The organism is Pseudomonas chlororaphis subsp. aurantiaca (genome assembly GCF_013466605.1).
GTDB lineage: Bacteria > Pseudomonadota > Gammaproteobacteria > Pseudomonadales > Pseudomonadaceae > Aquipseudomonas > Aquipseudomonas chlororaphis_I.
Window position 1 is genome coordinate 2,781,504 of record NZ_CP059162.1, and the last position, 115,343, is coordinate 2,896,846.

89 protein-coding genes and 7 pseudogenes (2 of these 96 cut by a window edge) are annotated in these 115,343 nt (G+C 59.6%); 60 read left to right on the forward strand and 36 right to left on the reverse strand.

Annotated features, from left to right (window positions below; translation table 11 throughout):
- From H0I86_RS12920 to H0I86_RS12970, 11 genes are all read left to right on the forward strand, one after another.
- A protein-coding gene (locus tag H0I86_RS12920) for an HTD2 family dehydratase (RefSeq protein ID WP_180925308.1) crosses the window boundary here: on the forward strand, nucleotides 1-321 show its final stretch. The gene continues 522 nt to the left of window position 1, outside the view; only the last 321 of its 843 coding nucleotides appear in the window; its start codon lies off the left edge, out of view; it ends in the stop codon at nucleotides 319-321.
- A 21-nt stretch (nucleotides 322-342) separates the two neighbouring features.
- Nucleotides 343-1,506, forward strand: coding sequence for an acyl-CoA dehydrogenase family protein (locus H0I86_RS12925; protein WP_180925309.1), 1,164 nt, complete (start codon nucleotides 343-345; stop codon nucleotides 1,504-1,506).
- A gap of 10 nt (nucleotides 1,507-1,516) precedes the next feature.
- Nucleotides 1,517-2,866, forward strand: coding sequence for an MmgE/PrpD family protein (locus tag H0I86_RS12930; protein WP_180925310.1), 1,350 nt, complete (start codon nucleotides 1,517-1,519; stop codon nucleotides 2,864-2,866).
- A gap of 19 nt (nucleotides 2,867-2,885) precedes the next feature.
- Entirely contained in the window at nucleotides 2,886-4,091 is a 1,206-nt protein-coding gene (locus H0I86_RS12935) for a CaiB/BaiF CoA transferase family protein (protein ID WP_180925311.1), read from the forward strand.
- Nucleotides 4,092-4,262: 171 nt separating this feature from the next.
- Nucleotides 4,263-5,078, forward strand: a complete 816-nt coding sequence (locus H0I86_RS12940) for an HpcH/HpaI aldolase/citrate lyase family protein (protein WP_180925312.1) — start codon at nucleotides 4,263-4,265, stop codon at nucleotides 5,076-5,078.
- Nucleotides 5,079-5,311: 233 nt separating this feature from the next.
- Entirely contained in the window at nucleotides 5,312-6,301 is a 990-nt protein-coding gene (dctP, locus tag H0I86_RS12945) for a C4-dicarboxylate TRAP substrate-binding protein DctP (protein ID WP_180925313.1), read from the forward strand.
- Nucleotides 6,302-6,390: 89 nt separating this feature from the next.
- A complete protein-coding gene (locus H0I86_RS12950; protein ID WP_180925314.1) occupies nucleotides 6,391-7,023 on the forward strand; it encodes a TRAP transporter small permease in 633 nt (210 codons plus the stop codon).
- Nucleotides 7,023-8,306, forward strand: coding sequence for a C4-dicarboxylate TRAP transporter large permease protein DctM (gene dctM, locus H0I86_RS12955; RefSeq protein ID WP_180925315.1), 1,284 nt, complete (start codon nucleotides 7,023-7,025; stop codon nucleotides 8,304-8,306). Before H0I86_RS12950 ends, dctM begins: the two co-directional genes overlap by 1 nt.
- Before the next feature lie 242 nt (nucleotides 8,307-8,548).
- Nucleotides 8,549-9,436 carry a LysR substrate-binding domain-containing protein gene (locus tag H0I86_RS12960; RefSeq protein ID WP_124310990.1) on the forward strand — a complete coding sequence of 296 codons (888 nt, stop codon included), beginning with the start codon at nucleotides 8,549-8,551 and terminating at the stop codon, nucleotides 9,434-9,436.
- 101 nt (nucleotides 9,437-9,537) lie between these two features.
- Nucleotides 9,538-10,662, forward strand: coding sequence for an agmatine deiminase (gene aguA, locus H0I86_RS12965; protein WP_180925316.1), 1,125 nt, complete (start codon nucleotides 9,538-9,540; stop codon nucleotides 10,660-10,662).
- Between the two features lie 2 nt (nucleotides 10,663-10,664).
- Nucleotides 10,665-11,762, forward strand: a complete 1,098-nt coding sequence (locus tag H0I86_RS12970; protein WP_180925317.1) for an extracellular solute-binding protein — start codon at nucleotides 10,665-10,667, stop codon at nucleotides 11,760-11,762.
- Between the two features lie 39 nt (nucleotides 11,763-11,801).
- On the opposite strand, the gene H0I86_RS12975 is transcribed toward H0I86_RS12970, so the two are convergent.
- The gene (locus H0I86_RS12975; protein WP_180925318.1) at nucleotides 11,802-12,419 is read right to left on the reverse strand and encodes a DNA-3-methyladenine glycosylase family protein; all 618 of its coding nucleotides are present in this window, start codon (nucleotides 12,417-12,419) and stop codon (nucleotides 11,802-11,804) included.
- A gap of 287 nt (nucleotides 12,420-12,706) precedes the next feature.
- Between H0I86_RS12975 and H0I86_RS12980 the strand changes: the two genes are divergently transcribed.
- From H0I86_RS12980 to H0I86_RS12990, 3 genes are read left to right on the forward strand one after another with little or no spacing between them, the layout of a single operon-like run.
- On the forward strand, nucleotides 12,707-13,291 hold the full coding sequence (locus H0I86_RS12980) for a PAAR domain-containing protein (RefSeq protein ID WP_180925319.1): 585 nt from the start codon (nucleotides 12,707-12,709) through the stop codon (nucleotides 13,289-13,291).
- Nucleotides 13,291-13,863, forward strand: coding sequence for a T6SS effector amidase Tae4 family protein (locus H0I86_RS12985; RefSeq protein ID WP_180925320.1), 573 nt, complete (start codon nucleotides 13,291-13,293; stop codon nucleotides 13,861-13,863). Before H0I86_RS12980 ends, H0I86_RS12985 begins: the two co-directional genes overlap by 1 nt.
- Nucleotides 13,860-14,270, forward strand: a complete 411-nt coding sequence (locus tag H0I86_RS12990) for a T6SS amidase immunity protein Tai4 family protein (RefSeq protein ID WP_180925321.1) — start codon at nucleotides 13,860-13,862, stop codon at nucleotides 14,268-14,270. Before H0I86_RS12985 ends, H0I86_RS12990 begins: the two co-directional genes overlap by 4 nt.
- A 27-nt stretch (nucleotides 14,271-14,297) precedes the next feature.
- Here the strand turns inward: H0I86_RS12990 and arsH are convergent, their stop codons facing one another.
- Together arsH and H0I86_RS13000 are read right to left on the reverse strand one after the other, a co-directional pair.
- On the reverse strand, nucleotides 14,298-15,032 hold the full coding sequence (arsH, locus tag H0I86_RS12995) for an arsenical resistance protein ArsH (protein WP_180925322.1): 735 nt from the start codon (nucleotides 15,030-15,032) through the stop codon (nucleotides 14,298-14,300).
- Entirely contained in the window at nucleotides 15,032-15,502 is a 471-nt protein-coding gene (locus H0I86_RS13000) for an arsenate reductase ArsC (protein WP_180925323.1), read from the reverse strand. Before H0I86_RS13000 ends, arsH begins: the two co-directional genes overlap by 1 nt.
- 271 nt (nucleotides 15,503-15,773) lie before the next feature.
- On the opposite strand from H0I86_RS13000, the gene H0I86_RS13005 reads away from it, so the two are divergent.
- A complete protein-coding gene (locus tag H0I86_RS13005) occupies nucleotides 15,774-16,484 on the forward strand; it encodes a methyltransferase family protein (protein ID WP_258019429.1) in 711 nt (236 codons plus the stop codon).
- Nucleotides 16,485-16,541: 57 nt separating this feature from the next.
- Here the strand turns inward: H0I86_RS13005 and H0I86_RS13010 are convergent, their stop codons facing one another.
- From H0I86_RS13010 to H0I86_RS13035, 7 genes are all read right to left on the reverse strand, one after another.
- Nucleotides 16,542-16,877 (reverse strand): hypothetical protein, encoded by a 336-nt coding sequence (locus H0I86_RS13010; RefSeq protein ID WP_085531274.1) that lies wholly within the window; start codon nucleotides 16,875-16,877, stop codon nucleotides 16,542-16,544.
- A 57-nt stretch (nucleotides 16,878-16,934) separates the two neighbouring features.
- On the reverse strand, nucleotides 16,935-19,016 hold the full coding sequence (locus H0I86_RS13015; protein ID WP_180925324.1) for a hypothetical protein: 2,082 nt from the start codon (nucleotides 19,014-19,016) through the stop codon (nucleotides 16,935-16,937).
- Nucleotides 19,009-19,782: a copper chaperone gene (locus tag H0I86_RS13020; protein ID WP_180925325.1), complete on the reverse strand. Its 774-nt coding sequence runs from the start codon at nucleotides 19,780-19,782 to the stop codon at nucleotides 19,009-19,011. Before H0I86_RS13020 ends, H0I86_RS13015 begins: the two co-directional genes overlap by 8 nt.
- Before the next feature lie 10 nt (nucleotides 19,783-19,792).
- The gene (locus tag H0I86_RS13025) at nucleotides 19,793-21,277 is read right to left on the reverse strand and encodes a tyrosinase family protein (protein WP_180925326.1); all 1,485 of its coding nucleotides are present in this window, start codon (nucleotides 21,275-21,277) and stop codon (nucleotides 19,793-19,795) included.
- 265 nt (nucleotides 21,278-21,542) lie between these two features.
- Nucleotides 21,543-21,860: a DUF7693 family protein gene (locus tag H0I86_RS13030; protein ID WP_180925327.1), complete on the reverse strand. Its 318-nt coding sequence runs from the start codon at nucleotides 21,858-21,860 to the stop codon at nucleotides 21,543-21,545.
- A gap of 179 nt (nucleotides 21,861-22,039) precedes the next feature.
- Entirely contained in the window at nucleotides 22,040-22,174 is a 135-nt protein-coding gene (locus H0I86_RS32130; protein WP_016702627.1) for a hypothetical protein, read from the reverse strand.
- Nucleotides 22,175-22,315: 141 nt separating this feature from the next.
- Nucleotides 22,316-23,254 carry an alpha/beta hydrolase gene (locus tag H0I86_RS13035; protein WP_180925328.1) on the reverse strand — a complete coding sequence of 313 codons (939 nt, stop codon included), beginning with the start codon at nucleotides 23,252-23,254 and terminating at the stop codon, nucleotides 22,316-22,318.
- A 628-nt stretch (nucleotides 23,255-23,882) separates the two neighbouring features.
- Here H0I86_RS13035 and H0I86_RS13040 point away from each other — a divergent pair.
- Entirely contained in the window at nucleotides 23,883-25,214 is a 1,332-nt protein-coding gene (locus tag H0I86_RS13040; RefSeq protein WP_180925329.1) for an MFS transporter, read from the forward strand.
- Here the strand turns inward: H0I86_RS13040 and H0I86_RS13045 are convergent.
- Nucleotides 25,211-26,119 (reverse strand): LysR family transcriptional regulator, encoded by a 909-nt coding sequence (locus H0I86_RS13045; RefSeq protein ID WP_180925330.1) that lies wholly within the window; start codon nucleotides 26,117-26,119, stop codon nucleotides 25,211-25,213. The genes H0I86_RS13040 and H0I86_RS13045 overlap by 4 nt on opposite strands.
- A 107-nt stretch (nucleotides 26,120-26,226) precedes the next feature.
- Between H0I86_RS13045 and mdlC the strand changes: the two genes are divergently transcribed.
- From mdlC to H0I86_RS13075, 6 genes are all read left to right on the forward strand, one after another.
- A complete protein-coding gene (gene mdlC, locus H0I86_RS13050; protein ID WP_180925331.1) occupies nucleotides 26,227-27,813 on the forward strand; it encodes a benzoylformate decarboxylase in 1,587 nt (528 codons plus the stop codon).
- 91 nt (nucleotides 27,814-27,904) lie between these two features.
- Nucleotides 27,905-29,338 carry an MFS transporter gene (locus tag H0I86_RS13055; RefSeq protein ID WP_180925332.1) on the forward strand — a complete coding sequence of 478 codons (1,434 nt, stop codon included), beginning with the start codon at nucleotides 27,905-27,907 and terminating at the stop codon, nucleotides 29,336-29,338.
- A gap of 9 nt (nucleotides 29,339-29,347) precedes the next feature.
- A complete protein-coding gene (locus H0I86_RS13060) occupies nucleotides 29,348-30,286 on the forward strand; it encodes a ketopantoate reductase family protein (RefSeq protein WP_180925333.1) in 939 nt (312 codons plus the stop codon).
- A 75-nt stretch (nucleotides 30,287-30,361) separates the two neighbouring features.
- Nucleotides 30,362-31,837 carry an aldehyde dehydrogenase family protein gene (locus H0I86_RS13065; protein WP_180925334.1) on the forward strand — a complete coding sequence of 492 codons (1,476 nt, stop codon included), beginning with the start codon at nucleotides 30,362-30,364 and terminating at the stop codon, nucleotides 31,835-31,837.
- Nucleotides 31,838-31,963: 126 nt separating this feature from the next.
- Entirely contained in the window at nucleotides 31,964-33,217 is a 1,254-nt protein-coding gene (locus H0I86_RS13070; protein ID WP_180925335.1) for an OprD family porin, read from the forward strand.
- A gap of 684 nt (nucleotides 33,218-33,901) precedes the next feature.
- Nucleotides 33,902-34,615 carry a GntR family transcriptional regulator gene (locus H0I86_RS13075; RefSeq protein ID WP_180925336.1) on the forward strand — a complete coding sequence of 238 codons (714 nt, stop codon included), beginning with the start codon at nucleotides 33,902-33,904 and terminating at the stop codon, nucleotides 34,613-34,615.
- A gap of 6 nt (nucleotides 34,616-34,621) precedes the next feature.
- On the opposite strand, the gene H0I86_RS13080 is transcribed toward H0I86_RS13075, so the two are convergent.
- The 3 genes from H0I86_RS13080 to H0I86_RS13090 all read right to left on the reverse strand — a co-directional run bounded on the left by H0I86_RS13080 (nucleotide 34,622) and on the right by H0I86_RS13090 (nucleotide 37,910).
- Nucleotides 34,622-35,572: a PDR/VanB family oxidoreductase gene (locus H0I86_RS13080; protein ID WP_180925337.1), complete on the reverse strand. Its 951-nt coding sequence runs from the start codon at nucleotides 35,570-35,572 to the stop codon at nucleotides 34,622-34,624.
- A 97-nt stretch (nucleotides 35,573-35,669) separates the two neighbouring features.
- Nucleotides 35,670-36,731 carry a Rieske 2Fe-2S domain-containing protein gene (locus H0I86_RS13085; protein WP_180925338.1) on the reverse strand — a complete coding sequence of 354 codons (1,062 nt, stop codon included), beginning with the start codon at nucleotides 36,729-36,731 and terminating at the stop codon, nucleotides 35,670-35,672.
- Between the two features lie 297 nt (nucleotides 36,732-37,028).
- Nucleotides 37,029-37,910: a LysR substrate-binding domain-containing protein gene (locus H0I86_RS13090; protein ID WP_180925339.1), complete on the reverse strand. Its 882-nt coding sequence runs from the start codon at nucleotides 37,908-37,910 to the stop codon at nucleotides 37,029-37,031.
- Nucleotides 37,911-38,019: 109 nt separating this feature from the next.
- Here H0I86_RS13090 and H0I86_RS13095 point away from each other — a divergent pair, with 109 nt between their 5' ends.
- Nucleotides 38,020-38,349 carry a carboxymuconolactone decarboxylase family protein gene (locus H0I86_RS13095; RefSeq protein WP_258019430.1) on the forward strand — a complete coding sequence of 110 codons (330 nt, stop codon included), beginning with the start codon at nucleotides 38,020-38,022 and terminating at the stop codon, nucleotides 38,347-38,349.
- A 6-nt stretch (nucleotides 38,350-38,355) separates the two neighbouring features.
- A complete protein-coding gene (locus tag H0I86_RS13100; RefSeq protein ID WP_180925340.1) occupies nucleotides 38,356-38,730 on the forward strand; it encodes a tautomerase family protein in 375 nt (124 codons plus the stop codon).
- A gap of 5 nt (nucleotides 38,731-38,735) precedes the next feature.
- Here H0I86_RS13100 and H0I86_RS13105 read toward each other — a convergent pair whose 3' ends face one another.
- On the reverse strand, nucleotides 38,736-39,419 hold the full coding sequence (locus H0I86_RS13105) for a phytanoyl-CoA dioxygenase family protein (RefSeq protein ID WP_180925341.1): 684 nt from the start codon (nucleotides 39,417-39,419) through the stop codon (nucleotides 38,736-38,738).
- A 103-nt stretch (nucleotides 39,420-39,522) separates the two neighbouring features.
- Here H0I86_RS13105 and H0I86_RS32135 point away from each other — a divergent pair.
- A pseudogene (locus tag H0I86_RS32135) lies at nucleotides 39,523-39,723 on the forward strand (FAD-binding oxidoreductase); the annotation flags it as partial.
- Between the two features lie 90 nt (nucleotides 39,724-39,813).
- Here H0I86_RS32135 and H0I86_RS13110 read toward each other — a convergent pair.
- The 4 genes from H0I86_RS13110 to H0I86_RS13125 all read right to left on the reverse strand — a co-directional run bounded on the left by H0I86_RS13110 (nucleotide 39,814) and on the right by H0I86_RS13125 (nucleotide 42,316).
- A complete protein-coding gene (locus tag H0I86_RS13110; protein WP_180925342.1) occupies nucleotides 39,814-40,113 on the reverse strand; it encodes a hypothetical protein in 300 nt (99 codons plus the stop codon).
- Nucleotides 40,114-40,267: 154 nt separating this feature from the next.
- Nucleotides 40,268-40,669 (reverse strand): GFA family protein, encoded by a 402-nt coding sequence (locus H0I86_RS13115; RefSeq protein ID WP_180925343.1) that lies wholly within the window; start codon nucleotides 40,667-40,669, stop codon nucleotides 40,268-40,270.
- Between the two features lie 75 nt (nucleotides 40,670-40,744).
- Nucleotides 40,745-41,353, reverse strand: coding sequence for a hypothetical protein (locus H0I86_RS13120; RefSeq protein ID WP_180925344.1), 609 nt, complete (start codon nucleotides 41,351-41,353; stop codon nucleotides 40,745-40,747).
- A 426-nt stretch (nucleotides 41,354-41,779) separates the two neighbouring features.
- Nucleotides 41,780-42,316: a P-loop NTPase family protein gene (locus H0I86_RS13125; protein WP_180925345.1), complete on the reverse strand. Its 537-nt coding sequence runs from the start codon at nucleotides 42,314-42,316 to the stop codon at nucleotides 41,780-41,782.
- Between the two features lie 279 nt (nucleotides 42,317-42,595).
- Here H0I86_RS13125 and H0I86_RS13130 point away from each other — a divergent pair, with 279 nt between their 5' ends.
- The 8 genes and pseudogenes from H0I86_RS13130 (at nucleotide 42,596) to H0I86_RS13170 (ending at nucleotide 50,602) form a co-directional block, all read left to right on the forward strand.
- Nucleotides 42,596-42,940, forward strand: a complete 345-nt coding sequence (locus H0I86_RS13130; protein WP_180925346.1) for a cupin domain-containing protein — start codon at nucleotides 42,596-42,598, stop codon at nucleotides 42,938-42,940.
- Nucleotides 42,941-43,096: 156 nt separating this feature from the next.
- A pseudogene (locus H0I86_RS13140) lies at nucleotides 43,097-43,207 on the forward strand (AsnC family transcriptional regulator); the annotation flags it as partial.
- A 166-nt stretch (nucleotides 43,208-43,373) separates the two neighbouring features.
- A complete protein-coding gene (locus tag H0I86_RS13145) occupies nucleotides 43,374-43,715 on the forward strand; it encodes a hypothetical protein (RefSeq protein ID WP_180925347.1) in 342 nt (113 codons plus the stop codon).
- Nucleotides 43,716-43,814: 99 nt separating this feature from the next.
- The gene (locus H0I86_RS13150; RefSeq protein ID WP_180925348.1) at nucleotides 43,815-45,071 is read left to right on the forward strand and encodes a TolC family protein; all 1,257 of its coding nucleotides are present in this window, start codon (nucleotides 43,815-43,817) and stop codon (nucleotides 45,069-45,071) included.
- Nucleotides 45,068-46,540 carry an efflux RND transporter periplasmic adaptor subunit gene (locus H0I86_RS13155; protein ID WP_180925349.1) on the forward strand — a complete coding sequence of 491 codons (1,473 nt, stop codon included), beginning with the start codon at nucleotides 45,068-45,070 and terminating at the stop codon, nucleotides 46,538-46,540. Before H0I86_RS13150 ends, H0I86_RS13155 begins: the two co-directional genes overlap by 4 nt.
- The gene (locus H0I86_RS13160) at nucleotides 46,537-49,692 is read left to right on the forward strand and encodes an efflux RND transporter permease subunit (RefSeq protein WP_180925350.1); all 3,156 of its coding nucleotides are present in this window, start codon (nucleotides 46,537-46,539) and stop codon (nucleotides 49,690-49,692) included. The genes H0I86_RS13155 and H0I86_RS13160 overlap by 4 nt, the downstream gene beginning before the upstream one ends.
- Nucleotides 49,689-50,045, forward strand: coding sequence for a copper-binding protein (locus tag H0I86_RS13165; protein WP_180925351.1), 357 nt, complete (start codon nucleotides 49,689-49,691; stop codon nucleotides 50,043-50,045). The genes H0I86_RS13160 and H0I86_RS13165 overlap by 4 nt, the downstream gene beginning before the upstream one ends.
- Nucleotides 50,046-50,149: 104 nt before the next feature.
- The gene (locus tag H0I86_RS13170; RefSeq protein WP_023969055.1) at nucleotides 50,150-50,602 is read left to right on the forward strand and encodes a hypothetical protein; all 453 of its coding nucleotides are present in this window, start codon (nucleotides 50,150-50,152) and stop codon (nucleotides 50,600-50,602) included.
- Between the two features lie 93 nt (nucleotides 50,603-50,695).
- On the opposite strand, the gene H0I86_RS13175 is transcribed toward H0I86_RS13170, so the two are convergent.
- Nucleotides 50,696-51,736: an alpha/beta fold hydrolase gene (locus tag H0I86_RS13175; RefSeq protein WP_180925352.1), complete on the reverse strand. Its 1,041-nt coding sequence runs from the start codon at nucleotides 51,734-51,736 to the stop codon at nucleotides 50,696-50,698.
- Between the two features lie 389 nt (nucleotides 51,737-52,125).
- Here H0I86_RS13175 and H0I86_RS13180 point away from each other — a divergent pair, with 389 nt between their 5' ends.
- The gene (locus H0I86_RS13180) at nucleotides 52,126-52,821 is read left to right on the forward strand and encodes a tRNA (adenine(22)-N(1))-methyltransferase (RefSeq protein ID WP_308416472.1); all 696 of its coding nucleotides are present in this window, start codon (nucleotides 52,126-52,128) and stop codon (nucleotides 52,819-52,821) included.
- Nucleotides 52,822-52,904: 83 nt separating this feature from the next.
- Here H0I86_RS13180 and H0I86_RS13185 read toward each other — a convergent pair whose 3' ends face one another.
- The gene (locus tag H0I86_RS13185) at nucleotides 52,905-53,294 is read right to left on the reverse strand and encodes a MerR family transcriptional regulator (RefSeq protein WP_180925354.1); all 390 of its coding nucleotides are present in this window, start codon (nucleotides 53,292-53,294) and stop codon (nucleotides 52,905-52,907) included.
- A gap of 74 nt (nucleotides 53,295-53,368) precedes the next feature.
- Here H0I86_RS13185 and H0I86_RS13190 point away from each other — a divergent pair, with 74 nt between their 5' ends.
- Nucleotides 53,369-54,448: an SDR family oxidoreductase gene (locus H0I86_RS13190; protein WP_180925355.1), complete on the forward strand. Its 1,080-nt coding sequence runs from the start codon at nucleotides 53,369-53,371 to the stop codon at nucleotides 54,446-54,448.
- Between the two features lie 199 nt (nucleotides 54,449-54,647).
- A complete protein-coding gene (locus H0I86_RS13195) occupies nucleotides 54,648-55,547 on the forward strand; it encodes a DMT family transporter (protein WP_180925356.1) in 900 nt (299 codons plus the stop codon).
- 55 nt (nucleotides 55,548-55,602) lie between these two features.
- On the opposite strand, the pseudogene H0I86_RS13200 reads toward H0I86_RS13195, so the two are convergent.
- Nucleotides 55,603-55,710: pseudogene (locus tag H0I86_RS13200) on the reverse strand (MBL fold metallo-hydrolase); the annotation flags it as partial.
- A gap of 255 nt (nucleotides 55,711-55,965) precedes the next feature.
- Here H0I86_RS13200 and H0I86_RS13205 point away from each other — a divergent pair.
- Nucleotides 55,966-56,124, forward strand: a complete 159-nt coding sequence (locus H0I86_RS13205) for a DUF2986 domain-containing protein (RefSeq protein WP_009048596.1) — start codon at nucleotides 55,966-55,968, stop codon at nucleotides 56,122-56,124.
- A gap of 75 nt (nucleotides 56,125-56,199) precedes the next feature.
- On the opposite strand, the gene H0I86_RS13210 is transcribed toward H0I86_RS13205, so the two are convergent.
- Nucleotides 56,200-58,326, reverse strand: a complete 2,127-nt coding sequence (locus tag H0I86_RS13210; protein WP_180925357.1) for a TonB-dependent receptor family protein — start codon at nucleotides 58,324-58,326, stop codon at nucleotides 56,200-56,202.
- 300 nt (nucleotides 58,327-58,626) lie between these two features.
- On the opposite strand from H0I86_RS13210, the gene H0I86_RS13215 reads away from it, so the two are divergent.
- A complete protein-coding gene (locus H0I86_RS13215; protein WP_180925358.1) occupies nucleotides 58,627-59,109 on the forward strand; it encodes a cupin domain-containing protein in 483 nt (160 codons plus the stop codon).
- Between the two features lie 73 nt (nucleotides 59,110-59,182).
- On the opposite strand, the gene H0I86_RS13220 is transcribed toward H0I86_RS13215, so the two are convergent.
- The gene (locus H0I86_RS13220) at nucleotides 59,183-59,521 is read right to left on the reverse strand and encodes a hypothetical protein (RefSeq protein ID WP_124350728.1); all 339 of its coding nucleotides are present in this window, start codon (nucleotides 59,519-59,521) and stop codon (nucleotides 59,183-59,185) included.
- A 484-nt stretch (nucleotides 59,522-60,005) separates the two neighbouring features.
- Here H0I86_RS13220 and H0I86_RS13225 point away from each other — a divergent pair, with 484 nt between their 5' ends.
- On the forward strand, nucleotides 60,006-61,727 hold the full coding sequence (locus tag H0I86_RS13225; RefSeq protein WP_180925359.1) for a SulP family inorganic anion transporter: 1,722 nt from the start codon (nucleotides 60,006-60,008) through the stop codon (nucleotides 61,725-61,727).
- A gap of 78 nt (nucleotides 61,728-61,805) precedes the next feature.
- Complete coding sequence (locus H0I86_RS13230; protein ID WP_180925360.1) at nucleotides 61,806-62,198, forward strand: GFA family protein; 393 nt, start codon at nucleotides 61,806-61,808, stop codon at nucleotides 62,196-62,198.
- A 12-nt stretch (nucleotides 62,199-62,210) separates the two neighbouring features.
- On the opposite strand, the gene H0I86_RS13235 is transcribed toward H0I86_RS13230, so the two are convergent.
- Nucleotides 62,211-63,239 carry a sterol desaturase family protein gene (locus H0I86_RS13235; protein WP_180925361.1) on the reverse strand — a complete coding sequence of 343 codons (1,029 nt, stop codon included), beginning with the start codon at nucleotides 63,237-63,239 and terminating at the stop codon, nucleotides 62,211-62,213.
- 150 nt (nucleotides 63,240-63,389) lie between these two features.
- On the opposite strand from H0I86_RS13235, the gene H0I86_RS13240 reads away from it, so the two are divergent.
- From H0I86_RS13240 to H0I86_RS13260, 5 genes are all read left to right on the forward strand, one after another.
- Nucleotides 63,390-64,304: a helix-turn-helix domain-containing protein gene (locus H0I86_RS13240; RefSeq protein ID WP_180925362.1), complete on the forward strand. Its 915-nt coding sequence runs from the start codon at nucleotides 63,390-63,392 to the stop codon at nucleotides 64,302-64,304.
- A 67-nt stretch (nucleotides 64,305-64,371) separates the two neighbouring features.
- Complete coding sequence (locus H0I86_RS13245; protein ID WP_180925363.1) at nucleotides 64,372-65,034, forward strand: 2Fe-2S iron-sulfur cluster-binding protein; 663 nt, start codon at nucleotides 64,372-64,374, stop codon at nucleotides 65,032-65,034.
- 4 nt (nucleotides 65,035-65,038) lie between these two features.
- Nucleotides 65,039-66,034 (forward strand): FAD binding domain-containing protein, encoded by a 996-nt coding sequence (locus H0I86_RS13250; RefSeq protein ID WP_180925364.1) that lies wholly within the window; start codon nucleotides 65,039-65,041, stop codon nucleotides 66,032-66,034.
- Nucleotides 66,031-68,283, forward strand: coding sequence for a xanthine dehydrogenase family protein molybdopterin-binding subunit (locus H0I86_RS13255; RefSeq protein ID WP_180925365.1), 2,253 nt, complete (start codon nucleotides 66,031-66,033; stop codon nucleotides 68,281-68,283). The genes H0I86_RS13250 and H0I86_RS13255 overlap by 4 nt, the downstream gene beginning before the upstream one ends.
- A 120-nt stretch (nucleotides 68,284-68,403) precedes the next feature.
- Nucleotides 68,404-69,024: a LysE family translocator gene (locus H0I86_RS13260; protein ID WP_180925366.1), complete on the forward strand. Its 621-nt coding sequence runs from the start codon at nucleotides 68,404-68,406 to the stop codon at nucleotides 69,022-69,024.
- A gap of 63 nt (nucleotides 69,025-69,087) precedes the next feature.
- Here the strand turns inward: H0I86_RS13260 and H0I86_RS13265 are convergent, their stop codons facing one another.
- On the reverse strand, nucleotides 69,088-70,260 hold the full coding sequence (locus H0I86_RS13265) for a PAS domain-containing sensor histidine kinase (RefSeq protein ID WP_180925367.1): 1,173 nt from the start codon (nucleotides 70,258-70,260) through the stop codon (nucleotides 69,088-69,090).
- Between the two features lie 175 nt (nucleotides 70,261-70,435).
- Between H0I86_RS13265 and H0I86_RS13270 the strand changes: the two are divergent.
- The 3 genes and pseudogenes from H0I86_RS13270 to H0I86_RS13280 all read left to right on the forward strand — a co-directional run.
- Nucleotides 70,436-70,609, forward strand: a pseudogene (locus tag H0I86_RS13270) (LysE family translocator); the annotation flags it as partial.
- A 325-nt stretch (nucleotides 70,610-70,934) separates the two neighbouring features.
- Complete coding sequence (locus H0I86_RS13275; RefSeq protein ID WP_258019431.1) at nucleotides 70,935-71,447, forward strand: GIY-YIG nuclease family protein; 513 nt, start codon at nucleotides 70,935-70,937, stop codon at nucleotides 71,445-71,447.
- Nucleotides 71,448-71,774: 327 nt separating this feature from the next.
- Nucleotides 71,775-72,173 carry a hypothetical protein gene (locus H0I86_RS13280; RefSeq protein ID WP_180925368.1) on the forward strand — a complete coding sequence of 133 codons (399 nt, stop codon included), beginning with the start codon at nucleotides 71,775-71,777 and terminating at the stop codon, nucleotides 72,171-72,173.
- A 114-nt stretch (nucleotides 72,174-72,287) separates the two neighbouring features.
- Here H0I86_RS13280 and H0I86_RS13285 read toward each other — a convergent pair whose 3' ends face one another.
- Nucleotides 72,288-72,668, reverse strand: a complete 381-nt coding sequence (locus H0I86_RS13285) for a hypothetical protein (protein ID WP_081361801.1) — start codon at nucleotides 72,666-72,668, stop codon at nucleotides 72,288-72,290.
- Between the two features lie 480 nt (nucleotides 72,669-73,148).
- On the opposite strand from H0I86_RS13285, the gene H0I86_RS13290 reads away from it, so the two are divergent.
- Together H0I86_RS13290 and H0I86_RS13295 are read left to right on the forward strand one after the other, a co-directional pair.
- Nucleotides 73,149-74,309: an IS30 family transposase gene (locus tag H0I86_RS13290; RefSeq protein WP_180923861.1), complete on the forward strand. Its 1,161-nt coding sequence runs from the start codon at nucleotides 73,149-73,151 to the stop codon at nucleotides 74,307-74,309.
- 160 nt (nucleotides 74,310-74,469) lie between these two features.
- Nucleotides 74,470-75,689, forward strand: a protein-coding gene (locus H0I86_RS13295; RefSeq protein ID WP_373369362.1) for an IS3 family transposase whose coding sequence is annotated in 2 segments (ribosomal slippage) — nucleotides 74,470-74,815 and nucleotides 74,815-75,689 — 1,221 coding nt in all. Because the reading frame shifts where the segments join, the coding sequence is not laid out codon by codon here.
- On the opposite strand, the gene H0I86_RS13300 is transcribed toward H0I86_RS13295, so the two are convergent.
- Nucleotides 75,681-75,956, reverse strand: coding sequence for a DUF6680 family protein (locus tag H0I86_RS13300; RefSeq protein ID WP_180925369.1), 276 nt, complete (start codon nucleotides 75,954-75,956; stop codon nucleotides 75,681-75,683). The two genes, H0I86_RS13295 and H0I86_RS13300, sit on opposite strands and share 9 nt — an antisense overlap.
- Before the next feature lie 155 nt (nucleotides 75,957-76,111).
- On the opposite strand from H0I86_RS13300, the gene H0I86_RS13305 reads away from it, so the two are divergent.
- Genes H0I86_RS13305 through H0I86_RS13315 form a run of 3 tightly spaced genes read left to right on the forward strand, consistent with a single transcriptional unit; the run spans nucleotide 76,112 to nucleotide 78,516 of the window.
- A complete protein-coding gene (locus H0I86_RS13305; protein WP_373369428.1) occupies nucleotides 76,112-77,257 on the forward strand; it encodes an NAD(P)/FAD-dependent oxidoreductase in 1,146 nt (381 codons plus the stop codon).
- A 26-nt stretch (nucleotides 77,258-77,283) separates the two neighbouring features.
- Nucleotides 77,284-77,676 (forward strand): helical membrane plugin domain-containing protein, encoded by a 393-nt coding sequence (locus H0I86_RS13310; RefSeq protein WP_180925371.1) that lies wholly within the window; start codon nucleotides 77,284-77,286, stop codon nucleotides 77,674-77,676.
- Nucleotides 77,677-77,691: 15 nt separating this feature from the next.
- Nucleotides 77,692-78,516 carry a methyltransferase domain-containing protein gene (locus H0I86_RS13315; protein WP_180925372.1) on the forward strand — a complete coding sequence of 275 codons (825 nt, stop codon included), beginning with the start codon at nucleotides 77,692-77,694 and terminating at the stop codon, nucleotides 78,514-78,516.
- A gap of 73 nt (nucleotides 78,517-78,589) precedes the next feature.
- On the opposite strand, the pseudogene H0I86_RS13320 reads toward H0I86_RS13315, so the two are convergent.
- A pseudogene (locus H0I86_RS13320) lies at nucleotides 78,590-79,449 on the reverse strand (integrase core domain-containing protein).
- Between the two features lie 295 nt (nucleotides 79,450-79,744).
- On the opposite strand from H0I86_RS13320, the gene H0I86_RS13325 reads away from it, so the two are divergent.
- Both H0I86_RS13325 and H0I86_RS13330 read left to right on the forward strand, forming a co-directional pair.
- The gene (locus H0I86_RS13325; protein WP_180925373.1) at nucleotides 79,745-80,386 is read left to right on the forward strand and encodes a hypothetical protein; all 642 of its coding nucleotides are present in this window, start codon (nucleotides 79,745-79,747) and stop codon (nucleotides 80,384-80,386) included.
- The gene (locus H0I86_RS13330; RefSeq protein ID WP_180925374.1) at nucleotides 80,383-83,331 is read left to right on the forward strand and encodes an ADP-ribosyltransferase; all 2,949 of its coding nucleotides are present in this window, start codon (nucleotides 80,383-80,385) and stop codon (nucleotides 83,329-83,331) included. Before H0I86_RS13325 ends, H0I86_RS13330 begins: the two co-directional genes overlap by 4 nt.
- Nucleotides 83,332-83,696: 365 nt before the next feature.
- On the opposite strand, the gene H0I86_RS13335 is transcribed toward H0I86_RS13330, so the two are convergent.
- Nucleotides 83,697-83,948: a hypothetical protein gene (locus H0I86_RS13335; protein ID WP_180925375.1), complete on the reverse strand. Its 252-nt coding sequence runs from the start codon at nucleotides 83,946-83,948 to the stop codon at nucleotides 83,697-83,699.
- Between the two features lie 36 nt (nucleotides 83,949-83,984).
- Here H0I86_RS13335 and H0I86_RS13340 point away from each other — a divergent pair.
- A pseudogene (locus H0I86_RS13340) lies at nucleotides 83,985-85,135 on the forward strand (IS3 family transposase).
- Between the two features lie 135 nt (nucleotides 85,136-85,270).
- On the opposite strand, the pseudogene H0I86_RS13345 reads toward H0I86_RS13340, so the two are convergent.
- Nucleotides 85,271-85,507 (reverse strand): annotated as a pseudogene (locus H0I86_RS13345) (transposase); the annotation flags it as partial.
- 320 nt (nucleotides 85,508-85,827) lie between these two features.
- Here H0I86_RS13345 and H0I86_RS13350 point away from each other — a divergent pair.
- The 4 genes from H0I86_RS13350 (at nucleotide 85,828) to H0I86_RS13365 (ending at nucleotide 94,920) form a co-directional block, all read left to right on the forward strand.
- Nucleotides 85,828-88,173: an Ig-like domain-containing protein gene (locus H0I86_RS13350; RefSeq protein ID WP_180925376.1), complete on the forward strand. Its 2,346-nt coding sequence runs from the start codon at nucleotides 85,828-85,830 to the stop codon at nucleotides 88,171-88,173.
- Complete coding sequence (locus tag H0I86_RS13355; RefSeq protein WP_180925377.1) at nucleotides 88,170-89,240, forward strand: RHS repeat-associated core domain-containing protein; 1,071 nt, start codon at nucleotides 88,170-88,172, stop codon at nucleotides 89,238-89,240. The genes H0I86_RS13350 and H0I86_RS13355 overlap by 4 nt, the downstream gene beginning before the upstream one ends.
- 283 nt (nucleotides 89,241-89,523) lie before the next feature.
- Nucleotides 89,524-93,678 (forward strand): RHS repeat domain-containing protein, encoded by a 4,155-nt coding sequence (locus H0I86_RS13360; RefSeq protein WP_180925378.1) that lies wholly within the window; start codon nucleotides 89,524-89,526, stop codon nucleotides 93,676-93,678.
- Nucleotides 93,679-93,789: 111 nt separating this feature from the next.
- Nucleotides 93,790-94,920, forward strand: coding sequence for an RHS repeat-associated core domain-containing protein (locus tag H0I86_RS13365; RefSeq protein ID WP_180925379.1), 1,131 nt, complete (start codon nucleotides 93,790-93,792; stop codon nucleotides 94,918-94,920).
- 1,180 nt (nucleotides 94,921-96,100) lie between these two features.
- On the opposite strand, the gene H0I86_RS13370 is transcribed toward H0I86_RS13365, so the two are convergent.
- The 5 genes from H0I86_RS13370 to H0I86_RS13390 form a co-directional block, all read right to left on the reverse strand.
- Nucleotides 96,101-99,022, reverse strand: a complete 2,922-nt coding sequence (locus H0I86_RS13370) for an RHS repeat-associated core domain-containing protein (protein WP_180925380.1) — start codon at nucleotides 99,020-99,022, stop codon at nucleotides 96,101-96,103.
- A 192-nt stretch (nucleotides 99,023-99,214) separates the two neighbouring features.
- Nucleotides 99,215-102,070 carry an RHS repeat domain-containing protein gene (locus H0I86_RS13375; RefSeq protein ID WP_219637315.1) on the reverse strand — a complete coding sequence of 952 codons (2,856 nt, stop codon included), beginning with the start codon at nucleotides 102,068-102,070 and terminating at the stop codon, nucleotides 99,215-99,217.
- 134 nt (nucleotides 102,071-102,204) lie between these two features.
- Nucleotides 102,205-105,021: an RHS repeat-associated core domain-containing protein gene (locus H0I86_RS13380; RefSeq protein ID WP_180925382.1), complete on the reverse strand. Its 2,817-nt coding sequence runs from the start codon at nucleotides 105,019-105,021 to the stop codon at nucleotides 102,205-102,207.
- Entirely contained in the window at nucleotides 105,018-109,568 is a 4,551-nt protein-coding gene (locus H0I86_RS13385) for a SpvB/TcaC N-terminal domain-containing protein (RefSeq protein ID WP_219637316.1), read from the reverse strand. The genes H0I86_RS13380 and H0I86_RS13385 overlap by 4 nt, the downstream gene beginning before the upstream one ends.
- 37 nt (nucleotides 109,569-109,605) lie before the next feature.
- A protein-coding gene (locus H0I86_RS13390) for a Tc toxin subunit A-related protein (RefSeq protein WP_180925383.1) crosses the window boundary here: on the reverse strand, nucleotides 109,606-115,343 show its 3' portion. 865 nt of this gene lie beyond the right edge of the window; 5,738 of the gene's 6,603 nt are visible here — the last part of the coding sequence; its start codon lies off the right edge, out of view — the gene reads right to left on this strand; the stop codon is at nucleotides 109,606-109,608.

A 115,343-nucleotide genomic window follows, 5' to 3' on the forward strand; every position in this document is an offset into this window, starting at 1 on the left:
TTCCGCTACAGCGCCGTGACCTTCAACGGCCATCGCATCCACTACGACTTTCCCTACGTCACCGAGACCGAAGGTTATCCGGGGCTGGTGGTGCACGGCCCGTTGATCGCCACCCTCAGCCTGCGGGCGTTCTGCCGTGCCCATCCCGGAGCCAGGTTGCGGCGCTTCGCCTATCGCGGCCTGCGGCCGTTGATTGCGCCGCAGCCGTTCGAGGTCGGCGGGCGCATCGTCCGCCCCGGCGTTGCCGAACTCTGGGCCGGCAACGACGCCGGCCTGGCCCAGCGCGGCGAAGTGCTGTTCGACCCGATCCCACAACAATAGCCACAGGCGGAGAGCCGTTCGATGAACCCCAACAGCAATGAAGAATTGAATGCCATCCGTGAAGGCGTGCGGGCCCTGTGCGCGGACTTTCCCGCCGAATACTGGCGCCGGATCGACGAGAAAAAGGGCTTCCCGCAAGCCTTTGTCAAAGCCATGACAGAAGCCGGCTGGCTCTCGGCGATGATCCCCGAGCAGTACGGCGGTTCGGGCCTGGGCCTGGCCGAAGCCTCGGTGATCCTCGAAGAAGTGAACCGCTGCGGCGGCAACTCCGGCACCGTGCACGGGCAGATGTACAACATGTTCACCCTGCTGCGGCACGGCAGCGAGGCGCAAAAAAGCTACTACCTGCCCAAGCTCGCCAGCGGCGAACTGCGCCTGCAATCGATGGGCGTCACCGAGCCCACCACCGGCACCGACACCACCAAGATCAAGACCACCGCCGTACGCAAGGGTGACAAGTACGTGATCAACGGGCAGAAGGTGTGGATCTCGCGCATCCAGCATTCCGACCTGATGATCCTGCTGGCGCGCACCACGCCGCTGGCCGAGGTCAAGAAAAAATCCGAAGGCATGTCGATCTTCCTGGTCGACCTGCGCGAGGCCATCGGCCACGGCCTGACCGTGCAGCCGATCGCCAACATGGTCAACCACGAGACCAACGAGCTGTTCTTCGACAACCTGGAGATCCCCGCCGACAGCCTGATCGGTGAGGAAGGCAAGGGGTTCCGCTACATCCTCGACGGCCTCAACGCCGAACGCACCCTGATCGCCGCCGAGTGCATCGGCGATGGCCGCTGGTTTATCGAGAAGGCCAGCCAGTACGCCCGCGACCGCGTGGTGTTCGGCCGGCCGATCGGGCAGAACCAGGGCGTGCAGTTCCCCATCGCCGAAGCCCATATCGAGATCGAGGCCGCCGATCTGATGCGCTGGCGCGCCTGCGAGGAATATGACAGCGGCCTGAACGCCGGAGCCAGCGCCAACATGGCCAAGTACCTGGCGGCCAAGGCTTCGTGGGAGGCGGCCAACGCCTGCCTGCAGACCCACGGCGGTTTCGGCTTCGCCAATGAGTACGACGTCGAGCGCAAATTCCGCGAGACCCGCCTGTACCAGGTGGCGCCGATCTCCACCAACCTGATCCTGTCCTATGTGGCCGAGCACCTGCTCGAACTGCCGCGCAGTTTCTGAGGAACCGAGCATGAGCCATACCCAAGCCTTGGCCGGGTTCCTTGCCGGCCTGAGTTACCAGCAGCTACCCGACAGCGTGCTGGCGCGCACCGAGGAGCTGTTCCTCGACTGGCTCGGCTCCGCCCTGGCCAGCCAGGGCGCGCATCCGATTCCGTTGTTCGAGCGTTACGCCCGGCATATGGGGCCGGCCGATGGCCCGGCGCGGATCCTGGTCAACGGTCGCGGCAGCTCGGCCTATTTCGCCGCCCTGGTGAACGCCGCGTCCTCCCATCTGGTGGAGCAGGACGACCTGCACAACAGCTCGGTGTTGCACCCGGCCACCGTGGTGTTCCCGGCGGCCCTGGCGGCGGCCCAGGACCTGGGCAAGTCCGGTCGCGAGCTGCTGTTGGCGGCGGTGGCCGGTTACGAGGCGGGGATTCGCATCGGCGAGTTCATGGGCCGTTCCCATTACCGGATCTTCCACACCACGGCCACCGTCGGCACCCTCGCCGCGGCGGTGGCGGTGGGCAAGCTGATGGACTTCGACCAGGCACAGTTCATCGACCTGCTGGGCAGCGCCGGAACCCAGGCCGCCGGGTTCTGGGAGTTTTTGCGCGACGCCGCGGACTCCAAGCAACTGCACACGGCCAAGGCCGCGGCCGACGGGCTGCTCGCCGCCTACCTGACCCGCGACGGGCTGACCGGCGCGCGCAATATTCTCGAAGGCGAGCAGGGCATGGCCGCGGGCATGTCCTGGGATGCCGAGCCGAGCAGGCTGTCCGATCGGCTCGGTTCGCGTTGGGCCTTGCTGGAAACCTCGTTCAAGCTCCACGCCGCCTGCCGCCATACCCACCCGGCCGCCGATGCCTTGCTGGCGCTGATGCAGCGCGAAGGCCTGAGCCACGGGCAGATCGCCCGGGTGGAAACCCGCGTGCACCAGGGTGCCATCGATGTGCTGGGGCGGGTGAGCGTGCCGCAGACCGTGCACCAGGCTAAGTTTTCCATGGGCACCGTGCTCGGCCTGATCGCCGTGCATGGCAAGGCCGGGCTGCCGGAGTTCCATGAGCTGGCGCTGAACGATCCGGCGGTGGCGGCGTTTCGCGACAAGGTGTCGATGGTCCTCGACCCCGAGGTCGACCGCGCCTACCCGCAACGCTGGCTTGGCCGGGTGCTGGTCACCACTGTCGACGGCCGCACCCTGCATGGCGTCATCGACGAGCCCAAGGGCGATCCGGGCAATGGCCTGTCGCGGGCGGAGCTTGCGGACAAGTTCCAGCGCCTGTTGCGCTTCTCCGGCGCCCGCACGGCGGAGCAGGGCGCGGCCCTGATCCGCCAGGCGTGGAACCTGCGCGACACCGCGCAACTGAACGAATTGCTCTGAACCAGCCCGAGGACGCCTTATGACAAGCACTACCGCACAACCCCGGCCGCTGGACGGCATCACCGTGGTCAGCCTGGAACACGCCATCGCCGCGCCGTTCTGTACCCGCCAACTGGCCGACCTGGGCGCCCGGGTGATCAAGGTCGAACGCCCTGGCAGCGGCGATTTTGCCCGTGGCTACGACGAGCGCGTGCGCGGCCTGGCCTCGCATTTCGTCTGGACCAACCGCTCCAAGGAAAGCCTGACCCTGGACCTCAAGCAGGACGCCGCCGGCGACATTCTTCAACGCCTGCTGGCCCAGGCCGACGTGCTGGTGCAGAACCTCGCGCCGGGCGCGGCGGCGCGCATGGGCCTGTCGTTCGAGGCGCTGCACGAACGTTTTCCGCGGCTGATCGTCTGCGACATTTCCGGTTATGGCGAGGGCGGCCCCTATGAGAAGAAAAAGGCCTACGACCTGCTGATCCAGAGCGAGGGCGGGTTCCTGTCGGTGACCGGCGGCCCGGGCGAGGAGCAACTGGCCAAGGCCGGCTGCTCGATCGCCGACATCGCCGCCGGCATGTACGCCTACAGCGGCATCCTCTCGGCGCTGTTGCTACGCGGCAGGACCGGGCAGGGCAGCCGCATCGACGTGAGCATGCTGGAAAGCCTGGTGGAGTGGATGGGCTACCCGATGTACTACGCCTTCGACGGCGCACCGCCACCGCCACGGGCTGGCGCGGCGCACTCGACCATCTACCCCTACGGGCCGTTTCCGGCGGGGGACGGCGGCACTGTGATGCTCGGCTTGCAGAACGAGCGCGAATGGGCGGCGTTCTGCGACAAGGTGCTGTTGCTACCGGAGCTGGCCGGCGACGAGCGCTTCTCGGCCAACTTCAAGCGTTCGGCCAATCGCGAGGCGCTGCGCCAGATCATTGTCGACAGCTTCGCCCGGCTGACGGTGGAGGAGGTGATCGAGCGGCTGGAGCAGGCGCAGATCGCCAGCGCCCGGGTCAACGACATGCAGGGCGTGTGGCAGCACCCGCAACTCAAGGCCCGCGACGGCTGGCGCGAGGTGGACAGCCCGGCCGGCAAGCTGCCGTCGTTGCTGCCGCCGGCGCGCAATGCCGCGTTCGAACCACGCATGGATGGCGTCCCGGCGCTGGGCCAGCACAGCGGCGCGATCCTCGCCGAACTGGGCCTGTCCACCGAGGCCATCGAACAGCTGCAGGCCAACGGCGTGATCTGAGATCCGCAGGCTTGCACGGCTTCTGTAGGAGCAGCCGGTCGACGCTCGATTGCTGGCGAAGAGGCCCTTGAGGTTTGCGTCGAATTCGCGGGCCTGCCGCGGGCAAGCATGCGCGGCCAATACATAGATAACCCGGTCCACGGACCCCACATCACTTACAAGGAATTCAACATGTCCAACCCTATTGTCCGCTCTGCCTTGTTCGTGCCGGGCAGCCGTCCCGAGCGTTTCGGCAAGGCCCTGGCCAGCGGCGCCGATGCGGTGATCGTCGATTTCGAGGACGCCGTGGAGGAGCCGCTCAAGCGCCAGGCCCGGGACAACCTCGAGCAGTTCCTGAACACCCAGCCCCAGGTCAGGCTGTGGGTGCGGGTCAATGCCCCGGAACATGCCGAGCATGCCGCCGACCTGGCGTTCTGCAAGCGTCACGCCGGGGTCGTCGGCATCCTGCTGCCCAAGGTCGAAAGCGCCGCCCAGGTGGCGACCGTGGCGGCCACCGGCAAGCAGATCTGGCCGATCATCGAAAGCGCGCGCGGGCTGTTGGCCCTGGCGGAGATCGCCCGGGCCGCGGCGGTGCAGCGCCTGTCTTTCGGCGGCCTGGACCTGGCGCTGGACCTCAACCTGTGCAGCGGTTCGGTGGCGGCGCAGTTCGCCCTGGACCAGGCGCGGCTGGCGCTGATCCTGCATTCGCGCGCCGCCGGGTTGGTCGCGCCGCTGGATGGCGTGCACCCGGCCATCGACGATCCGCAAGGTTTGCGCGGCTCCATCCGCCACGCCTACGAAATGGGCTTCGGCGGCGCCTTGTGCATCCACCCGAAACAGGTGCCGGTGATCCACCAGGCCCTGGCCCCCAGCGCCGAGGACCTGGCCTGGGCGCAACGGGTGGTGGACGCCGGCAGCCACGGCGCCGGCGCCTACCAGATCGACGGCCAGATGGTCGACGCGCCGGTGCTGCTGCGGGCCCAGCGCCTGCTGGCGCTGGCCTCCTAGGCGGCCCTGGGCTGTAGGGGCGGCCGGTCGACGCTCGATTGCTGGCGATTAGGGCCTTGAGGTTTGCGTCGGCCTTGAGGGCCTATCGCGGGCAAGTCGGATCGCCGCCCGCTCCTACAGAAGACGCGGTGGCGTTCGGTTGAGGCGAACGCAGGTGTCAAAAATTCAAAATTCTCAATACGCATGCCCTTAGGCACTCTGCGATCAACCACAACAATAAGAAGGTGAAGTCCATGTTCAAGCTCTCCCGGGCGTTGTTCTGTGCCGCCGCATTGCTGGGCGCCGGTCTTGCGCAGGCCGCCGACCCTATCGTGATCAAGTTCGCCCACGTGGTGGCGGAAAACACCCCCAAGGGCCAGGGCGCCCTGCTGTTCAAGACACTGGCCGAGGAGCGCCTGCCGGGCCGGGTCAAGGTCGAGGTGTACCCGAACTCCTCGCTGTTCGGCGACGGCAAGGAAATGGAGGCGCTGCTGCTGGGCGACGTGCAGTTGCTCGCGCCGTCCCTGGCCAAGTTCGAGCAGTACACCAAGAAGGTGCAGATCTACGACCTGCCATTCCTCTTCGACAACCTCGCCGCCGTCGACCGCTTCCAGCACGCCGAGGGCAAGCAACTGCTGACCGCCATGCAGGACAAGGGCATCCTCGGCCTGGCCTATTGGCACAACGGCCTCAAGCAGCTGTCGGCCAACAAGAAACTGGTGGAACCCAAGGACGCCCGCGGCCTGAAGTTCCGCGTGCAGGCCTCCAGCGTGCTGGAGGAGCAGTTCAAGGCGGTGCGCGCCAACCCGCGCAAGATGAGCTTCGCCGAGGTCTACCAGGGCCTGCAGACCGGCGTGGTCAATGGCACCGAGAACACCTGGTCGAACTATGAAAGCCAGAAGGTCCACGAGGTGCAGAAGTACTTCACCGAGACCGACCACGGCCTGATCGACTACATGGTGATCACCAACGCCAAGTTCTGGACCGGCCTGCCGCCGGATGTGCGCGGCGAGCTGGAAAAGATCATCGCCGAGGTCTCGGTGGAGGTGAACAAGCAGGCCGAAGCCCTGAACCAGACGTCCCGGCAGAAGATCATCGACGCCAAGACCAGCGAAATCGTCGCCCTGACCCCCGAGCAGCGTAACGAGTGGCGCGAAGCCATGCGCCCGGTGTGGAAGAAGTTCGAGGGCGATATCGGCGCCGACCTGATCCAGGCCGCCGAAGCTGCCAACCAGGCGCAATAACGACCTGCATCCCGGCCGCTGCGCTCGCAGCGGCCCATCGGCAGCCGTTATCGGGCTGCACTCCACTGGCACTTTCACGGAGAACCTCAATGCACAGGCTGAGGCGGTTCTGGGAACATTTTGAAGAGGCGTTCATCGCCTTCCTGCTGGCGGCCATGACGCTGGTGACTTTCGTCTACGTGGTGCTCAACAACCTGTACCCGCTGTTCTATGCCATCGGCGATGCCTGGGAAGGGGGCGGCGCGCTGTTCCTGGGGATCGGCGACGTCCTCATGGAGCTGGCCCAGGAGATGGTCTGGAGCGTGGCGCTGACCAAGGTGCTGTTTGGCTGGCTGATTTTCTTCGGCATTTCCTACGGCGTGCGGACCGCCGGCCACCTGGGGGTGGACGCGCTGGTCAAGCTGGCCTCGCGTCCGGCCCAGCGCCTGCTGGCGGTCATCGCCTGCCTGTGCTGCATGGTCTACGCCGGGCTGTTCATGGTCGCCAGCTTCAAGTGGCTGATGGCGCTGATCCAGGCCGGCATCGAAGCCGAGGACCTGGACCAGTTCGGCATTCACCTGTCGCATATCGCGATGATCGTGCCCTTCGGTTTTGCCCTGGTGCTGATCCGCTACCTGGAAATCATGTGGCGCATCCTCATGCGCGGGCAGATCAACCTGGGCCTGGCCGATGAGGCGGCCGAGGCCAGCAAGCTTGCCAGTCACCACGAGGATCAGCACTGATGGCCATTCTCTGTCTGTTTCTGATGCTGTTCGTCTTCATGTTCCTCGGCGTGCCGATCGCCATTTCCCTGGGGCTGGCCGGCGCCACGTCGATCCTGCTGTTCAGCCCGGACTCCCTGAGTTCCCTGGCGATCAAGCTGTTCGAAACCTCCGAAGCCTATACCTTGCTGGCGATCCCATTCTTCCTGCTGTCCGGGGCCTTCATGACCACCGGCGGCGTGGCGCAACGCCTGATCGATTTCGCCAACGCCTGCGTCGGGCACATTCGCGGCGGCCTGGCGATTGCCGCGGTGCTGGCGTGCATGCTGTTCGCCGCGCTGTCGGGTTCGTCGCCGGCAACGGTGGCGGCGGTGGGTTCGATTGCGGTGGCGGGCATGGTGCGTTCCGGCTACCCACGGGAGTTCGGCGCCGGGATCATCTGCAACGCCGGGACCCTGGGCATCCTGATTCCGCCGTCGATCGTGATGGTGGTGTACTCGGCGGCCACCGAAACCTCGGTGGGCAAGCTGTTCATGGCCGGGGTCGTTCCGGGGCTGCTGCTGGGCGTGATCCTGATGGTGGTGATCTACATCGTCGCGCGGATCAAGAAGCTCCCGGCGCAACCGCGGGTGTCGTTCCGCGAATGGCTGAGCACCGCGCGCCGGGCTTTCTGGGGCCTGCTGTTGCTGGTGATCATCCTCGGCGGCATCTACAGCGGCCTGTTCACCCCGACCGAGGCGGCGGCGGTGGCGGCGGTGTATTCGGCCTTCGTCGCGCTGTTCGTCTACAAGGACATGCGCCTGTGCGACTGTCCGAAAGTGCTGGTGGAGTCGGGCCGGCTGTCGATCATGCTGATGTTCATCATCGCCAACGCCATGCTCTTCGCCCATGTGCTGACCACCGAGCAGATCCCGCAGCAGATCACCACCTTCGTCATGGATGCCGGGCTGTCGCCCATTGGTTTCCTGCTGATGGTCAATGTGGTGCTGCTGGTGGCGGGCAGCTTCATGGAGCCCTCGGCCATCGTGCTGATCCTGGCGCCGATCTTCTTCCCGATTGCCATGGAGCTGGGCATCGACCCGATCCACCTGGGGATCGTCATGGTGGTCAACATGGAAATCGGCCTGGTGCATCCGCCGGTGGGCCTGAACCTGTTCGTCACCTCGGCGGTGACCGGCCTGAGCCTCGGGCAGACCATCCGCGCGGCGCTGCCGTGGCTGATGATCCTGCTGGCGTTCCTGATCCTGGTGACCTACGTGCCGTTCATTTCCCTGGCGCTGCCGAACTGGCTGGGGATGAACTGAAACGCTGATGCGCTGAGTGGGCGTACATGGTCTCTGTAGGAGCCAAGCTTGCTGGCGATGAGGCCCTTCAAGGCAATGCTGTTCTTGAGGTCGTCATCGCGGGCCAGCCGGGTCGCCGCCCGCTCGCTCCTACAGAGGCGCGTATGGCATGGCCCAATGGTTTGCAGGAAGCCGCCTGACAAAGGCTTGTCGCCCGTCGCCCGGCGGCGCAGCATGGACGCCTTCATTTCGGGGGCTTGGATATGCGACGTCTGCCTTCCCTGGCGGCATTACGGACTTTCGAGTGCGCGGCGCGGCATGCGCATTTCGGCCGGGCGGCGGCCGAGCTGTGCGTCACCGACAGCGCGGTGAGCCATCAGATCCGCCAGCTCGAGGAGCAACTCGGTGTGTCGTTGTTCGTCCGCGAGGGCCGGCAGATCCGCCCGACCCTGGCGGCCGGGCGGTTGATGCAGAGCCTGCAGCAGGCCTTCGAGCTGATTGGCGAGGCCTGCGACGAGTTGCGCGACCCGTCCTCCCTGGCGGTACTGCGCCTGGCGGTGACCGCCGAGCTGGCGCAGAAATGGCTGATGAGCCGGCTGGCGGACTTTTCCGCGCGTTACCCGCATATCACCCTGCATCTCTATGAACAGCCGATCGACGCCAGCGTGCCGGGCGAAGACATCGACCTGGCGATTACCTACGGCAGCGGCCCGCAGGACAGCAGCGCCTACTTCGTGCGGCCGTTGCCGACCCTGCAATTCTTCCCCGTGTGCAGCCCCGGGCTGTTCAACCAGGGCAACCTGAAAAGCCCGCGGGACCTGGCTCGCCATTGCCTGCTGCACGACGATCAGGACGGCAAGACCTGGACCGCCTGGCTGACCAGCCATGCCGGCGACCTGCGGCCGGCGCGCCAGCTGTATTTTGCTCACGCCGGGCTGGCGCTGGAAGCGGCGGCGCAAGGGCAGGGCGTGGCCATGGGCGACAATCTCACGGCCCAGGAAGACCTGCTCAATGGCCGGCTGGTTCGGCCCTTCAACGCCGCCAGCATGACCGCCCTGGGCCAATACGCCCTGGTCTGCGAGCGGGTGCGCCTGGAGCGGCCGGCGCTGCTGCAGTTGCTGGACTGGTTCAGCGATCAGTTGAGCGATTGATGAGTTGAATTCAACAGTCGCGCAATATTCATCGTTGGTGCCTTGACCCGGCGCGGCGCTAGTTTGGTGGCCATTCCCTAGCGCTGACGAGGTTTGCCCCCATGGCCCGATTGCTCGACACCACTCCCAAGCACGATGGTTTTCGCCTGCCCGGCGAATTCGAAGCCAAGGCCGGTTGTTGGCTCGGCTGGCCGGAGCGCACCGATGTCTGGCGCAACGGCGCCAAGCCGGCGCAGAAGGTCTGGGTGCAGGTCGTCACGGCGATTGCCCAGAGCGAACCGGTTACCGTCTGCGCTTCCGCCGCGCAGTTCGCCAATGCCCGCCGCCTGTTGCCGCCGCAGGTGCGGGTGGTGGAAATGACCTGCAACGACACCTGGTTTCGCGACAGCGGCCCGTGTTTCGTGGTCAACGACCAGAGTGGCGAGGTGCGTGGCGTCGACTTCGAGTTCAACGCCTACGGCGGCCTCGACGGCGGCCTGTATTACCCCTGGGACAAGGACGATCAGATCGCCAGCAAGATCCTCGAGATCGAAAATGTCGACCGCTATCGTGCGCCGCTGATCGCCGAGCTGGGCGGCATCCAGAGCGATGGCCAGGGCAGCATTCTCACCACCGAGCAGTGCCTGCTCAACCGCAATCGCAACCAGCACCTGGGCAAGGCCGAGGTCACCCGGCGCCTCACCGACTACCTGGGGGCGGAGCAGGTGATCTGGCTGCCACGGGGCTGCAAGTTCGACGAAACCGACGGCCATGTCGACGACCTGGCGTGCTTCGTGCGCCCTGGTGAAGTGGTGTTGCAATGGACCGACAACCGCGACGACCCGCAGTGGGAAATCTACCAGGAGGCCTACGACATCCTGCGCAGCACCCGCGACAGCCGTGGCCGCGAATTGATCGTGCACAAGCTGCCGCAGCCGGACGTGCTGGAATGGACCGCCGCCGAAGCCGAAGGCCTGGATCAGCTCGACAGCACCCACGAGCGCAAGGCCGGTACGCGGATCTGTGCCTCGTACATCAACTACTACGCCGGCAACAGCTCGATCGTGGTGCCGCTGTTCGGCGACCGTAACGATCCAACTGCGTTGGCCACCCTGGCCGAACTCTTCCCCCGGCACCGCATCGTCGGCATCGACAATTCGCGGGAAATCCTCCTCGGCGGCGGCAACGTCGCCTGCATCACCATGCCGCAATACGCGGCTGCCCGGCGCACCGGCGAAGAGGGCTGAACATGAATCTGCACAGGCTGGGCCGCGCGTTGCTGCTGGTGCTGGCGCCGTTGTGCGCCGAGGCGGCCGACGAGGCCACACCCACGGTCAATCTGTATATCTGGGGCGAGTACCTGGCCCCGGACACCCTGAGCGATTTCGAGCGCCAGACCGGCATCCGCGTGGTGGTCGATCACTTCGACTCCCTGGAGACCGTGGAGACCAAGCTGCTCACCGGGCGCAGCGGCTACGACCTGGTGCTGACCGCCGGCCAGCACCTGTCCCGGGCCATCGCCAGCGGGGCGGTCCAGCCGCTGGACAAGCAGCGCCTGCCGCACCTGGCCGGGGTCGGCGAGGAGTTTCGCCAGCACATGGCGGTGTTCGACCCGGGTAACCGCTATGCCGGGATCTATGCCTGGGGCACCACGGGAGTGGGGTACCAGGAGCAGGCGGTCAGCCAGCGCCTGGCCGCTGCGCCGCGCGACAGCTGGGCGATGCTGTTCGACCCGGCGGTGGTGGCGAAATTCGCCGACTGCGGGGTCAGCCTGCTCAACGATCCCAACGAGGTGTTCGCCGCGGTGATGAAGTACCTGGGGCTGGACATCAACCGGCAGAACCTCGACGATCTGAAACTCGCCGAGCAGCAACTGGCGAAGATCCGGCCTTACATCCGCTACTTCGACAACGACCTGAACATCAGCGACCTGGCCAACGGCAACACTTGCGTGGCCATGTCGTGGAACGGCAACGTGGCGATCGCCGCCGGCCAGGCCGAGGCGGCGCACAAGCCCTTTACCTTGAGCTATCGCATCCCCAGGGAGGGCACGCTGATCTGGTTCGATGCCATGGTCGTCCCCAGGGACGCACCGCACCCGGAGGCCGGGCTGGCGTTGATGGATTACCTGATGACCCCGCAGGTGATCGCGTCGATCACCGACACCATCCATTACGCCAACGCCATCAGCGCGGCGGATGCCCTGGTCGATCCGGCGATTCGCAACGACCCCGGCACTTATCCGGCGCCCGAGGTGCGGGCTTCGCTGTACAGCAAGAACGACAACGGCAAGGCCTTCAACCGCGCGTTGATCCGCGCCTTCAGCCGCCTCAAGTCGGGGCTGTGAGCGCGCGCCAGGTGGCCCCGACGGCATAGCCCTGCTCGTTCAACGCGCCGGCACCCGCCACAGATACCAGGCCGCCACGGTGCGATGCGGGCGCAAGGACAGGCCGATATCGATCATCTGCTTGCGCGTCGGCTGCCGCTCCAGGCCCTTCAGGCGCCGGTAGCCTTCGCGCACGCCGAAGTCGTCGGCGGGCAGGATGTCCAGGCGTTCCAGGCTGTAGATCAGCAGCATCTCCACGGTCCAGCGGCCGATCCCACGCAGGCTGGTCAGGCGCTCGATCAGTGCCTCATCGTCCATGCTCCGGGCCGTCTCGTAGTCCGGCACCACACCGCTCAGGGTCGCTTCGGCAATACCACGAATGGTGGCGATCTTGCCGGCGGAAAAACCGCAGGCGCGCAACTGCTCGACATCAGTGGCGAGGATCTGTTCGGGGGAGGGGAAGGCCGCCGAGCCATACAAGCCAAGAAAACGCCCGAGAATCGCATCGCCGGCGCGGGCATGCAGCTGCTGATAGGCAATCGCCCGCACCAGCGCCTCGCAGGGTTCGCGGGTCGGCTTGGCCTGGTGCAGGCACGGGCCGACTGCCTCGACGTGACGAGCCCAGTCGGGGTCGAGCCCGGCCAGAAAGGCGCGGGCCTCAAGAAACGGATCGGGCACGGAAAGTCCTGGGCAATGGGTGTCGCCAGAGATTAACCAGCAATGCCTGGCGCCGCACTCGGTCTCTTGCGCTGGAATTCGTGGTGCGGGATTTGGATTTGAAGAGCTCGATAACTATTCTGGTGTGGTGTGGGGAGGGGTAAATGGAGCTGATTTTTTGACGGTAGTGGCTTTTTGCGACTGCAGTCGGGTAACAGAAACACACAATTTTCCACGGGATTATTGGTTTCATGGGGAGGCATCTGCTTTAGATTGAGCCGATTTACAGCCCTGAGATGGAGACTCATATGGGACGAAAGATGATCGGGATAGGATCACTTACTTCTACTGGTGGACAGGTACTTGAGGGCAATACAGGTATCAGTATCGACAGTGCGATTGACACCTCCTCTATAGGACACATTGCAAGTTGTCCGGTATGTAGCAAAGGTCAAGGGCCTATAGTTGCTGTTGGGCCCAGAACTGTGACTTTACCAGCAGGGCCGATTGCTCTTGAGGGAGACTATGTAGCCTGTGGCTGCCCGCCTGGGGCTAATACCGTGATTGCTACCCAGTCTTCAGTCTACGGCGGCGCCGAGCATGCTGGTGCAAGTATTTCTTCTGTTGCTCCTCTGTTGGCGGCACCTAAGATCATACAAAGTATTTTCCTGTCGCATGGCCCAGAAAAAACTCCGGTTGATTCTCTTTCTCGATTTTATGTGGATCTGAATATTCATGTGAAAACCACGGGATATCTTCCTGGCGAAAGAGTCTCGGTCACTGTAAGCGAGCCTGTTGAACAGACGTTATCTGGTGTTGTTGCAGCAGATGGCGTAGCAAATATCATGAGCGCATTTGATGGTGTAGCGTTTGACATGGAAGGAGAGTGGTGATGACCAGGATAGCTATCGCTGCAGGGGGAGTTTCGTCGAGCGTGGATGTAAGACGTCCTCGTTTCAGTACGTTATGGAAGGCCTATACGGAAGTCGGCCACAAAGACTCTGTGAGCGTATATCAATTAGTCGGTGGTGAAGTGGAAGCGCATAGGGCCGCAAAGCCTGCCGCCTATGCGAATGCCTGTGCATTGAGATTGAGCAGGGCATTCAATTATGGGGGTTATAAGATACCCAAAGGTACCATTATCAAAGAAACCCCAATTTACAGGCTGCGCGGAGGAGATGACCTTCCCTATATCATGAAGGTCGAGGGTTTTCTTGCATTCTTGAAAAATAACTGGAAGGCACCCGATCATGAGGTTAAACCCAATAACCTGAGCTTTATCAACGGTAAACAAGGTGTGCTGGTTATGGTGATATCTGGGTGGAATGATGCTACGGGGCACGCAACGTTATGGGATGGAAAAAACACGGGTGATGGTAGCGACTATCATCGATTAGATAGCCACACATATGACGATCCCCGTGTAAAGCTTGAGGTTATAAACTTTTGGGAGTTGAAAGGATGACGCGTTGGTTCGCGGCGTTTTGCCTATGTCTGCTGTGCTCTTTTGCTGTTAATGCTGCTGATCTACCCAAGGCTCGTGAAATGCTCAAGAACTACGGGCTGGCTAATTGCATCGACAGTCAGTTCAAGGAACCGTCCGCAATCAAAGAGGATATCTCGCTGGCCATTGGTGCCTACTCTTTCATGGGAAAGGGCATGCATATGATCGTGCAGAATGAAGACACACAAGAGGTGCTGCATGATCCTTATGGAGCAACAGAAAAATTCTTTCTGGATGCCTACCAGAAGACCTCGGCCTTGAGTAAGCATTCTGATCAGAAGATGGTGTTTTATGGATGCCTGGACGTTTACAACTCCCAGGCATTCGACGCGTTTGTCAGAACACAGGACCAGTATGTTCCTCAGTGAGTGAAAGTCTGTGCCGGGGTTTCAACATCAAATCGAATGCTGATTGACCCGGCTGGACAGCGCCGCGGCGCTTTCCTTGCGTTCCGAGTAGCGGTCCACCAGCAGGTCGGCGCGGCCGCGCAGGAGCAGGGTGAACTTCATCAGTTCCTCCATCACATCCACCACCCGGTCGTAGAAGGGCGAGGCCTTCATGCGGTCGTCGTCATCGAACTCGAGAAAGGCCTTGGGCACCGAGGACTGGTTGGGGATGGTGAACATGCGCATCCAGCGGCCCAGCACGCGCAGCTGGTTGACCGTGTTGAACGACTGTGAGCCGCCGCAGACCTGCATCACCGCCAGGGTCTTGCCCTGGGTCGGGCGCACTGCGCCGAGGGCCAGGGGGATCCAGTCGATCTGCGCCTTGAACACCGCCGACATCGCGCCATGGCGTTCCGGCGAGCACCAGACCTGGCCCTCGGACCACAGCACCCGTTCGCGCAGTTCCTGGACCTTGGGGTGATCCACCGGCGCATCGTCCGGCAGGGGCAGGCCGCTGGGGTCGAAGATGTAGGTTTCGGCGCCGAGGAACTCGAGAATGCGCGCCGCTTCCCGGGTCAGCAGGCGGCTGAACGAGCGCTCGCGGGTGGAGCCGTAGAGCAGCAGGATGCGCGGTTTGTGCGCGGCGGTTGCCGGGGTCTCCAGATGCTCCGGGGCCAAGGCTTGCAGCAGCTCAAGATCAAGGGCGGACAGCTGTTCTTCGCTGTGCTTCAGGTCGTCACTCATCACAGCGCTCCGATGCGGTCGAGGGCATTTTTCAGCTCCGTGGGCGAGAGGTGGTCGAGGTCCAGGGCGAAGAAGGCGGCGAAGCGCTGGCGGATTTTCTGCACGGTCTGCTCGAAGGCAGCCTGGATCGCCTGTTCATCGCCCTGGACCTCCGAAGGGTCCTCCAGCCCCCAGTGGCTTTTCAGCGCCGGGCCGAAATACACCGGGCAGGGCTCGCCACCGGCCTTGTCGCAGACGGTGATGACGATATCGGGCGGGCTGTCGGCGAAGACCTCCGAACCTTTGCTGTACAGGCCGGCGGTGCTGACGCCAGCCTGTTCCAGGGTGGCCAGGGCGCGGGCGTTGAGCGTGCCGCTGGGGAAGCTGCCCGAGCTCACCGCCTGATGAGCGGCCGGCGCCAGGTGATTGAACAGGGCTTCGGAAAGAACGCTGCGGCAGCTGTTGGCGGTGCACATGAAGAGGATTTTCATCGGGGCTTCCGGGTAGAAGGGTTGGGCCATGAGGTTAAACGGGCGTCACTGACTTGAATATATGGTTATCCGAATATACGGATGCGAAGGAGCGTTGCCAAGCTGCCGATACGGCTGAGCGGCCGAACGCAAGCTGCGCGTCTCGGCCCGGGAGCGGGCAGGGGATTTACCCTGTGTTCTATGCTTCAGGTTCGGCGCGGGCCGAAGATGCCAGGCCTATTCATGATGTTCACCGGGCCAGGCTTCATCTCTCTGCCTATGGGTGAATGCTATGCAAACCCCTTCCACATCTCGGGATCCGGACCCGATGTCGCGCGGCACGGCCATCGCCTATGCGATCGGCCTGCCGCTGGCGCTGCTGGGATTGATCTTCCTGCCGGCCGGCACGCTCGCCTGGTGGCCCGGCTGGATATTCCTCGCCGTCATGACCCTGGGCTTTGGCGTTTCGGCCCTGCTGCTCGCCCGGGTCAACCCGGTGATCTACCGCGCGCGCAGCCGCTTCCAGGCGGGCACCAAAAGCTGGGACAAAAAACTGCTGGCAATCATCCTGCCGGCGATGGCGGCCGTGCTGCCGGTCGCCGCGCTCGATGCCGGGCGGCTGCACGGCTCGGTTGTTCCGGCATGGCTGGTGCTGGCGGGTTATCTGGCGGTGCTGGCGGGTATCGCGGTGACCGGCTGGGCGCAGGCGGTGAACCCGTTCTTCGAGCCGGGCGTGCGGATCCAGTCCGAGCGACAGCAGCGGGTCATCGATAGCGGGCCTTACCGTTTCGTGCGGCATCCCGGGTATCTCGCCGCGCTGTGCCTGTTCTTCGGCATGGCGCTGGCATTGGGGTCGTTCTGGGCGCTGGTTCCCGCCGCGCTGGCAGCGGCGCTGCTGGTCGTGCGCACGTCATGGGAGGACCAGCTGTTGCAGGCCGAGCTGCCCGGTTATGCCGACTATTGCCAACGGGTGCGCTGGCGCTTGTTCCCCAGCCTCTGGTAATGGCAAGGAGGCGCCAGGGCACGGCACCTGCGCGGTAAAGCCAGGGCAACGTCGGATCTACAGCAACTGGTCGATCAACACCGCATTGCTATAGATCAGGCTGCCATCGCTGGCTCGATGCCCCACCAGGTGGAACTGGCCGCGGCCGTGCTGCAGGTAGACGCGCATCCGGCAGTCGGACAAGGGGGCGTACCCCTCCGGCATGATCAGCTCCATGGTGTCCATGTCGACGTCGACCATGGCGTCCTGTTCATGGGTTTTCTGCAGGCGTTCCTCGGCTTCTTCCAGGCGCAGGTGCAGGGGGCCATCGACGTAGAAATGGATCTCTCCCAGCGGCGTGGATTTTTGCCCATCGCCGGCCTTGCACCAGCCTTCGATCGTCAGGGCGCTCATGACGAGACCTCCATCGTGAATGACAGGGCGTTGTGGGCTGCCCCGTTCTCAATGCCATCACTGTTCAGACCGCCGCGCGGGCCGGTTCGTTTCCTTGGCGGGGGCCTGGCGGGCTACCGCGGGTCGCGTCAGGTCGTCGCGGGCCGATGGCTGCAGGCGCCAGGCTTTTGCCAGCTTGTGCGCCACCTTGCCCGGCAGCACCGTGGATCCGCTGTGCCGCGCCGCCTTGGCGTGTTCGGCAAGCCCTTCGACCAGTGCGGCCCATTCCGGCCGTGGGTCGTTGACATAGTCCCAGCCCAGCCCCAGCCACGGGCAGCGTCCACCGATCCAGGCCTGTACGGCGGGTGTCGCACGCCGGATATAGTCAGGGGCCTTGGCCGCCTTGGGGCGGAGCGCGCGCGCCTTGACGGCCGGTATTTGTAGCTGTGGGGTGCCGTCTGGCTCCCGGGTCACCCGCATGGCCCCGAGCAAGGCGATGTCGAAAGGCACCGGCTGATCCTGGGCGGCATAAAAATACGCCAGGCGCCGGATGCTGTCGTAGTCGGCAACGGCGCGGTACAGGTAGGCGCAGATCACCCCCAGCATGGGGTCGGCATGCTTTTTGTGGCACACACCGGCGGCGAACTGGTCGATGTCTTCGGCCTGTAGCCGGCCAGCGGCGAAATCGTCGATCGCGCCGAGCATCGCCAGGTATCTGTCGGGGGCCTTGGGCATTCCATAGGCCTGGAAAATATCGCCGAGGGGGCTGGGCATCACCACGGCGTACTGACCCGCGTAAGGCACCACCGGCGTGGCGGTGCCATCGGCCAGCTCCACCAGGACCGGCATCCCCTGGGGATCGCTGGGGGCGTGGAACGTCTCGAACAGCGAGGAGCTGTCCAGTCGCTCGATCGGGTTGCGGGACAAGAGCTTCGCGCCCTCGCCGTAGACGATCAGGTTGGCCTCGCCGGGGTCGCCGATCTGTTTCATCCTGCGCCGAACCTCGGTGGCCGCGGACTGGCGCATCTCAGCGGCGGCATCCGCTTCCAGGCGCTGGACCAGCGCCTTGACCTTCTGTTTCTTCTCGGGAAAACGCGGGCTCTGCTGGCGGAGCACCACCAGATCCTGCAGTAACTCCTTGCTGGAATCGGGAATGCTGATCATCTGGTCGGCGGGAACTGTCAGGTCGTGCTGCTTGAGCCCGAAATCGGCGCCGAGCATGCGCTCGCGAAAGGCCGCGTCGCTGTGGATCCGCTCAAGGTTATGCTCGGCGGAATCCACCGGGCCTGCCGCCGGGGACGGGCCCATGGTGGCGGCGTTGCCCGCGGCTGGCCAGGGCTGCAGTCCGGTGGGGCCCGGCAACGGCTTGGCGGTGTTGTAGAGCACCGCCGGTTCCGGATCGACCAGGCACTGCGGGTTGAGTTTGAGGCGATACTCCTTCGCCCGCTCGGTGGTGCGCGAGCGCACGCACATGCCGAGGGTCGCGGTGGTGACCAGGCCATTGCTGATGGCGGTCGGCTCGATGCCCCACAGCGCATCGGCGATCACCCCGGAGAACACGCACTTGCCCGGAGCACCGGACATCGGCTCGGACACCATGTAACCCAACTGCCCGTCCTGGCAGGCGGCCAGGCGATCGAACCTGGGGTTTTCCACTTGCGTGCCTTGCACGACGATCCCGCGCACCGGATCCAGTCGCGTCAGGTCGAGGTTCTTCGGCGCTTCGCGGCAGGCATCGGTGATCAGGGTGATGCGCTGCACGCCGTGCAGCAGCAACTCGGTGTAGAACGAGTCGGCCAGGACGCGGTATTTCTGGCGCAGCGAGTCGCTGAACAGCCAGGAGATCGAGCCGATATTCGCGTCGGTCAGGCCATGGCCGCAAAACGCCAGGATCAATTGCTCGACCACTTCGGCGCCGGTGGGGAACAGCTCGTCCACCGCTTGTTGCACCCGTTCGCGGGTGACCGGATTGCCCTGGCCGTCTATGGGGCCGTCGTCGACGATCCTGACGTTGTCGGCGCCGAAGCCCGAGCGCAACGCCCAGTCGCCGATCGAACGGGCGGCGAGCACGGCGCCGTCCAGGTAGGCGAAACGCAGTGTTTGGTTGGGTAGCGGCGTCAGCGTGCTCACGCCGATCGTCAGGCAGGTCCGTCTAGTCATGGGCGTGCGCCACCTTGCGCGTAATAAGGAGCCAGAGATCGAGTCGAGGGAGAATGATGGGCCAGTGCCAGCGCGGCCGATCGCCCGGTGCCAGGCGCTCGACCAGCATGATGGCCCCGGCCACCAGCATCAGCGCAATGTGCCAGGCCCCGCCCAGCAGCGGCACCAGCATCCAGGCCCAGCACGAAGCGATGCACAAGGCCCCATGGATTGCGCCGAACACCAGGCAATCGCGGTCGGCGGCCCAGCCGAAGAGACCGATCCGGCGCATGCGGTGGCCACGGTTGAGCGCCGCGCGTTGCCACGGGCTGGCACTCCACAGCAGGGCAGCCAGCAGGGCCGTGGCCAGCGCTGCGTCGGCGACGCTCAGTTGCAGCAGCAAGGCGAGCCCCATCAACAGCGGCCCGGCGGCCAGCCATAAGGCGGTGTAGCCGAGCAGGAAGACGAGCGCGGCGCGAATGCGCCGACGCGGCAGGCTGGAGCGCCAGACATGCATGAGCGGCATCGCCAGCAGCGGCGGCATCATCGCCAGCAGCATAAGGGCCCAGTCCGCCAGCATCTGCTGCGCCGGGTTCAGGGCCAGCTCCGCTTTCAGCGCGGTGGGCCAACTGGTGACGATGGACAGCCCACCCACAGCGCTGCAGAAGGCGGGAAGGCTGCTGTGCCCGGCGGTGTAGAGGCACAGGGCCAGGCCCAGCCCGGCCGTCGCGAACAGCAACGGCCAGGGTGCCCGGGTGAAGCTGAGCAAGACCGCTCCGGGTTGCATGGGGCGTGACTCAGCTGACGATACCACTGCGCTTGAGCACGCTGATCCGCTCCACGGTCACCGGTTTATCCGCCGAGACCTGCTCGCCGGGGACCAGGGTCACCCGCAGATAGTCCGGGTTGAAGTCGCCGGCATCGGCCAGCCGCTGGGCCAGGTCGGTGATGTCGATGGTATAGCCAAGGCCGTGGCCGCCGTGGCCACCGTCCGGGCGCGAGGCGACGTTCAGCCCGAACAGCGTCAGGCTGCCGGCATGGCACTCGGGGTGCTGCTGCGGATCGCTGTCTTTCGGCAGGTTGATGTAGACCGCAAGCTGCGGCGAGGGCGCGAAGCCGCGCACCGATTCCAGCGCCAGGTACAGCCGGGTCACCGGCTGGCCCAGGTCCGTCGCGCCCATCGCGGCGATGCCGGTACTGGTGGCCTGGCGGTCGAGGTCGACCTGGGTGCGTACTGGCGAGCCGCCGACCGTGACCACCGATCGGTTGGCGCCGATCGGTTCGATGTTCTGTTGTTCCGGCGCACCCATCTTGACCCGTGTCACAGCCTCTACTCCTGGTTTCACGCCCGTGCCGATGCTCAAGTCGGCATAACGCGGATGCAATTTGCCATCCTTCAACGTGTCGCGGCCGGTGAATTTCATGCCAGGGTCACCGCCACCGACCGCCGGCATGATGAAACGGCGGTCGGCCGGACCGTCGAGCCAGCGCGGATCGCGGACCATGGTCTTGCCCGGGGTGTTCATCCAGGCTTCCCAGAGCCGGTCGACGTTGCAATGGTGCAACCAGAAGATCGGGTCCAGGGCGGCGAGGTACGGATCGGCCATGAAGCCTTCGCCACCGCCGATCAGGCGATGCACGGTGTTGTGCGGGTTGTTCTCCAGGTCGCCGGTCCAGCGGGCGAACTGGGCGAAATTGCCGGTGACCCCGCCACCGAAGCCGATGCTGCCGTCATTGCCGACCTGGAAATCGTTCTCCTGCATCGCCGCCAGGCTGAAGGCATCGAGGGAGTTCGGCCGCAGCGTGGTAAAGCCCTGCCGGCGAGGGTATTTCTTCAGCGGGTTGGGGCTGCCATCCGGCAGGGTGTCCGCCAGGAACGCCTCCGGGGCCCGCCGTGCATCCGGGTTTTTGCTATTGAGGTAGTTCCAGTACGGAAGCGCCCAGTCGTCGCCCGTCAGTTCCTTGACCTTGGCCGCGACGATCGCCTCGAAGGCCGCCAGGTAACCGCGGTGCCAGGACAGGAAGTACCAGCTGCCGTGCTGGCATTGGCTGCCGTAGGTAAAGTTGGTCAGGTCCTTGGGAACCGGATCGGAATCGCCCAGGACATTGACCTCGACCCACAACTGCCGATCGAAGCCGTGGATGGCGCCGAGGAACTTCCAGCTGTTGCGGTTGGTGATCGGTAGTTTGTCCAGTTCGCGCATGGCCAGCGCGTAATTGAGCAGGACCTTGTTGTCCCATCCGGAGCCGAGTGTTGCCACATCCTGTCGAATCGTGTTCATGAATGCACCTTCCTTGCAGCATCAGGCCAGGTGGCGCGTGTGGCGCCACACCCCTCGCAATCCTTTGCCGCTGGCGACTTCATGTTCACGGCGGAACTGCGCTCATGAGGCCCGCTGTGCTGGTGCGCGCCCCTGCGAAAATGAGTATAGAAGCCCGGGAAAAACACCATGGCCGATTCCGATTATCCCGATGAACGACACGGGTTCCGGCTCCTTAAGCAGACGGGCGGGAGATTGGCCTGGGTGTAATGGAAGGAACCTTTGTTCACAACGCCTGCAGCAGGCGCTGCAACTGCTGGTGTTCCCAGATGCTCAGCAGCTTGACCGGGTCGGTGCCGTAGCGCTGCCAGGCGTCGAGCGTCTCGGCCCGGCCATCCGGCGAATGGCATTGCTCGCAATGGCTCAGGGTCTGGCCATGGTTGACCAGGGTCAGGGTCCAGCCTTCGATGTCGAGCCGCACCTGCCAGCTATCGTCCGCCAGCAAAACGCGGTGGCTCGAGGGACCCAGGGTGCGGGTGCCGAGCGCCAGCTCCCTGAGTACCTGGCAGATTTCCCGGGCGGTGAGGGTGGGGGTGCTTTGCATAGGGACGATCTCGGGCATGGACGGCGGCTATTTTGCCATTGTTGCCGGCCAGCATCAGGCGGGATGACGGGTTCCCTGAGCCGAAAAAAATGCCCGTATCGCGCGATACGGGCATTTTCTATGGGTCTCCACCTGGTCCAGGCGAGGCCATCAGCGGTATTCGGAGAAGGGGGCAAGGCTTACTTGGCGGACTTTCGCACGCTGGACGAGCGCCAGGCCTTTTCTTCCCCTGGATGCTGCACGGTCAGGTAGGCCCTCACGCCCAGTCCCGCCAGACAAAAGACCATGCCTGCGATGAATTGAAATGTAGTCATGACATGCCTCCAAAACAATCAACAGGGGACCATCTCATTTTAAGCGGTGCCGGGGCCAGCCGGAGTTGTTACAGGTTGTCTAAGGACGAAGTCATTCAGCTGATGCAGGAGGGCGTAACGGCAACGGTGCCGGTTCGGGGCTCAGCTGGTCGGCACCCGGGCTGGTACTGCAGCGGCGACCTTCGCCGGCCGGGCGTGCAGCAGGGTATCCAGGGCCTGGCGATAGCGCTCGCCGGCCAGGCGCATGCTGTTGTTGTGGGTGGCCCCGGGAACCAGCAGCAGTTGCTTGGGCTGTTGCGCGGCGTCGAACAATTGCTGGCTGAAGCGCGCGGGCACGTAACGGTCGTCCAGGCCGTGGACGATCAGCAGCGGCATGCCGATATGGGCGATCTTGTCGAGGGAGTCGAACTTCTGCGACAGCAGCCAGCGCACCGGCAGCGAGGTGTTGCCCAGCTCGGCGGCGATATCGGCCAGGGAGGTGAACGAGGATTCGACGATCAACCCACGGGCCGGAATCGGCGTGCCGTCGCTGGCCGCCCGTTGTCCCAGTTGCGCGGCCAGTTCCACCGCCACCGCGCCGCCCAGGGAATGGCCGTAGATCAGGCGTTTGCCGGCGTCGGGTTGCAGTTTCTGCAACTGCTCCCAGGCAATCCGCGCGTCCTCGTAGACACTGGTTTCCGACGGCGGCTCGCCAAGGCTCTGGCCGAAGCCGCGATAGTCGATGGCCAGCACCGAGAACCCCAGGGCGTGCAATTGCTCGATGCGGAACAGCTGCCCGGTGAGGTTCCAGCGCACACCATGCAGATAGAGGATGGCCGGCGCATCGGCCCGTTGGGCCGGCCACCACCAGGCATGAATGTTCTGCTCGGGCTTGAGGCTGTCGCCCTTGAACTCCAGCTCGCGCACCCCGGCCGGCAGGCCGCGATACCAGCTGGCGTTGCCCGGTTCGACGCGAAACACCAGTTCGCGCTCCTTGTGCTCCAGCACCTGGCAACTCACCGGCAGTCCTGTCAACAGGGCGGCCATGCCGAGCAGCGACCACCAGCGAGGTCGCCAGTGCGAGAGGAATGAGGAGGACATGGGCTGTGGCACCGCGCACGGATAAAAACCGCGTTTTAGCAGATGCACTCACCAGCCCAATAATCATTTCGCCAATCTGTGTCCGGGGAAGCTTTACAAAATGTGGCGACTGAGCCGGGGCCGGGCTCTGAAAGATAAGGTCACAACCCTTGGGGTGGACTGTCGGTCCATTGAAGAAAAGCTGTGTGTTTGCCTTGAGGGTTTTGATTTATTGGATCCATTGAGGCCGGGCTCTGTAGTCACTCACAGCCAGAGGATCCTCGGTGACCCGTGCCTTCCAAGTCCGGTCGATAATCGCCCGAAAATATCAGGCGATGATTGTTTAATTAAGTTATTGATTTTTATCTTTTAAATATAAACGGATCAGCGTTCCTCCAGAGATTTCAGCCATTTTTTCAGGGATCCCCTCGATCTCGCCTCTTGTTAATGGATCCACTGGGTGGTTGATTAGCCACCTGGCGATGGCGGGTCCCTCCCGACCGTCCCCCGATAAAAACTACAAGAAGGGTCTCGTCATGAATGGCTTATCAAGGGCGCGGAATTGCCTGGGTTCCGTCCGCCGTCTGTCTGTGTGCACGCTGCTGTTTTCCCTTTCGCTGTCGCCGGTATGCGCTGGGGAGGTGCGGTCATGACGCTCGACCTGAAGAACCGCGTGGACAGCGGCCCGATGAGCGCCTTCCAATGCCTGGCCATCGGCATCTGCATTGTCTTGAACATGATCGACGGTTTCGACGTGCTGGTGATGGCCTTCACCGCGGCCTCGGTGTCGGCCGAGTGGGGGCTGAACGGCGCGCAGGTTGGCCTGTTGCTCAGCGCCGGATTGTTCGGCATGGCGGCGGGCTCGCTGTTTATCGCGCCCTGGGCCGACCGGTTCGGCCGGCGCCCGCTGATCCTGTTCTGCCTGGCGCTGTCCGGGCTCGGCATGCTGCTCTCGGCCCTGAGCCAGACTCCCTTGCAACTGGCGCTGCTGCGCGGCCTGACCGGGCTGGGCATCGGCGGCATCCTGGCCAGCAGCAACGTGATCGCCAGCGAGTATTCCAGCAAGCGCTGGCGCGGCCTCGCGGTCAGCCTGCAATCTACCGGTTATGCCCTGGGCGCCACTCTGGGCGGGCTGTTGGCGGTGTGGTTGCTGGGCCATTGGGGCTGGCGCTCGGTGTTCCTGTTTGGCGGGGCGGTGACCTGGCTGGTGATTCCCCTGGTGCTGCTGTGGCTGCCCGAATCCCTGGACTTCCTGCTTGCCCGCCGCCCCGGCAATGCCCTGGCGCGGGTCAATCGCCTGGCCCGGCGCCTGGAGCAGCCCGAGCTTGAACAGTTGCCGCCAGAGGTGCCCAGGCAACCCGGGGCGCCCGGCGGTTTTGGCCAATTGCTGGCGCCGGCCATGCGCCGCACCACCTTGCTGATCTGGCTGCTGTTTTTCCTGGTGATGTTCGGCTTCTACTTCGTCATGAGCTGGACCCCGAAACTGCTGGTGGCCGCCGGGCTGTCGGCGCAGCAGGGGATCACCGGCGGGGTGCTGCTCAGCGTCGGCGGGATCTTCGGCGCGGCGCTGATCGGCGGCCTGGCCTCGCGCTGGCCGCTGGGCCGGGTGCTGGCGCTGTTCATGCTGATCACCGCCGGCCTGCTGGTGCTGTTCGTCGGCACGGCCTCGTCGATTGCCGCGGCGCTCGGCCTGGGGTTGTTGATCGGGCTGTTCTCCAACGGCTGCGTGGCCGGCCTCTATGCGCTGTCGCCGGTGGTCTATGACGCCTCGGTGCGCGCCACGGGTGTTGGCTGGGGCATCGGTATCGGCCGCATCGGCGCGATTCTTTCGCCGACCGTGGCCGGCTTCCTGCTGGATGGCGGCTGGCAGCCGCTGCACTTGTACGGGGTGTTTGCCAGCGTGTTCGTGATCGCCGCCGGCTGCCTGTTGCTGCTCAAGCCGGCCCGGGCCCGGGCGCAGCCGGCGATGGCCGGCGTCTAGCCCTGGCTCTGGCCCTGGCCGCTGATGATGGCGTCGGCGATGGTGTCGCAGAACCAGCGCAGGGCAGCGGAGCTGTCGCTATTGGGGTGCCAGTTCAGGGACACAGCGAACTCGGCCACCGGGAACGGCAGTTCGAGCATCTTCAACTCGCCCTCGTGGATGAACAACCGGGCGATCTGCGCCGGCAGCACCGTCAGCAGGTCGGTGCCGGGAATGATTTTCGGCAGCACCGAGAAGTGCGGCACATGCAGGCTGATGCGCCGTTCCACGTTCATGTTTTTCAGCACGTCTTCGACATTGCCGTGGCCGGTGGTGCGGGTCACGGTGACGTGCCGTTCGGCGAGGAATTGTTCGAGGCTCAACTGCTGGTCGATGCGCGGGTGGCCGGTGCTGAGCAGGCACACATAACGCTCGTGCATCAGCACCCGGCTGCGGACGCCGGGGACCGGCTGGCGGCAGATCGCGGCATCGACCTTGCCGCTGGCCAGCCACTCGCCGACCTGGTCCACCTGCAGCGGCAGGACCTCGACTTCGGCCAGCGGCGCGTCCTGGTTCAGGCGCGCCAGGATCAGCGGCAGAAAGCCGATTTCGCCGAGGTCGGAGAGGGCAATGCGAAAGCGCCGCTCGGTGCTCGCCGGGTCGAAGTGGCGACAGCCCTGCACGGTGCTTTCGATGCGGGTCAGGGATTCGCGCAAGGGGCCGTACAGCTGCTCGGCGACAAAGGTCGGCTGGATGCCGTCGCGGGTGCGGCTGAACAGGGCGTCGTCGAACAGCTCGCGCAGGCGCGCCAGGCCATAGCTGACCGAGGGCTGGGTGACGAACAGGCGCTCGGCGGCCAGGGTCACGCTGCGGGCTTCGTAGAGGGTGACGAAGGTGCGGATCAGGTTCAGATCGATGTGGCTCATGCTGTCTCTTGATATAGATCTGTTTTATTTTTGATAGAGATAGTATCGATTTGATCAATTTAGTAGCGGCTGCAAGAGTAACCCGAAATCCAATAACAAGGGTCCTTATGAAAACCGTTCACTCTGCGTCCTACGAGATTCTTCGCGAGCAAGGCCTGACCACTATCTTCGGCAATCCTGGCTCCAACGAGCTGCCGTTTCTCAAGGGTTTTCCCGAGGACTTCCGCTACATCCTCGGCCTGCATGAAGGCGCGGTGGTCGGCATGGCCGACGGTTACGCCCTGGCCAGCGGCAAGCCGACCTTCGTCAACCTGCATGCCGCCGCCGGTACCGGCAACGGCATGGGCGCGCTGACCAATGCCTGGTACTCCCATAGCCCGCTGGTGATCACCGCCGGCCAGCAGGTGCGCTCGATGGTCGGGGTGGAGGCGATGCTGGCCAATGTCGATGCGGCGCATCTGCCCAAGCCCCTGGTCAAGTGGAGTCACGAGCCGGCCTCGGCCCAGGACGTGCCGCGCACCCTGAGCCAGGCGATCCATATGGCCAACCTGGCGCCACGCGGGCCGGTGTATGTGTCGATCCCCTATGACGACTGGGCCTGCGCGGCGCCGGTCGGGGTCGAGCATCTGGCGCGGCGCCAGGTGGCCAGCGCTGGCCTGCCTTCGGCGGCGCAACTGCGGGCGCTGGCCGAGCGCCTGGCGGCGGCGCGCAGCCCGGTGCTGGTGCTCGGCCCGGATGTCGATGGCAGCGGCAGCAACGGCCTGGCGGTGCAGCTGGCGGAAAAACTGCGCATGCCGGCCTGGGTCGCGCCTTCCGCTTCGCGTTGCCCGTTCCCCACCCGTCATCCGTGTTTCCGTGGCGTGCTGCCCGCGGCCATCGCCGGGATCAGCCGTTGCCTGGTCGAGCACGATTTGATCCTGGTGGTGGGCGCCCCGGTGTTCCGCTACCACCAATACGCCCCGGGCGATTACCTGCCGGCGGACTGTGAGCTGGTGCACCTGACTTGCGACCCGGGCGAGGCGGCGCGGGCGCCCATGGGCGATGCGCTGGTGGGCGATATCGCCCTGACCCTCGAAGCTTTGGTCGAGGTGCTGCCACAGAGCGAGCGGCCGTTGCCGAGCGCCTTGCCGCTGCCGACGCCGGTGCGCGAGGAGGGCGGCCTGCTGCGTCCGGAAACGGTGTTCGACCTGATCGACCAGCTGGCGCCGCGGGACGCGATCTACGTCAAGGAATCCACCTCCACCGTGAGTGCGTTCTGGCAGCGGGTGGAGATGAGCGAGCCCGGCAGCTACTTCTTTCCCGCCGCTGGCGGTCTGGGCTTTGGCTTGCCGGCCGCGGTTGGTGTGCAACTGGCGACGCCCGGGCGGCGGGTGGTGGCGATCATCGGCGACGGCTCGGCCAACTACGGCATCACCGCGCTGTGGACCGCCGCGCAGTACGGCATCCCGGTGGTGTTCATCATCCTCAAGAACGGCACCTACGGCGCGCTGCGCTGGTTCGCCGATGTGCTGCAGGTCAACGATGCGCCGGGGCTGGACGTGCCGGGCCTGGATTTCTGCGCCATCGCCCAGGGCTACGGCGTGCAGGCGCAGCATGCAGCGACCCGCACCGAGTTCGCCGCCGCCTTCAGCGCGGCCCTGGCCGGCAATCGCCCGGTATTGATCGAGGTGCCGACCCTGACCATCGAGCCCTGATTCTCAAGGATTGAGCTTGCGCCGGGCTGCAGGCCCGGCAATGCCAAGCGCGCTTTGCGCACACTCACCACAACAATAAAAAGAGGTGGCTATGAACACGACTTCGGTCAGTGAAGTGATGGAGGGGACGCCCCGGCAATCGCGGCCTGTTGCCGGCAGTGCCGATATCGGCACCTTGCTCGATGACGGACCCTACACCGGGATGCAGAAGATCGTGGTGTTGCTGGCCGCGCTGTCGATCGTGATGGACGGTTTCGACGGTCAGCTCATCGGTTTCGCCATACCGCTGATGATCAAGGAATGGGGGATCACCCGCGAGGCCTTTGCCCCCGCGGTGGCCGCCGGGCTGATCGGCATGGGCATCGGCAGCGCCTGCGCCGGCCTGTTCGCCGACCGTTTCGGCCGACGCATGGCGGTCATCGCCAGCGTGATCCTGTTCGGTACCGCGACCTGCGCCATCGGCCTGGCGCCGGATGCGCTGACCGTGGCGGCGCTGCGCTTTATCGCCGGGCTGGGTATCGGCGGTGCCTTGCCCAGCGCCACCACCATGACCGCCGAATTCACCCCGGCTCGCCGTCGCACCCTGGCGGTCACGGCGACCATTGTCTGTGTGCCCCTGGGCGGGATGCTGGCGGGGTTGTTCGCCTCCCATGTGCTGCCGCTGTATGGCTGGCGCACCTTGTTCTTTATCGGCGGCAGCCTGCCCATCGTCCTGGGCCTGTTGCTGCTGGCGACCTTGCCGGAGTCGCCGCGTTTCCTGGCGCGCCGGCCGCAGCGTTGGGGCGAGTTGACCGCGCTGCTGGGACGCATGGGCCGGCCCATGCCCGAGGGCGTGCGCTACACCGATGCGCTGGAGCAGAAGAGCGAGCAGCAGGGCGGCTTCCGTGCCTTGTTCGCCCCCGGCTACGGGCGCGATACCCTGGCGGTCTGGGTGGCGTTCTTCATGTGCCTGACCGCTGTCTACAGCGCCTTCAGCTGGCTGCCGACCATGCTCCTGGCTGAAGGCTTGCCGCTGGCGCTGGCCAGTTCGGGCCTTACTGCCTACAACCTGGGCGGGGTGATCGGCGCGCTGGTCTGTGCGGTCGCCATGACGCGCTGGGGTTCGTTCTGGCCACTGCTGATCTGTTGCGCCGGCGGCGCGGCCAGCGCCTTCGCCATGCAGGCGGTGGACGTCGACCAGAACACCAGCCTGTTGATCTTCGGCTTTGGTGTGCACGGCCTGTTCGTCAACGCGGTGCAGTCCACCCTCTATGCGCTGTGCGCCTTCATTTATCCCACCGCCGTGCGCGCCACCGGCACCGCATCGGCCCTGGCCTTCGGGCGTATGGGCGCGATCCTCAGCGCCTTCGTCGGCGCCACGGTGATCACCCAGGGCGGCGCCCACGGTTACCTGACGCTGCTCGGAACGGTGATGGTCTTGGCGCTGATCGCCCTGGTGCTGGTACGCCGCCATATTCCCCGGCGGGTGCCTGGATCAGCCCGGGCCGACAAGCAGCACCTTGCCGATCAACCCTCACAGCCATAAGGAGGTTCGATGAACATCACCATTCTCGGGGCGGGCGCCATGGGCTCGCTGTTTGGCGGCCTGCTCGCGGAAAGCGGGCAGCAGGTCACGCTGCTGGACATCAACGACACGCACCTGGAGGCGATCCGCCGCCAGGGTTTGCGCCTGGAGACCGACAGCGGCGACCGGCGCATTGGCGGCCTGAGCGCCTGCCGGCCAGAGCAGGTGGCGGGCCAGCCTGACCTGTTGCTGGTCTTCACCAAGGCCCAGCACACCGACCACGCGCTGCGCGGTATTGCCGGCCATATCGGCGAGCACACTCTAGTGCTGACCCTGCAGAACGGCCTGGGCAACGCCGAAGCGCTGTGCCGCCACGTCGCCCCGCAGCGGGTGATGATCGGCATGACCACCTGGCCCGCCGACATGGCCGGGCCGGCCCATGTCCGCTCCCAAGGCCAGGGCGTGGTCCGGCTGATGTCGCTGGAGGGCGTCGATTGCCAGGCCAGCAACCAGGTGGCCGCCGTGCTGGAGGCGGCGGGGCTGCAATGCGCGGTGGACCCGCACGTCTGGACCTCGATCTGGGAGAAGGTGGCGTTCAACGCGGCCTTGAACAGCCTGTGCGCTGTCACCGGTTGCACGGTGGGGCAACTGTATGCCGCGCCGGAAGGCGTGGCGCTGGCTCGGGCCATCGTGCTGGAGGTGCTCAGCGTCGCGCAGTCGGTGGGGGTGGCAACGGATGCGCAGCGCTGCCTGGAGACGGTGGCCTATGCCATTGCCCACCACCGGGCGCACAAGCCGTCGATGCTGCAAGACGTGCTGGCCGGCCGGCCCACGGAAATCGGCGCGATCAACGGCGAGGTCCTGGCCAGGGCGCGCCAGGCCGGCATCGCCGTGCCGCACACCGAAACCCTGCTGGGGCTGCTGCGCCTGATCGAGGCGCGGGTGGCCACCGGAGGCGGTCATGAATAGCCACGCAAACCCGGTTCGGTGGCCTGAGTCGCGAGCCCCTCTTTCCTGTGAGTCCTGCCTTCGAGGAGTTTTGTCATGAGTGAGTCCCCAGCTGTCTACAGCGATCTGCACCTGCAACCCATCGCCGGGGCATGGCGCGCCGGCGCCGCCGGCAAAACCCTGGCGGTGTGCAACCCGTTCGATGGCGCGCTGTTGCTGGAAGTGGCCCAGGCCGACCGCGCGGACCTGGATGCCGCCTATGCCAAGGCCGCCGAAGTGCAGCCGCAGTGGGCGGCGCTCGGGCCGTCGGCACGGGCGGCGGTGCTGCATCAAGTGGTGGCGGTGTTCGACCGGCGCCGCGAGGAAATCGTTGACTGGATCATTCGCGAGTCCGGCAGCACCCGGCTCAAGGCGCAATTGGAGTGGGGCGCGGCGCGGGCCATCGCCCTGGAGTCGGCGTCGTTCCCGGCGCGGGTCCATGGCCGTATTGTCGAGTCCGATGTGCCGGGCAAGGAAAGCCGGGTCTATCGCAGCGCCCTGGGGGTGGTCGGGGTCATCAGTCCGTGGAACTTCCCCTTGCATCTGACCCAGCGATCCATCGCCCCGGCGCTGGCCCTGGGCAACGCAGTGGTGGTCAAACCGGCCAGCGACACGCCGGTGTGCGGCGGTCTGCTGCTGGCGAAGATTTTCGAGGAGGCCGGCCTGCCGGCGGGCGTGCTCAGCGTGGTGGTGGGGGCGGGTAGCGAGATCGGCGATGCCTTTGTCGAGCATCCGATTCCCTCGCTGATCACCTTCACCGGCTCCACTCCGGTGGGTCGTGGTATCGGCCGTATCGCCAGCGGCGGCGCGCACCTCAAGCACGTGGCCCTGGAACTGGGCGGCAACAGCCCGTTCGTGGTCCTGGCCGACGCCGACCTCGAACAGGCGGTGAACGCGGCGGTGTTCGGCAAGTTCCTGCACCAGGGGCAGATCTGCATGGCGGTCAACCGGATCATCGTCGACGACAGCCTCTACGACGCCTTCGCCGAGCGCTTCGTCGAGCGGGTCAAGGGCCTCAAGGTCGGCGATCCGCAATCGATCGAGACGGTTATCGGCCCGGTGATCAACGAGCGGCAGTCGCAGGGCCTGCGGGAGAAGATCGAACTGGCTCGCCGCGAAGGCGCCGAGCCGCTCTACGAGGGCGGGGCCCAGGGCAATCTGCTGGCGCCCCATGTCTACGGCGAGGTCGGGGTCGACATGGACCTGGCGCGCAACGAAATCTTCGGCCCGCTGGTGGGGCTGCTGCGCGCCCGGGACGAGGCCCATGCCCTGGAGCTGGCCAATGCCAGCGAATTCGGCCTGTCCAGCGCGGTGTTCAGCCGCAACCTGGAGCGTGGGGTGAACTTCGCCCGACAGATTCGCGCGGGCATGACCCATATCAACGATATCCCGGTGAACGATGAGGCCAACGCGCCCTTCGGTGGGGAAAAGAACTCGGGGCTCGGGCGCTTCAACGGCGACTGGGCGATCGACGAGTTCACCCGCGATCACTGGATCAGCGTGCAGCACTCGGCGCGTCGTTATCCCTTCTGATGCGTTGAGCTGACGATATCGCCCGGCCCCTGAACAAGGCCGGGCATTCTTGCAGCCGATAGGAGGCGGGCCTGGAGCGGCCTGTCGGGGAACGGCTGCGCCTATGCAAAGCGGAGAACAATAATAATGAACACCCCTCACTGCATCCTCGCGCGCTCGCTGGCCGCGGCTTCATTGGCGCTGGGCACGGGCCTGCCGGCCTGGGCCGAAGACGGCGATTTTTTCAAAGACGCAAAGACTGACCTGGTGCTGCGCAACTACTACTTCAATCGGGATTTTCGCGATCCGGGGGCGGCCAAGAGCAAGGTCGAGGAGTGGGCCCAGGGTTTTATCCTCAAGTTCAATTCCGGCTACACCCCGGGTGTCGTCGGGTTCGGCCTGGACGGCATCGCCATGTTCGGCGTCAAGCTCGACAGCGGGCGTGGCACCAGTGGTTCCGAGCTGCTGCCGGTGCACGACGACGGGCGCGCGGTGGACAACTACGGCCGCGCCGGTGTGGCTGCGAAAATGCGTATTTCCGCCACTGAATTGAAGGTTGGCGAGTTGCTGCCGGACATTCCGCTGCTGCGCTACGACGATGGCCGGCTGCTGCCGCAGACCTTCCGTGGGGCGATGCTCGACTCGCGGGAAATCGCCGGGCTGGGGTTGCAGGCCGGGCAGTACCGTTCGGTGAGCCTGCGCAACTCCTCGGACATGCAGGACCTCTCGGCCTGGGCCGCGCCCGGGGTGACCTCCGATGGCTTCACCTATGCCGGCGCCGAGTACCGCTTCAACCAGCAGCGCACGCTGGTCGGTGCCTGGCATGCGCAGCTGGAAGATATCTACCAGCAGAGCTACTTCAACCTGCTGCACAAACAGCCGGTGGGCGACTGGGTGCTGGGGGCGAACCTCGGTTATTTCATCGACAAGGATGACGGCCAGGCGCGCATCGGCGAGATCCAGAGCCGCACCGCCTATGCCTTGCTCTCGGCCTCCACCGCCGGGCATGCCCTGTACCTGGGCTTGCAGAAGGTCAGTGGCGACAGCCCGTGGATGTCGGTGTATGGCAGCAGCGGCCGGACCCTGGGCAACGATATGTTCAACGGTAATTTCAGCAACGCCGACGAGCGTTCCTGGCAGGTGCGTTATGACTACAATTTTGCCGCCATGGGCGTGCCGGGGTTGTTGGCCATGGTGCGCTATGGGCATGGCGAGAATGCCACGACCAAGGCCGGGAGCAATGGCAAGGAGTGGGAGCGGGATACGGAGGTGGGGTATACCTTTCAGAGTGGGAATCTGAAGAACCTCAGTGTACGGGTGAACAACGCCACTAACCGGCGTAGTTTCAACAGTGACTTTGATCAGACTCGGGTGATTGTGAGTTATCCGTTGTCGTTCTAAGTCTTCCCGCTCCATCGCGGGCAAACCCGCTTCTACTGTAGGAGCGAGGCTTGCCCGCGATGGCGTCCGTGCTGGCGCTGCATTTTTTGGACGGTGTACATATCCATTTCTGCGGTAATGGCGGTTTATGGTTTCGCCCTTACGGCGAGTCCCTTTTTACAAACGCCTAAAAAGGAACCAAAAACGCTTCGCCCCACCACTCGGTGCCTCGCCAAGGCTCGGCATACCCTCACTCCGGCATTGATCCGTGGGCCGCCGCCACAGGCCATCCATGGCCTGGGGCGGCTAACCCGGCATCCCTGCCGGGTTAGCCACGGCTCAATGCCTGCGTTCGGCCATCGTGGTTAACGGGGCTTTCAGATCAAAAGCAAGACGGCGGCCTACCGGCCGGCCTGGGGCTGAGTCGCTCCCTGTAGCCGCTGCCGAGCCTGCGAGGCTGCAATCGACCCCGAAGGGGGCGCAAGGTTTTGAGATCGCTGAAGGCCTGCGGCCTTATCGCAGTCTGCGGCAGCGGCTACGGGGAGGGGGGCGCTGTGAGGCAGTCGGTTACGCATTTTCTGTAGGTGCGAGGCCTGCCCACGATGGCGTTCGTGAGGTCGCTATTGTCGCCACGCCGCTATCTGCATGCCGTCGGCGCAAGGCTTGCGGTACTATGGCCGCCCACGTTTTCTGGAAGTTGCCTGGATGAGTAAGCCCGGTCAATTGGTGTTGGTCGCGCTGCGCAAGATGATCGCCTCGGGCGAGCTGGCGGCGGGGGAGCGGTTGATGGAGATTCCCACGGCACAGCTGTTCGGGGTGTCGCGGATGCCGGTGCGCATGGCGTTTCGTACCTTGGAGCAGGAAGGCCTGCTGGTGCGGTTTGGCGGGCGTGGGTTCCAGGTGCGTTCGGTGAGTACCGAGGATATCGCCGGCGCGGTCGAGGTGCGGGGTGTGCTCGAGGGGCTGGCGGCGCGTCAGACTGCCGAGCGTGGGTTGTCGCAGGAGGCGCGGGCGGCCCTTGAGTTGTGCCTGGCCCAGGGCGACCAGTTGTTCGCCAAGGGTTATGTGACCGAGGACGACCTGGAGGTCTATCACGACCTCAACATGCGTTTTCACCAGGTGATTGTCGAAGGCAGCCACAACCCGGCGATCGCCGATGCCCTGGCGCGCAACGATCACCTGCCGTTCGCCTCGGTGACCGCGCTGGCGGTGGATCGCCAGGACATGGCCCGCGAATACCGGCGCTTCAACTACGCCCACATGCAGCACCATTCGGTGTTCGATGCCCTGGTCAATCGCCAGGGTGCGCGGGCCGAGGCGATCATGCGCGAGCACGCCAACGCGACCCTGCGGTATGCCGAGATTTTCAGCAGCGCGGCGGCGGACGAGCGGATGAAGGTCATTCTCCGCCCCGCCTGAATCCCTTCAGATATCCAGCACCAGCAGCGGCGTTTTCGAGCGCGAGCAGCAGGGGGTGAACTGGTCGTTGCGCGCCTGTTCGTCCTCGGTGAGGAACAGGTCGCGGTGCTCCGGCACCCCCTCCAGCACCCGGGTCAGGCAGGTGCCGCAAATCCCTTGTTCGCAGGACATGGCGATGTCGATGCCATGGCTCTCCAGGACCTGCACCACGCTCTTGTCCGCCGGCACCGCAAAGACCTGGCCGCTGCTGGCGACCTTGACCGAGAAACTGCCATCGGCGCGGGTGTCGACAGGGGCGGCGGCGAAGTACTCGCGATGCAGGCAGGGTTCCTGCCAGCCCGCGGCCTTGGCCGTGTCCAGCACGTGCTGCATAAAGCCGCCGGGGCCACACACATATAGATGAACGTCGTTGCGAGGCGTGGCCAGGACCTTGGCTGCGTCCAGTGCCGTCTCGGGGTTCTGGTCGAAATGCAGGAACACCCGGTCGGCAAAAGACGAGCTACATAGACGCTGGACAAAGGCCGCGCGCTCGCGCGAGCGGGCGCAGTAGTGCAGCTCGAAATCCGCGCCGCTGTGGGCCAGGCGTTCGGCCATGCACAGGATCGGGGTGATGCCGATGCCGCCGGCGAACAGCAGGCTGCGTCGAGCTTCGTGGGCCAACGGAAACAGATTGCGCGGCTCGCTGATAGACAGCCGCGTGCCGGGGTGGATCTGTTCGTGCATGGCCAGTGAGCCGCCGCGGGAGGTCGGGTCCTTGAGCACACCGATCAGGTAGCGATGGCGCTCTTCGGGGTGGTTACACAGGGAGTATTGGCGGATCAAGCCGCCGGGCAGGTGCACATCGATATGCGCGCCGGCACTGAAGGCCGGCAGCGGGCTGTCATCGGCGCTGGCCAGCTCGTAGCTGCAGATGTCCTGGGCTTCGTCGTTACGGGATACCACCACCACATCGATCATCGTCGGTCCTCCGAGTGCTGCCGCCCATGGCGGTCACTTCTGTTTCTTTTGTTGGGTAAAGGGCAGGGCGCAGCACGGGGGAAATGCCGCGCAGGGTTCAGGTCGTGGTGGTGGCGATCAGCTGCGCTTCGCCGGCGCGTTCCTGGGCGATCAGGCGCTCCAGCACCCGCCGCGACTGCACGCCGCCGGCGTCGATATTCAGCTTGAGCAGGTTGCGCGTGGGGTGGGCGAGCAGGTTCTGTTGCTGGCGTTCGAGCATTTCCAGGTCTTCGCTGAAAATCTTGCCCTGGCCTTCGCGAATGCTCGCGGTCAGCGCCTCGTCCCGCGGGTTGAAGTTGCGCGCCATGCCCCAGAAGTACCAGATCGAGGTGTCGCTCTCCGGGGTGATGAAATCCACCACTATGCTCGACGCCTTGGAGTGCGCCGGCGCGGCATAACCGCCCTGGCCGGCATGGGCCACGCCAACTTCGATCAGCACATGGCTGGGCGGGGTGAAGCGGCAGATCTGCCAGCGGTCCACCGGCACGTCGTCGGCCAGGCCGTTGCCGCGCAAGGCCATGCGCCAGAACGGCGGAGCCATGATGTTTTCCATATGCCGCGCGGTCACCACTTCGTCGCCTTCGACCATGGTGGTCGGCGGCGCCTCGTCGATTTCCTTCTGGCCGATGCTGGAGGCGTGGACGTAGGTTTCGTGAGTCAGGTCCATCAGGTTGTCGATCATCAGGCGGTAGTCGCACTGGATGTGGAACAGGCCGCCACCGTAGGCCCACTCATCGCTGACCGCCCATTCCAGATGATGGATCAGCGCCGGGTCGGCCCGCGCCTGGTCGCCGGGCCAGACCCAGATAAAGCCGTAGCGCTCGACCACCGCGAAGGTCTTGTTGCACGGGAAGCCGCGCACCCGTTGCCCGGGCATTTCCACGGTCTTGCCATCGCAACCCATCACCAGGCCGTGATAACCGCACACCAGGTTGCCGTTTTCCACATAACCCAACGACAGCGGCGCGCCGCGATGGGGGCAGAAGTCCTCGACCGCCGCGATCCGGCCCTCCAGGCCACGATAAAACACCATCTTCTCCCCGCAGATCTGCCGCCCCAGGGGCTTGTCGGCGATTTCATCGGGGGTGCAGGCAACGTACCAAGTGTTCTTGGGGTACATGGAAGGCTCTCCAGGCGAGTGATTGTTTTTATTTAATGGATCCATTAAATGGGCGGCGGTGTTTAAGTGTCAACGATGAAGGCGCGGGTTAAGGTTGATTTGTGGGCGATTATCGGACTGTTAGTTGTTGGTTTTGTTTTTAATGGATCCATTTGTGGGTGTTGTTAAACGCCCCAATGACAGAAAAAATGTCAGCGATGAAGGAGAGGGCGACGTTCGTCGACCCGAACTGGCGAGCGGGAGAGCCGCTCATGCGACGGCATTTCTTGGGGGAGATTGCTGGGGGACAGACCGTTGTTACTTCATAGGGGTGAAGCCGAACGCCTGTTCTTCCAGATTGGCCTGGATCAACTCATCCAATTGCCGGGTGGCCGGCGTAAGGTCCTTGCTGCCGCGATGAAGCACATAACCCAGGGTCGGTACCGCGGGTAAACCGGGCATGGGGACGAGATGGCTCGGCAGCCCGATGCGGGTGCGCAAGGTCACCCCCAGCCCGGCCGCCACGGCCGCCCAGATGCCGGCGACGCTGGGGCTGGTCAGGGCGATCCGCCAGGGAATACGCGCCTCGTCCAGGGCCTGGGTAGCAGCACTGCGCAGCACGCAGGGGGCATCGAACAGGATCAGCGGCAGCGGCGACTCCGTCGGCAGCGACGGCATGTCGCGCGCGCCGATCCAGTGCATCTGGGTTTCGCCCAGCCGCGTGGCATGGGGCGATGGCTGCCCCGTGTCCCAGGCCAGCGCCAGGTCCAGGCCGTCGCTGTCGATCAGGGCAAGCAGTTCGGCATTGCGCGCGATCCTGACTTCGAGATTCACCCGTGGGTAGGCCTTGACGAAGCGCCGGAGGATATCGCTGAGAAAGTGTTCGCCAAAGTCCTCCTGCAACCCCAGGCGTACCGTCCCGGCGGTCTGCTGTTCATGCAGGGTCTGGAAAATGCTGTCGTTCAGTTCCAGGAGCCGGCGGGCATGGCTGAGCAGCGACTCGCCGGTGGGCGTCAAGGCCAGCCCTCGACCGGACCTGGCCAGTACCGGCGTGCCGATCTGCTCCTCGAGCTTCTTGAGTTGGGCGCTCACCGCGGAGGTCGAGCGGCCGAGTCGATCCGCCGCCTTGGTGAAGCTGTTGAACTCCACGCCGGTGACAAAGGTACGCAGTACATCGAGATCGAAGGTCGGACGGCGCATTCGAATAGTCCACTGATTCGGGATTGTGGCTTCCATTAAATCCAATATTCGGGATGGTTTCGAGTTGATATTTTTCTCCCGTCATTGGGTTATTCAACGAGGAAGCATCATGGATACAGCGATGGGGCAGGGGCGAGAGCCTGAGTACGCGCAAAAATTCGCCGACCTGACCAGGGATGTACTGTTCGGCGATATCTGGCAGCGCACCCAACTGCCGGCTCGGGAACGCAGCCTGGTGACGGTGGCGGCGCTGGTGGCGTTGTACCGCCTGGAGCAACTGCCGTTTCATCTGCAGCGGGCGTTGGACAATGGCCTGGGGCGCGACGAGTTGGCTGAGGTGATCACCCATCTGGCGTTCTATTCCGGCTGGCCGACGGCCGCCTCGGCGCTGAAGGTGCTCAGCGATCTACAGGGTTCCAGCCTCGGTTTACAGGAGTAAGCGCTTATGCCCTTTGCCCGTATTTCCTTGCACCGAGGAAAGTCCGCCGAGTACCTGCAGGCCTTGTCGCAGGGGCTGCACGAGGCGCTGGTCGAGCGTTTCGAAGTGCCGGTGGCGGACCGCTTCCAGATCATTCACCAGCATGAAGTGGGCGAGCTGATATTCGACCGCGATTATCTGGGCGGCCCGCGCAGCCATGACTTTGTGCTGATCGCGATCACCGCCGGCCGGCCTCGATCGGTCGAGACCAAACGGCGTTTCTATCGCGACCTGGTCGAGCGGCTGGGCCGGGCGCCGGGCATCGATGCCGAGGATGTGATGGTGGTGATTACCACCACCGAGGCAGAGGCATGGTCCTTTGGCGGTGGGCGGGGCAATTAGCCTGCCTATGCGTTTCTGGTATCAGTCCTATCCAACGGATCGAAGCGCTCGCTCGTGTCCATCCGGATATTTCGCAGGCCCAGGGTTTCCAGATGAGATGGGTACAGAGACTCGGAAAAATAGCTGATCAGGAGCGAGCGACGGCGTGCGCCGCTTGGGTTCAGGCTGCCGGCATGCAGCAGATCGACATCGAACACCAGGATGTCGCCGGCGGAGCCTGAAAGCTGCACGGACCGCGACTCGTCGGTGAGGTCGAATGGCGGCTCTCCCGGATCGGGGCGATGGCTGCCGGAGACGATACGGGTGGCGCCGTTCTCGGGGCCGTAGTTGTCGAGAAAAGCCAGGGCATTGGCTATGTCGCCTGGCCGTTGGGCCGACAGGTCGCGGTGCAACTGCTGATGGCCGCCACCGGCCAGGGGCTCGCGACCTTCCACCTGGGAGAGGAAGAAACGTTCCCCGATCAACTCGCCCACCACCGCCAGCAGCTGCGGCAGGCGGCACACCGCCTGGACCTTCGAAGCGGCGTCCAGCAGCGAATGGCGCCAGTCCATGCCGCGGGGCACGGGCCATTGGTTCGACGGCGTCACGCCCGCATCGAACGTGGCACGCAAGTCATCCAGCCATTCGGCCGGGATGACCCGACGCAGCAGCACATAACCCTGTCGATGGAGTTGCTCGCGGTCAGTCACGGTTTTCTCGATTTCCTTATCAGCAATGCGTCCTGCAGAACGGCCCGGGGCTAAGTAGTCGGACAGTAATCAAGCGTAGCTTTAGCGATTCCAGCTCGATGCGGCCTCCCCAGCCATATTCATTCGCTACACCTCACCCCCCGATCTCGTGCGCACGATCATCTCCAGCCCGGAAATGGAAGTGCGGCAAGGCACAAACGGTAGCTTGCTGGCGGCGGAAGATTACCTGGACGACACGTTGCAAAACCAGCCAGCCGCGATAGCGCTACGAACCGCCCAGGCCATCTGGAACGAACTCCACGGCGACCTGATGAGGGCAGGGCATCCGGATGAACTGATACCCTGGGAACCGAACGGCCCGCGTCGCTAGCTTCCTGCTATTTCTTTCGCGCTGCTATTTCTTGCACTCCGCCAACACCACTTTGCAGGTGCCGGGCGTGCCGCCGGAGCGGCCGGCATAACGGATGCAGTTATTCAGGGATTTCTGGCGCGCCATGCCCAAGGTGGAACCCCAGGCCAGGCCGCCTTCGCCGGAAGTGGGGAGCGCTTTGGCGTAACAGTTCGAGCCGATGCTGGCAGTCGAATATCGATACTGGGCGGTTTTGCTTGAACATCCCGCTATCAGCGCCAGGTTGATGGCGAGCAGGGAAAACAGGATCCATGACGAGTAGTGGCGTACTGCTGTTCTGGTCATTCCAGTTCCCCTGTATCAAGACGGTAGAAACGTGTTTGCAATGCTGCTCTATTCAGCTTAGAGGGTATCGCGCCTGGCCCTGGAGCCGTCTGGCGGAGTGGGTGCGTTTGGCCGTGCCTTACGTCGGTTGCCATCCGTTTTTGCCTGATTGCCGTCATGGGTGTTGCGGCCAATGATCCTGGATTTCGTACCACGAAGCCTTGAACGCCACCTGAATGTGTTTCTGTTTATCCGCGGTGAAGGGCGTATCCAGGGTGCCCAGGGCGATCGAGATCCAGTCGGCATGATCGCCCTGGTCCCTGGACCAGAACAGCGACGAACCGCACTGACCGCAAAACTGGCGCAGCACCGACTCGGAGGATCGATAGGACTGGAGGCTCTCGGCCCCCTGAACGATGTGCAGGTCGCTGCGCAACACACTGCCATAACTGGCGAACGCCGCCCCATGGCTTTTCCGGCACTGGCTGCAATGGCAGTGGGAAAGCGCCTTGGGGCGGGACGAGAGCTGGTATTCAACGGCGCCGCACAGGCAGCTGCCCTGGAAGGTGTCAGTCATTTAAGGGCGCCCCTTGAAACGAAAGGGCGCCCATTTAAGCAGTCGGTGTTGAGGATGTCGAACGGCTGATAAAGCTCAAGGCGCTCGGGCAAGTAGGGTTAACCACAGGGCAATACCGAAATCGCCCCTGATCGTATTGCGACTGCCCGCGGCACTGGCATAACCGTAATCCTTGGCGAGAGCATAAAGCGCTTCTGGACTTACGTTGCCGCCAAAAACAGAGACTGCATTTGAAAAAGCTTGCGCAGGGAAGAATATTCTTCCAAACCAGGATGCTCTCACTCCTGCAACTTCTAGAATTACATCCTCGTTTACTGCGACAAGTTCGTTGATACTTCGATCAGAGACCGACTCTAGGCCCGTATCAAGACTTTTCCCTCTTAGGGCGAGTATGGATGCACCGTATATATGGTTTGTGAGCTGACCAAACTTTCTGCCCGGAACCTTGAAGGTGGAAAAGTCCTTGCTTTTCTTATAGATCAGATGCGCAACTTTGTAATCCAGTTCGAATGCTTCTGAAACCGCTGAAAGATCGGAGCGATTTATCGGGAAGATGAACCCGAAGTAAGCATCTCTGGTCGCATCAATTTTCTCATGAAGATGCCTCTCCTTTTCCTTGTATAGCAATTCAACGTCTTCGCACGTCACGCTACTCAAGTGAATAACATCCGATGATCTGTTCATGGCAATTCCCTTCGACTATCCCGAGAGATGATAAACGTTGAGTCGCGGGGGATCTCAACGCCCTACCTGACGATTAAGCTCAGGGGCGGGCTTTAGCTCGTCCCTGCAAACGAAGCGGGCGATTTAAGCGCATTGTTATGTCTTGTATTAAAGATCAAGTTCCTCCGTGAAAGTGACTGCGAATGTATTACATATAGTTCGAAAATCGCGCTTCATAATATCAATGTGCGTTTATTTATATAGCCAATCTCTCCAAGGATTCAGCCAGGGATATTCCCTCCTTTGGCAAGTATGGGAGGCTAAATCAAACTTTGAATCGTCCCTGATTTCCCAGGCACCCTCGAACGACCGCAAAGGGTCTAGGCAGTCAGGCGTGACTGGTCGCTATCGGCCCAAAGCGGTTGTACCGGGATGGCGATCTTGCATTCATTCAAGGCAGGCTTCAGGCGTCGCCGGCAAGCTATCGAGAAACGCGGCAATCTGCCGGGTGCCGCGCAAGTGCAGCGTAGGAATCTGCGGGCCTATGGCCAGGCGCACCGCCTCGATACCCGGGCGGTAGCCACGGTCGAAATTCCACACGAAGTTCAGGAAGGTCAGGAACGCCCGGTCGAGCTTTTCCGTGCAGCCTGCGGCAAGGTCAGGCCGGGGGCGGTTCATTAGGCTGCGTATGATCACCCGGGTGAAACAGGTGAGCCGTGGGGTATCGAGCCAGATGATCAGGTCGGCACGGGGCAGGCGAAGGTCGAAGGTCCGCCGGGCATAGTTGCCTTCACACACCCAGGCAGCCGGTGCGACCGCTGCGCGGACCCGTTCGCGGAACTGCTCGGCGTCGGGTTCGACCCAGCCGGGCTCCCAGAACAGTGTGTCCAGGTGGGCCACAGGCAGGTTCCGGCGCTTGCCGAGGGCGCGGGCGAGGGTGGACTTCCCGCTCCCGGCATTACCCAGAATTACAATCCGTTGCATGGGAACTTCCTGTCGCGAAAAAAAGCCGGCGATTGTGCAGGTTTTGCATCGCCAGTTAAAGGCGGATAGCGGGGGCGACCACACCGGGAATGAAATTTGTGGTTCCTGAAGCCGAGCGCAGGATGTCGATCCATCCTTGTCCGCATTGGCTGTTCGTTCCGACCGATTCCTGCCTGTCATGAAAAGCCGAGTCCGACCCTTTGTCGCCTGTCGGCAGCTCTCACCTTTCAGGGGTGTCTACTGCTAGTGAGGCTCTGTAGGTACAGAGAGGAGAGCGCCATGAGCAATGAACAGGAGGCACCTGAAACCAAAGGGGTTGCAGTGCAGTTACTGGCAACCGTTGACCTGGGTCCCGAGATCGAGGGGATGGCCGGGCGCCAACTCAGAATGCGTCTGGTGACCATCGAGCCTGGAGGTGTATTCGGGCCGATTCACAACCATAAAGACCGGCCAGGCGTCGTCTACATACTGGAAGGAACCATCACTGACCATCGCAATGGCATCGACACGGACTATGGCCCGGGACTGGGCTGGCCCGAGGACAGGGACACCACGCACTGGCTCGAGAACAGAGGAACGGTTCCGGCGCGGGAGATCTCGGTCGATATTATCTGGCAAGAGTAAGCCCAGGCCGAACATCGATAGGGGCGAGTCCGAGGCGCGGTTCACTCAAGGCCGGTCATTCCCCGTGCCCGCCGCCCCATTGGTAGGATTGCCCTCGGCCAGCATGCGGACCAGGATTTCCCGTTCCTTCACTCCAGGCACCAGGCCGCTGGTCTGGCCTTCCAGCAGCTTTATGATAATCGCCTGTCCAAGCTGCCCAGCGTCCAGCGCCTGACCTCGACGCTGGTGATGAAACGGGTGATTCAGGATTGTTCGCTGCCGCTGTGATTTGGGCTCTGCGGGGATCATGCATGGGCCTGTCAGGTTGTTTTTCCTGTTCGATAATCCTGGCTTAATCCGGCTACGCTGATATCGCGCCGAGCCTGGAGCCGCTGCCTGTTTATGCCCCGGCCCGAATTGTAAGAGTCGTTCTCCAGCACTAGACTCCATTCCCATGAAACGCTACCTGCGGTTTTGTCTTGTCTTCCTGATCAGCCTGGCGCTTCCCCTCAGCGGGATGGCTGGCGTCCAGGCGCCGACCGAACCTTGCCCGATGAAGACGATGGGCATGGCGATGATGGACGACATGGGCATGGACTGCTGCAACGACATGAAAAGCCCGGCCGAGCACGGCAAACCCTGCAAGCCGGGCCAGGAATGCAAGACCGGCGGCATGCTGCAAGTCTCGATCGTCAAGCCTGCCGTGACCCTGACCCACCCCGTTGTCCTGTCGTTCTCCAGCTATTTCCTGCCCGCGCAAAGCCCTTCCGGGGTGTGGCGACCGCCCCGGGCCTGATTCCTGTACCACACTGAGTCCCATCGCCTATTGAAGCGATGGCATATCTGCGCGCATGTCTGAAGAGCCGCGCAGGGATTCATCACAGGAATCGTCAACATGAACCCCAAGTGCTATTGCACCGGCTGGTCCCTCGTGGCCGGCCTGGCGGCAGGCGTGCTGGTCTGGCCGAGCCTCGCTGGCGCCTTGACTCTCGACGAGGCGTTGCGCCTGGCCGAGAACAACGCGCCGTCGCTGAGCGCCCAGGACGCGAAAATCCAGGCCGCCAGCAGCGCGGCCATCCCCGCCGGCGAACTGCCCGACCCCAAGCTGTTGCTGGGGGTACAGAACTACCCCATTGGCGGCCCGGATCGCTGGCGCCTCGACCAGGACTTCATGACCATGCAGATGGTCGGGATCCGCCAGGAAATGCCCAACAGCGACAAGCGCAAGGCCCGCGTCGAAGTCGCCGCCGGAGCGGTCGAGCGGGCCGCCGCCGAGCGTCGGGTGGAGTTGCTGAACGTGCGCCAGGCCACGGCCCTGGCCTGGATCGGCAGCTATTCGGTGGAGCGCAAGGCGGCGCTGCTCCAGGACCTCTACGAGGAAAACCGCCTGCTGGGTGCCACCGTGCGCGCGCAGATCGCCAGTGGCCGCGGGTTACCGGCGGATGCGGTGACGCCCCGCCAGGAGGCCGCGCAACTGGCCGAGCGCGAGGATGAACTGATCAGCCAGCGGGCCCAGGCCCGGGCCGCGCTCAAGCGCTGGATCGGCGCCGCCGCCAACGACCGGCCCGAGGGACGCTTGCCCGAGTGGCCGGTGGACAGCACAGGCTACGTGCACAAGCTGCAACACCACCCCGAACTGGCGGCCTTCGCGCCCATGACCCGCGAGGCAGAGGCCCGGGTTCATGAGGCCGAGGCCGACAAGCAGTCGGACTGGAGCTGGGAGCTGGACTACCAGCGCCGTGGCCGGGAGTTCGGCGATATGGTCAGCGTGCAGTTTTCCTGGGACTTGCCGTTGTTTCCCGGCTCGCGCCAGAACCCCAGGATCGCCGCCAGGCAGGCCGAGCTGAGCCAACTGGAGGCCGAGCGCGAAGCCCTGTCCCGGGAGCATGCCCAGCAACTGGAAGCGCAGTTGGCCGACTACGAGCGCCTGGATCGCGCGGTGCGCCGCAACCAGCAAAGCCTGGTGCCGCTGGCCCGGGAAAAGGTCGACCTGAGCCTGGCCAGCTATCGCGCCGGCAAGGGCGACCTGGCGGCGGTGGTCGCCGCCCGCCGCGAACTGATCGAAGCCCGCCTCAAGCAGATCGACGTCGAGGAACAGCGTGCCCTGACCAACGCGCGCCTGTATTTCGCCTATGGGGAGAGTGCGCAATGAATTCGCCGATCTGGAAAGTCGCTTCGGTGGTCGGCGTCTCGCTGGCCCTGGGAGTCGCGGGTGGTTACTGGCTGGCCCAGCCGCACAGCGGCGAAACGCCGGCGGTGGCGATCGGGCAGGAGGCCTCGGCCGAACCCAAGGCGCTGTACTGGTACGACCCGATGTACCCGCAGCAGAAGTTCGACAAGCCGGGCAAGTCGCCCTTTATGGACATGCAACTGGTTCCGCGCTACGCCGAGAGCCAGGGAGCCCAAGGGGATGGCGCGGCGGTGCGTATCGATCCGGGCCTGGCCCAGAACCTCGGCCTGCGCCTGGCCAGCGTCACGCGCGGGGTGTTGGCCAGCAGCGTCGATGCGGTCGGGGTGCTGGCGTTCAACGAACGCGAGGTGGCGGTCGTTCAGCCGCGCACCGCGGGTTTTGTCGAACGGGTGTATGCCCGGGCTCCCGGGGATCTGCTCAAGGCCAACGCGGCCCTGGCGGACATCCTGGTGCCGGAATGGGCGGCGGCCCAGGAGGAGTTTCTCGCCCTCAGGGCCAGTGGCGATGCTGGCCTGCTGGCGGCCGCCCGCCAGCGATTGCGCCTCAGCGGGATGCCGACGGCCTTGATCGCCCAGGTCGAGCGCAGTGGTAAGGTCCAGCCGAACCTGACCCTGAGCAGCCCCATCGGCGGCGTGCTTCAAGAGCTGAACGTCCGCCAGGGCATGACCCTGGCCGCCGGCGAGACCCTGGCCCGGGTCAACGGCTTGAACAGCGTCTGGCTGGCCGTGGCGGTTCCAGAGTCGCAGGCCGGCTCGCTGGTCAGCGGGCAGGTGGCCGAGGCTCGTTTGCCGGCTTTTCCGGGGGAGGTGTTCGCGGGCAAGGTCGACGCGATCCTTCCGGAAGCCAATGCCGATAGCCGCACGCTGCGTGTGCGGGTCGAGTTGCCTAACCCGCAAGGTCGGCTGCGGCCGGGCATGAGCGCCCAGGTCAGTCTCCAGCGTTCGACCCGGCAAGCTCTGTTGTGGGTGCCCAGCGAGGCGGTGATTCGCACCGGCCGCCGGACCCTGGTGATGCTCGCCGAAGACGCAGGGCGCTACCGCCCGGTGGAGGTGCAGCCAGGGCCGGACAACGCTGGCCAGACGGCGATCTTGAAAGGCCTGGAGGAGGGGCAACAGGTGGTGGCGTCCGGGCAGTTCCTGCTGGACTCGGAAGCCAGCCTCAAGGGCATTGTCGCCGCTTCGTTGGCAGAACCCGCAGCGGTCCTGCATGAGGCCGAAGGGCAGATCCTGGCCATCGACCGCCAGGAAGTCACACTGGCCCATGGTCCCTTCAAGACCCTGGGCATGCCGGCCATGACCATGACCTTTCCTCTCGCCAATCCCGGCCTGATGCAGGACCTCAAGGTGGGCGACACCGTACGGTTCGCGGTGAGCCAGACCGATACCGGTCTGCGGGTCGAGCGTCTGGAGAACGCGGGGAGCCAGCCATGATCGCGGCCGTGATTCGTTGGTCGGTGGCCAACCGTTTTCTGGTGTTGCTGGCGACGCTGTTCGTCAGCGCCTGGGGTGTCTGGTCGGTGCAGAGCACGCCAGTCGACGCGCTGCCGGACCTGTCGGATGTGCAGGTGATCATCCGCACGCCCTATGCGGGGCAGGCGCCGCAGATCGTCGAGAACCAGGTGACCTATCCGCTGGCCACTACCATGCTCTCGGTGCCCGGGGCCAAGACCGTGCGTGGCTATTCGTTCTTCGGCGACAGCTTTGTCTACGTGCTGTTCGAAGACGGCACCGACCTGTATTGGGCCCGCTCGCGGGTGCTGGAGTACCTGAGCCAGGTCCAGAGCCGCCTGCCGGCCAGCGCCAAGCCGGCGCTGGGGCCGGATGCCACCGGGGTCGGCTGGATTTTCCAGTACGCCCTGGTGGACCGCGGCGGCGGGCATGACCTGGCGCAATTGCGCGCCCTGCAGGACTGGTTCCTCAAGTTCGAACTCAAGACCCTGCCGAACGTGGCGGAAGTCGCCACCGTGGGCGGCATGGTCAAGCAGTACCAGGTGCTGCTCGATCCGCTGAAGCTGGCCAGCCTCGGCATCACCCAGGCCGAGGTCGGCGCGGCGATCGGCAAGGCCAACCAGGAAACCGGTGGCGCGGTGCTGGAGATGGCGGAGACGGAGTTCATGGTGCGGGCTTCCGGCTACCTGAAGAGCCTCGATGACTTCCGCGCGATCCCGCTCAAGCTCGGGGCGGGCGGGGTGCCAGTGACCTTGGGCGAGGTTGCGACTGTCCAGCTCGGCCCGGAAATGCGCCGCGGCATCGGCGAACTCGACGGCGAGGGCGAAGCGGTGGGCGGCGTGGTGATTCTGCGCAGTGGCAAGAACGCTCGGGAAACCATCGCCGCGGTGAAGACCCGCCTCGAAGAGCTCAAGCGCAGCCTGCCGGCGGGGGTGGAAATCGTCACCACCTACGACCGCAGCCAACTGATCGATCGCGCGGTGAGCAACCTCGGCCACAAGTTGCTGGAGGAGTTCATCGTCGTCGCCCTGGTGTGCGGGATCTTCCTCTGGCACCTGCGTTCTTCCCTGGTGGCGATCATCTCCTTGCCGATCGGCGTGTTGATCGCCTTTGTGGTGATGCGCCAGCAGGGGCTCAACGCCAACATCATGTCCCTGGGCGGCATCGCCATCGCGGTGGGGGCCATGGTCGACGCGGCGGTGGTGATGATCGAGAACGCCCACAAGAAACTCGAGGCCTGGTACCAGGCCCACCCCGGGCACACCCTGCAGGGCGAACAGCGCTGGCAGGTGATCACCGCGGCAGCGACCGAGGTCGGGCCGGCGCTGTTCTTCTGCCTGTTGATCATCACCCTGTCGTTCATCCCGGTGTTTACCCTGGAGGCCCAGGAAGGACGGCTGTTCGGTCCGCTGGCGTTCACCAAGACCTATGCCATGGCCGCGGCGGCGGGGCTGTCGGTGACCCTGGTGCCGGTGTTGATGGGTTACTGGATTCGCGGGCGGATTCCCAACGAGCAGCAGAACCCGCTGAACCGTGGGTTGATCCGCCTCTATGAGCCGGCCCTGGACGCGGTACTGCGCAGGCCCCGGGCGACCTTGCTGGTGGCCTTGCTGGTGTTTCTCAGCGCGCTATGGCCGCTCTCGCGCCTGGGGGGCGAGTTCCTGCCGCCGCTGGACGAAGGCGACCTGCTGTACATGCCTTCGGCGCTGCCGGGGCTGTCGGCGCAGAAGGCGGCGCAACTGCTGCAACAGACCGACCGGCTGATCAAGAGCGTGCCTGAGGTCGAGCATGTGTTCGGCAAGGCCGGCCGCGCGGAAACCGCCACCGACCCGGCGCCCCTGGAAATGTTCGAAACCATCATCCAGTTCAAGCCCCAGGAACAGTGGCGCCCGGGCATGACCGCGGAAAAACTGGTGGCCGAGCTGGACCGGGTGGTGCGGGTGCCGGGGCTGACCAATATCTGGATTCCACCGATTCGCAACCGCGTCGACATGCTCGCCACTGGCATCAAGAGCCCGATCGGGGTCAAGGTGGCCGGCAGCGACCTGCGGCAGATCGATGCCGTGACCCAGGCTGTCGAGCGGGTGGCCAGGGGTGTGCCCGGGGTCAGCTCGGCGCTGGCCGAGCGCCTGACGGGTGGCCGTTACATCGACGTGGATATCGACCGCCAGGCGGCCGCGCGCTACGGCCTGAACATCGCCGACGTGCAGCTGATCGTCAGCGGCGCCATCGGCGGTGAAAACATCGGCGAGACCGTCGAAGGACTGGCCCGCTTCCCGATCAGCCTGCGTTACCCCCGTGACTGGCGGGACTCGCTGGGGGGGCTGGAGCAGTTGCCGATCTACACCCCGCTGGGCAGCCAGATCACCCTCGGCACGGTGGCCAGGGTCAGGGTCAGCGATGGCCCGCCGATGCTCAAGAGCGAAAACGCCCGGCCTTCGGGTTGGGTGTATGTCGATGTGCGCGGGCGGGATCTCGCCTCGGTGGTCGCCGACCTGCGCCGGGCGGTGAGCGAGCAGGTGCGCTTGCAGCCGGGCATGAGCCTGGGCTACTCCGGGCAGTTCGAGTTCCTCGAACGGGCCAATGCCCGGCTCACGTGGCTGGTGCCGGCCACCTTGCTGATCATCTTCGTGCTGCTGTACCTGACCTTCGCCCGCTTCGACGAGGCCTTGCTGATCATGGCCACGCTGCCGTTCGCCCTGACGGGCGGGGCGTGGTTTCTCTACTGGCTGGGGTTCAACCTGTCGGTGGCCACCGGCGTCGGTTTTATCGCCCTGGCCGGGGTGTCCGCCGAGTTCGGCGTGATCATGCTGCTGTACCTGAAGAACGCCTGGGCCGAACGCCAGGAGTCCGGCGAGGGCAGCGAGCGCGGGTTGCTCGCGGCGATTCGCGAAGGCGCGGTGCAGCGCGTGCGCCCCAAGGCCATGACCGTGGCGGTGATCATCGCCGGCCTGTTGCCGATCCTGCTGGACAGCGGCACCGGCAGCGAAGTGATGAGCCGCATCGCCGCGCCCATGGTCGGCGGCATGCTCACCGCGCCCTTGCTGTCGCTGTTCGTCATACCGGCGGCCTATCGCCTGATGCGCCGCCGGCACCTTCCCGCTACCTCCATCACTCAAGGAAAAAAACCATGAAACCGATCCGGATCGTTGTTGCTGGCACCCTGGCCGCGCTGTCCCTCGCCGCCCACGCGCAGGACATGCCCGGCATGAAAATGGACGACATGAACATGAACGGCATGCCGATGAAGCAGGAGGCCCGGCAGGCTCGACAGGCCACCGCCGAGGGCACGATCAAGGCCATCGATACCGCGAAGCAGCGGGTGACCATCGCCCACGGCGCCGTCCCCGCCGTGCAATGGCCACCGATGACCATGGCCTTTGCCGCGACCGCGGAGCAGCTGCAAGGGCTGGCGATCGGCGACCGGGTGACCTTCTCATTCCGCCTGGAAAGCGGCGCGGCCACTATCCTTTCCATCGGCAAATAAAACCGCGAGGCCGGCATGCGCAGGCATGCCGGCCTTGCGTTCATTATTCACAGCAGCGCCGTCGATTCGTTCCTCTCTCTACCATCCAACAGAGGGAACGCACGATGAACAACACCGAACTCAGCCACCTCATCCTCAGTGATCACTCGCGCATCGAAGCCGCCATCAGTACCGGCGCGGCCTGGGAAGTCTGGTTCCAGGTCGAGTTTCTGATGCTGCTGCGCGCAGCCCACCTGGGGGTCGCTCGTGAAGTGCCTTACCCACCGCCGAACCAGGCCTTGCACCTCGACGTGCTGGCCCGGCACAACGTCGAGAGTTATGCCATCGAAGTGAAAGTCGAAAGCGCTACCAATGCCGGCAACAAGCTGTTGGCGGAAACCCGCAAGGACATCGAGAAGATTGCCAAGTACACCGGGCCGGTCGATGCCCGCTGGGTGGTTTCCCTGGCCTACAGCGACGTGGCCAAACACTCGTTGCGCGGCTTCACCGCGCAGAACAATGGCCATGCCATCTACCATGAGTCCGGTGCGATCGGTTGCATGATCGTCACGGTTTGACCCCTTGCCGGCGACAGGAGGACTCACGGCCCTCCCGTCGCCGGGTTGGTTTTTCCAGGGCATGCCCTGACGCCGAGGACGATCAGGCCCGCCTCAAAGACGATCCGCATCGATCACCGCCTGGGCGAACGCCTGCGGGTCTTCCTGCGGCAGGTTGTGGCCGATGCCGCCGCTGATCAGGCGGAACTGGTATTTGCCGGTGAAGCGCTTGGCGTAGTCCGCGGGGTTCGGGTGCGGCGCGCCGTTGGCATCGCCTTCCAGGGTGATGGTCGGCACGCCGATGGCCGGGGCCGTGGCCAGTTTCTGCTCCAGGGCGGCGTAGCGGCTTTCGCCTTGAACCAGCCCCAGGCGCCAGCGGTAGTTGAACACCGTGATGTCGACATGGTCGGGGTTGTCCAGGGCCTTGGCGCTGCGCTCGAAGGTGGCGTCATCGAACTTCCATTGCGGCGAGGCCAGTTGCCAGATCAGCTTGGCGAAGTCGTGAGTGTTTTTCTCGTAGCCGGCGCGACCGCGGTCGGTGGCGAAATAGAACTGGTACCACCACTGCAATTCCGCCTTGGGCGGCAGCGGGTTCTGCCCGGCCGCCTGGTTGCCGATCAGGTAGCCACTGACCGACACCAGCGCCTTGACCCGCTCCGGCCACAGCGCCGAGACGATGTCCGCCGAACGCGCGCCCCAGTCATAACCGCCGAGCACCGCTTGCTTGATCTTCAGCGCGTCCATGAAGTCGATGACGTCGCTGGCCAGCGCGGCCGGCTGGCCATTGCGCAGGGTGTTCGCCGACAGGAAACGGGTATCGCCGTAGCCGCGGGCATAGGGCATCAGCACCCGATAACCCTTGGCGGCCAGCAGGGGCGCGACCTCATCAAAGCTGTGAATGTCGTACGGCCAGCCGTGCAGCAGAATCACCACCGGGCCATCGGCGGGGCCTGTTTCGGCGTACGCCACGTCCAGCAGCCCGGCGTTGACATGCTTCAGCGGGCCGAACGGCGAAGGGGCGGCATAAGTGGTGCCGCTGCCCGCATCGGCTTGCGCCGCCGTGCTCGTCTGCGCCTGGGCCGTGCCGAGGATGCCGAACAGGGTGAGGGCCAGGATCGACGCGCCGATGGTGTGGTTGCGCAGTGTCATCTTCATGCTGATCTCTCCATTGATTGTTAGCCGGGCGGGGGACCTGGCTGATCCCCTTCAACCTGGGTTGCATTTGACGACCGTGACGTATCTGGCCTGTGTCCGAATCCCGGGGCGGATGCAAGCTTATGTGGCGGGAGGTCATGCAGATACATTGCGATACACAGTGGCTTGGCAGCAGGGCTGCGGCGTCCCATTCCCGCCTCCCGGGCTCTGCAAAGATCGAAGCAAAAGCGGCTCATGCCCCAGCTTGCCTTGGCGCCGATACGCGAGCGGCAGGGCGAGGCGGGCCAGGGGCCTGGTCGCATAAATTTGAAATGCACGGCATTGCCCGACAGAATCGCGCCCCGATCCGGCCAAAGGCGCCGGACGTTCATGGTGAAAAGGGGCGGCAGTTGAACCAACAGACATTGTCCATGCGCCTGGAGCGCGTGGCGGCGCATGTGCCAGCGGGCGCGCGCCTGGCCGATATCGGCTCGGATCACGGTTACCTGCCGGTGGCGTTGCTGCGCCGTGGCCTTATCGCCGCGGCGGTGGCCGGCGAGGTGGCGTTGACGCCGCTCCACGCGGCCCAACGCAGCGTGCGCGAAAACGCCCTGGACTCGGCCATCAGCGTGCGCCTGGCCAACGGCCTGGCGGCGATCGAGCCGGAAGACGGGATCACGGCGATCAGCATTTGCGGCATGGGCGGCGAGACGATCCGCGACATCCTCGACAGCGGCAAGGCGCGCCTGAATGGCGAGGAACGCCTGATCCTGCAACCCAACGGCGGCGAGCAGCCCCTGCGCCAATGGCTGATGGAGCATGGCTACCGCATCCTCTGCGAGGAAGTGCTGCGGGAAAACCGCTTTTTCTACGAAATCATCGTCGCCGAGCGCGCCGGGCCGGTGAGCTACACCGCCGAGGAACTGTACTTCGGCCCGCTGCAACTGCAGGCCCGCAGCCCGGCGTTCTTGGCCAAGTGGCAGCGCATGCTGCGCCTGAAACAGAAGACCCTGGCCCACTTCGCCCGGGCACGACAGGCCGTGCCCGAGGAGAAGGTCCGGGACATCGCCCGGCAGGCTCGCTGGATCAGCGAGTTGCTGGCTTGAGCGCGGTCCAGGGTTGTAGGAGTCGGGGGGGCTCTGAGTCAACCTGAAACTTGTAGAGACAGCGGATGCTTGAAACTGGAAGTTCAGTTGGAAGAGTTGTTCAGTTGCTGAAGCTCAAGTTGCTTGGCAGCACTGGCTTCGAGGTTGGCACGCTCTTCATCCAGATACCGATAAATGCCTTGGAGGTTGGCGATTTTCTGTTTGATTTCTGCCATCTTCTTTTCAATCAGCTTGGCGCCGTCAGCACAATCGATCAGCTTGTTGCGCTGCGCATCCAGAATCTCGCCTATTTCCCCCAGGGAAAACCCCATGCTTTGCGCGCGCTGGATAAAGTCCAGATCCTGCAGAGTTTGCGTTGTGTAAACGCGATAGTTGTTAGTTTGCCGCAGCGGTGAGATCAGGCCGATTTGCTCGTAGTAACGCAGCGTATGGCGGCTGGCGCCGCTGCGGGCCTCAAGTTCGCCGATTTTCATGAAAACACCGCTTGACTATAGAGTTGGGTCGATAGTTTACGCTTGATTTCTCACCTTAAACAAGGAACAGGGAAATGAGCGTGGAGTGTTTTGTCACGGGGGGTACCGGCTTCATCGGTCAACATCTGGTGGCGTACCTGAGTGCAAAAGGTCACACCATTCGGGTGTTGATGCGTCGCCCAGAGCGACTAGCTGCACTGCGGGAGCAAGTCGATAATTTGGGAGGGTGCGCAACCCGGGTATTTGCCGTAGCTGGCGATCTGGAACGGGACAACCTCGGGCTGAGTCTTGCTGACCGAGAAGTGCTAAGGCACGCCAGAGTCATATTCCACCTGGGCGCCCACTTCGCATGGGGGCTTTCAGTGGAGCATTCTCGTGCGGTGAATGTGGAAGGGGCAAAGCGCGTGGCGCTGTTGGCGGCTGAGCAAAAAAGCCGGTTAGTGATGATCGGCGGCTACATGCTGAAAAATCATGAACATCTGCAACGCATCGGAATTGATCCTCGTTATCCGGAGCTGACGAATTGGCCTGCCGTCTACCGACAGGTCGGCGGTTACGAGGGGAGCAAGCTGGAGGCGCATTTTGCGAGCCTGGAGGTCATGTCCGCCAAGGGCGGGGAGATTACCGTTGTCCACCCCGCGACGGTCTGTGGCCACAGCCGCACGGGGCATATCCTTGACGGTCAGCCGCTGGTGGAGCTGATACGCAACCTTGTGCAGGGAAAGCTGACCGCAGTGCCCGGTACCGCCGAGCACTGGCTGCCACTGGTCACCGTGGATTACCTGGTTGAGCTGGTGGCGGTTTGTGCTTTTGATCCTGCCATGGCGGGCCAGGAACTGCTGGCGCTTGATGACCAGACTCCCAACTTGCGAGAACTCCTGGTACAGGTGGCACAACCTTTGGGCTTAAAGTCTCCCAAGCGTTACATTTCACTCCGATTGCTGAAGTGGCTACTGAGTATTCCCCCTGTCGCGCGGTTTTTGAATACAAAACCCGAAGCCTTGGACTTTATCCAGACCACTCGTTTTGATACAGCGGCGGTCGAGCAATTTGCCAACAGGCATGGAATAGCCAAACCGGATATACGTCAGTCTTTGCGGCACACCGCAACGTTCGTCAACTCATATTGCCTAGCCAAGGGCCAGGCCCTCTGACTTCTTCATTGGGGGCGACAAACTCGTTAGTCCATTTCGTACGGGAACTTCAAGAAGGCCGACAGCATCCTGCTGGGCGATCCAGCTTATGCCCCAATAAATACTGGGGTTGGTGGGATCTTCGTATCCTCAAACTTTGCGCCGTCGATGTAGGGCGGCATTCTATCGACCGACCATTCAGCGACAGGGATCGTCATCAATGCAATCTACTTTCAGCAAAGGCGTCATATTTGCACTCTCCGCTGCGGCACTGAACGCAACGATCGGTGTACTCAGCAAAGTACTCATGAGTAATGGTTTCACCGCCAGCAGTGTCGCTGTCATCAAGACCCTACTGGGTTGCGTGCTTCTCTCGATCTTACTGTTTTTCCTCAAGCGCCCGGCGGCGTCGACCAAATGGACTCAGGCGGCTATCTGCGCATTCCTTGGCATCTTTGTGCTGTTCTATTTCGAAACGTCCGCTTATCAACACTACGCTGCGGCAGGTGTGGTGGTGGTGCTGATGGCCAGTGCCTCAATTTCCTCGATCATTCTGGGGCGCATTTTCCTCAAGGATGCCATCACCGCGAACGCTACCGTTGGCGCCGCACTGGCTATCGCTGGGATCTCGGTGATCTTCGGCGGCGACCTGCAGCAGGGCTTTACCCTGCAAGGTGCTGCGCTCGCCTCCATGGCCGGCTGCGGCTATGGGGCCTTTTCGGTTGCCATGAAGCGTATGGGGGTGTCGGGAGGGCTGCACTTTACCCGACAATTGTTGTTCTTTGGCAGCCTGTACCTGCTGATGCCGGCGGCGGCCGATGGTTTCGCGATGGGCGAGCTGTCGCCGCTGGCGATCGCCGCGCTGCTGGCGCTGGCCACGTTGCCGACAATCCTGGGCTTCTTCTGCACCACCAAGGCCATCGAGTATCTCAAGCCATCCCAAGTGCAAGCGCTGGAGCTGACCGAGCCACTGTTCGCCGCGTTGCTGGCGTTTGTGGCGCTCAATGAAGTGCCGCGCGAAAGCCTGTACGCGGGAGCGGCACTGATCATCGTCGGCCTGTGTTTCTCCAATGAACTCATCCGCTTGGGCAGCAAAGCATCCGTCCCTTCGACCGAATGAGCTATTTTCGGCGCCTGATTACTTTGGCAATCAGTGGTTTGATACCCACGAGCGATCAATAGTCCCAGAAGGCCGCAATCCAACGGAGCGTCTCACCGTCGACCGCCACCCGGCCGACTGAGGGGAAGGGCGGGTGGGTGGCGACGAACAGCTCGCCGCTGGCCTCTTTGCCTGGCTCATCGGCGTGCACAGCACTACGTCCGGTTTTCAAGATTAGCTCCCGGAAGGGCGTCACTCACTCTGGACCGAAAGCGGATGTTGTGCCGGGATGTCGACCGCTATCGGCGCAGGAGCGCCCATTCGCAGGCCTTTGGGAAACCGGTGGCTCCAAGGTTATGCATTCAGTGCGCGGCACAGGAATCCGGCCCGATATCGTTAGCTGATATCATTCGAACACTTACCGGCCGAGCAGAAAAATATGAACCGTCGTAAAAAAATAAACCAGTTATTAAAGGCTCACGCGAAAAAGGCCAGTGCCAAGCTGGCACCGCGAAAGCCCAAATACATCAGCAAGGCCGACCGCTTGAAGCTGGATGCCGAATCCACTCCCGAGTCCGTGGTTTCCTCCGAGAGCTGATATCGCTGCTTTCCCGGGTGGCTTCATGCTGCCCGCCAAACGGGATCGCCTGCTCACGTCTGGCCGTTCCTGGCCTTAACGCAGGCTCCACGACACCCCGACATACATCGCCATGCCTTCGCCCGGCGTCGATCGCGCCGCGTCCAGCCCTTTGTCGTCGTAGCCCGGGGTGACGGTGGCGGCGTAGTGCTGGTCGGTCAGGTTGCGCAGGTCGAGCCAGGTCTGCCAGTCGCCCTTGGGCGCGTTGTAGCCCAGGGTGGCGCCGAACAGGGCGTAGGGATCGGCGTAGTAGCTGTTGGCGTAGTCCACCGCCACCTTGGACACCAGTTGCGTGTTGAGGGCGGCGAAAAAGCCCTGGGGCCAGTCGTAGCGCAACTCGCCCTGGTAGTAGTGCATCGGCAGGCCTGGCAGGCGGTTGTCGCCGAAGCGCTCATCGTCGCGGTAGTGGAAGTCGCTGAAGGTGTAGCTCTGGCGCAGGCTCAGCTGGCCGCCATCGTCCCGCGACCACAGGGTGCTCTGCAGGCTGGCTTCCACGCCCTGGTGCACGGTGGGGCTGGCGTTGAGCTCGTAGGGCGTGGTGGCGTTGGCGTCCGGCAATACCGAGAGCAGTTCGTGGCGCACCTGGGCGTAGTACCAGGCCAGGCTCCATTGGCCGATGGCGCTGTCGCCACGGCCGCCGAGTTCCAGGGTGGTGGCGGTCTGGTTTTGCAACTTGATCGGGTCGCGCTGGGTGCCGGTGGCCGCGCCGCTGCCGGTCGGGAAGCGCAGGTTGGAGCTATAGATCAGCGACCAGGGATGCGGCGCCTCGACCGAGCGGCTGAGATTGCCGAACAGTTGCAGGTCGGGGGTCAGCTGGTAGCGCAGGCCCAGGCGCGGTGCGTAGTCCCAGTCGCCGAGGCTGGTCTTGCCGCCGCCCTCGGGGTAGGTCACGGCGCTTTCGCGGCGGGTATAGAGGGCGGCCAGGCCGGTGGTCAGCCACAGGTCGTCGGCGATCTCCAGGTCATTACCGACATGCAGGACGCTGTCCGAACCCTGGTAGGTGAAGTTGCGCATGTGGGTGTCCGGCGCATAACTCGCAGTGTTGCCGCTGGGAATACGCACCCGCTCGCTGGCCCCTGAGTTGGGCAGGTGCTTGGTCACCCGCAGGCCCAGGGTGCTGTGGCTTTCCAGGCCCCAGAGGGTGTCGCGGCGCTTGTAGTCGAAGGTGCTGCTGACATCGGTGTAGGCCACCTTGAGGCGGTTGGGGCCTTCGCGCAGGTCCATGGGGTAGTCGTGGTAGACCAGGCCGGTCTGGAGGCTCGAATCGTCATCGATGTACCAGGTGGTCTTGTTGCCGATAAAGGTGCTGCCCGGCTGGTCGCGACTGTCGTTGCGCGTCACGTAGGCCGGGTTGGCCGCTCGTGGGTCGTGCTCGATGGAGCGCTTGGTGACCCGGCCGGCGAGGTCGTTGTCGGTCTGGCGATGGCGAATGTAGAAGCGCGTTTCCAGGTTCGGGTTGAAGCGATAACCGAAGTTGGCGATGACCCCCTGGCTCTCACTGGCGGTGTGGTCCTGGTAGCCGTCGGAGCGCGCGTCGGTCAGTGCAAGGTAGTAGTCGAAGTCGCCCAGCACTTGCCCGGAACTGACCTGGCGCTGCTGATAGCCGTGGCTGCCCGTGGCGTAGCGCACCTGCAACTTCGGGGCGTCGTAGCCGGTGTGGCTGATGTAGTCGATGGCGCCGCCCAGGGCCAGGGCACCACGGTCGAAGCCGTTGGCGCCGCGCAGCACTTCCACACGCTCGAGCCACAGCGGTTCCAGCAACTCATAGGGCGTACCGCCGGGGCCGGTCAGCGGCAGGCCGTCGAGCATCGCGTACAGCCCCGAGGCATGGGCGCCCGGCGCGCGGTTGATGCCCGAGCCGCGGATCGAGATCTTCACCCCTTCGTTGCCCGCGGACTGGGCATAGACCCCCGGCTGATACGCCAGCACATCCTGATTGCTGGCCACGCGGCCCTGCAGCGGGCGGCGCAGGTCCACCACATTGCTGCCGCCGGGCACCTGGGCCAGCCGCGCCTTGGCTTCCTCGATCGATGCGTCTTCGCCGCTGTGCTCCTCGGCGCCGATCAGCACTTGTCCCAGCTCAAAATCCTGAGCCTCTGCCATGGCCGGACAGACAAGGGCCAGGCCCAGCAAGGCAGAGGGCAGGGGATGGGACGAGGGCATCGGGGGGAACTCCAGGCATGGGGAACGGGCAGTGAGAACTGCGACGTATGAAAGAACGAAGGAAACACATGGCGATTTGGGTTCTTTTGCCAGGTCGACGGGCCTCGGCCGATTGGCCGGCGGTTGCCTGTGCGGCAATACCCATGCGCTATCGAGGCTGTTCGCAATGGATATATCCGCGCATCGGCGTTCGGCTATCGTCACCTTAAACGACCTGATCGCGCAGCCGCTGTGCTTTTGCGTTGACGCTCTGTTGGCCGCTGCGATTCACCCATCGCTCTCAAACGCGAGGACATCACGATGAGCGCCCACAAAGCTGTCGCTGTTTCACTGGCCCTGCTCGGCGCGGCCTTCCTGGCCTCTGCCGCTCTGGCCGAGGGCACAGGGTTGGTTTCCGCCACCCCCGCCGAACTGAAATGGACACCCGCGCCCTCGGTAGGGCCCGGGGTGATGATTTCGGTGATCGAAGGCGACCTGAAAAAACCAGAGCCCTTCACGATGCGCCTGATGCTGCCGGCCAACACGAAAATCGGGGTGCATACCCATCCCGTGACCGAACGTGTCACCGTGATCTCCGGCACCTTCTACTTCGCCACCGGCGACACCTTCGATGCAGCCAAGGCCAAGGCCTATCACCCGGGCGATACCCTGATCATTCCCGTCGGTACACCGATGTACGCCGCCACGCAAAAACAGGAAGCCGTGCTCCAGCTCCACGGCACGGGGCCCTGGGGGATCACCTACCTCAACCCGGCGGACGACCCCAAGAACAGCAAAAAATAGGCAATGGCTGAAGGCTGGATTCGATCTGATATGTGTCAGGCAGGGCCTGACACATATCCCTCTGTTTTGACTATTAACAGGCTATGGATTTTGCACCCTCGATATACTCTTCAACCGAGTTGTTGGCAGAGTGGACCCTTACGCCTTTGAGCTTACCCAGTGGCGGGTTTTCCCAATGCTCCGATGCGGTGATGGGGTAGACGGGGAGTATGGAAACTCCCTGAGGCGGGTCAGCAACGAAGTCGAAGTCTTGAATCCCGTCTTTCGGGAAGTCGATGTAAAACCGCGGTTGCAATCTTGGGTTGGTCCAGCCCGGAGAGCCCACCAGGCCATGGGCCAATATATGCAGCTGTGGCGGGTTGGACTTGAGCAGTGACAGGTGGATGTCCAAAACTTTCATTATGCTAGCCATCTTCGATCTCCTTTCGATGAGTGCGCCTCTTTTCACCTCGGCGCTCGGGTGTAAAACCCTCTAGCTGAAGCCTGATACGTTTCAGAATGTCCCTTGGCAGGCAAGAAGTGTCATGTGCACTTCCTGGATGGTTCTCTCCTTGAGTACCGGGAGGAACGAGTAGGTGACTGCGCTACTGTTCGAGAAGGAGTACGGCATGGACAGTGAACTCAGGCCAGTCAAAACCGGTTCGGCTGCTGTTGGGTAGACACTAGTAAAGGAGCCTGCCAGCTGCCAGGCCCGATCATCGGATACCGCGGCTGGCTGGGCGCCACCCGCGCAAGCGTTTCGCCAGGAGGCAACTGTGGTGCTTGCTAAACCAGGGGAGGCTCGATACGCCGCAATTTTATTGAAAAGAAAACCGACTCTGCTTATCTCTCATCCAGGGCATGAGGTTTCGCGCCCGGATACCCCTTCGTCAAAGCCCCTGATCAAAGGTACCTCCATGCTGCTCGCCCGTTGGCTGCCAGGCTTGGCCAATCTCCTGCAATACCGCCGCGAATGGTTCAGGTACGACCTGCAGGCCGGGTTGTCGGTGGCGGCCGTGCAGATCCCGATTGCCATCGCCTACGCCCAGATCGTCGGGCTGCCGCCCCAGTACGGCTTGTATGCCTGCGTGTTGCCGATGATGGTCTATGCCCTGGTGGGCAGTTCGCGGCAGTTGATGGTCGGGCCGGATGCGGCCACCTGCGCCATGGTCGCCGGGGCGATCGCCCCCCTGGCGCTGGGCGATCCCGAGCGCCTGGCGCAGCTGGCCGTGATTGTCACGGTGCTGGTCGGCCTGATGCTGATCGGCGCCGGCATCGCCCGGGCGGGGTTCATTGCCAGTTTTTTCTCGCGGCCTATCCTGATCGGCTATCTGAACGGCATCGGCTTGAGCCTGCTGGCCGGGCAACTGGGCAAGGTGCTGGGCTACAAAATCGAAGGCGACGGTTTCATTCTCAGCCTGCTGAACATGCTGCAGCGGCTTGGCGAAACCCATCTGCCGACCCTGGCCATCGGCGCAGGCGCCCTGGCGCTGCTGATCTGGTTGCCGCGGCGCTTTGCGAGGTTGCCGGCGGCGCTGGTGACGGTGGCCATCGCCACCTTGTGCGTCGGGGTGCTGGGCCTGGACAGCTATGGGGTCTCCATACTGGGCCCGATCCCTTCGGGCATGCCGCAGTTGAGCTGGCCCAAGACCAACCAGGCCGAACTGAAAAGCCTGCTGCGCGATGCGCTGGGTATCGCCACGGTGAGTTTTTGCAGTGCGATGCTGACGGCCCGCAGCTTCGCCGCCAGGAACGGCTACACGGTCAATGCCAACCATGAGTTCCTGGCGCTGGGCGTGTCCAATATCGCCGCCGGGGTTTCCAGTGGTTTCGCCATCAGCGGCGCCGATTCGCGCACGGCGGTCAACAGCATGGTGGGGGGCAAGAGCCAGTTGGTGGGGATTATCGCCGCCCTGGTGATTGCCCTGATCCTGCTGTTCTTCACCGCGCCCATGGCCTGGATCCCTCAGGCGGCGCTGGGGGCGGTGCTGTTGATGGCGGGCTGGGGGCTGATCGACATCCAGGCGATGCGGGTCATCCGCAAGCTCAGCCGTTTCGAGTTCTGGCTGTGCGTGCTGACCACCCTGGGGGTAATTGGCGTGGGGGTGCTGCCGGGCATCATCGTCGCGGTGCTGCTGGCGATCCTGCGGCTGCTCAAAAGTATCTATCAGCCCACCGATGCGGTACTGGGCTGGGTGCGCGGGATCGAAGGCCAGGTCGATATCAGCCAATACCCGCAGGCGCGCACGCTGGCGGGGCTGGTGGTGTACCGCTTCGATGATGCGATCCTGTTTTTCAACGCCGACTACTTCAAGGCGCGCCTGCTGGAGGCGGTCGAGCGCGAGCCCGAGCCTCGCGCCGTGCTGTTCGTCGCCGAGGCGGTGACCTCGATCGACGTCAGCGGCATCGTGGCCTTGAGGGAGGTACGCGACACCCTGCTGGCCCGCGGCATCGTCCTGGGCATTGCCCGGCCGCACGGGACATTCCTGCGGATGCTGGTGCGTTCGGGCCTGGCGCGCGAGCTGGAGCAGAAGCTGTTGTTTTCCTCGGTGCGCGCCGGCATTCGCGCTTATCGGATCTGGCGCAATCAGGTGCAGCGTGAGGCGCTGAAAGATGAGCAGCGGGCCGGCACCGCATAACGGGTGGCCAAGCCGTCTCATGACCGAACGCGGCCTTGGCCAGCTATCACCCACGCTTGACCCAAGAGGAGGTGCGGCATGCAACGATTCACCGGCGGTTGTCTGTGCGGCAAGGTGCGGATCGTGGCGTCGGGGCGCCCGTATCGGGTCGGCCTGTGCCACTGCCTCGATTGCCGCAAGCACCATGGCGCGCTGTTCCATGCCTCGGCGATATTCCCCGAGGATGCGGTGACCATCGAGGGCGAAACCCGCGACTACGCCGGGCGGTTTTTCTGCCCGCATTGCGGCTCGTCGGTGTTTGCCCGCACGGCCGATGAAGTCGAAGTGAACCTGGGCGCCCTGGACGCCCCCGACCAACTCAGGCCCAGCTACGAAAGCTGGACTATTCGCCGCGAGTCCTGGTTGCCGGCGTTTCCACTCGCCAGGCGCTACGCGCGCGATCGTGATGCCACCAGTCGTTTCGAGGAATAGCGGGCGCCCAGGCTATGAATAGGGCGTTTGTGGCGCCACCCCGCGCGGACGTTTCGCCAGGAGCTTGCGGGCGGTCTCGACGAAGGGCGTGACGATCAGGCTGTAGACCGTCAGGTAACGTTGCGGGTCCTGCTCCCCGGTGCCAAAGCGCAACGGCTCGGGTGTCGAGCGGGTGACGTAGAGCGTACCGAACATCCAGTCCCACAGGGACAGGTTGGTGCCGAAGTTGCGGTTGAAGTGGCGGGGCGCGTCACTGTGATGGATCTGGTGCTGGGCCGGGCTGTTCAGCACATGCTCGAGCCGCGGGCCGAACGACAGCCAGACATGGCTGTGCCGCAGGTTGGCCGCCAGGCTGTTGAAGATGAACACCAGGTAGGTCACGCCGAACAGGGTGTAGCGGCTGATCTCGCCGCCGCAGGCGTACCAGAAGCCACCGGCATAGAGGCCCAGGCACAGGCTGATGCTCAGTTTCTCGACGATCTTTTCCACGAAGTGCACCCGGCTCGCCGTCGCCGGGACCAGCACCGGCGCCGAATGATGGACCTTGTGGAATTCCCACAGCCAGCGCGAGTGAAAGGCCCGGTGCGCCCAGTAATGGATGAAGTCCTTGAGCAGGAACAGCCCCAGCCCGTAGAGCAGCGACAGCCCCAGGTTCTGCCCCAGGCGCGGGCGCTCGCCCCAGAGGTTGCTGAAAAAGGCCAGGTAATCCCCGGAGCGCAGGATGTAAGGATCGACCAGATGAACGATGGGCAGCACCAGCGCGACCTTGAGGATGGCGCGCACGAAGTAGTAGCGGTAATCCAGCAGAGCCGAGGGATGCAGGTGCACCCGGCTGCCGCCGATGAAGTGCCAGAATGAACCGGCGTCGCTCAGGCCGCGGCGCTTCCTGAAACGGAACAGGCCATAGGCGACGCCATAGGACACACACAGGAACAACAGCCCGAGACGGCCGTTCAGATTGAAAATGCCGAGAAACTGTTGGGTAACAGGGGCGATCACCCAGTCGATCAGGTGCTTATAGACAAGCGACAGAGCATCCACGAAACGCCAGCCTCAGGCAAAGGAACGGCATTGTAAATCAGTTCGGTTTGGCCGGGGATTGCCCCAGGTCGCTTCTTTTGTGCTTGGAAGTTGCCAGTGTTCCTGGGGTACGCTGGCCGCTCGCTGTATCCCATGGGAGGTGCCTGGCTTATGAGCGTATCAAGGGAATCCGCAAACCTGTCGCTGGAGCCCCGGATCGGCGCGGGCTGCATCCGGGCGCGGGGCGCCGAGGGCGCGGTATTGCAGTCGGCATCGCTGTTCGATGGCCTGGTGACCATCGATCACCGCCGCTGGGCCTGCCGCGAGGCCGAGCTCAGCTGGACGGCGCCGCAGCACGTGGTGATTCTCACCGAGCGCGGGGCCACGGCCAAGACCCATATCCGCAGCAGTTCGACGCTCAATTACCAGGGCTGCGACCGCCCCGGGTCGATCAGCTTCGTGCCGGCCGGCGTCGAGCGCCAGGGTTATTTTCGCGAGGCCGACCTGATCTACACCGCCCTGTGGATCGACACGGCCCTGGATTTCCCGGGCTGCCCGCAATTGGCCGAGCTACCCATGCGCATCAACAGCGGCGATGGGGTGATCCATTCGCTGCTCGCCGCCCTCAGTGCCGAGATGGTCAGCGGGCAGGTCCTGGAAGCCAGCTATATAGAACACCTGGTGGCGCTGGTGGGGCTGCGTTTGGGGCGGGTCGATATCGGCAGCGCTGGCCACGGGCGTCTGGGGCCGCAGTTGCTCAAGCGCTTGCGCGACTACGTCGATGCGCGTATCGACGGCAGCCTCTCGCTGACCGAGCTGGCACGGATCGCCGGCATGCCCGTGGATACCTTCGCCCGTCACTTCAAGGCGGAAACCGGCATGGCGCCCTATGCCTATGTGATCGAGCGCCGGGTGCGCCGCGCTGAAAGCCTGCTGCGGGCCGGCAGCATGCCGATCAACGCCATGGCGCTGGAGCTGGGGTTCTCCAGCCAGAGCCACTTCACCTCGACCTTCAGGCGGATCACCGGGACCACCCCGAGCAGCTACCGCCAGCAGGCTTCCCGAATCCTGACAAGCTCGTCCTGATACCTGAAAGAACGGCGCCACGCCCTTGGCGATACTCGTGCCCAGCCGTTCATTTCAGGAGAGCACCATGCAAGACCTGGACTCACCGCGTCCGTCGCGCCGCGCGCTGCTGCAAGCCGGGGCCGCCGCCAGCCTGTTGTGGGTAGGCGTTGGCAGGGCCCAGCTCCAGTCTCAGCCGCAATCCGCCCCAGCGCCATCCGCACCCGCTCGCCCGTTGCCGTCCCAGGTGATCACCTTGCGCATCAACGCCAGCGACCAGTTGCTGGACCTCGACCCACGCACCACGTTGCTCGACGCATTGCGCCATCAACTGGGCATGACCGGCTCGAAGAAGGGCTGCGACCACGGCCAGTGCGGCGCCTGTACGGTGCTGGTGAATGGCCGCCGGATCAACGCCTGCCTGAGCCTGGCGGTCATGCATGACGGCGACGAGATCACCACCATCGAGGGGCTGGCCAATGGCGATCTGCTGCACCCCCTGCAAGCCGCTTTTATCGCCCGCGATGCCTTCCAGTGCGGGTACTGCACGCCGGGGCAGATCTGCTCGGCGGTCGGCATGCTGCAGGAAGTGCGCGCCGGCTGGCCCAGCCATGTCACCGACGACCTGACGAGCCAGCCCGTCGGCCTGAGCGACGCGGAGATCCGTGAACGCATGAGCGGCAACCTGTGTCGCTGCGCCGCCTATCCGAACATCGTCGCCGCCATCCGCGACGCCGCCGAGGAGGCCTGAACCCATGCTGCCTTTCAGCTATGAGCGGGCGGGCGACGTACAGCAGGCCGTCAGCCTGATGGCCGCGCAGCCACGGGCGCGCTTTATCGCCGGTGGTACCAACCTGATCGACTTGATGAAACTGGGCATCGAGCGGCCCACGCACCTGATCGATATCAGCCGCTTGCCCCTGGCCGCGATCGAGGACAGCGCCGACGGCGGCCTGCGCATCGGCGCCCAGGTGCGCAACAGCGACCTGGCCGCCGACAGCCGTGTTCGTGAGCGTTACCCGTTGCTGTCCCAGGCGTTGTTGGCCGGTGCCTCGGGGCAGATCCGCAACAAGGCCTCGGCCGCCGGCAACCTGCTGCAACGCACGCGCTGCCCGTACTTCTACGACCCGGGCATGGCCTGCAACAAGCGCGAACCCGGCAGCGGCTGTTCGGCCTTGCAGGGGCACAACCGCATGCACGCGATTCTCGGCGCCAGCGAAACCTGTATCGCAGTACATCCCTCGGACATGGCGGTGGCCATGGTCGCCCTGGAGGCGCGTGTGGAAACGGTCTTGCCCGACGGCCAGCGCCGTTCCCTGGCCCTGGATGAGTTGTACCGCCTGCCGGGGACGACGCCCGAGGTCGAAACCCAGCTGGCCCATGGCGAGATGATCGTGGCCATCACCTTGCCGCCACCGCCGCCGGGGCGACAGCTGTATCGCAAGGTGCGCGATCGCTCTTCCTATGCCTTCGCCCTGGTTGCCGTGGCGCTGGTGGTCGAGGTTCGCGCGGGGCAGGTCCGCACGGCCCGCATCGCCCTCGGCGGCGTCGCTGCCAAACCCTGGCGGGCCACGGCGGCGGAGCAGGCGCTGCTTGGCCAGCCGTCCGATATGACGGTTTACCAGCGCGCCGCCGAGGTTGCCCTGGCCGGCGCGCGCGGGCAGGGCGGCAACGATTTCAAGATCCCCCTGGCCAAACGCACCCTGCGCCAGCTGCTGGCCAGCGCCACCCAAGAGCGAGCATCGGCATGAGCACATCAAGGCAAACCCAAGCAGCCGACGACGGTCCCATCGGCCAACCCCTGGACCGGGTCGATGGTCGGCTGAAAGTCACCGGCCGCGCAACCTACGCCTACGAGCAGCGGGAAATGGGCGACACCGCCTATGGCTATATCCTCGGGGCGACCATCGCCCGGGGCCGCATCAGCGCGATCGACACCCGCGAGGCCGAACGGACGCCGGGCGTGCTCTATGTCATGACCCATCGCAACGCCCCCGCCCAGGCGGCATTCGGCCCAGCGCTGACGCCGACCCCGGGCGAAGTCTTCACCCGCGCCCGGCCGGTGCTGGCGACGGACTCTGTGCGTTATTACGACGAACCGGTGGCGCTGGTGGTCGCGGCATCCTTCGAGGCCGCGCGAGCGGCGGCGCGCCTGATTCGCGTGAGCTACACCCCCGAGCAGGGCGACTTCGAGCTCGCTTCACGCCTGGCCCAGGCCTACATCCCGCCGCGCACCAACGCCGGCTTCCAGACCGACAGCGCCGTCGGTGACTTCGAGGCGGGGTTTGACGCTGCGCCGGTCAAGCTCGACAGCACCTACGCCACCCCATACCAAAGCCATGTGCCAATGGAGCCCCATGCCTCCATCGCGGTCTGGTCCGGGGACGACCTGACCCTCTACACCTCGGCGCAAACCCTGGCGAACTTCCGCGGCGGCCTGGCCAATACCCTGGGCATCGAGCCGGCGCGCGTGCGCATCGTCAGCCCTTATATCGGCGGCGGTTTCGGCGCCAAGCTGATCATTCACCCCGACGCGGTGCTGGCGGCGCTCGCCGCCCGGGTGCTCAAGCGCCCGGTGAAGGTGGCCCTGACCCGCCAGCAGATGTTCGCCAACGCCGGCTATCGCCCGGCCATGCAGCATCGGGTGCGGCTGGCGGCGGAGCGCAGCGGCAAGCTGGCGGCCCTGGGGCACGACGTCTGGTCGAGCACCTCGCGCTTCGAAGAGTTCTGCGAGCAGACCGCGGTGTTTGCCCGCTCGCTGTATGCCGCGCCGAATCGCCTGACACGCCATCGGCTGGTGCCGGTCGACCTCAATCGCGGCGAGTGGATGCGCTCGCCGGGCGAGGCGCCGGGCATGCTGGCCTTCGAAAGCGCCATGGACGAGCTGGCCGAGCGCCTGGGCCTGGACCCCATCGAATTGCGGGTGCGCAATGAGCCGGAGCGGGACCCCGAGCTCGGCGTGCCGTTCGCCTCGCGCAATCTGCTGGCCTGCATGCAGACCGGCGCCGAGCGCTTCGGCTGGAACCGCCGCAAGCCCAAGCCCGGCAGCGTGCGCGAGGGCCGCCAGCTGATCGGCATGGGCATGGCCGCGGCGATCAGGCCCAACTACCTGGGGCTGTCCAGGGCCCAGGTGAGCCTGGGGCCGACCGGACGGGTGCTGGTGCGCCTGGACATGACCGATATCGGCACCGGCACCTACACCATCCTGACCCAGGTCGCCGCCCACAGCCTGGGCGTGCCGATGTCGGCGGTGCAGGTGCAGTTGGGTGACAGCCGTTTCCCGCAGACCTCGGGCTCCGGCGGTTCCTGGGGGGCGGCCAGTTCCGGCTCGGCGGTGGAGGCCGCCTGCCAGGCCTTGAAGCAGCGGATCATCCAGGCCGCCGGCGCGCCTTACAACCAGGCACCGGTGCGCTTCGCCGACGGCCGTATCAGCACCGGCGAGCGCTCGGAACGCCTCAGCGACCTGCTGCTGCGAGTGGCCCCCGCGGGGTTGCAGGCCGAAGGCAGCGTCGGGCCTATGGGGGAGAACTACAAGCAGTATTCCCAGCATTCCAACGGCGCACATTTCGTCGAAGTCGCGGTGGACATGGACACCGGCGAAGTCCGCCTGCGGCGCATGCTCGCGGTGATCGGCGCCGGGCGCATCCTCAACCCCAAGACCGCGCGCTCGCAGATCCTCGGCGGCATGGCCTGGGGCGTCGGCGCGGCGCTGATGGAGCAGACCCTGCTCGACACCCGCCATGGGCATTTCGTCAACCATGACCTGGCCGAGTACCTGGTGCCGGTCAATGCCGATATCGCGGCGATGGATGTGCTGTTCCTCGAACAGCCCGATACCAAGGCCAACGCCCTGGGCGTCAAGGGCCTGGGCGAGCTGGGCGTGTGCGGCGCCGGAGCGGCCCTGGCCAATGCCGTCTACAACGCCACCGGCATCCGGGTGCGCGAGTTTCCGTTGACCCTGGACAAGCTGCTGCCGGGGCTGGCCGCCATGGAGGGGTAGCGAGACCTGCATCGACAAAAAAGAGTCTCGACGGCCTGCGCTGGATTGGGCAGGCTTATGGGGCCGCAGCAGCCCGGTCGGCTGCTGTGGAACCCAAGCCATCAGCCGACGGACGCCTCCATGAACCTTGCCACCCTGATGCTCTTCCTCCCGGCCTGTTTCGCCCTGAACATGGCGCCAGGGCCGAACAACCTGCTGTCGATCCGCAATGCCACCACCTATGGCTTTCGCGCCTCCTGCCTGGCGGGAGTAGGGCGGCTGGCCGCCTTCGCGGTGATGATCGCCCTGGCCGCGGCCGGGCTGGCGGTGGTGCTGCAAGCCTCGGAACTGCTGTTCCACGGGATCAAGATTCTGGGGGCCGGCTACCTGCTGTACCTGGCGTACCAGCTGTGGACCGCGGATACCCAGGTCGAGGCCGAGAACAAGACCGCGCCATTGGGGCTACTGGCCCTGGCCCGGCAGGAGTTCCTGGTCGCCATCGGCAATCCGAAAGCAATATTGATCTTCACCGCCTTCCTGCCGCAGTTCGTCGACCCCCAAGCGCCGGTGTCCGCCCAATTCCTGGTGCTCGGCGCACTGTTCCTGATCCTGGAATGGATCGCCATCAGCGCCTACGCCTACATGGGCCTGCATATGCGCCGCTGGTTCGCCGAGCCGCGGGGCAAGAAGCTCTTCAACCGCGGCTGCGCGGTGCTGTTGTCGGGTGCTGCTTCGGTGTTGCTGCTGGCGCGGCGGGCCTGACAACGGGATTGAAGCGCGGTAGGCGCAGAACCTGGCTGCCGCGTTCACCCTGGCGCTCGATGATCAATGGTTGGCGGGAGGGAAGGTGACGGTGAAGGTCGTCCCGCTGGCGAGCGACGAGGTCACCGCCACATCGCCGTGATGGGCCCTGGCGATTTCGCGAACGATGAATAGACCGAGCCCGACACTGCGCAGCTCGGCATTGTCATGACTGCCGCGGATCATCGGTTCGAACAGGTTGTCGAGCAGCTCTGGCGGTATGGGGGTGCCAAGGTTGTGGACGGCAATGGTCACGCCATGGTCCTCGCAAAGCGAAGAGACTGTGACCCCGCCCGCTGCCGAGCCATAGGCGATTGCATTGGCAACGAGGTTGCCGATCAGTTGATAGAGCCGGTCGCTGTCGGCGCTGAACTCGCCGGGGCCAACACGCAGGTGGGTCAGTTCATGCCCGGGGAAGACCAGCCTTAACTCCTCCAGGCAGCCCGCCACCAGTTCGTGCAGGTCGAGCTGTTTGGGGGAGACGGCGATACCGCGCCCGACCTGGGTCAAGGTGAAGTCCAGGAGGTCCGCGACCAGGCGCTGCGCCCTCTGCGCCGAGTGAGTGATATGGCCGAGTATCTGCCTCTGCTTGGCATCGAGCTCCCTGCGGCCCAGCAGGTCCGCGGCCATGGTGATCGCCGAGAGCGGGTTTCGCAGGTCGTGGCTGACGATACCGATCATCTGCTCGGCGAAAAGCGCCCGGTCTTCTGCCGCGGCGTAGGTAATACGCAGTTTGCCCTGGGCAATATCCTGGGCACGTTGGGCCTTGAGGTGTTTGGCCAGATGCCTTTCGGCGAGCATCCTGGCGTTGAGCAGGTTGCGCTCGTATCGATGGCGCTCTTCGGCCCTGAACAAGGCCAGTTCGTGAAAAATACCGGTGGCATGTTCACACCGGATGGCATTGAGCATCATCGGGGTCGCTTGACCGTTGTGATGAACAAGGTCGAATTTCACATCCGTGACCGCCCCCTGGATACGCATGAGGGGCACCCAGTAAGTCTGGTAAAAGGTTTTCCCCTCTGGGGTCATGAGGGTCTGGATCTGCCGGCCGAGCAGTTCCTCCCGGCTGTAACCGATCCAGTGACAGAAGGTGAGGTTGACCCGCTCGATCTGACCGTTTTCCGCGGTGTGCAGCAACCCACAATCAAAGTCGTCGAAAAGTATGTCGCCGCTTGGCGGCTGGTCATCTGTTGGCATTTTTCCTGCTCACACAGAAGGGGTTGAATGACTTGAGTTCATGATCGGCACCGACACGGCCAGCTAAATATTAGACTCAAGCGTGGCCCCAGGGCGCCTTGGGTCATGGGGAAGGCGCGGCAGCGGGGCAGAGGCCGATGAGTGGTCGCCTGGTGCGCCGTAACGTTTTGGATACCTGGAGGATATGTTCCCGGCCTTGGAATGGATCGCCATCAGCATCTACGTCTACATGAGCCCGCACATGCGCCGCTGGTTCGCCGAGCCATGGGGCAAGAAAATCTTCAACCGCTGCTGTGCGGTACTGTTGTCGGGCGCTGCTTCGGTGGTGCTGCTGGCGCGGCGGGCGTGAGCCGGTCGGTAAGTATTGTCGGGACTACGGGCGCTCGGTTGAATCCACAGCCAGAAGCTGCCTTTCACGCTGTCCACAGAAACACACTCAACGTATCCTGCTGAAAGACAACATTGAAAAGGAGTTCGAACGAAAACCGCATATGACTACCGCCACCAGGCTGGCAAAAAACAATCTGACGCTTAGATTCACGGGCAATCACCCGGCGGAGACGGATCTGTCATCTCTGGTTTGAACGTCTCCCATGAGGCGGGAGCCGCCCCTAGCCGAAACGAACAATAGAGGTTAGAACCCATGCTTCGTGAGGGATCACAAAGGAAAACTCATGCCTATTGATAATTGTCTTCATACATTTGAAGAGCTTGTCTCAACGGTGTTGCCTAGCCATTTTGCAAGGCTGAAGGTTGCCCTGGAGACTCCAATGCCTGCTGCAACCTTTGTTGGCTTCAAGAGCGCATCAAAAGAAGCTCTGTCCAAGGTGGGTAGAGCCACAGACTTCCCAGGGTGCTACGTCTTCAGCGATCAAGGTAAACCGGTCTATGTAGGTATCTCGAGAGGGGTAGTAAAAAGGCTCGTCCAGCATTTGAATTTCGAGTCGCACAACACCGCAAGCCTCGTCTACAAAATGGCTGCAGAAGACTATCCGCACGAAATGAAGCGTGATCAAGCGATGAAAGACGAACAATTCAAGGAAGTCTTTCTTTCAGCTCAGGGGCGCCTCCGACAAACAACGGTGGCCTTTATCGAAGTCAGCAATGACCTTGAGTTGTACGCCTTCGAAGTACTTGCGGCCATGAAGCTAGACACAGATGTATGGAACACATTCCGCACACATTGAAGCTGATAGCGAACCTTTCCATAAAGCGGACTCTGCCACGAAAACAGGTCGCCGCCGTTCATTACAAACGTCAAGTCGCGTCCGCGCTGAATCGAATGTGGTCTGAAATGAGCGTCTGCTTCCGGCCATAAGCGAACATCTGGATAGCCCAATCTCAAAGAGACTGGACACTGGGGGCATCGGTTATTTAAGCCGCAGCTCCCTAGAACTTTTCTCTATTTATCGGTCTATGTGGATAGGCTCATTTGCTCGGTAAGCGCGACCTCGCAGGCTTCCCGCTACCAGATGGCCACACGTCCGATTGTCAAGCAGAGGTTGTCTTCGCTCATGAAATTCCATGACCCACGGATGCTGCTTTTCGGCCTGTTCGCGTTCGCGGCATTGGGCTCGGCATCAGCAACACAGATGAAGACCTCAACCCCTGTTTTCGCAACTGAAGTCACCGCCGTTCAGGCTCCTGCCCAGACCGCCGGCAACCCTTGGCCGACCTTGGCCAGCATGGCTGGCAAGCAGCCCGGGCCCTTGCTTGCCCATGACGACCGATACTGGCATGACGGCCGTTGGCACGATCGTAGAGACGATTGGCGCCGGCACGACTGGCGTCGGGAACAGTGGCGTAGGGAGCAGGCCCGCCGAGAAGCGGAGCGCCATCGTGATTGGGAGCGCCACCACGATCGCGCCATGCGGCACCGCTACGAAGACAATCACCGCTACTATCGTCGCTAGCGCGGCGCCACGAGATTAATCCACCTGCAACGAATCGGATGTTTGTTCAGTGCTTCCGGAGTGAAGCCTGGCTCCTATTTCTCGCTCGGATTGACCAATCCGCCGGACGGTCTGTTAGTCGTTACGTGTCTGTTCAAGCCGCTTATCAAGCTCGCTTGGCGGCAAGTTCGGCGTCGAGTGAAGCGTCAGCCAGACGGCCCGCAGAATGTTGATCGCGGCCATGTTCAGGTGTTGTTCGGCGGCGTGCAGGGCCAGTTCGGCTGCCAGGCGCTTGTCGGCAGCACTGAGGTGCGCCGTTTTGTGGGTCATGTCCGCATCGACGTTGGCCAACAGCCCCTGGAGTTCCTGCACCGCCTGATCCGATGCCTGACGCATGTCCGCCAGCAGGCGGCGAGCTTCGGCAGGCGTCATGGCCAAGGCGCGGACGCTGCGAAAAGTCAGGCGGGCGGGCAAGGTGGCCAAACTGAAACCCGTCGAAATTAACTTGCCAATCATGCGAACAACTCCTGTAAACGAGTGTTTCAGCAGCGTATCAGAGTAAATCGCAAAAAAATGTCTGCTCATCGCTTGCCAGAATCAACTCTCCGCCTCTTTTTGGCATCAAGCGTCTGATCGTCGTCAGAACCCTCGAACGATGCGCCCATAGGCACTTTGGAGTCGGATTCCGGCAGCCTTGGCAAAGGTGTTGCACCTAGCCGATGTCCAATTTCTTCAATCGAGCCAGGCCTTGTTTGATATGACCGGCGTTTTCACCCATGGTCCACAGTGCACACGGACATTTCCGCCCACTTCCTGTGCCCCTTGCTCCTCAATCAGCAGGGTCAACTCCAAACGACAGTGCCCCCAATTGGAACCTGCAATAGGTTGATTGGAGTATGGTCAATTGATGAAGCTGTCACCGGCTACTTTCGACTGTGGATTCAACCGGTCGACGCAACACAACTAAATTCTGTGTGAGCAGAAGGAGTGTTGCAGATGAAGCAGAGACCTCGGATCTATTACACCGAAAGCCAGAAAAAACTGATGTGGGATCACTGGCGGAAAGGCGACTCTCTCCAGCAGATCGCCCAACTATTTGATCGAAACCACTCATCGATACAGCGCATCTTGGCGGAGACCGGGGGGATCAGACCCGCTGTACGGCGCAGGTCCAGATTGGCGCTGACGTTGGCTGAACGCGAAGAGATTTCGCGTTCAGTAGTGGCAGGTAACTCGATCCGTTCCATAGCAACGCAGCTAGGGCGAGCAGCCTCGACCATCAGCCGTGAGATCAGACGCAACGGTGGCCAAGGATGCTACCGGGCAAATCAGGCTGATCAGGCGGCTTGGGATCGGGCACATCGACCCAAGGTCTGCAAGCTTGTTGAGAACCGAGCGGTGGCGCAAATTGTTGCAGACAAGCTTCAATTGCAGTGGTCACCGGAACAAATTGCCGGCTGGCTGAAGCGCACCTACCCGGACGATACGAGCTATCAGGTGTCACACGAGACGATCTATCGCACCCTCTTCATACAGGCTCGCGGGGCTCTGAAGAAGGAGTTGCTTGAGCATTTACGGCGAACACGAGCCATGCGTCGCTCGCGCCATCACACGCAGAAGAAAGAAAATCACGGTCGAATCACAGACGCGGTATCGATCCGCGAACGCCCGGCCACGGCTGAGGATCGGGCGGTGCCAGGTCACTGGGAGGGTGACCTGCTGTGCGGTAGCAGGAACAGCCAAATTGCCACTCTTGTGGAGCGTCATACCCGTTACGTAATGCTGGTGAAGTTGGCCGGTAAGGACACCGAGACGGTCATCAGCGCCCTGATCGAAAACGCCCGCGAACTCCCCGAGGAACTCTACCAATCGCTGACGTGGGATCGCGGCAAAGAGATGGCGGACCATAAACGTTTTACGGTGGCTACCGACATCAAAGTCTACTTCTGCGACCCTCATCGTCCCTGGCAACGGGGATCAAATGAGAACACCAACGGGTTGTTAAGACAGTACTTCCCGAAAGGGACCGACCTTGCGGAGCACTCGCAAGCCACGCTCAATGAAGTAGCAAGGCAGCTGAACAGCCGTCCTCGGAAAACCCTAAACTACGAAACGCCCGCTGAACGATTTAGCCAATCTGTTGCATCGACCGGTTGAATCCACAACCCTTTACGGTCGTTCACTGCTGGCAGCTACCTGCCACGCTCCATGAACGACTGGTTCCAGTTGCGCGAACTCCCGAGTGGCTGAACGAGCCCCATGAAAGACAGGACACTGTTTCCCCCTTACGATAAGGGATAGGCAAACGGTTATGTTTATGACTAACAGCAACGATAAGAGTGGGGAGCTTTTGGGCCAGGAGCGGCGGCGCCGCTGGAGCCCAGAGCAAAAGCTGGCCATGGTTCGCGAGAGCCTTGAGCCAGGACAAAGTGTGTCGGTCGTCGCTCGGCGCAACGGCATCAATGCCAATCAGCTGTTCTTGTGGCGCAAGCTGTATCAGGACGGCAGCCTGTCGGCGGTCAGTGCTGGCGAAGCCGTGGTGCCTGCCTCCGAGCTGAGCGATGCGCTCAAGCAGATCCGTGAACTGCAACGGATGCTGGGCAAGAAAACGATGGAAGCCGAAATCCTCAAAGAGGCCGTGGAGATCGCCCGGTCGCGAAAATGGATTGCGCACTCACCCTTGTTGCCGGGGGACGACCAGTGAAGCTGGTCAGCGAATGTCTCGGTGTGGCGCGCTCGCAATTAACGGTTCGAATCAAGCAATCGGTATCGCCCAAAGTACGGCGAAGTAGGCCTGTGGACGATGCTGCGCTGGTGGTCGAAATCCAGCAACAGGTCAGCGAGCTTCCCAGCTATGGCTACCGTCGTGTCTGGGGATTGCTGCGTCGCGCCCGTGAAACCCAGTCGCTGCCGGCGATCAACGTGAAACGAGTTTACCGGGTCATGCGTGATCACAACTTGCTGTTGGAACGTCGACTCAAACAGCCCGGCGTGCCGCGTCGGCACGAAGGCCGTATTGCGGTGAAAACCAGCGATACGCGTTGGTGCTCGGACGGCTTTGAGTTCCGCTGCGAGGACGGGGCCAAACTGAGCGTGACCTTCGCCCTGGACTGCTGTGATCGCGAGGCCATCGGCTGGGTCGCGAGCCCGACCGGGTACAGCGGCGATGATATCCGCGACTTGATGCTGGAAAGCGTGGAGAAGCGCTTTGGTGATCAACTGCCCGTCACGCCGGTGCAATGGCTAAGCGACAACGGCTCGGCGTACACCGCCGAACAGACACGCCTGTTTGCTCGACAGATCGGCTTGCAGCCGGTGACCACCCCGGTGCGCAGCCCGCAGAGCAACGGCATGGCCGAGAGCTTCGTGAAGACGATCAAGCGTGACTACGTGGCGCACATGCCCAAGCCGGATCGAGAAACGGCGTTGCGTAACTTGGCAATTGCCTTCGAGCATTACAACGAGCAGCATCCGCACAGCGCCTTGAATTACCGTTCACCGAGGGAGTTCAGGCGCTTGGCGCCAGCATCAATTTAACGGGGAGTTGGTGTCCGGTTTTGTAGGGGCAAGTCCAGCCTTCCACGCTTCAACTACAGCCTTTTCCTTCTTGTGATCCTTCATGAACTCAAGGTCGATTCGATTAAGTGCCTCGACATGAGCCCAAGAGATGCCATAGGAGCGAGTTGCCATCAGTGTTTTGAAGATGCTGAGCTTGCGTCCCCGAATCTCGTTGCGCTCGTCAAGGAGGCGCGATGCCTGTACTGCAATGAATGGGCTGAACAATGTTACCAAGATAATGAGCACCTGATGGCAATCAATGACACTGCTTTTATCGCCTATTATTCCTAGCTCCTTTCCAATCTAGGCTAGGTTCCATTAAGTAGATTAAACTTAGGCCAAGGAGGGTGAGAAGAGTGAGCAAGCAGATTATTATTGTGGGTGGCGGTGTTGGCGGCACGATGCTTGCCAACCAGTTGGTCAACAAACTCTACCCTGAGATCCTGCGCGGTGAGGTACGTATTACCTTACTATCGAATTCACCTGATCATTTTTATAAACCTGCGTTCATGTACGTGGCCTTCGATCAGTTCTTTCAAGAAGAGTTGAAGCGCCCGGAACGTTCATTGTTGCGCCCGGAAATTGACTTTCAGGTCGACGAAGTCACTCGTTTCGACTTCTCTGGACAGCGCGTGCAGACCCGTAGCGGCAAACGTCATGGTTATGATTTCCTAGTCATCGCCACAGGTTGCGTTCCAGCTCCCGAGCGCATCGATGGCCTCAAAGAGGCTGGCGACCACTTTTATCAATACCAGGCGGCGCGGCAGTTAGCGCAGCGTTTGAGCACCATTGAAAAGGGTCGGATATTTATCACCGTATCCTTTCCCAAGACGCCTAACGTTCCACATCAATGCGGTATCGCCCCGGTGGAAACGACCTTGATGCTTGACGACTTTCTGCGTCGTCGTGGTGTACGGGATAAGGTTGAAATCATTTACACCTATCCCACCACTGCCCAGCTCTTGCGCAACTGTCTGTTCTTACAGCGACCGACCGGCGAGATACTTCCAAACCTTTTCGAGCAGAAAAACATCCGCTTTCAGCGCAGTTTCACCTTGAGCAGGGTTGACCCAGACCGGCGCATCGCCTACTCCGAAGAAGGTGAGGAGCAGCCCTTCGATATTCTGATGGCGACTCCACCAATTCGTGCGGCGGATGTGGTTCTCGAGAGTGGTGCATCACAAGCCGAGAATCACGAAGGCTGGTTGCCGACCAATCATGAAACGCTACAGGTCTATGGACTCGAGGGTGTCTATGTAATTGGCGACGCGGTGGACCTGCCTATCAGTAAGGCTGGAGGTGCCTGCCACAATCAGGCACCAGTGATCGCCAATAACATCGCTGCTGAAATCCGCCTAGGGGCACCCAACACAATGTATGACGGACGCGTCCAGGCGGTAGCGCAGATGGGGCTAAATGCCGGGATGCCACTGTGGTACGACTACGCCCACGATGTTCTACCGACTCCGCCGAGCAAACTCGGTGGTCTGCTGCGTAATGGATTCAACCGCGGCCTGTATTGGGCCGTGGCTCGCGGAATGCTTTGATCCTGTACAAGGAGGAGTGAAAACTCATGGATGCCCCCAATGAGTCACCGGTAATCAGTACCAGCGTCAACGCTTTATTACCTGATCACAATGTTGGACTCGAAACGCTGCTGAGTAAGCTGCAACCGCTGTTGGACGGCGGTCGCATGGATAATATCATCGATGCCCTCGCTTTGGTTTCCGACCTTGTCGATCTGCTAGATCCTGCCTTGGTGGAAAAGCTTGCCGGGTTGTTCGAGGATGCCACTGCTGTTTCCTGGAGCCTTGGCAATGCGTTGCGTATGGCCAAGGCCGAAACCACTGCGCAGGCGGTTCCCCCCAGCCTCTATGGGTTACTGTCGCTGCTCCGCGAAACAGACACCCGTCGCGGAGTGGCACTGATACTCAGAACGCTAAATGTCATTGGAAGACAACTTTGACTTAAGGATTAGCTCATGATCATCAAGCCTCAGCCGTCAACGGTAGGGATTGCTTGCACCCAATGGGATCCCCAAGCTTATCTGAAATTTGCCCGTCTGAGAGAACGCCCAGTGGTAGAGCTGCTGGACCATATCGGCCTGCAGCATCCAAAACGTATCTATGACCTGGGTTGCGGCACCGGAATTGCAACTCAGTTATTGGCCAAGCGCTGGCCACAGGCTGATCTGACAGGAGTGGACAGCTCGACGGAAATGCTCAACGAGGCTAGTTACCTGCCAATCAAGGCGCTTTGGCACAAGTGCGATCTGCAACATTGGCAGGCTGATCAACCAGCAGATCTGTTGTTCGCAGCTGCAGTTCTGCACTTCATCAACGGTCATGAAGTGTTGCTACCACGCTTGCTGAGACAGCTCAAGCCCGGGGGGTGCCTGGCGGCGCATATGCCAAACTGGCGTGATGCACTCTGGTATCAGCTGATGCTCAACACTCTGGAACAGGCCGGTCCAGATGGCGGCCCGCTGGGTACACCGGAGCTGCGCCGATTCATGGCCGAACGCCCAGTGCTGTCACTGGACTGTTACTATCGTTTGTTGGCTCCACTGACCAAGGACTTGGATATCTGGGAGACAGAACACTTACAGGTTGTTGAAGGCCAGTCACCGATCTTCGACTGGGTCAAAGTCTCGGCACTGCGTCCGGTGCTGCTGGCACTAGACGAGCAGGAGCGGCAAAGGTTTCTCGATCATTATCTGGCCCAGGTCCATCAGCACTATTCACCAGAGGGAGATGGACATACCCTGTTTCCGTTCAAACGGATCTTCATTCTCGCTACTGTCTGAATGAAAGATTGCGATAGCCGTTATACAGCTCTCCACTCTAATTTTACAGAGACTCCATCAATCACTCCAAATTCTAGGCGTTCGGTCCCGGAATGAGATGGTGCGGATTAATTGTGAAACGGTCTGGATTTTGAGTCCAGGCCTCACAGATCACCTTGAAGGGCGTGCGCCATCGCAAGGCCTTTAAATACCTAGCGAAGTTGTAGGCCATCACGAAAGCCAATACGTGGGCCTTCAGAGCATCAAAATTGGGGTAGTGGAACACCTTGACCGTCGCCTCTTTTATCGTTCGATTCATTCGTTCGACTTGGCCGTTGGTCCAAGGATGATAAGGCTTGGTTAGGCAGTGTTTGATGTTGTGCTCGTAGCAAACACGATCAAAGATGTGTCCCCCAAAGCGATTGGTGGCGCCGCCTCGATGCCTTGGCAGCTCGGTAAACGCTACGCCGTTGTCAGTCAGGACGGTATGGATCCGGTACGGAAATGCTTCAATAGCCTGACGCAAAAATGTTGCGCCGTTGCGTTTCGTTGCGGCATCGAAAAATGCGACATAGGTGAACTTGCCGCGCTTGGCTGCGTTGGTGTTCTTGGGGATTAGGCTGATTCCGTGACGTACTAGGCAGCGATGCAAGGCGCTGCGGCTCAACTGGGGAAGGCACTCATGAAGATGCCCCAGCATGTCGTCCAAAGGCAGCATTGTCCGTCGACGGAACTCAACCACCATCTCTTCTTCAGTCGGTGTCAACTTTTCGCTGCGCGGTCGAGCAGGCCCCATTCGCGAGTCCTTGGTTGTTGACCGCGAGCGCCATTTGGCTACGGTTTTACGTTCAGTCTGTAACGGGTTGCAAGCTTACGATTCGACTCTTGCGACCCTTGGAGCTCGGCTCGAATTCTCGGCGTTGTTCGGGCTGAACCATGAAGACGTCCTTCCATAATGCATCCTCTTGTTCAGTTGTTAAGGATGCACCATGACTCTCCGAGACTGAACACCTAGCATTGCGTTCAATATCGTCTAGATCAAAATGCGATTATTGATCAGGCTTCAATTTCTTTCCAGATCAAAACTCTTAAAAAAACATATAAATACATACCTTTAACCGTTCGTCTGAATGCTATGTCACAGATATGCATGACCTAAATATGTAACTACCTTCATGTGCGGAATGTTCTCTGCATCGGTAGATAATGTCGAGAAAACAAATGCCTTCACTAAACAAGGAGCGGCTAGATGGATCTGGTGCAATGGAAGTGGCGGCCCCTTCAACAATTGCACGTGATTACAGCTACAGGCCACGTACTGCAGCGGGGTCATTCCTGGGCGTATGGCCCACAGCAACTTAACGGTATTCCGCCTTCGATATATGAACTGTTCCAGTCTGTAACGCGGACTCCCGTGCGCAACGCCGTACTGGTCGCCGATCAGTACCCAGATAGTCCAGAACAGCAAATCCAGATAAGGTTGTCATACAGCGATGGCTTTGGTCGTGAGCTACAGACCAAGCAAAAGACCGAACCTGGCTTGGCTTACGTCGCCGGTCAAGATGGCCAGCTCGTGCTGAATAGCACTGGCCAGCCATTGGTCGAGGATACAACGCCAGCCTATCGCTGGATTGTATCCGGACGCGTGGACTATTCGAATAAAGGTCAGCCGGTGCGTCGCTACCAACCGTACTTCCTCGATCAGCCTCAATACATCAATGACGCCGCGATGCGCGAATGGAGCTATGCCGATACGTACTATTACGATCCGTTGGGGCGAGAATGTGCGGTGGTGACTGCGCTTGGCTACTTGCGCCGGATACGTTTTTATCCTTGGTTCACGATTACTGAAGACGAGAATGACACCCTGGGTGAGGTACTCACATCATGAGCCGTCATTCGGCTGTTCCTCCAAGCGATTCAGCAACTCAACCGGACCTGCCCACCGCCCAACGCTGCCAGGGCACTCCCACCCTGGCAGTGGTCGACAACCGCGGGCTTATGGTGCGTACCGTGCAGTACAACCGCACCGAGATGGAAGGACCGCTGGAGGAACTGATCACCCAGCAGACGTATTCCGTACTGGGCCACCCGAGCAGTAGTATCGACCCTCGATTATTGGCCGAACAGCAGCTTGACGCCTCTGTGCAGCCCAACTTCCGCTACCAGCATTCGCTCTCCGGGCGCCCCCTCAAAACCCACAGCCAGGACGCCGGCGCGCTACTGGTGGTGTACGACTGCGAAGGTGGACCGGTCTGGCAACGCAACAGTCGGGACCAGCAACAACGCCGTACTTATGATTCCTTGCATCGCCCAACGACTTACTACGAACAGGCCGCCAATGACCCGGAACAGGTCAGCGAGAGATGGTTCTATGGTGAAGAACTGCCTGTCCCGGCCGCCAATTGTCGGGGGCAACTGCTACGCCATTATTCTCCCGCCGGGCTCTCTGTCACCCCGTCCTATAGCGTTATCGGCCAGCTGCTGACCAGCGAGCAGCAGTTCCTGCGCGACGAAGTCCTCAACAGCGACTGGTCGGGTGACGATCCCGCACGCTGGAACGACGACCTGACCGTGCAGATCTACACCAGCCACTGGGGGTTCAATGCCCTGGGCATCCAAGTCCATAGCGCCGACGCCAAGGGCAACCAACAGCGTCAGCGCCTGAATATCGCCGGCCAGTTGGCGGGCAGCGAGTTGCAACTGTTCGGACACACCACGGCGCACGCTGTGCTGCGTACCATCGACTACAGCGCCGCCGGTCAGGTGCTCCACGAGGAAGCCGGTAATGGGGTGGTCACCGATTACGGGTATGAACCGCAGACCCAACGCCTGGCGGCCCTGACCACCAGCCGTCCCGAACTGACGGGACGCCCGCGGCTCCTGCAAGCCCTGACCTATCAGTACGACCCGGTGGGTAACCTGCTATCCATCAGCGATGGCGCCGAACCGACCCGCTACAGCCATAACCAGCGGGTCGAGGCAGCCAGTCAGTACAGCTACGACGCACTGTACCAGCTGCGTCAGGCCTCCGGCCGCGAGAACGCCAATGCCACCCAGCAGGCCCAGGCCCTGCCCCCGGCCATCGTGCCGTTGTGGCAGGAAACCGGCGAGCTGACCCATTACAGCCGCACTTATACTTATGACCGCGGCAGCAACCTGACCACGATCCGACATGTCGGACTGCATCCCTATACCCAGCAGATGGTAGTGGCCCCCACTTCCAACCGCGCGGTTCAGCAAACCCTCGGGGTAACCCCCGGCGATGTCGATAGCTTTTTCGACGCCTGCGGCAACCTACGTGAGCTAAACGCCGGCCAACCCCTGGCCTGGAACAGTCGTAATCAGTTGCAACGCAGCACCCAGGTGGTGCGCAGTGGCCTCGACGATGACGCCGAACAATACTGGTACGACGGCCAGGGCCAGCGCAGTTGTAAACTCGCCACCACCCGAACCAGTGGCACCACCCACACGGCCCGAGTGTATTACCTGCCCGGCCTGGAACTGCGCCAGACCCGCGTGCAACCACACGTGGGCGAACCGAGCGTGAGCGAAGCGCTGCAGGTGATCAATGCCGGTGCGGCCGGCCGTCAATCGCTGCGGGTGTTGCATTGGGAACAGGGCAAACCGGCTGCGATCGAAAACGACCAGTGTCGCTACAGCCTGGACGATCAAATCGGCTCCTCTCTGATCGAGCTGGACCAGCGGGCCGATATCCTGACCTGGGAAGAATACTTCCCCTTCGGCGGTACGGCGGTGTGGTCGGCGCGCAATGAGACCGAGACCCGGTACAAGTTTGTTCGGTATTCGGGTAAGGAGCGTGATGGCACCGGACTCTATTACTACGGTTTCCGCTATTACGCGCCGTGGTTGGGACGCTGGTTGAACCCGGATCCGGCGGGAACCGTGGATGGACTGAATCTGTTTTGCATGGTCGGAAACAACCCGATTACATTTAATGATAGCGATGGCAGAAGTAAAGGAAAGATGCTCTTACGTATCCTGGCGCAGATCATCCAACCGTTTGCGGCGGTGCGAGAGTGGATCGGAAACCTGCTGGGTCACAACACACCGCAGGCTGCGCCCGAGGTCCAACAGGCGATCGGTCGGGAGTTGAGGGGTAAAGTCGTGACCTTGCCACCTGCCGACAAACTGGCCGATGCACTGATCGAACATTTCGGGTTGGAGGCCGAACAGTACCTGGATGAGCCTAAGGATGGTAAAGCCTCAGCCTTCAGCAACGGGGAAGCGATGTCCATCGGGCTCTACACCAATGGTGAATATAAGTCTTTGAACAAAAAATTGCGGGCCGGCAAGGAGTTGGATCAGGGCCAGTTGCTAATTACCAAGGGTTTAAGCTCAGCCTTCGATAAGGCGGACGCTGGCAAGAGCGTCGTCAAGACCTTCCGAGGCACCCATGACGGTGACGCCTTCAGCGATGTTGCAGAGGGCCAGAAAGGCCGGGACGCAGGTTATCTGTCGACGTCCTTGAATGCGCAGACCGCCAAGGAATTTAGCAAAAATGGCACCCTGTCGACCGTGTTCGGCAAATCCGGGCTGGATGTCAGCGCCATCTCGATCGAAGCAAACGAGCAGGAGATTCTCTACAACAAGGATGCAGAAATGACCGTGCTGTTTAGCACCACGGACAGCCAGGACCTGACCAAGCGCGTGCTGGAGGAGTCGGCTCTATCATCGGAGAGCGGACGTCAGAAGGGCATGGTCGATGCGCTGGATTTACCCGCAGCACCGAAGGCGCAGTCAGGTAATGCCCTCAGCCAGGATCCACGTCTGAAACTGCGTGGCCTGTCAGGCCGCTGGCAGCGAAGGTGTTGAGCCTGGGAGAGATCATCGCCGAGGCCGCCGGGTTCTGTTGCGGTTGGTAGGCGGGTAAAGTGCAAGTCTGACGCCTACGAAAAGCGATAGGCACGCTTAACTGGCTGGTATCAGGGTACGGTGTTTTGCGTTCCAGCAGACAAAAAAAGGTTCTTCACGGAATCCCGGGAAACACAGAAACAAGAACGCCGATTTGATTGATGATGTTCGTGCGAGCAAACACATCTAACGATCCGGTGTTCTTATGCATAAGATGTTGCCCAGGTTGACGTCGATCATGTGCCCAAGGAACGCTGAGTCGAAGTAGTGCAACTCAAGCTTCGACTTTCGGCAATCAGCAATTCAGCATTAATGTGAATTCGCCATTACTTTCTCGGAAGAGAGATGATCTTCGAGGCCCTGGCCATCTGCAGCTGCTCAAGGAGGGTGGCATTCTTGGCCTGCAGTTCAATAATCAAGGAAAGTGCCTCTTCGCGCTCGGCTTCCGCAACCTGAAGATCAAGTTCCGTCTTGCGATGACTATCAACCAATCCCTGGTACTTGCCCTTCCATGCCTCGACCCGCTCCGCGTAGGTACGGCGCACACGCGTTTGAATCGCCCCGGGTTTCGTAGACACCTCTTTGCCTTAAACTGAGGCCAATCAGGAGGTGCCATGAGCAACCCGCGTTACCCCGAAGAATTCAAAATCCAAGCGGTCAATCAAGTGACCGAAAAGAAGCTGCCTGTCGCTGATGTAGCGGTCCGTCTTGGCGTGTCGACGCATAGCTTATATGCCTGGATAAAGCGCTACAGCAAACCTCAAGAAGAACGACAGCAAGACGATGATCAGCACGCTGAACTGCGTCGTCTGCGAGCAGAACTCAAGCGCGTCACTGAAGAGCGAGACATCTTAAAAAAGGCCGCCGCGTACTTTGCCAAGGAGTGCGGCTGAAGTACGCCTTTATCAAGCAGCGCGCGGGCGACTATTCGATTCGGCGGCTTTGTCTGACGCTTAAAGTCCATCCCAGCGGTTATTACGCCTGGCTGTCCGAGCCGCAATCTGTACGCGCCAAAGACGACCAGCGACTGCTGGGTTTGATCAAGCATTCATGGCTGGAGAGTGGCGGCGTTTATGGCTATCGCAAAGTCCATGACGATCTGCGCGAGGTCGGTGAAGATTGTGGTCGCCATCGTGTAGCGAGGCTGATGCGTCTTGAAGGTCTGCGCTCTCAGACAGGGTATCGACGCCGCCCTGGAAAGTACGGCGGTAAGCCAGCGGTCGCCTCACCCAATTTGCTGAAGCGCCAGTTTGATGTCGTAGAACCCAACAAAGTTTGGGTCACCGACATCACCTACATTCGCACTTATGAAGGCTGGCTGTATTTGGCTGTGGTGTTGGATCTGTTTTCTCGCTAGGTCGTTGGCTGGTCAATGAAGTCGCAGATGACCAGTGATTTGGCTATTGACGCGTTGTTGATGGCGGTTTGGAGGCGTAAACCGAAGCAAGAAGTGATGGTTCATTCCGACCAAGGCAGCCAGTACAGCAGCTCCGATTGGCGCAGCTTTTTGAAGGCAAACAATTTGGTTGCCAGCATGAGTCGCCGAGGCAACTGTCATGACAACGCTGTGGCCGAGAGCTTTTTCCAGCTTCTGAAACGGGAACGGATCAAGCGAAAAATCTACACCTCGCGGCAAGATGCTCGTAGTGATGTGTTCGATTACATCGAGATGTTCTACAACGCAAAACGCCGTCATGGTTTCAACAATCAGCTGTCACCGGCAGAGTTTGAAAAGCGTTACGCAATGAGCTTGCAAGGTGTCTAGAGAATCCGGGGCGATTCAAACTGTGTTTGCCGAGATCGATACCGATCAGCGCTGATTCGCTCATGATGATGGCCTCCGAAAGTAAAACACCCTGCGAAAGGGTAGTCCTCGCAGGGGGTGGGGGTGACCATCTCATTAGTAATGTTGTAAACACCGCATGGCGCAGGCCAGCGAGACCATCGCCGCATAACTTTTCGCCAGCTTGTCGAAGCGCGTAACGATGCGGCGGTTCTCCTTCAGCCAGCCAAACATGCGCTCGATGATGTTGCGCTTTCAGTACTTGTGCTTGTCGCACAGTCTGGGCAAGACAGGCTTGGGCTTACGTTTTATGGTGCGCAAAGGAATCACCGGCTGCATCCGGTAGCGATCGCACTAGCCGCTCCTTGTTCAGTGAAGGCATTTGTTCTCTCAACATTATCTACCGATGCAGAGAGCATTCCGCATATGAAGATAGTTACATATTTTGGTCGTGCATGGTTGTGGCATAGCATTCAGACGAACGGCTAAAGGTATGTATTTACATGGTTTTTTAAGAATTTGATCTGAAAAGGAATTGAAACCTGATCAGTAATCGCATTTTGATCTAGGTGATATTGAGCACAATGCTAGCGTGTTCCTCACCGCCCGGATCGCTAACTCCATTCAGAATTGATGCGCGAATCAGGTGTTTTTTATTTGCAAGGAGATGGGACATGACAGGCTACTCACTGGACGAGCTCCTGGTCTGGATGGATGGGAAATCGAAAACCTTGGGTTGGGACGCACTGGTTTCTTACGATCAAGCCAAGATCAATATGCTGATGGAACAGCAGTATGTATCCAAAGTAGGGGCGGAGCAGATTATCCCCCCGATCACTCAGCGCATATCAGGGACAGGTGTCACCAGCGTTATAACCGGGATGGTCCTGGGCAATCCGCTGTTGTCTTTTGAATCTGCCGACCTGCAGAACTCAAGAGCCAACCTGACGATGCCTTTTCTGGCGGGCACCTATACGGCCGAGATCAGGTCCACTGGAGTGCCGGTGCATATCGACAAGATGAGCACTGTCGTGCCCGGTTGTAACTATGTATTGACCATGGGTATTGATCTGCAGGGCAGTACCGGAGCGATCAATGGCCAAGGGGAAGTTTTCCTCGACCTGGGGACCGGCGTCGATTTCAAGGTTAACTTTGTGGACACCCCTGAAGAGCAGGAAAGAATCGGCAACGAGTTCAAGCGGCTCTACCTAGATGCGCCCGACAAAAAGAGGAAGTATATTCTGGGCATGCTTGATGCCGTTGGCGATTACGCCTTGACGCCTCAGAAGTTTTACATCCGGACCCAACCGGCACCTGGTGCAAATTTACGGGGAAGTGCCTCGTATGGCGAGGGGGCGGTTGTGTTGTTCGTGAAAACAAAAGCAAGTATTAGAGAGCCAGAGGGGACTTTTCCTTCGTTAGGCTCGGATTTTCGTTATTTGATTCCGAACAATACGGACCAAACAGGTAAGGCTCTCTACTCTGGTACGGTGCTGATTGCCAGCAGAACGCTCTTTACATCCCTCTTGGCGCCTTACTACTCTTCGCTACTAAGTGATGCCGAGTTCATCGTTGTAAATGGCGGAACTAATGATCTTGCATGCAAACTTGAAGTAAGGGAAGGGGCTTACCAAAGTGGTGAGCCCTTTTTTCATCAATATTCGTGGCTTGGGCCTGACAATGTAGGTTATATAAGTCAGTTCTGGTCTGGTCATACCAGGTATATTGAGGAGCGAGTGCCTGTAACTCTTCCATGCAAGGGCTTGGATATAGGCTCTACCAACGGGATGTTGAAAGTTAAATGGGCAAACGAATCCGATCAGCCAGGTACCAGGTACGTGTATACGCAGCGTTTCGGTCCTAAGGAGGGGGCAAACTCGAATGACCAGAAATATATACATGTCTCATTTGATAGTGAAGGGGTTTCTCATGCGGAAGTTGGTGCTGAGAACATGGTTTTCTTTGTACAAAATTCAGATTTAAGCCGCGAGAAGGTATTGGTAAGCAATACCGGATGGATGAATTTGAATGATGAAACGGATATTATTATAGCTAATCAGCTTACAGAGATAACCAAGAATTCTACGCATCATATCTGCAGTGCTACCGTGCCGCAAATAGATCTGTTTACTTTGGCTAATTTGCTTTTTCCTGAAAAAAATACCTTACAGCTGACCAGCGCCAATCTTCCCGGCGACTTGGCCTGCTTTGGTCAATTGGCCTCTGAGCGGAGCAGTTTTAGAATAACCCCGCTGCAACCGGTGGTAGTAGCGGAGCAGACTCAGCAGTTTCGTGTCGACCCCCCTGTTTATACGAGCGAGCCAGTGACCTGGAGTGTCCGGGCGGTTACCGACGGATTACCTGGATCGATTGACGCCAATGGGCTCTACCGTGCGCCCTCCGCCGTAGCAGGAGCTTCGGCGCATCAGGATATCATCACGGCGACCATTGGGACGGGGACCGGTTTGAAACAAGCCAGCGCCGTGGCGGTAGTCGTCAATCATGCCATTACCGTGAACCCGGCGTTCAAGCTTTATGATCCAGTGGTAGGGGGAGTAGAACTGAGCGCCGCGACGCAAGGCGCCAGCGTCGAGTGGCGAATCGTCAGTGGTGGCGGCACATTGACCACATCTACAGGCTTGAGCACCACATTTACAGCGCCTCCTGCAACGAGCGCTCCCGCTCAGGTGAGCGTCATTGAAGCGCGGGATGCTGAGCAAGGCGATATCGGTCGCTCGACGGTCCTGACGCTGAAATCCGGCACGATGTTGGGCCTTGAAATAATCCCGGTCTCGATTGAGGTACGCGGTCCATCGGCGCAGATTCAGTTGAATGTCCTAAACGATGAAGCTAATTCATCAGCTTACCAGTGGGAAGTGTTGTCGGGTGGCGGCATTGTAAAAGACGGACTCTATACCGCTCCGGAGCTTGTAGAGGATAGCTGCGCAATCGTCTGGGTGACTCTTGCTTATGGCTCGATGCGACTATACGGCTATGCAGTCATCCCGCTGAAACGATGAACATTGCCTCCCACAAGCGGCGTTTCACGACTGATATTACACAGACCGAGTTAGAGATATACGGTATGAAGCTTTCAGGTGCGTTGGGTAGCGAACTCTCTATATCGACCCCTCAATTAGGTTTTAATGGTTGTCTATTCGATTCGATCACCGGTTGTTATCACTTAGGTAATGGCTACCGACTGTACAACCCTGCCTTGCGTACGTTCTATTCCCCGGACAGTTTCAGTCCATTCGGTGCTGGTGGTGTCAATCGGTATCAATATTGCAATCTGAACCCGATCAATTTCATCGATCCTAGCGGGCATATCAGTGTGCAAGCGGGGGTTGGGGTTGCTTTAAGCGTTGTAGGTATTTTGCTATCGGTCTATACCCTGGGCGCAAGTCTTTCGCTGGTGGCGGGGGCGGCGGCGATGACTGGTGGGGGGGCGCTGGCGGTAGGTTTGGGAGTCACCACCTCTGTTTTGGGATTGGCTTCCGGTGCCACGGGTATTGCTTCGCATGCTCTTGAGGAGTCTGACCCTGTTACCTCTGAGGCATTAGGGTGGGCATCCTTGGGGTTGGGGATAGGAAGCATGATCACTGGAATTGGTGGAGCCGTAGCGACGACCAGGGCATTGAGAATGGCGAACAACCCAGGACGCAATTTAGAGACGATGCTGGCACGTGGTCGTGTAAGAGGAATACTTGAAGGGGGTGTACCTACGCGGCAGCAGGCTAATTATCAGTTCTTGCCTTATAAGAGCGGAAGCGTTCAAAGCATGCGGTTAAATAATACTACGCCGTATTTTGCAACTGATGAACTTACAGGCTGTGCAATGACGGTAAGTCGCTCAGGCGGAAACGTAAGCGTTTCGCATATTGCGGCTAATTATATGGAAAAACCATTCTGGCGCTTAATGAATCCGGCCCGAAATATACTTCGCGAGAATGCATATGGAGAAATGGCTCGATTCGCTGGCGGGCGTGTAGGCAAGACGTGGGCATTCGGGTATCAGAAATATTCGACCCCAGTGAACTCACTTTTCCCTAGGCCATCTGGAGAACCAATTATTCTGAATTGGTAAGCTAGTCCAGAAATTCGGTCGGTTCAAGTTTCTAGGGTGTTACCATGAGATACTTGAAACTTGATATTAAAACAAAGGGTGCCATGAACAAGTATGGCGGCATGCTGTAGTTTTCAAGTTGAACGGGCTTATGGCATTTTCAATGTGTAGTCACTGGCGGAAGTAGCATAATACAGAGCAGCAGTATAAGATTTGAACCTATCCGTCATTAAGCAGGCTGCTTTGCTAATGTAAATCTCCGCAGCCGGTGAATGCTTAGCTTATTATTCAGGAGAATAATCTTATGACCAAGGATATAGATACCCTTGTGGAGTCGGAGTCGCTCGCCGCAACACCACAAAAAGTATTCTCTGAGGCTTATAATCTGAGTGGTTTAACGTCGTCGGTTAACAATCGCACAGGTTCATTTCAAGCATCAGTCATATTGGCCCAACTTTCCCGCGGACTCCAATGCCCAGCTAGCTTTAACCTAATTCTGTTTGTAGGGGCTCCTAATCATTATGGCAATATGGTCTCCGGCACGGCGGCTACTGCATATTTTGGGTTTAACGTCCCACGTTTGGTTCTCACTCCAATCGAGAGTCGAATGTACTGTGCAAATGGTGCAGTAGAGGAGATTGTCGTGCCCACTAACAACGATGAAAACAAACTGGGGATGCTGTACCACCGTACCAAGGACATGTTAATTGAGAGGGTCCCGCAGCCGCCCTATCCAACCCCCATCTGGGATGATAAATATCAGGTATCTTATAAGAATGGCACAGTAGAGTATTACGATAAAAACGGCTATTTGGAGAAAATTATTTCCTCGGCAGGACACGTATTAAGCTTTTATTACTATAGTAATAATACCTTAAAAAAGGTAAGTGACGAGGACGAAAACTCAATAGAGTTGAACTATGTTACTCAGGGCGACAATACAACTCTTACCGTCACGCAACTTATTGCTGGGGAGAAAGTCGAAAGAAAGGTGACAATCTCAAGAATTATGCGTGATAGTGTTGCGGAATATTTTGTCGATAACGTCACCATGCCAAACAGCAAAGAGCTCATTCGTTTTCTTAGGAGCAATATTTTAGGTCAGCCTTATCTTGGCGCAATCATTCAACCTACGGGTTTGGCGCAGATAGTATACCACAAGGCGATAAAATATAGTGACACCCAAGACATATATGTCGTAGAGCTGTTACTTGAAAAAGACGCTGGCGAATATGAGTCGGCAGGGACTCCGCAAATAAAAGTTAAATATGATTATAGTGAACATAACTTTACCGGTTATACGAAGGGGTGGACTCCTATCTCTGGGGTGGATAACTGCATTCGGCACACTACTGATTATACCTATACTGTCACGGAAAAGCACAGTGATATGACCATTGAAAGGACGTTTAATCGGTTCCATCTATTGATCAAGGAGATCACACGAGATGCAAATGGCTTTAATAGCCAGACTGACGATTATACATACCATGTGGTGGCTGGGGATATAAGACAGCAGCCTCATAATTATTCGTTCTGGAAAAAATTGAAAACTACCTTCAGGCGTTGTGAGTCGACGCGCGAAGAGTTTCAAGAGCGCACGCACGATGACTTCGGTAATCTGCTTTCCCAGAAGCAGGCATCCGGAATAAAGATAGAAAACAAGTACTACCCTGAAAACTCTACCGTGGAAGAGGGATGTCCGCCTGACCCAAAAGGCTACTTTCAAGGCTATTTAAAAGAAACAGTAACCTCGCCAAATCCCAATGCGGAGATAAAGCCCGAAAATAAAGTTTCCACATTCAAATATTCAAGGGTAGACGGTTATTCATACAACGATCCCAATACGGGGAGGGTAGTGACACCTTATATGATACTGCCGTCTGTTAGTATTGTTAATGGGGTTAATACTGGAGATATCTTCTATAAGTTGAAATCTGAAATCACTACGACAGAGAATAAGATATTTGTCGGGGTAAAATATAATATTGCTAGCACGTCTGCGGGCTGTACTTGTCTGGAAATATATTCCTGGGGGTTTGATGAGCGCAAGGTAAAAGTCTCGACGGAATATACGGCATGGAAGAATAGTGAAGGTGATAGCAATAGAGTCATTCAACTCCGTGGTTCTTCTTCATTTAGTCTGGCATCAGGAAAAGTGTATACAGAAGTATCCGCTGCAGGAGACACAACAAAATATGAGTACAATGACCAAGGTTTTTTGACGAAAAAGACGAGTTTCTTCGATACCCCCGCCGTAGAGGTAGAGAGGTACGAGTTTCAGTACTGGTACAAGTTTAGTCCCCCTATATGCCAGGAAAATCGCTGCAAATTGACGACAGCAAACAATCAAGTATTTAATTACTATTATAATCGTAATGGTCAGTTGACTTACGTAGAGCTTGTGGGGGAGCTGGAGAGTCAGATATTGCAAAAGCTGACATACAATCAACAAGGGCTCATGGAGACAGATACTTTATATGAGAAAGGGGTCAATGGGAATTCTTTCGATGATATAACAGTTGAGAGCACTACCCGTTATACGTACCAGATGCGTAATTTGATTTTGAGTGAATTTGCTGATGGCACTCAAGAGTATTTGTCTGAAAATCCGGTGCTGCGTATGCAGAAACGGTACAGCCAGCCCAAGGGTGCTGTGTATTTGACTTTCTATAATCAATACGGACTCCCCGGTCAGTCACGAGTTACTTTTTATGAGTCCGGTAGTGATGTTAGAAGCGAAGCAACTCTGGAGAAAAACGTATACGATGGGTTCGGGCGGTTAATTGAGGTCACTAATTCGAGTGGCGGAGTCACCTCTTTTGAATATGACACCTTGGACCGGGTGGTTAAGGAGAAAGTAGCAGACGCTGGCTTCTCGCCACACCAACCCAATGTGACGGCCTATGGCTATTCTTCGTATATTCCTGTCATGGACCTTCCAACCCGTATTGAAAGTAGCATTGCTCAAAGTCAGATCATGTTGGCAGCTCGAACTTATGATCTATTGGGGCGCTTAGAAGAGCAAAAGACACCTGGCGGTGTCGTAGAAGTGGTAGAAAAATATCTTTATTCCAACAGCCAGAGCCAGCAGCCTTCGACTGTCAGAATTAATCCAGGTGCGACTCCGAACGAGAATGACGGAGAAATGGCATATACGTACGATCCCGTCACACAGCTGGTGACGGAGTCGGTAAGCAGGGGGATAAGTTCTATACCTGTTGCTACCTCAAAGTTTTACTATGATAACCTTACCAAGCAAATCACGCGTTCAACCATAGAGTCTGAAGGAACTCAGTGTGTGTGTAAATATACATACAATGCTTTCGGCTCTCAGCTTAGTATGGGTACCACCACTGCCAAAAAAGGGGAGAGTTACGAACTGACAATGCGATATTCTTCAAGTTCAAAGTTTGTAAACTTTAAAGATGTAATGTTAGAATCCCAGCAAAATCAGCTGAAGCTCAAGCTTTCTAATGGATATGATTCAATAGGTCGACTAACTAAAAGGATTTACGAGGCCATAAAAGAAAATAAAGAAATTGAGTCATTTGGAATGGAGATACAAGTGAGTGTGCAGTACCTGCCGATGAGTTCTGGGTTCGGCGCAGGGCAGGTTGGGTCGATTGTGGTGCTTGTTTTAAATCCGAACTCCGAGGTGGGGACACCGCCCACTAAGATGGAGATCTCTTTTGGATATGATCAGTTCGCTATGGAGGCGTACCGCGAGTATAAAATAAATGGTGTTTTTGTATTGCGGATTGAAAATTCATTTATGCCAAATTTGATGTTAGCTAAGAAGGTTTCTAAAAAAACGGATACCGCAATAATTCATCAAACTTTCAGTTATCATCAATCGTATGGGCAACTTTCGCTGTCTACCTCTGGTGCTTCTCCGGAAACGAGCACTAGCACCTCGTATACATTTAATGGTCTTTACCGAATCAACACAGTGGTGGAACCGTCAGCGACCACGCAATACACTTATTTGAAGGATAGGGTTGTGTCGTATAGAGCGGGTAGTGAGGCGATCCAGGGATTTTCCTATGATAGTCGCGGGAATGTGATGACTGACAATTCGCAGAGCATGTTGAAGTATAACGCTGCCAATCAGTTGGTATGGTTTAATCGAACAGGAGAGCAACGCTATACCTATATGTACACACCTTCTGGCCAACTCAGCCAAATAGAGAGCCCCACAGGCGAAGTGAACACATATATGTATGATGAAGAGAACCTGATAGGAGAAATGAGTGGCGATCTCAAAGCGCTTTATCTTGAGGTGAATGGTATTAGATTCGGCCGATATGTTCAGAGCGCTGAGATAGAACAGCTTGAACTCTACGCGGTAGAGATATCGGGTAGTGTGCGCTGCGTGTGCAAATATGATAGCAAGGGTGTTGAGCTTGATAAAATGTACTATAATTATTCTGACTATGGCGAAAGAAAAGAATGGTGATAATTTATCTTGTTCTGAGTTTCGTGGGAGTCTCCGAGGAGGCTCTCAGCGAAGCAGATAGTGTTAGCAGATTATCCTGAACTTCTTTGGTGACACACATTGGAGAAAACCATGAAAGAATCTAACGGTAAATCTGGTAAGGAACAAATGAGTGCTTCAGGCGATGATGCGTCTGTCAACGCAACTGAGAAAAGCTTAATTGTTCAACCTACAAGCACCCCGAATTCTGCAAAACAAGCACTTGATGTACCAATTGGATTCAACGGACAATTATTCGATGCGATTTCAGGCGCTTATCTATTAGGCAATGGCTATCGCGCGTATAATCCAATCATGCGTGCGTTTTACTCACCGGACAGTTTTAGCCCTTTTGGGGTTGCAGGGGTTAACCGCTATCAATATTGCTCTCTGGATCCCATCAATTTCGTAGATCCTAGCGGGCATCTCAGCTGGCAAGCAGGTGTTGGCATAGGCCTTGGTGTTGTTGGGATCCTTATGTCCGTCTTCACGCTGGGGGGCAGTTTGGCGATGCTTGGAGGGGGTGCGCTACATGCGGGAGGATTGGGAGTTACGTCGGCTGTATTGGGGCTAGCATCTGGTGCTACCGGAATTGCATCGGCCGCTTTGGAGGAGTCTGATCCAGATACATCGGCTGCGTTAGGGTGGGCTTCATTGGGGTTAGGCTTGGGCAGTATGGCATTTGGCGGGGCCAGTGCTGTAGCGCATCGTTCGGCTCGAGGAGCCGCTAATCTATATCCTCGTGCTCCGGGCATTACTGGTCCGGGAATAAATCCCCCACGCCCGTTGTACGGCGGAGTGATGGTAACTCAGAATCGCATTAGTAACATCCATGGCTATCCCTTCAATGTTGTGCTGAAATATAATGGTGTTCATACCACCAATGGCACTGGTTTGGCGAGCGCTCTAGCGAGTGAGATCGGCGAGAGCCGTAATTTACTAACTCTGACAAGCTGTTTTGGTGGGTTCGGTGGGAGATTTTCAGCGGCTCAACTTCTTGCAAATACAAGTGGCAGGCCGGTTGCTGCTGCTCGTTTTTTTCATAAAGCTTCTCAGACAACTAAAGATATTAACACTTGGTTTACACCACTAACCGGGAGCGCCTTGAGCAGATCAAATGCTATAGGAGGTGCGCTTTCAAATATTGCACGCTCTGGAGCGCAAGGGTATTCAGCAGCTGCCTCAGGTTTGTCGGCGTTATCACCGATGCTATTTTTTCAGTGACCTGGTTGGGCCGATCGGGATGGTCTGAAGTGCCCCGTGTTTTTTGATGTTCCTTTGTTTGAGATTAAATAATTGTCAGTCGGGCCTAAAATCAAATCTTTACTGTTTTAAGTCATCGTTTTACCCTTGGATGGCGCACCTTCACGAGTCTTTCCAGCACGGCACCTGATTTCGAGGATTGTCTTCGTGCATGTGATTCACAACCAGTAACCGACAATCCACAGCGATTCTCGTGATCTGATCGAGCGTCCTCGTGAACGAACCGATAAGCAATTCTGGCTACTGGGAAACGACAGCGATGATAGGTTGTATGCCAGTGATACCCGATATGGCATGACGCTGAATGATGTAGCCAATACAGTGAACAGAGCCAATGCAATACGGATGCCTGGGCAGCGGTACGAACCCTTTCGCTGAAAGGGCTACCATCAAACTTGGGGCTAGCTGCCATTGTATCGATTTTTATCCAGTGCGCAGGACTCACCAGCAGATTCAAAAACCGACGACCAAGACGGCTGCTGCCTGACGGGCTTATCCTCGCTATCGCTACACTACCGTAATACACCACTCGATACCAAACAATGAGCCATCCCTTCTGACCTGGACGCCGGATTTTTCACTGGCGTACCGTTGGTCAGGCTCAATGCAAATGACTGGTCAGCGCGAATGCAAACGGGTGGTCGCCTGGCTCGCAATCTTGTACTCAATTTGCGGACGTGCGCGGGATGAAACTGCCCGAGTTACTGCCACCAAAGTGGACGCCTACTTAATCGCGTAAGTTGCGTTGGGCAGATACAAAATAGTCATAAGTATTAGACTGTTGAATTATATAAATATAATCAAACCTAGGCACTGTACGAAAATCCAACAGCCCCCAATTATCGACCACCGATAGCGTCGGGGTGCCCCGGCAGCGTTGGGCGGTGGCGACGTCGGCTATGGTGGTCATGATGACTGTACCTCGTTCAGTGTGTTGTTCTTGTCTTCAGCAATTATCACCTTTTAGTGCGTGAGTGGGAGCGGGCTGCATTCATTGAACATACTTTATGCAGTTTTATTGTCAGGCACTCAAGATGGAACGTGATCCAAGAGAAAAATATTTTATGCAAGAGAATGAGTCATTGAGTTTGTCCCGCGGTGTCGTTGTGGTAGTCACCGGCCGCATACGGCTATTCACATGTTAGTGTCTAACTAATCGCTTTGCGATGAATAGTAATAGTAGATAATCATATGATGAAAAAAAGCTAGGCTGTTTTAAAGAATAGCTAAGCCGTGAGAAGCTACCGAGCATACTTTTGACTTTTTGTGCGGGGTTGAAGTTGATAGTTGTTGGAGTCGCTTGCTTGATATGGCTTGACGCACCGATTGAATCAGAATTGCCCCTCCTCTCTTGGATCTCTCCTTGGCTCGAAGCGGTTGGTAATGGGCTCCAGTCGAGGAGTTCTTCTTCAAGGGATCCAACTAATCCCTCGATATTGAGCTTTTGTATGTCTTGAAGCCATGTGCCGTCATTGTGTCCTCGGTCATCCCACTCATAATTTTCAGATATTTCAAACTCTATGGGAGAGAACTCTCTTAGCTCTATGGATTCAGCGCTTATGGGGGCGCTTGCATCAGGGCTGGCTAAAGCCATCCGCGCTTGTACGCTGAAATTTTCGGTAGTTTTGCGATCTTCGTTTATCGATGGGCCAATGTATATGTGCGAGGAGGCGGCAGGTACCTCATCATCCACAACCTCACTTCTATCTATACGTTTGGGTAGAAGCGAAGTTGAGCTTTGTTTCCATCCATGAAGTGTAGAAAACAGTTTTTTAAAAAACTGACCTGAACGAGGAGGTGTTGAAGCGGATTCAATTTCTTCGATAGTAGGGCCGTAGACACTATTATAGGTTGGTATCCGCTGATAGTCGTCCTGCTTAAACACTCGCGACGCGATGCGTCTTGCGCCGCTGGCAATACCTGAGACGATATTTGACATTGTACATCTCCCGGTTCCTTGTCGACTTTGTCCTTCTTCTGAATCGAGTCGTGTGTAAGGTGTCCCCTTGAGCCCGGCAGGGTCCTTTCTGGTAATCGGATTATTCCCCACCATGCAAAACAGATTCAGTCCATCCACCGTCCCCGCCGGATCCGGGTTCAACCAGCGCCCCAGCCACGGTGCGTAATAGCGGAAACCGTAGTAATAGAGTCCGGTGCCATCACGCTCCTTACCCGAATACCGCACATACTTGTACCGGGTCTCGGTCTCATTGCGTGCCGACCACACCGCCGTACCGCCGAAGGGGAAGTATTCTTCCCAGGTCAGGATATCGGCCCGCTGGTCCAGCTCGATCAGAGAGGAGCCGATTTGATCGTCCAGGCTGTAGCGACACTGGTCGTTTTCGATCGCAGCCGGTTTGCCCTGTTCCCAATGCAACACCCGCAGCGATTGACGGCCGGCCGCACCAGCATTGATCACCTGCAGCGCTTCGCTCACGCTCGGTTCGCCCACGTGTGGTTGCACGCGGGTCTGGCGCAGTTCCAGGCCGGGCAGGTAATACACTCGGGCCGTGTGGGTGGTGCCACTGGTTCGGGTGGTGGCGAGTTTACAGCTGCGCTGGCCCTGGCCGTCGTACCAGTATTGTTCGGTGTCATCATCGGGGTCACTGCGCACCACCTGGGTGCTGCGTTGCAACTGATTACGGCTGTTCCAGACCAGGGGTTGGCCGGCGTTTAGCTCACGCAGGTTGCCGCAGGCGTCGAAAAAGCTATCGACATCGCTGGGGGTTACCCCGAGGGTTTGCTGAACCGCGCGGTTGGAAGTGGGGGCCACCACCATCTGCTGGGTATAGGGATGCAGCCCGACATGTCGGATCGTGGTCAGGTTGCTGCCGCGGTCGTAGGTATAAGTGCGGCTGTAATGGGTCAGCTCGCCGGTTTCCTGCCACAACGGCACGATGGCCGGGGGCAGGGCCTGGGCCTGCTGGGTGGCATTGGCGTTCTCGCGGCCGGAGGCCTGACACAGCTGGTACAGTGCGTCGTAGCTGTACTGACTGGCTGCCTCGACCCGCTGGTTATGGCTGTAGCGGGTCGGTTCGGCGCCATCGCTGATGGATAGCAGGTTACCCACCGGGTCGTACTGATAGGTCAGGGCTTGCAGGAGCCGCGGGCGTCCCGTCAGTTCGGGACGGCTGGTGGTCAGGGCCGCCAGGCGTTGGGTCTGCGGTTCATATCCGTAATCGGTGACCACCCCATTACCGGCTTCCTCGTGGAGCACCTGACCGGCGGCGCTGTAGTCGATGGTACGCAGCACAGCGTGCGCCGTGGTGTGTCCGAACAGTTGCAACTCGCTGCCCGCCAACTGGCCGGCGATATTCAGGCGCTGACGCTGTTGGTTGCCCTTGGCGTCGGCGCTATGGACTTGGATGCCCAGGGCATTGAACCCCCAGTGGCTGGTGTAGATCTGCACGGTCAGGTCGTCGTTCCAGCGTGCGGGATCGTCACCCGACCAGTCGCTGTTGAGGACTTCGTCGCGCAGGAACTGCTGCTCGCTGGTCAGCAGCTGGCCGATAACGCTATAGGACGGGGTGACAGAGAGCCCGGCGGGAGAATAATGGCGTAGCAGTTGCCCCCGACAATTGGCGGCCGGGACAGGCAGTTCTTCACCATAGAACCATCTCTCGCTGACCTGTTCCGGGTCATTGGCGGCCTGTTCGTAGTAAGTCGTTGGGCGATGCAAGGAATCATAAGTACGGCGTTGTTGCTGGTCCCGACTGTTGCGTTGCCAGACCGGTCCACCTTCGCAGTCGTACACCACCAGTAGCGCGCCGGCGTCCTGGCTGTGGGTTTTGAGGGGGCGCCCGGAGAGCGAATGCTGGTAGCGGAAGTTGGGCTGCACAGAGGCGTCAAGCTGCTGTTCGGCCAATAATCGAGGGTCGATACTACTGCTCGGGTGGCCCAGTACGGAATACGTCTGCTGGGTGATCAGTTCCTCCAGCGGTCCTTCCATCTCGGTGCGGTTGTACTGCACGGTACGCACCATAAGCCCGCGGTTGTCGACCACTGCCAGGGTGGGAGTGCCCTGGCAGCGTTGGGCGGTGGCGACATCGGCTATGGTGGCCATGATGGCTGTACCTCGTTCAGTATGTTGTTCTTGTCTTTAGCAACCATCATCTTTTATTGCGTGGGTAGGGGCTGGATGGGCAGCCCTGTATTCATTGAACATAATTAAATGGTTGTGTTTAACGCCCTTTAATTTTTGCACATTGGTGCAAACTAGAAAGGGCGTTCATTTCATTATAGCCAAAGTGTCGGGCTATACCTTTCGGTATTTTGCATATTTGTCATAAAAAAAGTAGGTAATGTCGTACCGAAGGTCAGAAAATTTATCTTTCAACCATTGCCACCAAGTTTTTGGTTTTGTTTCTCTGAAGTTATTATTAAAAGTTTCTCTGAAGTTATTATTAAAAATAATCTCCCTAAGAGCGGGGTCTTCAAGTGCCATGCGGTTTGCAAACTCCACCCCCGCAAGCCAAGAGTCTTTAAAGTAAAAATCTATAACACCGTAAACTAAATCCTGGTCCTCATCTGTAGCGTCAGAGGGTATATATAAAGCGCTCCGTTTCGTTATCTGATCAGCTGAGTTGCGCATGCCTTCCATCGTAAAAAAATCAGGGGGAAGTGCTCCTTGTTTGTTGAGTTTTTCTAATGTCTGCCATGCTGTTGGTCGATGGGAATCAAACATGACCTGTATCTTTTCAGTAAGTTTAAACTCACTGATATCGAGCCGTGCTCTCACTCGGGGCATCAGATAATCTTCTCTTTTGGCGAGATGTTTTTCAATCATTATCTTCTGATCTTCGGTGAACGTTGAAACGCTCTTGGTCTCAGGGGGAAAGCCTTCGCCGCTGGCTTGTGCATTATTAATGAGCGGCTGTCTATCTGTTGCCCTAGACTTCGGACTTGCGCTGTTGCCACTTGGAACGTGTTGTTTTGATCGTCTATCCAGGCGTTTATTGATAGCGTGCGTAAAATTTTTGAACCCCCCCCTCTCTTTTGCTCTTTGTTTTTTAGCCTCCGATGAAGTATCGAGATTAGCCCCTTTAGCCCCTTTCATTAAACCCGCGACATCAAAGAAAGTAATGGGATTATTCCCCACCATGCAAAACAGATTCAGCCCATCCACGGTTCCCGCCGGATCCGGATTCAACCAGCGCCCCAGCCACGGTGCGTAATAGCGGAAACCGTAGTAATAGAGTCCGGTGCCATCACGCTCCTTACCCGAATACCGAACAAACTTGTACCGGGTTTCCGTCTCATTGCGTGCCGACCACACCGCAGTACCGCCGAAGGGGAAGTATTCTTCCCAGGTCAGGATATCGGCCCGCTGGTCCAGCTCGATCAGAGAGGAGCCGATTTGATCGTCCAGGCTGTAGCGACACTGGTCGTTTTCGATCGCAGCCGGTTTGCCCTGTTCCCAATGCAACACCCGCAGCGATTGACGGCCGGCCGCACCGGCATTGATCACCTGCAGCGCTTCGCTCACGCTCGGTTCGCCCACGTGTGGCTGGACGCGGGTCTGGCGCAGTTCCAGGCCGGGTAGGTAATACACTCGGGCCGTGCGAGTGGTGCCACTGGTTCGGGTGGTGGCGAGTTTACAGCTGCGCTGGCCCTGGCCGTCGTACCAGTATTGTTCGGTGTCATCATCGGGGTCACTGCGCACCACCTGGGTGCTGCGTTGCAACTGATTACGGCTGTTCCAGACCAGGGGTTGGCCGGCGTTTAGCTCACGCAGGTTGCCGCAGGCGTCGAAAAAGCTATCGACATCGCTGGGGGTTACCCCGAGGGTTTGCTGAACCGCGCGGTTGGAAGTGGGGGCCACCACCATCTGCTGGGTATAGGGATGCAGCCCGACATGTCGGATCGTGGTCAGGTTGCTGCCGCGGTCGTAGGTATAAGTGCGGCTGTAATGGGTCAGCTCGCCGGTTTCCTGCCACAACGGCACGATGGCCGGGGGCAGGGCCTGGGCCTGCTGGGTGGCATTGGCGTTCTCGCGGCCGGAGGCCTGACGCAGCTGGTACAGTGCGTCGTAGCTGTACTGACTGGCTGCCTCGACCCGCTGGTTATGGCTGTAGCGGGTCGGTTCGGCGCCATCGCTGATGGATAGCAGGTTACCCACCGGGTCGTACTGATAGGTCAGGGCTTGCAGGAGCCGCGGGCGTCCCGTCAGTTCGGGACGGCTGGTGGTCAGGGCCGCCAGGCGTTGGGTCTGCGGTTCATATCCGTAATCGGTGACCACCCCATTACCGGCTTCCTCGTGGAGCACCTGACCGGCGGCGCTGTAGTCGATGGTACGCAGCACAGCGTGCGCCGTGGTGTGTCCGAACAGTTGCAACTCGCTGCCCGCCAACTGGCCGGCGATATTCAGGCGCTGACGCTGTTGGTTGCCCTTGGCGTCGGCGCTATGGACTTGGATGCCCAGGGCATTGAAACCCCAGCGGCTGGTGTAGACCTCCGCGGTCAGGTCGGCGCTCCAACGTGCCGGATCGTCGCCCGACCAGTCGCTGTTGAGAACTTCGTCGCGCAGAAACTGCTGTTCGCTGGTCAGCAACTGGCCGGTAACGCTGTAGGACGGGGTAATCGTGAGTCCGGCGGGAGAATAGTGGCGTAGTAATTGCCGCCGACAGTTGGCGGCCGGGGCAGGCAGTTCTTCACCATAGAACCATCGCTCGCTGACCCGTTCCGGGTCATTGGCGACCTGTTCGTAGTAAGTCGTTGGGCGATGCAAGGAATCATAAGTACGGCGTTGTTGCTGGTCCCGGCTGTTGCGTTGCCAGACCGGTCCACCCTCGCAGTCGTACACCACCAGTAGCTCGCCGGCGTCCTGGCTGCGGGTTTTGAGGGGGCGGCCGGAGAGCGAATGCTGGAAGCGGAAGTTGGGTTGCACAGAGGCGTCAAGTTGCTGTTCGGCTAATAATCGTGGGTCGATGCTGCTGCTCAGCTGGCCTAGCACGGAATACGTCTGCTGGGTGATCAGTTCATCCAGTGGTCCTTCCACCTCGGTGCGGTTGTATTGCACGGTACGCACCACAAGCCCACGGTTGTCGACCACTGCCAGGGTGGGGGTGCCCTGGCAGCGTTGGGCGGTGGATGCGTCGTTGATAGTGGACATGATCACGCGCCTCATGCAGGGAGGGTATATATTTCAACATCTTTCAAACCAGTGGACTGATTATTTAATTGGAGGAATCAGGACAGGCTGGCGAGTAAGTTTTTCTAAAACAGCACGCTGGGTGCTGTAAAAGGTTATCTGGGGATCTGATGTTTTTTGAAATTGACGCATGGAGATGTAAATTTAGTTTTTTGACCAACTAGCTTGAGACCCCTTCGATCAAATTTTTTCTTCATGGTGTATGTGGTCTCATAATGTCCTATTATTGTATGGCTGCCTTTTGTGTACTCTTGGAGTGGTGTCGATTTAGTGTATTTAATATCCATGATGTTAGCAAGTTTGCTTCTTGAGCGCCTTGTTGTTATGTCTATTGTTACGCTTGTTTTTCTTTCTGCATCAGTTTTGAAGTTGTGCATATTCATCATTGTTTCTTCCTCTTTTTTTGCGAAATCTTCGATTTTGTAATTCACTACTTTTTCTTTGATATATTTTTTTTGGTCAGCGCTTAAATCAGCTTCTTTCATTTTTTTATCTATAAGTGCATCCTGCCGGGTTTTTTCTGAGGGGGAGGAAATTTCTATATTTTTAATGTTTAATGTGACGTAGTCGTTTTTTAAGTATGTATAAAAAAGTCCAGGTGGAGATTTTTGGGGTTTTGGCTTTTTGCTGGGTTTAGGTTCTGGATCGAGCCATGAAGATATGGTTGCGACTACTCTTCTTATAGCATTTGTAACTAAGCGAACTACCCCCATAAAATATGCCTTAACTCTTTCCCTCGCACTGGATTCTATGGGTGGAATTGTACTCTCTGTTGTCAGATCATCGGCATCGGGTTCCATGAGTGGAATTGTATCCTCTTCTGCCAGACCATCAGCATCCTGCCGAGTAATGGGATTATTCCCCACCATGCAAAACAGATTCAGTCCATCCACCGTCCCCGCCGGATCCGGGTTCAACCAGCGCCCCAGCCACGGTGCGTAATAGCGGAAACCGTAGTAATAGAGTCCGGTGCCATCACGCTCCTTACCCGAATACCGCACATACTTGTACCGGGTCTCGGTCTCATTGCGCGCCGACCACACCGCCGTACCGCCGAAGGGGAAGTATTCTTCCCAGGTCAGGATATCGGCCCGCTGGTCCAGCTCGATCAGAGAGGAGCCGATTTGATCGTCCAGGCTGTAGCGACACTGGTCGTTTTCGATCGCAGCCGGTTTGCCCTGTTCCCAATGCAACACCCGCAGCGATTGACGGCCGGCCGCACCAGCATTGATCACCTGCAGCGCTTCGCTCACGCTCGGTTCGCCCACGTGTGGTTGCACGCGGGTCTGGCGCAGTTCCAGGCCGGGCAGGTAATACACTCGGGCCGTGTGGGTGGTGCCACTGGTTCGGGTGGTGGCGAGTTTACAACTGCGCTGGCCCTGGCCGTCGTACCAGTATTGTTCGGCGTCATCGTCGAGGCCACTGCGCACCACCTGGGTGCTGCGTTGCAACTGATTACGACTGTTCCAGGCCAGGGGTTGGCCGGCGTTTAGCTCACGTAGGTTGCCGCAGGCGTCGAAAAAGCTATCGACATCGCCGGGGGTTACCCCGAGGGTTTGCTGAACCGCGCGGTTGGAAGTGGGGGCCACTACCATCTGCTGGGTATAGGGATGCAGTCCGACATGTCGGATCGTGGTCAGGTTGCTGCCGCGGTCATAAGTATAAGTGCGGCTGTAATGGGTCAGCTCGCCGGTTTCCTGCCACAACGGCACGATGGCCGGGGGCAGGGCCTGGGCCTGCTGGGTGGCATTGGCGTTCTCGCGGCCGGAGGCCTGACGCAGCTGGTATAGTGCGTCGTAGCTGTACTGACTGGCTGCCTCGACCCGCTGGTTATGGCTGTAGCGGGTCGGTTCGGCGCCATCGCTGATGGATAGCAGGTTACCCACCGGGTCGTACTGATAGGTCAGGGCTTGCAGGAGCCGCGGGCGTCCCGTCAGTTCGGGACGGCTGGTGGTCAGGGCCGCCAGGCGTTGGGTCTGCGGTTCATATCCGTAATCGGTGACCACCCCATTACCGGCTTCCTCGTGGAGCACCTGACCGGCGGCGCTGTAGTCGATGGTACGCAGCACAGCGTGCGCCGTGGTGTGTCCGAACAGTTGCAACTCGCTGCCCGCCAACTGGCCGGCGATATTCAGGCGCTGACGCTGTTGGTTGCCCTTGGCGTCGGCGCTATGGACTTGGATGCCCAGGGCATTGAACCCCCAGTGGCTGGTGTAGATCTGCACGGTCAGGTCGTCGTTCCAGCGTGCGGGATCGTCACCCGACCAGTCGCTGTTGAGGACTTCGTCGCGCAGGAACTGCTGCTCGCTGGTCAGCAGCTGGCCGATAACGCTATAGGACGGGGTGACAGAGAGCCCGGCGGGAGAATAATGGCGTAGCAGTTGCCCCCGACAATTGGCGGCCGGGACAGGCAGTTCTTCACCATAGAACCATCTCTCGCTGACCTGTTCCGGGTCATTGGCGGCCTGTTCGTAGTAAGTCGTTGGGCGATGCAAGGAATCATAAGTACGGCGTTGTTGCTGGTCCCGACTGTTGCGTTGCCAGACCGGTCCACCTTCGCAGTCGTACACCACCAGCAGCGCGCCGGCGTCCTGGCTGTGGGTTTTGAGGGGGCGCCCGGAGAGCGAATGCTGGTAGCGGAAGTTGGGCTGCACAGAGGCGTCAAGCTGCTGTTCGGCCAATAATCGAGGGTCGATACTACTGCTCGGGTGGCCTAGTACGGAATACGTCTGCTGGGTGATCAGTTCCTCCAGCGGTCCTTCCATCTCGGTGCGGTTGTACTGCACGGTACGCACCATAAGCCCGCGGTTGTCGACCACTGCCAGGGTGGGAGTGCCCTGGCAGCGTTGGGCGGTGGGCAGGTCCGGTTGAGTTGCTGAATCGCTTGGAGGAACAGCCGAATGACGGCTCATGATGTGAGTACCTCACCCAGGGTGTCATTCTCGTCTTCAGTAATCGTGAACCAAGGATAAAAACGTATCCGGCGCAAGTAGCCAAGCGCAGTCACCACCGCACATTCTCGCCCCAACGGATCGTAATAGTACGTATCGGCATAGCTCCATTCGCGCATCGCGGCGTCATTGATGTATTGAGGCTGATCGAGGAAGTACGGTTGGTAGCGACGCACCGGCTGACCTTTATTCGAATAGTCCACGCGTCCGGATACAATCCAGCGATAGGCTGGCGTTGTATCCTCGACCAATGGCTGGCCAGTGCTATTCAGCACGAGCTGGCCATCTTGACCGGCGACGTAAGCCAAGCCAGGTTCGGTCTTTTGCTTGGTCTGTAGCTCACGACCAAAGCCATCGCTGTATGACAACCTTATCTGGATTTGCTGTTCTGGACTATCTGGGTACTGATCGGCGACCAGTACGGCGTTGCGCACGGGAGTCCGCGTTACAGACTGGAACAGTTCATATATCGAAGGCGGAATACCGTTAAGTTGCTGTGGGCCATACGCCCAGGAATGACCCCGCTGCAGTACGTGGCCTGTAGCTGTAATCACGTGCAATTGTTGAAGGGTCTGCCAGAGAACTATGGCTTCAGAAGGTGCTACGCAGACCGACAATTGCTCAACGGAAACCTGGCCCATCCAACTGTAGAGTTCATAGAGCGTCGTCGACGCCGCGTTTTGAAGCGCGCCAGCCGGGTCGGTTAATGCTTTGTCGATAGACATTAAGGCAAGCGCTTGTGTATCAAAGTCGCCCACGGGAGCAAATCCGACATTCACCGGCGTAATATCATCGGATGCAAGTTGCGTACCAAAGAAAGAGTTGGCGACCACTCGGCCTAATGCATCGAACAGCACTTGCTGTTGATTCTGGTTGGGGTCAGTGATTTGCCAAGGCGTCAAAAAGCGGTAGTCATACAAGGCTGAGGTTTGGTTATCCAAGGCGTCGGTCACCGCAGTCACCACGCAACTGTGAGCATCATAAGTCAGCCGTTGAGGGCCGACGATCAAAGTGCTTTGCTGTGTTCGAGGAAGGCAAAATGGTAACCAGTCACCCGCCGTATCTACATAAGTTGTATAGGCGTGAGGTATGACCCAGATTGTGGCAGGTGGTGTGCCTGGTTCAGATAACACTATCGGCTGTTGCCTATAGCCAGCATTGCTCAGGGTCGTATTGAGGTCGAGGGTAGGAACGCCCTGATAAGCGAGCAATGCTTCGTCATCCAGCTCTGCTGTCTCGATGTGATGAACCAAAACCAATGGCGGTGGTGGTGTTCCGCCAGTCAGTGGTAGCGTGCCAGCCGAATTGAAGTAGTAAGTGATGTTTTGACCGGCAAAGTCCCGTACTTGACTGATCCCAAGCACGCCGTCAGGGCGGCGTAGTTCTTCATAATCAAGCCCTTGAGCGGTGGCGGGGTAACCCGTGTAGCCACCGGGATTGGTAATGACGTTTTGCCGTTCCTGATAGGGAATTGCCAGGTGCCAGACTTGTGGGTTGTCCAAGTTGTAGATCGTTTGACGTGTTTCGATCAATCGTAACGCTTGCTGGCTTGGATCGTAGCTGCTTTGCCACTGAATATCGGGAACAGTGTCAGGGTAGGGGTTGCTCGTTGGCCTAGGGCGACGGGCATAGTGAATCTCCACATTCCAGAGCGGATTACCATACTGGTCCGTCTGCAGGAGAACGGTCTGATGGACCTGTGGGTCTGCTTCGATACGCTCATAGGTGGTCGTCAACTGTTCCAGAGCCAGCGTGATGGTGGCGCAATAAGGATGAGCGGCAGAAGCGGGTTGCACCAGACGGACTTGGTACTGGTTGGTTTGAACGCTATACGGTACCTGATCCTCAGGGCTGTTATCAGCGCCATAGACCTCCGTGCGCAATACACTACCTTTTAATGCCCGGAACAGTTGATAGCGAGTCTTATCATCTACGGGGCCAAGTGGATCGTCCCAACCGGTCACGGGATTGAAAACAGTGAAGCGCGATGCCCTCAGAGTGAATATGGCAGGGTCATCGTAGGGGGGAGCAACCAGGTTGAATTCAGTATTTTCCTGACCAGTGTGGTACCACGTTTTCGTCAACGCAGGTGCCGTGTTCTCTATATCCTGGGCGGTCGAAGCTGCAGTATTGCTCGTGTCGAGTTGCTGGACGAATCCAAAGCCGCGAAACTCACGATCGACTCCTGCATAAACACCGTTTCTATAGAGGTACTGTTGAGTCAACGTATTCCCGCTGATCTCGTCCAGGCTGAGCACACCCGAAAGCAGTGGCATGGCAAACGGCAGATGACAGACAGTGCCGGGGTTCGCTTGCTTTTCATCCAGCCACTCTTGCGCCGAGCTCCGGTAAGTCAGGGTTGTGGATGCCCCCAGATTATTATCGATTCGCTCCAGCAGATAAGGTTTGGTGCGTGAAAACGTGTAGCACCAATGTGAGGGAGTCATATGGGAGATGCTCAACACAAGGTTGGTGGTGCCGGTCCCATCCATATCGACAAAACTGACCTGGTCGAGTCTGTCGTAGCTAATACCTGGTGGCATTGGTAATACGAGTGGAGTTGTGTCGAAACCATTTCCTGATTTGTTCATGAATATCAGAAAACGATCGGACTCGGCATAAATCAAATCGGCAGCGCCGGAGCCATCAATATCCGCAAGAAATACCCGTGAGGGATCGAAGCTCGCCTGGTCAAAGTTCAGCGATGCCAGCATGAGGGGAAGGCCAAAATGCCCGCGACCTAAATTGGGCCAACACTCCAAGCTGTTATACCTGATGTAAACTAAATGAGACTGCCCGGAACCCAGTACATCGCTGAATGCCACGAGTGCTGCGGGATCGTGACCGAATACCGGTAATTCGTTATCACTCATGTGGGCGACATTGACCGGGGGACTAAAGCCATCGGATCTACGGTTTGTATACAGGCGCACACTTTTAGGACCGATAAGCGCCAGATCGGACAGCCCTCCGCCCACCAAGTCCGCCAACTGCGCGGAGGGCTGCAGGAATTCGGCGGGAAAGGTCGGAAAAGGGATAAATCGGGACCACCTACCGTCCGGATTCAGCGTGAAATATCCGCAGAGTCCCGGTTGGGTGACTATCCAGTCCAGGCGCCCATTACCAGTGAAGTCCATTAGCATGCGATAGGCTGGGGTCAATGAGGGGACTACAGGCAAGGATTGCCAGGTACTGTAGGTAATGGCATCAGGGCTACCGGTTCCTCGCTGTGGGGACTGATAGCGCCAGTCACCGAGAACCTGGTACAAAATGCCAGGTACTCCCTCCCCATAAAGATCGACGATCTGGTATTGAACCCCATTATTCCAGCCAGCAAACGCGGGTAGGGCTTGGTACTCACTGGAGGAAAAGTCTTGATTGAATGGAGTGTAAGCCAGCTCAAGCGGAGGAATAGACTGTACGGCCCCGTTGGTTTCGTAAGCGAGGTTTTGGGCTGTAAGCAAGTGGCTGAGCCTAGGCGATTGTTCGTACTGCAAAAGCAGCCGACTCACCAAAGTGTTTGGTTCACCCAGCTCCACGGGGAAATGATGAAACATCAAAACCTGATGGCATAATCTGTGTGTGCGTACTTCGAATCCTAGTGCATAGTCGGAAAATGAATCCTTCCGACAGGGCCATGGTTCTATGGGGAGCCAGGATGGCTTGTCTAATGGGGCGAGCGTTCGTTCGCCATAGTCGAACACTAGCGTGAAAAGCCACTGCGGCTGATCAATGGCCGGAACATCGCCCCATGCGTACAGTGGGGTATAAGCGCGTGAGTTACCATATTGCACATGTGTTAAGTAACGGTTGGCAGTCTGGGTTCGATTGACCTCCTGCCCTTCCATATCGACGTTGGTGGTGTCCTCAGCTTTGTAGATGTAGCAGATATGTTCCCCATTGGGTGAACAAGACTCTTCCAGCAGCCACACGCCAATTTTAGTCATTGGGTTATTAGGATCGGCAATTCTCGATAATGCCTGCTTACCTAAGCAGTGCAGCTGTCCATCGACTGTATGAACCAGCCAGAAGTCCTCGTCAGTGGATTGCCAGCGTTCAATACGATCAAAGCCATCCATGACACACGGAAAATAGCGCGTGACGGTATAGGTTCGACCTAACGCAACCTCGGCATATTCGGATATTTGTGTAGTAAGGACTTGGCCTGAGCCGTCCAGCTCGGGAGTCATTACTTCACCGTTCGGTGCCAGAAACTCATCATCGGCCAGATAACGGGGTACTCCTTTACTGGTACGGCGTTGTATGGTCAGCCCGGGGACCGCCCAGCCAATGGCAAAGCAACCGTTGCCTTGGCCGTTGTTGTAGACAAGCGACAAACCGGGTGAATAACCGCGACCTTTAGAAATCGGCAAGGGAATGGTCAATGTGGTTTGGCCTGTCATGCCGACACTGCCGACAGCTTCTCCCATCCCTTGAATAGACCCACCCCCCTTGGGGAGGGAGGGAGGAAGTACCGGTGCAGCTTCTGATATATTCGTCGTGTTCATATCAACTCCTTGTTTGTACTGGCTGGGCCTGACACTATTATCTTGGCTTTAAGGTATAACGTAGTTGATAGATGACATCGACCAAACTATTCACCAAAGCAGCCTGTTGGCCAGTGGCTTTATAAAAGCTCAGAATCAGCTCTCCCTTGTCGATAGGATCCCCCTCAAAAGGGAAGTACTTAGGATCGTTATAGTCGAGCACAAACATGCCTGAATCATCTAGGCCTCGTGATAAGGCAATCAGTGTGTCATTGAGCTGCAATGTTGCTTCTACGTCCTGATAGGGGCCTAGCAATGTCGGTAAGGTAACGCTGATTGTTTTGAAACGCCCTATTGAAGTCAGGGGGCTGTTGTTATAGATGGTATCAAGAGCAAGCGGGGTGATATCAAGTTTGATTATGAGCGTGTCTGCAACGTCATCATAAGATATGGTAACGCTGCCATAACGTTTAGATATTTCTGTTTGGATCGCTTCGGCTACGGCGCTAGAAAATGTAGCGGCTGATAATGATTCGTTGATGATGAGTGTGTCGAGGGAAACGGTTTTCTGGATTTCCAACCCGCGCTTATCATACTGGAGGTAGGCTCTCTCCATCCTGGTGAGTTCAAGAAGCAAGCCTTCTCCAGCTAACAGACCTTGATACAGATCGTTCCACATGGGCGTAATGAACAGATAATCAGTTTTATCTGCGCCAATCTCCCGGCTCAAGGCCGCCTTTGCTGTTAAGCAGAGAGGTAATGTCACGTCATACAGCTGGTAATAGAGTGCTGAAAGCCTGCCGACCATCCAGTTATATAATGATTCGCCAGTAAAACGAGTGATTTGTAGGCTGTAGATGTCCTGTTGGTTTTTCTGCTCCAGTTCGTTCAATGCAAGCTGCTTTTCAGCCATTGTGATCTGCTGGGTTTGGGCCTGAATCTGAGCGTCGAGTTGAGCAATTTCGCTTTCAGCATTTTTCTTCTGAATAAACCACTCTTCTCGGCGCCGACGGTATTGCTCACTGAAGTTGATGCGCGAAGAGCTATTCTGAAGCACCTGGGCTTCCGTCTGGAATCCAAAGCCAACCGCTCGAGCAATAGCACCACGTTGAGCTCCGCCTGTAGCCATGCCGTAGATATTGGGTGCTGAGTCAAGTGCTGCGGACACTGTCCAGCTTGTAAGGCTCATCGCCTGAATAGAGCCGGCAGCCGCCAGCATGTTCATGGCATCTGACTCTGCCGGTGAGATATTCTCTCTATAGAGCGCGTCATAGTGAGTAAAGCGATCCTTAGCACCTTCCAAGGCTTTCTGAAGAGCGATGAGTGTGTCATTTTGAAAGTCCAGCGAGCTGTCAAGAATCCCTTGTGTCTGGGTAAGAACTTGTTGCTGCTGTCTCTGCAACATCAATGTCATTTTTTCATTATCGCTTTTCTCTAAAGTACTGAGCAGCTCTGTGCCGAACTGAATAACGCTGTTGACGGCAGTTCGGGCTTTTTCCAGCAGCACAACAAATCTGAACTGACTGTTAAAAGGTTTGTTCTGAACCGAGCTTCCTCCTGAACCATCGCCCACGCCATGTCTGCGTTGCAATTCCTCAGGAGGTACAGGAGTAGCATATACTGGCAACGACAGCGGCTGTCCGGTAATGCTCAGATTATGGCGTAGGTTGTAAAGACGCAGCTCGACCTTGTCCCAGTACTCTAGAAGGTCCTCATTGTAAGGCGGGAGGAAGTTCCCGTTTTGCGAGGTCAGATAGAACCGAAAAGCTTCGGTTAGATAGGTAGGGGATGCAGGCTCAGGATTGTCTGAATTTATAACGGCTATACTCTTGGCTTCGGTGGCTACACTTGGATCTGGCCAGCTATTGTTTATATCAAATTCGGGACGTGGACCAAGCAGTTGAGAGGCTTCAATGTAATACATCTTGGCCTTGGCCAGCGTATCTCGCTCCAGTTGACGATAATAATTGTCGCCAGTACTGATCAGTAAATTAACAACCTTGAGAAAGATCGCCATTTTGAAGTGCATCGGATCGTTCATGGCAATCACGTCAGGGTCCACGCTCATAGCAGCGGAGTAGTTCCAACTCAAATCTTCCTGCAAGGGAACAACATTCCAGTAGCGTACATTGTCATCAATCTTTTCCTGCTCCCCATTAGCATCGCGATAGCCGGTATAACTGAAAATATATTGATACCAAATGGCTGAGTTTTCATGGTTTTGTTCTATGAGGTAGCGGTCCGCTATTTGGAATGCAATGTAAAAGAATATTTCCCAGAAGTACGGACCATAAGCGCTGTTGAAGTCAATAGGGAAATAACCCCAAGGAGATGGCTCGATAGGCACTGTTTGGGTGCTATAGCTTAGTAGTGCGCTTATATCTTTCTTTTGCAAAATTTCATAGAAGAATGGGCCTGAGCTTGTACTGATCCTTGAGAGAGGGGTGGACTTGAACTTAAAGAAGTTAATGTCGAACGAGAAACTGCTCTCGCTAAAATAGTTGGCTGCAAAGTCTTGATGTATATAACTTTTTACATAGAGTTTTAAGTTGCCTGGGTTGGAGTTCTGTATTGTAATGTAGGCAACATTGGATTCGTAAGGGATAGTAAATATTGTGCCATTCTTTGAGGCCGCTAATGGACCTTTAACGCATTCGTCAGCCTCATTGAATGCGGAGTAGGTCAGGGTGGAAAGGGTGCTGGAAATTTGGATGTTGTTGGAGGTTACAGCAAATACGGTACAGAGATCGGCACCGACATAGAATTGATCTCCTGCGTGAACCAAGGTGCTATCAAAATCATAGTCGGTATCTCGGTATATGGATCCGGCGGGAGACCATTGGTTGCCAACAATTTCCCAAGAACGATCAGCGATGTAAGCGAATAGTATCTGGTCGTTACCGCGGAACGCCTCGATAAAAAGAACATAGCTATTGTTGCTACTGTCATAGGCCCCGAATACCCGCTGCGGGCGTTCTATGTAGGAAGGGACGGGCACGCTACGGAATGATGACCATTGTCCGTCACTGTTGTGGTAGTAAACGTTGACTGAGTATTCGATAGTGTTGTCTTTCTCCTTGGCCTCAAGCCAGCAGACGTATAGCCTTGAGTGACACCAAAACGACGAAAGATGGTTGTTCGGGTTATCCTCAATTGCGGCGGAAACTTTAATCCATTCCGACCACGATCCGGCAGTCAAATAAGTCGTCCCATTGTTGGAAGGATCTGGATCGCTACGCACTGCCATGTTGCAACGCCTGTAATAATATTGGTAAGGTTCATCTTTAGTTCGCCCAATAAAATAGACCATGTCAGTGCTGGTGGCGGTCGCTGTAAAACCAGCCTGATAGCCACTGACTGTGGTGAGATTAGCGAGCAATTCGAAGCCAGTCAGGTATTCTGTAAAGGCTTCTTTGACTCTATTGGTAGAGATTTTTCCCTGGTTGATGCATTGTTCAAGAGCAATGAAAAGTGATGTTTTTGTGTAACGCAGGGCTGGTGAAATGTAGATAGAAGGGTAGTATTGCAAACGCTCTTTACCTGCCCAAGTCGAATATATCTGATTGTAAGCGCTCCAGTCATAGAGAAATCCGCCGGGTCTGGACTCCTCAACCATTGTTGAACCTGAGGCATTATCTACTCCCGGCTCATAACCTCCCAGGCAACGATTGATATATAACTGTAGACTAGAGATAGCTTCGGCAATGGGGGTGGTGTTGACATCTGAAGAGACCTTAACATCAATTAGCAGGTACTCTGATAAGTCATCTAGCGTCTTTATTTCTTCGTTCAGCGGGACGCCTTCAGTTTCTCCATCAGCCGGTATGTCGGGTATATAGTAGGCAAGATATTGCCCAGCGTACGCGTCGCGACGTTCCTCCATGACTTGTTGAATAGCGTCTTTGTCCGTGTAGTTCTGAATACTGGCCATCATGCTCTGGGCTACAGATCCGATCAGGGGCGATGCCTCCGACGAAGTATTGTTGAGTGACATCGTATACAGATCGTTAATGCAGGTGCTGCCAACCCTAAGGTCCTGGCTGGCTTGCATCCACATAACCAGACGATTCAACTGTTGAAATGTTTTGGGGAATTCAGTGTAAATCCCCATTGTGACCAGGCATGTATTCATTTCCTCAGTGGTCTCCAGCACCCACCCTTGGATATAGGCGAGCAGGGCAAGAGCATTCTTGTCGTTTTGAGATGACTGATTGGCCGAGTTAAAATAGTTTAGGGCTTCTGCTTCACTAGTGACTACCTGTTGTTGCCATTCTTTCAAACGCGAGAGCATCAGCAGTACCGGTAGTGAAGGCGGAGGTGCAATGGTTTCATTGTCTAGGAACCGATGGGGAGTATTAACAACCAGTATCAAGTCCTGTTGATTTAGTCCTGCCCACTGAGAAACTAATATGAACTGCCCAAGGGCGTTACTATAGCGGACTAAGTCGGGGTGGGAGCTCAGGCGTTCAACGCTAGGCTCAGGCGCGGAGAAAAAGTTCTCGATTTCGGCCCAGAAGTCATTAAGTCCGTACGGGAGCGGAACAGTGGTTGTGTTTTGAAAGTGAAGGTCTAGCCAAGTGATCAACTCACCCATTATATTGGCTTTGACTTGGAACGTACCGGCAATAATTCGATATAGACTTTCCCTCATGGATGAACTCAATGGTTCAGTTGCTTGATAACTTATGGCTGTTGGGTCGCTGCTCAAGGTGACGTATATGTTATTTATAAAATTGAATATTTCAGGGGTCGCTTCGGTGCTGTACTGGCTGGTGGTCATTGCAGCAAGCATGTTGGCATCTAAATGTTGAATATCCATCCAGGCAAGAACGGTTTCAGTTTGTTTTATTATATCAAGAGTTTCTAGGGTAGGGGGGCCGGCAACAACGTTCTCCAGGCTCCGTTCAGGGGCTAATATTTTCCAGAGTGTACGGACCTCTTGCAAGCTCATGCCTAGCATGTTTGGAATCATGGCTAGTCGATATAGCTGTGCGTATTTAGATGCATCCATGGTGATACTGTTGATAGCATTTGTACCAAATGCAATTTGCGCCATCATGTACAGGTCGCTGGCCGATACACCAAGCCCACCACAGATCAATGTTGCATTTGGATCATTGGCTATCGGTTCGAAGTCTATTGTGGCTGTGAGCGAGGGTGTCGCCCCTGTAACTGGAGAGGTGAACAGAGTCTCGAACATGCTTGTGCTGTATTTTGTTGCATAAATATTCATCGACCCGATGAGGCATGAGAAACCATCCGCGGAAAGTGCGTATTTAGTGGAAAGTCGGCTGAATTCGGCAATGGCATCCAAGACCGGCTTGTCCAGCTTCCAGCCGCCCATGCTGCTGGTTCTCCCGATTGCCACATTGATGTTCTTGATTAGCCAGTCCAGTAATGGATATTCGAGCCTGGTTTTACGTTGCAGTCGAAGCAGGCGTTCGGCGCGATCAGCCAGCGATACCACTGTGGATTCAATAAAGTTCAACTCATATAGATAGTCAGCGTCAGATATTGGAGTCACCAGCATTGGTGTCGGACTGGCACTTGTGTTGGCCAAATATGTTTGGCCATACTCACTGACAGCCACAGGAGTGGATGCCGCATATGCATAATATTGACTTGCATTCAACAACTCTGGTGTTGTAGCTTGATAATCAAGCTGCGCTGTCATATCAATAAGCTGGTTAAACGTCAATTGAGTCCTATCAGTGAATAATGGGATGGCTTTTAGGGTTAAGAGGTCTTCATCGGGCGCCAAGTTGTAATGCTCTTTGACGGTTCCGAAACCGGCCG

Bases quoted from the DNA above. Each gene is read 5' to 3' on its own strand.
- H0I86_RS13290 (WP_180923861.1), top strand. From the start codon at position 73,149: ATGAAGCAGAGACCTCGGATCTATTACACCGAAAGCCAGAAAAAACTG.
- H0I86_RS13195 (WP_180925356.1), top strand. From the start codon at position 54,648: ATGCAATCTACTTTCAGCAAAGGCGTCATATTTGCACTCTCCGCTGCG.
- H0I86_RS13005 (WP_258019429.1), top strand. From the start codon at position 15,774: ATGCAAACCCCTTCCACATCTCGGGATCCGGACCCGATGTCGCGCGGC.
- H0I86_RS13065 (WP_180925334.1), top strand. From the start codon at position 30,362: ATGAGTGAGTCCCCAGCTGTCTACAGCGATCTGCACCTGCAACCCATC.
- H0I86_RS13150 (WP_180925348.1), top strand. From the start codon at position 43,815: ATGAACCCCAAGTGCTATTGCACCGGCTGGTCCCTCGTGGCCGGCCTG.
- H0I86_RS13080 (WP_180925337.1), bottom strand. From the start codon at position 35,572: ATGATCGATGTGGTGGTGGTATCCCGTAACGACGAAGCCCAGGACATC.
- arsH (WP_180925322.1), bottom strand. From the start codon at position 15,032: ATGAGTGACGACCTGAAGCACAGCGAAGAACAGCTGTCCGCCCTTGAT.
- H0I86_RS13205 (WP_009048596.1), top strand. From the start codon at position 55,966: ATGAACCGTCGTAAAAAAATAAACCAGTTATTAAAGGCTCACGCGAAA.
- H0I86_RS32130 (WP_016702627.1), bottom strand. From the start codon at position 22,174: ATGACTACATTTCAATTCATCGCAGGCATGGTCTTTTGTCTGGCGGGA.
- H0I86_RS13185 (WP_180925354.1), bottom strand. From the start codon at position 53,294: ATGAAAATCGGCGAACTTGAGGCCCGCAGCGGCGCCAGCCGCCATACG.
- aguA (WP_180925316.1), top strand. From the start codon at position 9,538: ATGGCCCGATTGCTCGACACCACTCCCAAGCACGATGGTTTTCGCCTG.
- H0I86_RS13075 (WP_180925336.1), top strand. From the start codon at position 33,902: ATGAGTAAGCCCGGTCAATTGGTGTTGGTCGCGCTGCGCAAGATGATC.
- H0I86_RS13100 (WP_180925340.1), top strand. From the start codon at position 38,356: ATGCCCTTTGCCCGTATTTCCTTGCACCGAGGAAAGTCCGCCGAGTAC.
- H0I86_RS13305 (WP_373369428.1), top strand. From the start codon at position 76,112: ATGCTTGCCAACCAGTTGGTCAACAAACTCTACCCTGAGATCCTGCGC.
- H0I86_RS13285 (WP_081361801.1), bottom strand. From the start codon at position 72,668: ATGATTGGCAAGTTAATTTCGACGGGTTTCAGTTTGGCCACCTTGCCC.
- H0I86_RS13385 (WP_219637316.1), bottom strand. From the start codon at position 109,568: ATGAACACGACGAATATATCAGAAGCTGCACCGGTACTTCCTCCCTCC.
- H0I86_RS13240 (WP_180925362.1), top strand. From the start codon at position 63,390: ATGAGCGTATCAAGGGAATCCGCAAACCTGTCGCTGGAGCCCCGGATC.
- H0I86_RS13250 (WP_180925364.1), top strand. From the start codon at position 65,039: ATGCTGCCTTTCAGCTATGAGCGGGCGGGCGACGTACAGCAGGCCGTC.
- H0I86_RS13170 (WP_023969055.1), top strand. From the start codon at position 50,150: ATGAACAACACCGAACTCAGCCACCTCATCCTCAGTGATCACTCGCGC.
- H0I86_RS13355 (WP_180925377.1), top strand. From the start codon at position 88,170: ATGAACATTGCCTCCCACAAGCGGCGTTTCACGACTGATATTACACAG.
- H0I86_RS13265 (WP_180925367.1), bottom strand. From the start codon at position 70,260: ATGCCAACAGATGACCAGCCGCCAAGCGGCGACATACTTTTCGACGAC.
- H0I86_RS13310 (WP_180925371.1), top strand. From the start codon at position 77,284: ATGGATGCCCCCAATGAGTCACCGGTAATCAGTACCAGCGTCAACGCT.
- H0I86_RS13360 (WP_180925378.1), top strand. From the start codon at position 89,524: ATGACCAAGGATATAGATACCCTTGTGGAGTCGGAGTCGCTCGCCGCA.
- H0I86_RS13245 (WP_180925363.1), top strand. From the start codon at position 64,372: ATGCAAGACCTGGACTCACCGCGTCCGTCGCGCCGCGCGCTGCTGCAA.
- H0I86_RS12985 (WP_180925320.1), top strand. From the start codon at position 13,291: ATGACCAGGATAGCTATCGCTGCAGGGGGAGTTTCGTCGAGCGTGGAT.
- H0I86_RS13145 (WP_180925347.1), top strand. From the start codon at position 43,374: ATGAAACGCTACCTGCGGTTTTGTCTTGTCTTCCTGATCAGCCTGGCG.
- H0I86_RS12950 (WP_180925314.1), top strand. From the start codon at position 6,391: ATGCACAGGCTGAGGCGGTTCTGGGAACATTTTGAAGAGGCGTTCATC.
- H0I86_RS13175 (WP_180925352.1), bottom strand. From the start codon at position 51,736: ATGAAGATGACACTGCGCAACCACACCATCGGCGCGTCGATCCTGGCC.
- H0I86_RS13380 (WP_180925382.1), bottom strand. From the start codon at position 105,021: ATGAGCCGTCATTCGGCTGTTCCTCCAAGCGATTCAGCAACTCAACCG.
- H0I86_RS12990 (WP_180925321.1), top strand. From the start codon at position 13,860: ATGACGCGTTGGTTCGCGGCGTTTTGCCTATGTCTGCTGTGCTCTTTT.
- dctM (WP_180925315.1), top strand. From the start codon at position 7,023: ATGGCCATTCTCTGTCTGTTTCTGATGCTGTTCGTCTTCATGTTCCTC.
- H0I86_RS13275 (WP_258019431.1), top strand. From the start codon at position 70,935: ATGCCTATTGATAATTGTCTTCATACATTTGAAGAGCTTGTCTCAACG.
- H0I86_RS13230 (WP_180925360.1), top strand. From the start codon at position 61,806: ATGCAACGATTCACCGGCGGTTGTCTGTGCGGCAAGGTGCGGATCGTG.
- H0I86_RS13010 (WP_085531274.1), bottom strand. From the start codon at position 16,877: ATGAGCGCCCTGACGATCGAAGGCTGGTGCAAGGCCGGCGATGGGCAA.
- H0I86_RS13020 (WP_180925325.1), bottom strand. From the start codon at position 19,782: ATGCAACCCGGAGCGGTCTTGCTCAGCTTCACCCGGGCACCCTGGCCG.
- H0I86_RS13125 (WP_180925345.1), bottom strand. From the start codon at position 42,316: ATGCAACGGATTGTAATTCTGGGTAATGCCGGGAGCGGGAAGTCCACC.
- H0I86_RS13115 (WP_180925343.1), bottom strand. From the start codon at position 40,669: ATGACTGACACCTTCCAGGGCAGCTGCCTGTGCGGCGCCGTTGAATAC.
- H0I86_RS13045 (WP_180925330.1), bottom strand. From the start codon at position 26,119: ATGAGCCACATCGATCTGAACCTGATCCGCACCTTCGTCACCCTCTAC.
- H0I86_RS12960 (WP_124310990.1), top strand. From the start codon at position 8,549: ATGCGACGTCTGCCTTCCCTGGCGGCATTACGGACTTTCGAGTGCGCG.
- H0I86_RS13055 (WP_180925332.1), top strand. From the start codon at position 27,905: ATGAACACGACTTCGGTCAGTGAAGTGATGGAGGGGACGCCCCGGCAA.
- H0I86_RS12970 (WP_180925317.1), top strand. From the start codon at position 10,665: ATGAATCTGCACAGGCTGGGCCGCGCGTTGCTGCTGGTGCTGGCGCCG.
- H0I86_RS13190 (WP_180925355.1), top strand. From the start codon at position 53,369: ATGAGCGTGGAGTGTTTTGTCACGGGGGGTACCGGCTTCATCGGTCAA.
- H0I86_RS13155 (WP_180925349.1), top strand. From the start codon at position 45,068: ATGAATTCGCCGATCTGGAAAGTCGCTTCGGTGGTCGGCGTCTCGCTG.
- H0I86_RS13165 (WP_180925351.1), top strand. From the start codon at position 49,689: ATGAAACCGATCCGGATCGTTGTTGCTGGCACCCTGGCCGCGCTGTCC.
- H0I86_RS13210 (WP_180925357.1), bottom strand. From the start codon at position 58,326: ATGCCCTCGTCCCATCCCCTGCCCTCTGCCTTGCTGGGCCTGGCCCTT.
- H0I86_RS13215 (WP_180925358.1), top strand. From the start codon at position 58,627: ATGAGCGCCCACAAAGCTGTCGCTGTTTCACTGGCCCTGCTCGGCGCG.
- H0I86_RS13280 (WP_180925368.1), top strand. From the start codon at position 71,775: ATGAAATTCCATGACCCACGGATGCTGCTTTTCGGCCTGTTCGCGTTC.
- H0I86_RS13350 (WP_180925376.1), top strand. From the start codon at position 85,828: ATGACAGGCTACTCACTGGACGAGCTCCTGGTCTGGATGGATGGGAAA.
- H0I86_RS12935 (WP_180925311.1), top strand. From the start codon at position 2,886: ATGACAAGCACTACCGCACAACCCCGGCCGCTGGACGGCATCACCGTG.
- H0I86_RS13095 (WP_258019430.1), top strand. From the start codon at position 38,020: ATGGATACAGCGATGGGGCAGGGGCGAGAGCCTGAGTACGCGCAAAAA.
- H0I86_RS13255 (WP_180925365.1), top strand. From the start codon at position 66,031: ATGAGCACATCAAGGCAAACCCAAGCAGCCGACGACGGTCCCATCGGC.
- H0I86_RS13220 (WP_124350728.1), bottom strand. From the start codon at position 59,521: ATGGCTAGCATAATGAAAGTTTTGGACATCCACCTGTCACTGCTCAAG.
- H0I86_RS13325 (WP_180925373.1), top strand. From the start codon at position 79,745: ATGGATCTGGTGCAATGGAAGTGGCGGCCCCTTCAACAATTGCACGTG.
- H0I86_RS13375 (WP_219637315.1), bottom strand. From the start codon at position 102,070: ATGTCCACTATCAACGACGCATCCACCGCCCAACGCTGCCAGGGCACC.
- dctP (WP_180925313.1), top strand. From the start codon at position 5,312: ATGTTCAAGCTCTCCCGGGCGTTGTTCTGTGCCGCCGCATTGCTGGGC.
- H0I86_RS13090 (WP_180925339.1), bottom strand. From the start codon at position 37,910: ATGCGCCGTCCGACCTTCGATCTCGATGTACTGCGTACCTTTGTCACC.
- H0I86_RS12925 (WP_180925309.1), top strand. From the start codon at position 343: ATGAACCCCAACAGCAATGAAGAATTGAATGCCATCCGTGAAGGCGTG.
- H0I86_RS13330 (WP_180925374.1), top strand. From the start codon at position 80,383: ATGAGCCGTCATTCGGCTGTTCCTCCAAGCGATTCAGCAACTCAACCG.
- H0I86_RS13025 (WP_180925326.1), bottom strand. From the start codon at position 21,277: ATGAACACGATTCGACAGGATGTGGCAACACTCGGCTCCGGATGGGAC.
- H0I86_RS13315 (WP_180925372.1), top strand. From the start codon at position 77,692: ATGATCATCAAGCCTCAGCCGTCAACGGTAGGGATTGCTTGCACCCAA.
- H0I86_RS13130 (WP_180925346.1), top strand. From the start codon at position 42,596: ATGAGCAATGAACAGGAGGCACCTGAAACCAAAGGGGTTGCAGTGCAG.
- H0I86_RS13160 (WP_180925350.1), top strand. From the start codon at position 46,537: ATGATCGCGGCCGTGATTCGTTGGTCGGTGGCCAACCGTTTTCTGGTG.
- H0I86_RS13110 (WP_180925342.1), bottom strand. From the start codon at position 40,113: ATGACCAGAACAGCAGTACGCCACTACTCGTCATGGATCCTGTTTTCC.
- H0I86_RS13000 (WP_180925323.1), bottom strand. From the start codon at position 15,502: ATGAAAATCCTCTTCATGTGCACCGCCAACAGCTGCCGCAGCGTTCTT.
- H0I86_RS13225 (WP_180925359.1), top strand. From the start codon at position 60,006: ATGCTGCTCGCCCGTTGGCTGCCAGGCTTGGCCAATCTCCTGCAATAC.
- H0I86_RS13060 (WP_180925333.1), top strand. From the start codon at position 29,348: ATGAACATCACCATTCTCGGGGCGGGCGCCATGGGCTCGCTGTTTGGC.
- H0I86_RS13365 (WP_180925379.1), top strand. From the start codon at position 93,790: ATGAAAGAATCTAACGGTAAATCTGGTAAGGAACAAATGAGTGCTTCA.
- H0I86_RS13120 (WP_180925344.1), bottom strand. From the start codon at position 41,353: ATGAACAGATCATCGGATGTTATTCACTTGAGTAGCGTGACGTGCGAA.
- H0I86_RS13035 (WP_180925328.1), bottom strand. From the start codon at position 23,254: ATGTCCTCCTCATTCCTCTCGCACTGGCGACCTCGCTGGTGGTCGCTG.
- H0I86_RS13030 (WP_180925327.1), bottom strand. From the start codon at position 21,860: ATGCAAAGCACCCCCACCCTCACCGCCCGGGAAATCTGCCAGGTACTC.
- H0I86_RS13260 (WP_180925366.1), top strand. From the start codon at position 68,404: ATGAACCTTGCCACCCTGATGCTCTTCCTCCCGGCCTGTTTCGCCCTG.
- H0I86_RS12980 (WP_180925319.1), top strand. From the start codon at position 12,707: ATGGGACGAAAGATGATCGGGATAGGATCACTTACTTCTACTGGTGGA.
- H0I86_RS12940 (WP_180925312.1), top strand. From the start codon at position 4,263: ATGTCCAACCCTATTGTCCGCTCTGCCTTGTTCGTGCCGGGCAGCCGT.
- H0I86_RS13085 (WP_180925338.1), bottom strand. From the start codon at position 36,731: ATGTACCCCAAGAACACTTGGTACGTTGCCTGCACCCCCGATGAAATC.
- H0I86_RS13015 (WP_180925324.1), bottom strand. From the start codon at position 19,016: ATGACTAGACGGACCTGCCTGACGATCGGCGTGAGCACGCTGACGCCG.
- H0I86_RS12930 (WP_180925310.1), top strand. From the start codon at position 1,517: ATGAGCCATACCCAAGCCTTGGCCGGGTTCCTTGCCGGCCTGAGTTAC.
- H0I86_RS13070 (WP_180925335.1), top strand. From the start codon at position 31,964: ATGAACACCCCTCACTGCATCCTCGCGCGCTCGCTGGCCGCGGCTTCA.
- H0I86_RS13040 (WP_180925329.1), top strand. From the start codon at position 23,883: ATGACGCTCGACCTGAAGAACCGCGTGGACAGCGGCCCGATGAGCGCC.
- mdlC (WP_180925331.1), top strand. From the start codon at position 26,227: ATGAAAACCGTTCACTCTGCGTCCTACGAGATTCTTCGCGAGCAAGGC.
- H0I86_RS13370 (WP_180925380.1), bottom strand. From the start codon at position 99,022: ATGGCCACCATAGCCGATGTCGCCACCGCCCAACGCTGCCAGGGCACT.